Genomic DNA, 111,723 nt, shown 5'->3' on the forward strand with positions numbered 1-111,723 from the left:
GTGGCCCGTTCGTCTAGCGGTTAGGACGCGGCCCTTTCACGGCTGAAACACGGGTTCGATTCCCGTACGGGTCACCACCACTCGCATGACAAATCGCATGGCGCACTAGCGCGGAGCCGAGAGGCTCGCTAAGCGCGTGCCCGAAATGAGCGAACGCCCTTTCCCCTGGTCCGCATTTGCGCTGGCGATCGCGACGGCAATCGGCCTGGCCGTGCTCGGCTTGCCGATCCTTCCCATCCTCCTCATGCTGCTGGTCTGGGCAGGATCGCTCTATCTGGTCGGCTCTGCCCCGCCGCCGCCCGTGCAGGCGAACGGCAATGGCGGCATCTCGCGCGACATGATGGGCGACCTTGTCGAACACTCCCAGACGCCGGTGCTGGTCACCGATGGCGGGCGCGTGATCATCGCCAATCTCGCGGCGCGCCGCCTGCTGGGCGCGCATATCGTCGGGCAGGACGCGCGAATTGCGCTGCGCAAGCCCGAAGCAATCAGCCTGCTGGAAAGCAACGAGGATGGCGCAGCGGTGGTGCGAGGCCTTGCCCGCAGGCGTGACATCTGGCGCATCAACCGCAAGACGCTCGACGGCGGTCTTGCCATTATCGAGCTGGTCAACCGCACCGCCGAGGCGGACATCAGCCGCGCGCACACCGATTTCGTCGCCAATGCGAGCCACGAGTTGCGCACTCCGCTCGCCTCCATCCTCGGATATGTCGAGACGCTGCGGGACGATATAGACGATCTCGATCCCAAGATGGGCGACAAGTTCCTGGCCACCATCCAGCGCGAAGGGCGGCGGCTGCAAGATCTCGTGAGCGATCTCATGTCGCTCTCGCGCATCGAGGCGGAAAAGCACGACATCCCGAACGAGACGCTCGATTTCGGCAAGCTGGTCGACCGCGCGGCGCGCGATGCCGCTGGCGACCGGGCCAAGCGCCTCGATATCGAGGCCCACGGCGATTTCACCATCTGCGGTGACGAGCAACAGCTTGAGCAGCTGGTCCGCAACCTCGTCGACAATGGCCTCAAATATGGCGACGAAGACAAGACCGTGACCGTCCGCCTCCAGCCGCAAGGCGACAAACGCGTGCAGCTGTCGGTGCAGGACCGCGGCGACGGGATTGCGCCCGAACACCTGCCGCACCTCACCCGGCGATTCTATCGCACCGATCCGGGCCGCAGCCGCGCTTCGGGCGGTACGGGGCTTGGCCTCGCCATCGTGAAACACATCGTCGAACGCCATCGCGGCAAGTTCGCGATCGACAGCGTTCTGGGCGAAGGCACGCGGGTGAAGGTGACGCTTCCCCTCGCCAGCTAGGCGCCCAAATCTCCGAAAAATCACAGCTTCTGCACAGGCTGTCCACAGCCTGCATGGTCACGCACGCCATGTGTCACAAAGCCGTAATAGAGCGGTCATAGAGGCGACCCCGGATCGTAACCTCGTAAGGGATTCGTAACATGAAGACCGCTTTCAAGCTCTCCGTCCTCGCGGCGGCCATGAGCTGCACCATTGCTACTCCGGTGTTCGCGCAGGACGCAGCTGCCACCCCAACCGCCGAAGAAGAACTCGCCGCCATGCGCGCGCAGCTGCAGGCGCTCGTCAGCCGCATCGACCAGCTCGAAACCGAGCTGGAGCAGACCCAGGCGGCCCAGGCCGACCAGGACGCCGTGATCGCGGCCAACGCCGAAGCGGTCGCCCAGCCTGCGCCCGAGCCCAAGCCGGCTGCCGTGCTCGAAAAGAGCGGGTGGAGCTTCAAGCCTCGCGGCCGACTGATGTTCGACGCCGGCACCGTGAACGCGCCCGATTCGGTCGATGCCGACACCGGCTTCGGCAACGAGGTTCGCCGCGCACGCCTTGGCGCTTCGGGCGATCTACCCGGCGGCTTCGGCTACAAGTTCGAGCTCGACTTCGCTGGTAACGAGGTCGAGGCGGCCGACGCCATCCTCACCTATGAAGACGGCGATTTCGAAGTCACCGTGGGCCACCACAACAACTTCCAGTCGCTCGAAGAGCTGACCAGCTCGCTGCACACCAGCTTCATCGAGCGCGCCGCCTTCACCGACGCCTTCGGTTTCGAGCGCCGCATCGGACTCTCGGCGAGCTATGAAGCTGGCATCGTGCTGGCCCAGGCCGGTGTCTTCACCGACAATTTCGACGACACCGGGACCGACAATCGCGGCGTCGACGGCCGCTTGGTCGTGATGCCCAAGCTCGGCAATACCCAGCTGCACCTCGGCGGTTCGCTGCATTATAACGAGCTTGGCGAAGAGGATGCCACCGTGCGCTATCGCCAGCGTCCGCTCGTCCATTTCACCTCGACGCGCTTCGTGAACACCGGCAACCTCGGAGCCGACAGCGAATTCGGCGCCGGTCTCGAAGCCGCCGCCATCGCCGGTCCGTTCCACGCCGTGGCCGAAGGCTACTGGCAGAATGTCGACATGCCGCTTTCCGAAAACCCGACCTTCTTCGGCGGCTATGCCGAGGTCGGCTACTTCCTCACCGGCGGCGATACGCGCGGCTACAAGGGCGGCAAGTTCGACCGCACCAAGCCCGCCAATCCGGTCGGCGAAGGCGGTTTCGGTTCGCTGCAGTTCAACCTGCGCTACGACCACCTCGACCTCAACGACGCCGGCATCCTCGGCGGCGTGCAGAATGGCTACCAGGCCTCGCTCGTCTGGAAGCCCACCGATTACACGCTCTTCAGCGTGAATTACGGCCGGATGGACTACAAGGACGCCGTCATCCCGACCGCCGACGGCGACACCGATTACGGCGTCGATGCCTTCGGTGTGCGCGCACAGGTCGATTTCTGATCGCAATGCCGTTATGGGGCCGCCAACCACAGATTCGGTGGCCCCGTAGCGAAAGTCACACTCTTGTCGTCAACACGTAACATTATCGCGCTCTTGCGCGGCTAGTGGACACCAAAGGGGTACCCTAAGAATGACCAAGACTTTCAAACTCGCTCTCGCGGCCGCCTCGGCCCTGACCCTCGCCGCTTGCGGCGGTAACGACGCCGGTGGCGGCGCCTCGCGCGACCAGATCAAGGCCGTCGGTTCCTCGACCGTCTATCCGTTCGCCAAGGCCGTTTCGGAAACCTTCACCCGCTCGAACCCCGACTTCAAGTCGCCGATCATCGAATCGACCGGCACGGGCGGCGGCATGAAGCTGTTCTGCGCCGGCGTCGGCGCCGAAACGCCCGACATCGCGAACGCCTCGCGCCGCATGAAGGCCAGCGAGTTCGAGACCTGCCAGCAGAACGGCGTCACCGACGTCATCGAAATCCAGGTCGGCCTCGACGGGATTGCCTTGGCCTCGGCCAAGGGCGGCATCACAATGAACCTGACGCCCAAGATGGTCTACGAAGCCATCGCAGCGCGTCCCTATGGCGAAGAACAGACCAACCAGAAGTGGTCTGACGTCGACCCGTCGCTGCCGGATGTCGATATCCTCGTCTACGGTCCGCCGAGTACCTCGGGTACGCGTGACGCGCTAAAGGAACTGATCCTCGAAGTCGGCTGCGACACTAACGCCGAAATGAAGGCGCTCAAGGACAGCGACAAGGACCAGCACGCCCAGCTCTGCACCGAAGTGCGCAGCGACGGAGCCTATGTCGACCAGGGCGAGCAGGACAACCTGATCGTGCAGAAGATCGAAGGTAACCCGAACGCTGTGGGTATCTTTGGCTATTCCTATCTTGAGGAAAACGCCGACAAGGTGCAGGGCCTCAACATGAACGGCGTTGCTCCCACCTACGAGAACATCGCCAGCTTCGAATATCCCGGCGCGCGTCCGCTCTACGTCTACGTCAAGAAGGCCCACCTCGATGCCATCCCCGGCCTCAAGGAATTCCTCGGCCAGTGGACCACGATGTGGAACCGTGACGGCGAACTCGCCAAGATCGGCCTCGTGGCCAACCCCGATGACGTGATGGCCCGCTCGATGTCGGCCGCCACGAACTACGACACGCTCGACGGCTCCGAGCTCAAGTAAGGACTACGCACGCACGATGTCGCCGACCCTCCTGCTTCTCCTGGCCCTCGGGCTCGGGCTCGCCGGTTGGTTGGCGGCTCGTGCACGTGCATGGTCCTTCCGGCGCGCCAGCCCCGATGGGCGGCTGGCTAGCCTTCCCAGCTATCACGCGTGGTACGTGGCGCTGTGGATCGTTCTGCCCGTCCTGATTTTCGTCGGGGCGTGGAGCGCGATTGCGCCCGGCCTCGTCACCCAGTCGGTCCTGGCCACGCCTGCGGCTGACCAGCTGCCGGCCTTCGGCTTCCAGCGCCAGACCATCCTCAACGAAGCGCGCGCGGTCGCGAGCGGCGCCGCACAGGGCGTGTTCAACCCGCTCGCCCGCGAATTCGTCGAGCCGTATCGCGAGGCGATCAGCCGCTACAATTGGATCGGCATTATCGTCACGCTGGCGATCGCCTTCCTCGGCGGCGTCTGGGCCTTCCTGCGCCTCAAACCCGATTTTGCCGCGCGCAACCGCGTGGAAAAGATCGTCATGGCGATCCTGCTCGGTGCCTCGCTGGTCGCCATCCTGACCACGCTCGGCATCTTCGTCAGCCTCGTGTTCGAGACTATCCGCTTCTTCGGCATGGTCAATCCGATCGACTTCCTGTTCGGCACCCATTGGGCACCCGACCCGATGGCCAATGCCGAGAACCCGGACCCAACCCGCTACGGCGCGATCCCGCTGTTCTGGGGCACGCTCTTCATCGGCGCAATCATCGCCATGATCGTGGCTATCCCGCTCGGCCTGATGAGCGCGATCTACCTCACGCAATACGCCAATCCCAAGCTGCGCGCCTGGGTGAAGCCGGCGCTCGAAATCCTCGCCGGTGTCCCGACCGTGGTCTATGGCTATTTCGCTGCGCTCACGATCGCCCCGGCGATCCGTGACTTCGCGATTTCGCTGGGTGCATCCTCCGCCTCGAGCGAGAGCGCGCTGGCCGCAGGCCTCGTCATGGGCGTTATGATCATTCCCTTCGTCTCCTCCATGGCCGACGACAGCATCGCCGCCGTGCCGCAGGCCATGCGCGACGGCAGCCTCGCCATGGGCGCGACCACCAACGAGACGATCCGCCGCGTGATCGTGCCCGCCGCCCTGCCCGGCATCGTGGCGGGCGTCATGCTGGCGATCAGCCGCGCTATCGGCGAAACGATGATCGTGGTGATGGCCGCCTCTACCGCCGCCAATCTCAGCGCCAACCCGCTCGACTCCATGACCACGGTGACGGTCCAGATCGTCGCCATGCTGACGGGTGAAGGCAGTTTCGACCACCCGGCAACGCTCAGCGCGTTTGCCTTGGGGTTCGTGCTGTTCCTCGTCACCCTCGGTCTCAACTTCATCGCCCTGCGCGTCGTGAAGAGGTTCCGCGAAGCTTATGAGTGAGCAAATCGCCCCCACGCGCACGCCCGCTTTCGAAGCGCGGCTGAAAAAGCGCTACGCAGCCGAAAAGCGGTTCAAGGCCATGGGTCTTGCCGCCATCGTCTTCTCCGTCGCCGTGCTGGTTTACCTGCTCGGCACGATGACCCTCAACGGCATCGGCGGCTTCCAGCGCGCCGAGGTGGCCGTGCCGATCGATTTCACCCAAGCCGGGATCTCCGCCGATCCTTCCGTCATGGGTACCTCGCAGGCGATGCAGTCGCTCGAGGCGCAGGGCCTGCGCGACGTGGTGCAGTATTTCGCTATCGAGGAACTGGGCGAAGCGGGAGCGGAAGAAATCGGCACGCAGGCCTGGCGCGATGTCGCCGCCGCGATTTCGGCGGACCCCGGCATCGTGCAGCGTCAGGAAACCTTCTGGATTCCGGCCAGCGCCGATCTTGCCCAAGGCCTCGCGGGCGAAGGCTCTGCGGAGATGCAGGCGCTCGCCTCGCAGCTCGCCGAAGAAGGCAAGCTCGCCAAGAATTTCGACGCGGGCTTCTTCTCCCGCGCCGACGCCACCAACCCTCAGCAGGTGGGTATCTGGGGCGCGCTCAAGGGCTCGATCCTGACGATGATCGTCACGCTCGCCCTCGCCTTCCCGATCGGCGTCCTGGCAGCGCTCTACCTCGAGGAATACGCGCCGAAGAACAGGTGGACCGACCTCATCGAGCTGTCGATCAACAATCTCGCGGCGGTCCCCTCGATCATTTTCGGCCTGCTCGGCCTTGCGGTCTTCCTGACCATTTTCCCGAGTTACCGCTCCGCCCCGCTCATCGGCGGTATGACGCTGGCGCTGATGACCATGCCGGTTATCGTGATCGCCGGCCGCAACGCCATCAAGGCCGTGCCGCCCAGCATCCGCGACGGTGCGCTGGCCGTGGGCGCTTCGCCCGTACAGGTGGTCTTCCACCACGTCCTGCCGCTCGCCCTGCCCGGAATCCTGACCGGCACCATCATCGGCATGGCCCGAGCATTGGGCGAAACCGCGCCGCTGCTGATGATCGGCATGCGCGCCTTCGTCGCGAGCCCGCCCGACAGCTTCACCGCGCCCGCCACCGTGCTGCCGATGCAGATCTTCCTCTGGTCCGATGAAATCGACCGCGGTTTCGTGGAGCGCACCAGCGCTGCTATCATCGTCCTCTTGCTGTTCCTCCTCGTGATGAACGGCCTCGCCATCTACCTGCGCAACAAGTTCGAGAAAAAGTGGTGACCGTAGTCCATCCCAATCTGACCGACACCGACGCCAAGATGAGCGCGCGCGATGTCAGCGTGTTCTACGGTGACAAGAAGGCGATCGACGATGTTTCGATCGACATTCCGACGAAGTATGTCACCGCCTTCATCGGCCCCTCGGGCTGCGGCAAGTCGACCTTCTTGCGCACGCTCAACCGCATGAACGACACGATCCCTTCGGCGCGTGTCGAAGGCGAGATCACGCTCGATGGCGACAACATTTACAGCCCGAAGCTCGACGTCGTGCAGCTGCGCGCTCGCGTCGGCATGGTGTTCCAGAAGCCGAACCCCTTCCCCAAGTCGATCTACGACAACATCGCCTACGGCCCGAAGATCCACGGCCTCGCCGAGGGCAAGGACGAGCTCGATGCGGTGGTCGAGAAGTCGCTCCGCCGCGCTGGTCTGTGGGAAGAGGTCAAGGATCGCCTGCAGGACAGCGGCACCGCGCTTTCGGGCGGTCAGCAGCAGCGTCTGTGCATCGCCCGCGCCATCGCGGTCGACCCCGAAGTGATCCTGATGGACGAGCCCTGCTCGGCGCTCGACCCGATCGCAACCGCCAAGATCGAAGAGCTTATAGACGAACTAAACGGTCGTTATGCGATCGTTATCGTTACGCACTCGATGCAGCAGGCGGCCCGTGTCAGCCAGCGTACCGCCTTCTTTCACCTTGGAAAGATGGTGGAATATGGCCGGACTTCTGACATATTCACCAATCCGATCGAACAGCGCACGCAGGATTACATCACCGGGCGCTACGGATAAGGCTTTGAGAACATGAACGAACATACCGTAAAAGCCTTCGACGAAGACATCACGCGCCTCCGCGGCCTTATCGCGGAAATGGGCGGCCTCGCCGAAGTGGCGATCCAGGAAGCGCTCGACGCGCTGGTCAAGGGCGACGACGATCTCGCCAAGAAAGTCGTCAAGGGCGACAAGAAGATCGACGCGCTTGAAAGCGAGATCGACAAGCTCGCCGTGCGCATCATCGCCCTGCGCGCCCCGATGGCGGACGACCTTCGCGAAGTCATTGCCGCGCTTAAGATCGCGGGCGTTGTCGAACGCATCGGCGACTATTCGAAGAACATCGCCAAGGCGAGCCGCGAAATCGGCGACAATCGCAAGCAGTTCGAACCGCTTACGCTACTCCCCGCCATGGCCGAAGTCGCCAGCGAAATGGTCCACGACGTGCTGACCGCCTATGCCGCGCGCGACCCGGAACTCGCGCGCGAAGTCATCGCGGCGGACGAGAAGGTCGACGCCTTCTACAATTCGATCTTCCGCAACCTCGTCAGCCACATGGTCGAAAACCCCTCGACCATCTCGAGCGCCGCGCAGCTGCTCTTCGTCGCCCGCAACCTCGAACGCATCGGCGACCACGCGACGAATGTTGCCGAAATGGTGCACTTTGCCGCGACGGGCACCTATCCGCCCGACGAGGACGGTTGACCGGTTGCCTGACACAAATCTGTAGCTTGAGGGTCATACTGCCGTGCCAACCAAACCGCAGGAAGGGGCCAAGGTGCAGGCAGGCAAGTTACTACTGGTCGAGGACGATCCGGCCCTCGCCGAGCTGCTCGAATACCGTTTTGCCAACGAGGGCTACGATGTTCGCGCAACCTCGGACGGGGACGAAGCCTTGCTGCTCGCTGCCGAGGACGTGCCCGATCTCGTCATTCTCGACTGGATGATCGAAGGCACCAGCGGCATCGAAGTGTGCCGCCGCCTGCGCCGCGACAAGGCCACCGCCAGCGTCCCCATCATCATGCTGACTGCGCGCGAAGCCGAGGACGACCGCATCCGCGGCCTCGAAACCGGCGCCGACGATTATCTGACCAAGCCCTTCTCCCCGCGTGAACTTCTCGCCCGCGTAGCAGCCGTAATGCGCCGCATCCGGCCGGTCCTGGCGGGCGAAAGCGTCGAAGTCGGCGATCTCGCGCTCGATCCCGTCGCCCACAAGGTGACGCGTCGGGGCAAGACCCTGAAGCTTGGCCCGACCGAGTACCGCCTGCTGAAGTTCTTCATGGAAAGCCCGGGCCGCGTCTTCAGCCGTAACCAGCTCCTCGACGGTGTCTGGGGAACCGAAAGCGATATCGAACTGCGCACGGTCGACGTCCATATCCGCCGCCTGCGCAAGGCGATCGAGATCGAAGGTGCGAAGGACCCCGTGCGTACCGTGCGCAGCGCAGGATATTCGCTCGAAGCGGCCTAATCAGCGGCAGACGCTGGTCCAGCGGCTGTCCATGTCGAAATGAAAGTGATCGGCGTGCGCGGCGTTGTAATCGGGTGAGAGTACCGTCGAGAACGCTCCGCAGGCGCCGTCGCGTACCGCGCGCAGGAAGCGTTGCTTGTCGCCCTCGCCCTGCCAGTCGGACAACACGCTGATATGGGTCCCGTCCGCCAATACGAAGCCGGCAATGTCGAGCGCGTTGGCGGTCGCGTGCTCGCTCCACGGGCCGTCCTCGCGCCCGTACATCCGGCGGCAGGAATAGGCGCCCAGATGCTCGATCCGGGCCACCTCGCTGCCGAAAATTTCGCGCGCTGCGGGCTCGAGCGTGTCCCGCTTCCAGAGTTCCATAGCCACGGCCACCGGACAGGTCGTGGCAGGCGTGTCCGGGCTCAGCGGATAGCCGGAAAGCCGGGTGCGGTCCTCGCGGCGGCATTCACCCTCGCCGGCAGGCTCCAGCGCGCGAAAACCGACCTCGCTGCGCTCGAGTACCGCACGGCAGGTGGCGACGTCGTCGCGCAGCGCCACGAGTTTCTGCTGGGTTGCCCAGCCCCTGGGATCGTTCAGGTCCAGCGGTGCCCAAGGGTTGTGCTCCGGATGGGTCGCGAGCCAGCTGCGGGCCGCGACGAGCAGCCCTGCCAGCACCAGCAGCAGGACCACGCGCCGGTCGAAGACGAATTTCCCGATGCGGCGCGAGATGGTGAAGGTCAAAGCTGCGTCCCGTAGAGGTCGACCGCAATGGCGATCGCGATCAGGATGAATACGATTCCGATGCCCCTATCGATCCATCGCCGCGTGGCTGCCCGCTCCATCGCCCGCGCAAGCCGCTTCCCCGCGCCGATGTAGGCCCAGCCCACGAGCAGGTCGAGCACCAGCGCGATGACCGCCAGCGTGACGATCTGCCAGCCCACGGGCAGGTCCGGATCGACGAAGGGCGGGATGATGGCGACCATGTAGACGAGCGATTTCGGGTTGCCGATGGCTACCGCGATACCGTCGCGAAAGGCGTGGGCGGACGGTTTGTGCGCCGGTGCGGCAGCGTCGTCCTCGCCCGCGTGGAAGGAGTGGCGGATCGCCTTTGCGCCCAGCCAGGCCAGGTAGAGCACGCCGGCGATGGCCAACAGCCGGAAGGCCAGCGGATAGGCCCTGGCGAGGGTCCCCAGCCCCAGCGCGGCGGCCAGCCACCAAAGGATGTAGCCCACCTGCATTCCCAGCAGCGCCGCCCAGCCCGAGCGGGCTCCGCGCCAGATCGCCTGTCCCATGACGAACATCATCGACGGGCCCGGCACGATGCTGGTGGTCGCGGTGATGAGGGCGAAGGCGAGAAGGCGCTCGGGATCGAACATGCGGAAGGGCGCTCTAGCGCCGGCCTCAGTGGAAGTCGCGCGATTTCGGGATGATGCGCACATCGCGCGGGTGGCCCTGATGCCAGCCACACTCGCGATTGCCCGGCGGCGGCTCCTGCCACGGTTCGACGGGCTGGTAGGGATCGTCCTTGCCCTCGCGCAGATTGTCACGCGGGTTGAACTTGTCGGGCAGCGGGCTGCTGACATGATCGGCGCGCGCGAGCGGGGCGTTGAGCATATCGTCGGAGAGCTTGTGCAACTCGCCCGTCGCATCGGTCATGTGCTGCGCGATGACGTGGATGACCTCGTCGTCATATTCGACCCGGCCGCGCACCTCCATCAGGCGCGAACCCATGACCACGCGGCGCTGTTTCTCCTTGAGGTCCGGCCAGACGACGAGGTTGATGACCCCGGTCTCATCCTCCAGCGTGATGAAGCACACGCCCTTGGCGCTACCCGGTCGCTGGCGGATCAGCACCACGCCCGCGACATGGACCATGGACCGGAATTTCTTCGCGCGCAGGTCGCAGGCGCGCACGAAGCCGCGCTCGGCCAGGCTGGCGCGCAGGAACGCCATGGGATGCGCCTTCAGGCTGAGGCGCGTGGTCTGGTAATCGGCCACCACTTCTTCGCTGAGCGGCATTTGCGGCAGCTGCGTGATCTGCTTTTCCGCCCCCTCGTCCCGCGCCGCAGCGACGGCGAACAGCGGCAGGTCCGCCCCGCCGACAAGGCTGCGCGCATCCCACAAGGCCTGCCTGCGCGAGAGCTTCATCGAACCGAAGGCATCCGCGCTGGCGAGGCGTTCGACATGGGCGGGTCCGGTGCGGGCGCGATCCCGCAAGGCGCGTACGTCCTCATAGCGCCCGTTCGCCTCGCGCTCGGCAATGAGCTGCGCGGCGACGGCTTCGGGCAGCCCGTCGATCTGGCGCAGACCGAGGCGCAGAGCGATATGCTTGTCGAGGCGACCTGAATCGCCGTCGGTTGCCCTGCCTTCTGCGATCTCCTCCAGCGTGCAGTCCCATTGCGACAAATTCACATCCGCAGGGAGCACCCACACCCCGTGCTCCGCCGCATCGCGCACGATCTGGGCGGGCGCATAAAAACCCATGGGCTGCGAATTGAGCAGCGCGCAGGCGAAAGCCGCGGGGAAGTGGCACTTGAGCCAGCTCGATACGTAGACGAGATGCGCGAAACTGGCCGCGTGGCTTTCGGGAAAGCCGTATTCGCCGAAGCCGCGGATCTGGTTGAAGCAGCGCTGGCTGAAATCGCGGTCATAGCCACGGTGGACCATGCGCTCGACCATCATGTCCTGCAGCTCGTCCACCATGCCGCGGCTGCGGAAAGTGGCCATGGCCTTGCGCAGCCGGTTCGCCTCCTTGGACGAAAACTTGGCCGCATCGAGCGCGATCTTCATCGCCTGCTCCTGGAAGATCGGGACGCCCAGCGTGCGCTCGAGAATGCTGGAAAGTTCATCGGGCGGGCCATGCTGCGGCGATGGCGCGGGGATCACCACCGGCTCCGCCCCGCGGCGGCGCTTGAGATAGGGATGCACCATGTCGCCCTGGATCGGACCGGGGCGGACGATGGCGACCTGGATGACGAGATCGTAGAACTGCCGCGGGCGCAGGCGCGGCAGCATATTCATCTGCGCGCGGCTCTCGACCTGAAACACGCCGAGCGAGTCCCCTGCGCGCAGCATGGCGTAGGTTTCCGGGTCCTCGCGCGGGACATTGGCGAGGGTGAGCTGGCGGCCGTGGTGGTCGCCCAAGAGGTCGAGGCATTTCCTGATGCAGGTCAGCATGCCCAGCGCCAGCACGTCGACCTTGAGAATGCCGAGCGCCTCGATATCGTCCTTGTCCCACTCGATGAAACTGCGATCGGGCATGGCGCCATTGCCCACAGGCACCGTCTCGGTCAGCGCGCCTTCGGTGAGGATAAACCCGCCGACATGCTGCGACAAATGGCGCGGCATTCCAATCATTTGCTCGGTCAGTTTGAGAACACGCTTCAGGTGTGGATCGGTCACATCCATACCCGTTTCGGCGGCGTGGCGTTCGCTGATCTCGCGGCCCCAGCCGCCCCACACCGTCTTGGCGAGCGCAGCCGTGACGTCTTCGGTCAGCCCCATCGCCTTGCCCACCTCGCGGATCGCCATGCGCGGGCGGTAATGGATCACCGTGGCGCAAAGCCCGGCACGGTGCCGGCCGTATTTGCGATAGAGATACTGGATGACCTCCTCGCGCCGCTCATGCTCGAAATCGACGTCGATATCGGGCGGCTCCTTGCGGTCTTCGGAGATGAAGCGGTCGAACAACAGCTGGTGCTGCGCCGGGTCGACATTGGTGATACCGAGGCAATAGCAGACCGCCGAATTGGCCGCGCTGCCGCGCCCCTGGCACAGGATCGGGGGGGCGACCTTGTTCCGCGCGAAATCGACGATGTCCTTGATGGTCAGGAAATAGCGCGCGAGGTCCATCTTGCCGATGAGCGCGAGTTCCTTGTGCAGCGTTTCGGTGACGCTGTCGGGCACCCCTGCGGGATAGCGCCAGTCGGCTCCTTTCCAGGTCTCGCTTTCGAGATAGTCCTGCGGTTCCGCGCCGCCGGGATAGAGTTCTTCCGGGTATTCGTATTTCAACTCGTCGAGGCTGAAATCGCAGGCATCCGCCACTTCGCGCGCGGCGGAAATTGCGTGCGGCCAGCGCTCGAACAAGCGGCACATGGTCTCGGGCGGCTTGAGGTACCGCTCGGCATTGCCGTGGAGGAGGTGCCCGGCGCGCGCGACCGTGGTCTTGTGCCGGATCGCGGTCATCACGTCCTGCAGGGGGCGGCGGTCGGGCGTCGCGTAATGCACGTCGTTGGTGGCGAGGATGGAGAGGCCGTTCGCCTTCGCAAGCGTGTCCAGCTGCTCGATCCGCGCGACGTCGCTGTCGGTGTAGAGGAAGGCGGCGGCGATATGGCGAAGCGTGGGGAGTTGCTGTGCGAAGTGGGGGAGGATTTCCTCGAACCGCCCTTCCATCTCAATCATCTCAACGTCACCCCGGCCCCCGAGCCGGGGTCCCGCTTCTTCTGCCGTCGCGCTCGAAGAGGAGCGGGACCCCGGATCAAGTCCGGGGTGACGGAAGGGGACGACGTTGCTTTCAACCTCGATGGTGAACTGCTCGCCCAAATCGCGCGGCGGAATCAGGATCAATTGCACCCCCGCACTATGCTGCGCCAGCATCGCGAGGCTGATGTCGCACGCGCCCTTCTCCTGCCATTCGCCCGACAGCGTGCGCATCCTGCCTGCCGAGATCAGGCGGCATAACCGGCCATAGGCCTTGCGGTTTTTCGGATAGGCAAGGAAGGCCAAGCCTTCGACCGTTTCGATCCGGCAACCGATGCAGGGCTTCAGCTTGAGCGTCTTCGCCTCGGTATGCACGCGCACCACGCCGGCCATGGTGTTGGCATCGGCGATCCCGATCGCGTCATAGCCCAGCGCGCGGGCCTGCAGCACGAGGTCGACCGCGTCCGACGCTCCGCGCAGGAAGCTGAAGCAGGAGACGAGGCCGAGTTCGACAAAGGGCGCGCGTGGCGGCGCGTCTATGCCGTCCGGATCGAGCTCGATCGTCCGCTTGGGTATCTGCTGGTCGTTCTCGGGCATGTCACGCCAGCTCCTCCAGCCGCTGGCGAACAGCGGCGAGGTCGGCATCGAACAGCCGCGCCTGTTCCTCGCGTGCGGGGCCTTCGAGGCGCAGGAGGTAGGAAGGGTGCGCCGTGACCCACAGCTCGCTGCCATCTTCCAGCGCGATGGGGGCGCCGCGCACCTTGGTAATACTCACCGTCTTGCCGAGAACGCTGCGCGCCGCGCTCGCGCCCATGGCGAGCACCAGCTTGGGCTTCACGATCTCCCGCTCGCTCTCGATCCACCAGCGGCAGGTGTCGATCTCCTTCGCGCCCGGGTTCTGGTGGAGCCGCCGCTTGCCGCGCTGGACGTATTTGAAATGCTTCACCGCATTGGTGACATAGGCCGCACGGCGGTCGATACCGACCTTCTCCAGATGCGCGTCGAGCAATTGTCCTGCCGGGCCGACAAAGGGGCGACCGATCTGGTCCTCTTGGTCTCCCGGCTGTTCGCCGACGATCATCAGGGAAGCATCCTGCGGCCCCTCGCCCATGACGGCGTGGTTATCGAGCTGGCCGATGGGGCATTTGCGGCAGCCATGGATCGCCTTGTCGATCGCCTCGAGCGTATCGGGGCGTTCCTCGAATTCCAGCGCGCCCTTCTCAACCATCTTCGCCTCACGCCCCTGCGCGCCCGCGATGAGGTCGGGGATGAGCGCAGCCTCGGGCATATTCTTCCAGTATTTCTTCGGCATCTCCTTCAGCATTGCGCCGATTTTCAGCCGCGCGGGGTTGAAGATGGAGGCGTAATAGGTGCGCCAGAGATCCTCCATCGGATCGCCGCCGGGCGCGTCGTGACGCTCGGCGGGCGGGCCTTCGGACATGGTCTCGGTATCCCAGTGCAGGCTTCCGCGCGGGGTCAGGATCGACCAGCGCATGTTCGAAAAGCGCCGCATGAAGAAGCCTGCATTGGCGCGCAGGATGTGGTGCTCGGGCTCGAACCAGGCGACGTAGTGCTCGCCCACTTCCTCGTCCTCGCTCTCCACCAGCCGGAAACGGACGAAGGCGTGCATCTTGTGGCTGTCGCGCCGGACATTCTTGTCGAGTTCCTCCACCCGGCGAACGTCGAGGTCGGCCTTGTCCTCCATCATTCGCGGGTTCGACTGGAGCCGCCAGAGCAGGCGGTAGAGCAGCGCGAAGCGCTCGGGGTCGGAATGGAGGATGGTATTCTTCGCAAGGCTCACGAAGCGCCGGTTGGCGCGCACCGGCTTCGCATCCATCGGTGGCACGGGCATGCGCCGCTCGCCATGCGCGAAGAGGTCGCCGCTACCGCCCGGCTCGACCCATGCAATCCGGTCGGGCGGCACATCGCACTGGACCAGCGCACGCGCCCGCTCGCGCCAGAAGTCGAAGTCGTCGGCTTCCGGCAGATGCACCACGTAATAAGTGCCGAGTTTGACGTGCTGGAGCGCGGTCATGCGGCAAACAGCTCCAACTGCTCGGTCCTGGGCGCGAGCAGGCTGCGCAAATCGGCGCGGTCGGTTAGCGTGATCGGGCGCCAGTCGACGGTCACGATGAAAGGCCGCACCTTGGTGATCGACTGGGTGAGCAGGGCCACATCATCGAGACGCAGCGCGCGGTGACGGCGGCTCGCCAAAATCTTGCCAACCGCCTTCACGCCGAGGCCGGGGACGCGCAGCAATTGCTCCTTGCTCGCGCGGTTCACATCGACTGGGAAAGCCTCGCGAAACTTGAGCGCCCAGGCGAGCTTGGGATCGATATCGAGCGGCAAATTGCCGTCCGCCTCGGTCGCCTGCATCACATCGGTCGGCTTGTACCCGTAGAAACGCATCAGCCAGTCGGACTGGTAGAGCCGGTGTTCGCGGATCAGCGGTGGGCGTTTCAGCGGCAGCACCGCGCTGGCATCGGGAATGGGCGAGAAGGCGCTGTAATAAACGCGGCGCAGGCGGAAATTGTCGTAGAGCCGGCTCGCCTTGCCCACGATGTCGGCATCGGTCGCGGCATCGGCCCCAACGATCATCTGCGTCGACTGGCCGGCGGGCGCGAAACGCGGGGCGTGCTTGAAGCGCTTCCTCGCATCCTTCGCCTCGACGAGATCGGATTTCACCTTGCCCATCGCGCCTTCAATCTGCCGCGCATCCTTGTCGGGCGCGAGGCGGGTAAGGCCGCTGTCGGTCGGCAGTTCGACATTGATCGAGACACGGTCGGCATAGAGCCCCGCCTGATGGACGATTTCCGGATCGGCCTCGGGGATGGTCTTCAAGTGGATGTAGCCGCGAAAATCATGCTCTTCGCGCAAAATCCGCGCGACTTCGACGATCTGCTCCATCGTGTGGTTGGAGTTCTTCACGATGCCGGAGGAGAGGAACAGCCCCTCGATATAATTGCGGCGGTAGAAGGCGAGCGTCAGGTCGACCACCTCCTGCGGTGTGAAGCGCGCCCGCGCCACGTTCGAGCTCTTGCGATTGACGCAGTAATGGCAGTCGAACACGCAGTGGTTGGTCAGCAGTATCTTGAGCAGCGAGATGCAGCGGCCATCGGGCGCATAGGCGTGGCAGATGCCCATCCCTTCGGTCGAGCCGATACCCCTCCCGCCAAGGCTGTTCTTCTTCGCCGTGCCGGAGGACGCACAGGACGCATCGTATTTCGCCGCATCGGCGAGAATTTCGAGCTTCTGGAGGACAGTCTGCGCGGCCATGCGTTCTATATATGTTCCAATGTTGGATTCGCCAATAACAAAAGGCACAATCGCCGCGGGAACAAAGAAATTGGACACCCGTATTTTTCACGCGGACCGGGCCCCTCTGGCGCGCGCTTCAGGCGCTCGCGATGTCGGACGCAGTTTGAGAGGGGCGGCCGAATATCAACCACCCTTCTCGTGAACAACACCGGCATTTTGCCGACAGAAGGGAAATATCATGAAAACGATTTTTGCAGCCTCCGCTCTTGCCGCCAGCACCCTGACGCTCGCCGCCTGCGGAGAAGCAGCCATGGAGGCGGACACGGATAACGCATCGGCCGATACCGCAACCAATTCGGACGCCAGCCTTCCAATCACCGAGGCCGAAGTCGCCGAAGCGCAAAAGGCGTGGGGCGAAGGCATCGTCGCCATCGGCCAAACCTTTACCGATGGAGGCGATTACCGCGCCAGCGCGCAAGAACATATCGCCACGCACTACGCCTATGGCGACGGGCAAACGATCCTCTTCAAGCCCACTCTGGCTGCCGAAGACCAGTTCCGCGAGAGTGAAACTGAAGCCCTGAGCTATTTCGTCGGCACAGAAGGCACGGAAGACGGCGGCTTCGCCATCGCGCCCTTCACCGCCGTGCGCTGGGAGAACAACGGCACGGTCATTTCCGACAGCGGCGACATGGCCGTGGCCATGGGCAATTACTACTTCACCGGCACCGATGGGAACGAGACGAAGGTCGAATACTCTTTCGCTTACGAACGCGGAGCGGATGGCGAACTCGACATCGTCTTGCACCACAGTTCGATGCCCTACAGCGCGAACTGAACTGAAGACGCCAGGGCGGGCCTCCGGGCCCGCCCTTTTCTGGCTCGGCGCGCTGAATCTTACGTGGAATTAACCCTGTCCATATAGGTCAGATTCACCAGCCTGCCCTACGCCGGATGGACCGACAAAGGAGTTTGACCGCGTGGCGCTTTTCCAACGACTTCCCCAGACGAACCAGGATGAACGTCGTACCGTACAGCGCTACACTGTCGATTGCCCTGCCCAGCTCAAGATGCTCGGCGGAAACCGCGACGGGCGCCTTTCCGATTTGTCGGAAGCTGGCGCACGTTTCGAAACCGCCAATCCCCCGCAAGAAGGCGTGTCGGGTCTGCTTGCATGGGGCGATTACGAGTTCTTCGGCAAGATCGTCTGGGCGAACGAGAACAGTTGCGGCATCGTGTTCGAACGCCCGATCCCGCTAAGCGTGGTCGAGCAGACCTGCGAAGTGATCGAAGTCCAGAGCGGGCCGGTCGCCAATTTCGGTAATATCCCTGTCGCCTCCCGCGGCCGCCGCGCCTCGCTGGTTTCGCGCGACAGCTGACGGTTCAGCTTTGCGACACCTCTCTCGCGCCAGGGGCGATGGCGGAGGTCGTATCATGAAATTTGCCGTTCCCGCCGCGCTCGCGGTTTGTGCCCTACCCTTTGCCGCGCTTGCGCAGGATGAGCGGGAGTTTGATCGTGAGCGCGAAGCCGCGCCCGAACGCTGCGTTTCGGCGACCGTGCTGGTGCCGCCCTTCAACAATTCGCCCGGCGCGCTCGAACAATCGCGCGTTGCCGCCACCACCGTCGAGAACATTCGCCACCGCCGCGGCGAGGCGGCCTATCGCGTGTGCCGCACCAGCGCCATCGCGCCGGAGATCTCCGAGATCGAAGGCTTTGAGGAAAAGGTGCTGACCGAAGAGGAAATGCGCGAGCTCGATCCGGACGCGGTACGCGACAACTGATCGCTCAGGCGCACAGCCCCTGCAGATACCAGTCGGGCGCCCCGCCGCGTCCGTCGCCTGCGATGCCGAGCCGGTAGATCCAGTAGCGCCGCCCGTGCTGGTCCTCGATCCGGTAATAGTCGCGCAGCCGCGTGGCCCCGCGTTCGCGCCACCACTCGGGCGCGATGCGTTCCGGTCCCTCGACGCGCGTCACCTCGTGCACCTCGCCCCGCCAGCGGAAACGTTGCGGATAGCCGTCAGGCGTGGCGTAGAGCACGGCGATTTTCTCGGCCCGGTCGAGCAGTTTCAGGGGCCGGTTGTGGAAGGCCAGCTGCCCCTGGCTGGGCGGTTCGGGTTCGAGCGGGGGCTGCCAGCGCTGGGCGCGTTCGGGGATGTGGCTGGCGAAAGGCACGGGGCGCGTCACCGCCCCCTCGCCCAGCCGCACCGTCAGCCGGTCTACCAGCGCCGACAGCGCGATGCCGTGGTTCTCCGCCGCCGCCTCGATATCGCCCTGCTCCAGCGCGAGCGGCTCGGCCCAACTGGCGCGCAGGCGCAGCATCTCGATCCCGAAGCCTGCATCGATATCGTCGAGCTTCGCCCCGAACAGCCGCACGATATGCGCCGCTTCGCGCGTGGCGGCGGCGAGTTCCAGGCGGCGCACCGTCACTTCGCCATCGACGCGCCATAACCCCAGTTCGAGCCGGCGCGCGCCCTCGCCCCGGCCTTCCAGTTCGCGGGCCATGTCATCGGCAAGGTCGCTCACCACCTGGTCGAGCAGCTGGCGGTGGCGGATGGGTTCGAGCAGGCGGCGCTGGACCAGCGGCATTTGCTGCGGGACCACGGGCAACAGCGGCTCGGGCACGCGGCCGAGCAACTGGTCGAGCCGGATGAGCGGGTTGGCGGCGGGCGACTTGCGGTTGCGGAAACGACGCTGGATCGCGTCGCGGCCGATCGTGGTCAGCTCGCCCAGCTGTTTCAGGCCGAGGCGGCGCAGCACGGTGACCACGTCCTGGTCCAGCCGCAGCGCCGCGACCGGCAGCCCCGAAAGCGCCCGCTCGATCTCCTCTCCCGAACGCCCGCCGATAATGCTGCCCGAACGCGCGTGATGCGACAGCGCCCAAGCCGCGCCCGCCGTCGGCGCGATGGCGCAGCGCACGGTCAGCTCGCGCTTGGCAAAGGCGGCTTCGACATCGGCGACCAGTTTCTCCTCCCCACCGAAGAGATGCGGCACCGCCGTCACGTCGACCAGCAGCCCGTCGGGCGCATCCATCGCCGACCACGGCCCCCAGCGCTGGGCCCAGACGGCGAGCTTCTCGAGGAAGGCGAGGTCGCCCGCCGGATCATAGGGCGCGGTGACGATTCCGGGGCACAGCGTGCGCGCATCGGCCAGCATCATGCCCGCCCGCGCCCCCGCTGCCGCGCCTGCGCGGCTGGCCGCTTCGATCCGCGGCCCGTGCGCCGTGTCGGCAATCAGGACGAGCGGCTTGTCGTCGAACTCACGCCGCTCGGACGCGCCCTGCCGCCAGCGGTCGATCGCCATGGCGGGGAGCCAGATGGAAAGGATGCGGCGGGTCTGCACAATCCACGATTCTCAGACCCGTTCGCCCCGAGCCTGTCGAAGGGCTGTACTTACTTCGGGCGCAGCGCCTGCCAAAGTGAAGGACGGTCCTTCGACAGGCTCAGGACGAACGGAATAGGATCGTGTGTGCTTGCCAAGGGTGAATGCCTTGCCGATGGATGGGCGCGAATAGCTTCCCAACTTGCGAGCAGCCTCCAGCTGTCCGGTTCTCTCGCTCAGCACCCACTCGCCCGGCGCATGGCTGCGCGCGCGGAACAGTTCGGCCTTCCACGCCGGATTGCCCGGGGCCTGCGCGTTCCATTCGGGCGCCGGCGACGGGGCACAGGTCACCTCCCACCGCATCCGCGCCGAGGACAGGTCGCGCCCGGCGTCCACGCGCAGCAGGAACAGCGGCACACCGTGTTTCTGTGCGGTCAGCGTCAGCCGGCGCGAGGCGGTGAAGTCGAGCGCCTTCGGGTTGCCCGACACCTCGCCCAGCACGAAGGCCAGCTCGCGGCAGCGCAGTCCTTCTTCCATTGCGAAGAGGGCATCCTCCGGCTTTTCGGCCAGCACATGGATGAGGCGCGCCTGCAAATCCCCAGGCAGGCCGGCGCGATAGGGCCTGCCGCCCAGCCGCGCGGCATCGCGGGTCTGGACCCACAGCACGCTGCGGCGATCTTCCGCCTCTTCCCCTTCGCCGCGAGGCGCGTTGCGCCAGTCGTCGAGCGCCAGCGCGAGCGCTGCCCCGGCCCCCGCCGCCTCGCGCGAGGAGGCGAAGACTTCGCTGTGCAGCGCCTTGCCCTGCTGCGCCGCCAGCCTCGGACGCCAGCGCGCACTGCGCTGCGCCGAAAGCGTGGCGACATCTTCGAAGGCCGTGGTCGGCAGGGAGGAAAGATCGGGCTGGGACATGGAGAATCGACTCGTGTGTTCCCATTATGTTCCAGCTTGGGCGCGATGGCAATTCCCAAGGCGCTTTTCCACAGCGCGCGGGACCAAACCTGCCGCTCGGTCATTGAAGGGGTGAAACACTCTTGGAGAAACCGATGAAAAACGCCGAAGGCAATCCCGACGAACTGAAAACAAAATTCTGGAAGGCGCTCGACGACAGCCCCTTCCTCTTCCTCCAGCTCGATGGCGACAGCTCCAGCGCCGTTCCCATGAGCCCGCAGCTCGACAAGGACGCCAACAGCTCAATCTGGTTCTTCACCCACACGAAGAGCGATTTCTGCAAGCTTGGCCCGGCAACCGCCACCTTTGCCGGCAAGGGCCACGAAATGTTCGCCCGCTTCCAGGGCAATCTCGTGAAGGAAACCAGCCAGGAACGGTTCGACCAGTTCTGGAACAACTTCGTCGAAGCCTGGTACGATGGCGGCAAGGACGATCCGGACATCTTCTTCATGCGCATGGACCTTGGCGATGCCGAGATCTGGAACGCCGACATGGGCATCCTCAATGTCGCCAAGATGGCGCTGGGCATGAATGTCCATGACGAGGCTGAAGAACAGCACGTGGATTCGGTCGACCTCTAGGCCGACCCAAAAACCAGAATATGGTCGCGAAGGGCCGCTCCCCACCGGGAGCGGCCCTTTTTGCGTCGGACCGGATCAGGCGCCGAGCAGGCTCGGGAAAAGTCCGGTGACGAGGATGATCGCCACCGCAAGCGGGCAAAGCCACGCGATCAGGAAGCGAAACAGCCCGAACGCCACGGGCGAAAGCCCGGTCGTGGTGCGCAGCAGATTGGCGTCCGCCTTCCAGCCGATGAACAGCGAGGTCAGCAGCGCGCCAATGGGCAGCATGACCTTGCCGGTGAAGCCGTCGATCGTGTCGAGAATGTCGGTTTCCGCGAACAGGTCCCAGAAGCCCAGCAGGCGCACATCCGAAAGCACGTTATAGCCTAGCAGGCAGAACACGCCGATCAGGAAGGCGCCAACGCCGAAGACGAGCGCCGATTTCGGGCGGCTCCAGCCAAGCTCGCCGATGCCCCATGCGGTCGGCACCTCCAGCAGCGAGATCGAGCTGGTGATGGCCGCGACAAGGATCAGCATGAAAAACAGGAAACCGAACAGCGCGCCGGCCGGCATGGTCTGGAACGCGAAGGGCAGCGTCTGGAACACCAGCGTCGGCCCGGCCGCCGGATCGAGACCGACGGCGAACACGATCGGGAAAATCATCAGCCCGGCGAGCAGCGCCACGCTGGTGTCGGCCACCGCAATCATCGCGGCGGTCCCGCCCAGATTGCTCTTTTCCTTGATGTAGGAGCCGTATGTGATGAGGCCTGCCACGCCGAGCGACAGCGAGAAGAGCGCCTGGCCCAGCGCCGAATTCATCACCTGCGGCGTCAGCTTCGACCAGTCAGGCGTGAAGAGGAAGGCCGCCGCCTCGCTGATATCCCCTTCGATCGCGCCGAAGATCACCAGGCCGACCAGCAGCACGAAGAACATCGGCATGAGATATTTCGCGGCCGTCTCGATACCCGAACTCACCCCGCGCGCGACGATATAGAGGGTGAGCCCCATGAACAGCAGGTGCACAGTCAGGAGCAGCGGCCAGCTGGCGAACATATCGCCCAGACGCTGCTGGATCTGCGCCTGGTCTTCACCCGCCAGCGCGCCGCGGAAGGGTTCGCCCGCGCCGATGGCCTGCAGCAGGTCCCAGCCCATGACGCCCGCATAATAGAGCACCCAACCGGCCACGACCGAATAGAAGGACACGATCAGGAAGGCGGCCACCGCGCCGATCCCGCCGAAGATCGACCATTTGAGCGATGCGTTCGAATCCTGCGCCACCTTGCGGATCGAGCCGACCGCGTCGGTCTGGCCGACCCGGCCGATGAAAATTTCCGAGAGAACCAGCGGCAGGCCGAGCAAGAACACGCAGGCGATGTAGAAGATAACGAAGGCCCCGCCTCCGCTTTCGCCCGCAAGCGTCGGGAAACGCCAGATATTTCCAAGACCGACTGCGGCGCCCACCGCAGCGAGAATAAATGCAGAGCGCGAGGACCAGCCCTCGCCCGTCGTTTTGCCGGCAGCGACCATTGTCGTGTATTTCCCTCTCGTCGAGCGATGCCTCCCGCACCGCATTGATGCGCGCTTAAAGCACGGAAACCTGCGGCTGTCCAAGCGTTGCTTTGCCTTCTCCCCCGCACTTGCTAGGGCGTGCGCCATGTCGACCACATTCCAGCTCGATACGAGCACCAGCCGGGCCAATCCCACCCCCCAGCCGATGAAGCGGCTGACCGTCCCCAAGATCCGCGCGCACAAGGCGGATGGGGAGACAAAGGACCCGCTGGTCATGCTGACCGCCTACACCGCGCGGCAGGCGCAACTGCTCGATGCGCATTGCGACATGCTGCTGGTCGGCGATTCGCTGGGCCAAGTGATCTACGGCCTTCCCTCCACCATCCCCGTGACGCTGGAGATGATGTCCAACCACGCCGCCGCCGTAGTGCGCGGCAGCTATCACTCGGTCGTGATCGTGGATATGCCCTTCGGCTCCTACGAAGCATCGAAGGAACAGGCCTTCGAAAACGCCGCGCGCCTTCTCAAGGAAAGCGGCGCCGCTGCCGTTAAGCTGGAAGGCGGGGAGCAGATGGCCGAGACCGTCGCCTTCCTCAACCAGCGCGGCATTCCGGTCATGGGCCACGTCGGCCTTACCCCGCAGGCGGTTAACGTACTGGGCGGTTACATGGCGCGCGGACGCAGCGATGCCGAAGCGGAAAAGATCATCGGCGATGCGAAGGCGCTCGATGAGGCCGGGGCGTTCGCCATCGTGCTCGAAGGGGTGCTCGAACCCATCGCCATCGAGGCGACCAAGGCCGTCTCGTGCCCAACCATCGGCATCGGCGCTTCGGCCCAGTGCGACGGACAGGTGCTGGTCACCGAAGACATGCTCGGCATGTTCGAACGCGTGCCGCGCTTCGTGAAGAAATACGAGAATATCGCCGAGGTGATTTCAGGCACCGTCGGCAAATATGCAGAGGAAGTGCGCAGCCGCAGCTTCCCGACCAGCGACCAGACTTACCAGCCGAAAAAAGGCTGAGGGACCCCGCATTCGATGGAAACTATCCGCAAATATTACACCTTCTCGCTGCTCTTCACGGCGGTCTGCTTTGCGCTGGCTGCATGGTATGGATGGAGCAGCACGGGTTCGATAACCGCCACGCTCGGCATCCTGTGGATTGTCATCGTGCTCTCGATCCTCGAGGTTTCGCTCAGCTTCGACAACGCCGTGGTCAACGCCACCGTGTTGCGCGACATGGACCCGGTCTGGCAGCAACGCTTCCTGACCATCGGCATTCTCATCGCCGTGTTCGGCATGCGGATCGTCTTTCCGATCGCCATCGTTTCGATAGCTGCGGGTGTCGGCCCGACGGAAGCGGTATCGCTATCGCTCAACGATCCGGAACGTTACGAGCAGATTGTCTCCGACGCGCATGTGTCAATCGCGGGCTTCGGAGGGGCCTTCCTGGCGATGGTCGGCCTCACCTTCTTCTTCGAGGAAGACAAGGACGTGCACTGGATTGCAGCGCTGGAGAAGACTATCAACAAGTTCTCCAACGTGCCCGCGGTCGAGATCGGACTGGTTCTCGCCCTGGTCTATGGCGTCTCCACCGTCTTGTCGCCCGAAGATTCCATCACCTTCCTTACGGCGGCGATCCTCGGACTCATCACTTTTATTACTGTCCATGCAATCGCGGCGATCATCGAGGCGCGCGAAGCGCGCAAGAAGGCGGCGGGCGAGATCGTGAAATCGGGCCTGGGCGGATTTCTCTATCTCGAAGTGCTGGATGCAAGCTTCAGTTTCGACGGTGTGATCGGGGCCTTCGCGCTGTCGAACAACATGATCATCATTGCGCTCGGCCTATCGGTCGGCGCCATGTTCGTACGTTCGATGACGATCCACCTCGTACGCACCGGTACGCTGGCGCAATATCGCTATCTCGAACACGGCGCGTTCTGGGCTATCATCGTGCTCGGCATCATCATGCTGTTGTCGGCCCGCTGGCATATTCCGGAGACTATCACCGGGCTTTTGGGCGCGGTCCTAATCGGCCTCAGCTTCTGGTGGTCGGTGCGGCACAATCGCCGCCACCCGGAGGATGCGTCGCTGTCGACAGACGATTAGCCAGGGGCGCGGCCAGCACGAGCTGGAAGAAGTGGTAGAGCAGCAGCGGCAGGATGATGAAGCCTGCCTCCTCGCGCGCGAAGAGGATGGTGGCGAGCGGCACGCCGACCGCAGCGCTTTTCTGCGCGCCGGCAAAAAGGAAGGCGATCCGGTCGCGGCGGGGGAGCCCGAGCGCGCCCGATAGAAGCCATGCCCCCCAGTTTCCGACCGCGAGTAGCGCGGCAATGCCGAGCGCAAGGAAGCCCCATGCCAAGGGGTCCAGCCGCCCCCAGATGCCTTGCTCTACCGCGCCCGAGAAGGCGACATAGACAGCGAGCGCGATGACCAGCCGGTCGAGCCAGACGACGTGCCGCTTGTTGCGCGTCACCCAGCCTTGCGTCCAGCCCTGTACCACTTGCCCGATGACGAAGGGCAGCAGCAATATCAGCGCGATCCGCTCGATGGTCTCCATGCCGACCGCGCCCTCGCCCGTTCCGCCTAAAGCGAGGAAGATCGGGACCGAGACGAAAACGCCCAAGATATTGAGGAGCGCTGCCGAAATCACCGACAGGCCCGTATTGCCCTCGGCCAGCGTGGTGTAGGAAGTGGCCGACTGGACGGTGGACGGCAGCACCCCGAGGTAGAGGAAGCCCACGGCCACCAGCGGCGGAAGGCCGATGGAGAGCAGCGTGCTTAGCCCAAGGCCAGCAAGCGCCATGGCACCGAACACCCACAGCACGATGGGTGCGATAAAACGCCAGTTCAGCAGCCCGCGGCCGATCTCGCTGCGCGAGACGCGCATTCCGTTAAGCAGGAACAGCGTAAAGATGCCGACATTCGCCAAGCCCTGCGCCGTGCCTGATTGCGCGGCGGGAATGGGCAGGACAGCCGCCAATACGACCGCCCCCACCAGCAGGCGCAGCATCGGGTCGGCGAAGATCGTGCGGAGCGCCATTGGCGACGGCTCCTAGCCTGCCCGCTAGCCCGGCTGCAAATCGTATTGCTTGAGCAGGTCGTACAGCGTCGGGCGGCTGATGCCGAGCAGCTTGGCGGTCATGGAGATATTGCCCTGGCTGCGCGCGAGCGCCTGCCGGATCATACGCCGGTCGGCTTCCTCGCGCGCCTGTTTGAGGTTGAGCGCCATCTCGTCCTCCTCGCCGCCTTCGCCCAGATCGAGGTCCTCGGCGCTCACCAGCTTGCCATCCGCCATGATGACCGCGCGCTTCACGCGATTTTCGAGCTCGCGGACATTGCCCGGCCAGCCCCAGCCGTCGATGGCTGCCAGAGCGTCGGGTGCGAAGCCTTTGACCTGCGGGTTCATCTCGGCCGCGAAACGCGTGAGGAAATGCTTGGCCAGCAGCACACCGTCGCCAGGTCGCTCGCTGAGCGAAGGGATTTTCACCACCACCTCGGCGAGGCGGTAGAACAGGTCCTCGCGAAAGGTGCCCTCGCCGATCATGCCTTCGAGGTTCTGGTGCGTTGCGCAGACGATCCGCGTGTCGACAGGGATCGGTTTGCGTCCGCCGATGCGTTCGATCACGCGTTCCTGCAGGAAGCGCAGCAGTTTGACCTGCAGCGGCAGCGGGATGTCGCCGACCTCGTCGAGGAACAGCGTGCCGCCGTGCGCCATCTCGATCTTGCCCTCGGTCGTCTTAACCGCGCCGGTGAACGCGCCCTTTTCGTGGCCGAACAGCTCGCTTTCGAGCAGGTTCTCCGGGATCGCGGCGCAATTGATCGCGACGAACGCGCCCGAACGCCGGTCGCTCGCCTCGTGAAGCCCCTTGGCCAGCAGTTCCTTGCCGGTCCCGCTTGCCCCCAGCAGCAGCACGGAGACATTGGTCGGCGCGACGCGCTCGATCGTGCGGGCGACCTTGGCCATTTCGGGCGCGGCGGTGACCATCGTACCGAGCACGGTCTTGTCCTCGCCCACCTTCTCCGACAGGCGGCGGTTCTCGCCCTCGATCTGGCTGAGCTTGAAGGCGCGGCCCACGATCAGGCCGAGTTCCTCGATATCGACCGGCTTCTGGTAGAAGTCGTAAGCCCCGCGCTCGATCGCCTGCAGCGCGCTCTCACGCGCGCCATGCCCCGAAGCGACGATGACCTTGGTGTCCGGCTTCATTGCCATGATCGCATCGAGCACGGCAAAGCCCTCGCTCGTGCCGTCCGGGTCGGGCGGCAGGCCGAGGTCGAGCGTGACGACAGCGGGCTCCTCGCTGCGAAGAGCCGCAAGCGCGGCGTCGCGATTGCCCGCGATCACCACGTCGTAATCCTCGTACGCCCACTTGAGCTGCGCCTGCAGGCCCTCGTCGTCCTCGACGATCAGCAGCTTGGGTTTGCCTGTCGCGCTCATGCGACCTCCGTGTTGTGTTGAGGACCATTGCCCGAAATCATCTGTTGCGCCGCGTGGAGCGGCAGGCTGATCGTGAAGCGCGTGCCGAGGCCCTCGCGCGATTCGACGTCGAGCCGCCCGCCCATCGCGCGGATCAGTTCGCGCGCTTCGTAGGCGCCGATGCCGAAGCCGCCCTCCTTGCTGGAGACGAAGGGCTTGAACAACCCGCGCCGCAGGAAAGCCGGGCTCATGCCCTTGCCGCTGTCGATCACTTGCACCACACCGCACACCCCGTCGCTATAGGCTTCGAGCATGACGGGATTGTCCTCGCCACTGGCGTCGATCGCGTTCTGGACGATATGCGCCAGCGCCTGTTCGAGAGCCTCGACCTGCCCGCTCACCCGCATCGGTTCGCTGCGCACCAGCGTGACCTTGTGATGGCGTTCGAACCGATCGACGATGGTGCGAACCGTGCCGGCCATATCGAACGGTTCGAGCGTATCGTGCGAGGCCTTGCCATAGCGGCCCAGCCGCGCGAGCATCTGGTTGAGCTTGTCCGCGCTGTTGCGCACCGTCACCAGCATGTCCTTGCGGAATTCCGGCTTGTCGGCGTGCTTTTCCGCGTTGCGCAGCAGCAGCGACATCTGGCTGGAAAGGTTCTTGATGTCGTGCATCACGAAGGCCATCCGGCGGTTGAATTCGTCGAAGCGAGCCGCTTCCGAAAGCGCTTCCTGCCCGGCCTGTTCGGCGAGATAGCTTGCCAGCTGCTGGCCTACGATGCCGAGGAGGTCGAAATCTTCCCAGTCGAGGCGACGCTCGACCAATGGGCGGGCAAGCACGATGACCCCTACGAGCCGGTCGTAGTGCAGCAGCGGCACGGCGGCCCAGGCGCGCGGAGTATCCAGCAGCCACTGGGGCACGTGCTGCAATTCGCCCTGATGCTCGATACCGGACCGCGCCTCGTCGAAGGCGAGGATCAGGCCCTCGCGCTCGAAAATTTGCGCAAGTTCGCAGGGCACAGGATCCGGCGGCACGTCGAGGTCCGGCCAGCGCCAATGGCCGCCGTACACCAGATCGCCGTCCTCATTCGCCAGTAGCAGCGCGCCCGAGGGGCTGTCGGTGATGTCGGCCATGGACTTAACCGCGCGCTCCTGCAGGCTGACCTCGTCGAGGCCGGAGCGCCCGATGGTATGGGTGAAGCGGATCCACTCGTTGCGGTAATCATAGCGGTGCTTGAAGAGGTGCTTGATCGCCGTTACGCGCAGCCAGCCTCGCAAATGGTCGGAGGGCAGCCAGATCAGCGCCAGCGCGCCTGCGGCAATCACCAGTCCGACCTGGGTCAGCCGCGCGCCGCTGCCCGCAACGATGTCCAGCCAGTTGGCCAGCGTCAGCATCGCCGCAAGATAGCCGCCGATTACCAGCAGCGAGAGAAAGCGGAAGGTGACCGCGCGCGATGGGCTGAAGGTGAGGCCCGCTGCGGCGCGGTTGAAACCGATGGCGAAAGGCACGGCAACAATCGCTACGGCCAGCCCGCGCACCGCAACCAGTGCGCCGACATAGCCTTCGGCGAGATAGGCGACGGTGTAGAAATTGAGCGAGAAGGCCCACAGGCCCGCCATGGCGGCCGCGTTCCAGCGCAGGATGCGCCGCGAGGATGGCGCGGCACCGACATAAAGGTTGTGCAGCAGGACCAGCGCACCGACGGCCACCAGCATGCGGAAGATGGCCGAAGTTTGCATCGCCAGAGCGGCAACCTCGCCCTCACCTCCCGAACTGTGGGCCAATGCGAGCAGCGCGAATTGCAGCAGCTCGACGAAGCCGAGGGCCAGCACCGCAGGGCGCACGAGCCGGATACTCTCGTCGCGCCCGTCGTTGCCGAACAGGCGGAACAGGACGAAAATCCACGCGAGGTTGGCCGCGACCTCGGTCAGGCCGACGATGATCTGGCCGGGATGAAAGCTGGCGGCGGCAACGCACCAGTTAGCCGTCAACGCAAGGGCAATGACCGCTGCCCAAAGATCGGAACGGGTCTTCGCGCCGTTACGGGCGATCCACAGGGCCGCAAGGCCGCTGACCACCGCGCCGATCGAATAGAAGATGTAGGAGAGCGAACCGGCCCATTCCATCAGGAGCGTCCCGTCCCGCCGATCATCCCGTTTCCGGCCATTGCAAACTCACCCACACCCGATGTTCCAAGGCATGGGCGTTAGGGCATAATGGTGAACTGTCGGTAAATTTTACAGCCTGTAAACCAAGAAGGCGACGCCTCCCCCAAGGGAAGCGTCGCCATTCCTGACATCGGTTTGTGAAGCCGTGGACTTAGTTTTCGACCGCGTCCTGCACGGCGTCGCCGGCGTTCTGCGCGGCTTCGCCGACCTGGCCGGCCGCTTCGCCGACTTCGTTGGCCGCGCCGGCCACGGCGTTGTCCTTCGCCACTTCGGCATCGCTCATCTGCGAAAAGATTACGAAAGCGCCGATGGCAAGTACGGCGAGCAAGATCAGGATGCCCCAGGAGGTCCCGCCGCCCGACCGGCGTTCATTGTCGGTGACGACGGTGTGCGTGGTGTGGGTGTTGCCCGCCGTGTCGGTGGTTTCGGTGATACGTTCTTCGGTCATGTTAGCTATCCTCGAATGGATATCGGAATGTGGCGAAAACGCGGCATCGGCTCCGGCGGTTCCGGATAAAGAGGGTTAACGGCGTATTTCTCTAACGTTCCCCGAACTCGAAAGGCGAGGTTCCGCGGCGCATCCGGTCGAAATGCAAGCGGCGTCCGCGTGGCGGGAGCGAGCGTTGCGGACAGCCTTCCCTGTGACACAGCGCACAGCCCGGCCCGATCGGCTGGGCATCGGCAGGACGCAGCGAGAGGCCACGCGCCTGCGCCAGATCGCTTGCCAGCACCGCCTCGATTCCGATGGCGACGACAAAACGCGCCTCGCCCGGTGCGCCGCTGCCCTCCACACTGCGCATCATGGTGAGCCAGCCGCCCTGCCCCTCGGCCGCCTCCTCAAGACTGACGTATTGGACGACCAGCTCGCCGCCGCGCTCGAAGGCGCGGTGCGCGTCCCACAGCGGGCAGGAGACGTCCTCGCCCGCAAAGCGCGCCGTGCTCGCGCCCATGAAGCTCTTGGAAAATTGCCCCGCCCTGTCGACGCGGACCATGAAGAAGGGCAGCCCGCGCTGGCCCACTCTCTGCAAGGTAGTGAGGCGGTGGGCGAGCTGTTCGAAGCTCACCGAGAAACGCCGTTCCAATACGGGCAGGTCGTACCCGGTCGCGTCGCACGCGCGCAGGAAACGGCCATAGGGCATCAGCAGGGCCGCTGCGAAATAGCCATCGAGATGCCGCTTGAAGAGCGCACGCGCCGCCTCGTCCTCGAACTTGGCGCCTTGGGCGATGCCCTGGATCGCCTCCTGCATCTCAAGCTGCGCGATCTTGAGCGCAAGCTGGAAATTGCGCGAGGCGGGCCCGAGCATCTCGGACAATTGCACCTGGCGGGCGTGAAGGTCGAGCCGGCTCAGGCTTTCCTGCAAGACCTCGCGCGGAAGGATGCGGACCGACAGTTGGTGGCGCTCACGCAGCCGCTCGGTCAGCGCAAGGCCGATATCGCCGCGCGACAGGCGCATTTCGTCGACAAGTTCTTCGGCCGCGTGGTCGAGATCGGCAAAATGGTTGCGCCAGCGTTCGATCTCGCGGCGCGAGGCGTCGAGCGGGTCGTAGGCGGCGGCCTGGCCCGGCCCCGCCTTGTCATAGAGCCGTGCGAAGGCGGCGGCGACTTGCGGAGAGGCGGAAAGAAATTCGTCCAGCTCCTCCCGGTCGATGGCGAGGTCGGAAAAGCGTTCATCGGCAAAGCGGCGGGCAAGGCCGTCCAGCCCGCCGATGGCTTCGTCTTCGCGGATGCTGCGCGGATCGAAATCGAATTGCTCGACCAGCGCCATGATGACACGCGCGCTGACGGGGCGCTGGTTGCGCTCGATGAGGTTGAGATAGCTGGGCGAGATCGAGAGCCGGCTGGCCATCGCCGCCTGCGTCAGGTTCTCGCGCTTGCGCAGCCGTCGGACAGCCGGTCCGGCGCGCACCACATCGTCGGCCATTTGTAAATTCCTTTACAACATTACAGCCGAGATACGCCAATTTCGCGCGTTTGGACAAGATATTTTGTAAATTTCACTGCCCAAACGCCCTCGCCAAGCGCATTGTCACTGCAACAGCCCGCCAGATTGCAGGGCGCCCCGGACAGGAGACAACGCCATGACCTACCAGAGCCACATCGCGAAGATGAACGAGACCATCGCCCAGAACGGCGACAGCTGGGCAGCGATCGACGCCGCCAGCGCCGCGCGCATGGCCGTCCAGAACCGCTTCCCCACCGGCCTCGACATCGCGCGTAACACCGCGAAGATCATGCGCGAGGACATGGAAGCCTACGACAAGGATCCGGCGAACTACACCCAGTCGCTCGGCACCTGGCACGGGTTCATCGCCCAACAGAAGATGATCTCGATCAAGAAGCACTTCGGCAACACGAAGCGCCGTTACCTCTACCTCTCGGGCTGGATGGTCGCCGCGCTGCGCAGCGACTTCGGTCCGCTGCCCGACCAGTCGATGCACGAGAAGACCAGCGTTCCGGCGCTGATCGAGGAGATCTACACCTTCCTCAAGCAGGCCGATGCCCGCGAACTGGGTGGTCTGTTCCGCGAGCTGGACGAAGCGAAGGAAAAGGGTGACGCGGTCGCCACGCACCGCCTGCTGCGCGAAATCGACGAGCACCAGACGCACGTCGTGCCGATCATCGCCGATATCGACGCCGGTTTCGGCAACGCCGAGGCGACCTACCTTCTCGCCAAGAAGATGATCGAGGCCGGTGCTTGCGCGCTGCAGATCGAAAACCAGGTGTCGGACGAAAAACAGTGCGGCCACCAGGACGGCAAGGTCACCGTGCCGCACGAGGACTTCCTCCAGAAGATCCGCGCCATCCGCTACGCCTTCCTCGAACTGGGCGTTCCCGACGGCATCATCGTCGCCCGCACCGACAGCCTCGGCGCTGGCCTGACCAAGCAGATCGCCTTCTCGAAGGAGCCTGGCGATCTGGGCGACCAGTACAACGCATTCCTTGATTGCGACGAAGTCGATCCGGCCGAGATCAAGAACGGCCAGGTCTTCATCAGCCGCGACGGCAAGCTGATGGCGCCTAAGCGCCTGCCCTCGAACCTCTATCAGTTCCGTTCGGGTACCGGTGAGGACCGTTGTGTGCTCGACTGCATCACCGCGCTCCAGAACGGCGCCGACCTGCTGTGGATCGAGACCGAGAAGCCGCATGTCGAGCAGATCGCCGGGATGGTGGACCGCGTCCGCGAAGTGATCCCGAACGCCAAGCTGGTCTACAACAATTCGCCCAGCTTCAACTGGACGCTGAATTTCCGCCAGCAGATCTTCGATGCGTGGGAGAAGGAAGGCAAGGACGTGAGCGGTTACGATCGCGCCAAGCTGATGAGCATCGACTATGACGGCAGCGAACTTGCCGCCGAAGCCGACGAGAAGATCCGCACCTTCCAGGCCGATGCCGCAAAGCGCGCCGGTATCTTCCACCACCTCATCACCCTGCCGACCTACCACACGGCAGCGCTGAGCACGGACAACCTCGCTCGCGAATACTTCGGCGAACAGGCCATGCTCGGCTACGTCAAGAACGTGCAGCGCGAGGAAATCCGCCAGGGTATCGCCTGCGTGAAGCACCAGAACATGGCCGGTTCGGATATCGGCGATGACCACAAGGAATACTTTGCCGGCGAAGCGGCTCTCAAGGCCGGCGGCAAGGACAACACCATGAACCAGTTCGCTGCGGCGTAAGGAGAGGAAGGATGACTACGATGACCGAAGACACCCCGAAGACCGAGCCCGGCCGCGCGCGCGCCCTGTTCTCGACCGCCGATTTCCGCCTGCTGCGCACTGCTCTCACGAGCTACGCCCGCCAGACGGAAGACCGCGAGGAGCTGGCGAAGATCAATGCCCTGCACCACCGCCTCGGCACCTACGTGCCCTCGGACGGCTAAACCTAGTTCACAAGTTCTCCTGGGGAGGAGAAACGGCTGCCGGAGTGCCCCAACACTTCGGCAGCCGTCAATTTATCCGCCGTTGGCGGGCATCAAATCCAGCGCCGCACTTGCCAACGCTTCTGCCCCGGTCCGCACAACCGCTTCGGCATCAGGCGCCCAGAACGGCGAATGGAGCGAAGGCAGAGGCTTGCCCTCTTCCTTAAGCGCGGTGAGCATTTCGGCGGGCGTGCCGCTGATCCAGAAGATCATCGATTTGACATTATCCGGGTCGGCGCGGCGGAACTGGCTGAAATCCTCGCCGCCCATGACCGCAGGCGCCTCGAACACGCGCTGCTCGCCGAAGCGGCTGCGGAACGCGGCAGCGCGCGCTTCGGTGAAGTCCGGATCGTTGAAGGTCGAGGGCGTATAGGGCTCCTCCACCGTCACCACCGGCATCAGCTCTTCCGGCAGCCCTGCCGTCACCGCCTCGCCCCGCGCGACGCGGCGGATGCCGTCGAGCAGCAGCTGGCGGCTTTCGTCCGAATAACTGCGTACGGTCAGTTGCAGCTTCGCCTCGTCAGAGATGATGTTGTGCTTAGCGCCTGCATGGAAGCTGCCTACGGTGATGACTGCCGGATCGAGCGGCGAAGAGCTGCGGCTGACCACCGTCTGCAGCTTCATCACGATGGCGCTGCCCAGCACGATCGGGTCGACCGTGGTGTGCGGATAGGCACCGTGCCCGCCGATGCCTTTCACATGGATGTCCACGCTGTCGACATTGGCGAGTGCATAGCCAGGCGTGTAGCCGATCGTGCCTGCCGGAGCCGGCGCGGCTGCATCGTGAAAGGCGAGCACATATTCGGGCTTGGGGAAGCGGGAGTAGAGTCCGTCTTCGATCATCGCGATGGCGCCAAGCCCCAGCTCCTCGGCGGGCTGGAGGATCATCACCAGCGTACCGGACCATTCGTCCTTGCGTTCGGCAAGCAGCTGGGCCGCGCCAATGAAGCCCGCCATATGCGTGTCGTGCCCGCAGGCGTGCATGACGCCTGTCGTCACGCCGCTCGCGGGCGTGGCCGTGACCGTGCTCGCATAGGGCAGCCCGGTCTGCTCGATCACCGGCAGGCCGTCCATGTCGGCGCGCAGCATGACCACCGGGCCATCGCCGTTCTTCATCACCGAGACGACTCCCGTCTGCCCCACCCCTTCGGTCACCTCGAAGCCGAGCGCGCGCATCCGCTTGGCGAGCTTGGCGGCGGTCTCGTGCTCCTCGAAACTGAGTTCCGGATTGGCGTGGAGATCGCGGTAGAGCTCCATCAGGTCTGGCATGTCGTCCTCGAGGCTCGCGCGCAGGTCGTTGGCCTGTGCGGGCGAGGACAGGGCGCCCAGCGCAAGCGCGCAGGCGGTCATGGCGAGTGTAGGACGCAAGTAGGACATCATCAGGGTCTCCCCTCCAGGATGGAGCACATGGAGCACGGTCCTGGGAGCAAAACCGCCCCCGGGCCGGCTTGTCTTGTCGGCGCGGGCGAGACTGGCACTTCGCACCGCTTTAGGAAAGCGCGTTAAAGCTGGTAGGTCAGCACCAGCCCGATCGAGAGCGCGGTGACCATGATCCCGACCAGCGGCACGCCGGTCTTCACGTAATCGGCAAAATCATACGATCCTTCGGCCATGATCAGCATGTTCGTCTGGTAGGCGATGGGCGTCGCGTAAGAGAGGTTGCAGCCGAACAGCACCGCCAGCACCAGCGGTTCGGGTGGCAGGCCGAGCTGCGCGGCGATGGCGAAGGCGATGGGCGTGCCCACCGTGGCCGCCGTCGCGTTGGAGGCGAAATTGGTGAGGAAGGTCACGAAGACCATGATCGCGGCCAGCACCAGCGCGGGCGAGAGATACTGGAGGCCGTAGGAGAGCGCTTGCCCCAGCCATTCCGCTGCCCCGCTTTCATCGATAATGCGTCCGATGGAGATACTCGCAGCGACCAGCACGATGACCTGCGCCGACAAGGCCCGACCCACGCGATCGAACTTCACGCAGCCGGTCAGGAACATCAGGATCGCGCCCGCCAGCGCGGCAATGGCGATCGGCACGAGACCGAAGGACGCGACCGCTACCGATCCCGCCATGATTGCGGCGGCCAGAACGGCCTTGGACCGACGGGGAAGCTCGCGCCGTCCTTCCAGCTGGAGCAGGCTGTCGGCGCTTGCAAAAGCCTCCAGATCGTCGGGCAGGCCCATGACCAGCAGCACGTCGCCTTCGCGGATGCGGATGTCGCCGACATCGCTGAACTCGTCCTTCTGGCCGATCAGCGTATCAGGCCGGTGGATGCCGACGACCGCCACCCCGTAAAGGTCGGCAATGCCCGAGGTCGGCAGGGTGCGGCTGGTAAGGCGGCTGTCGGCGGTGACGGTCATTTCCACGACCTGGATATCCTCGCCGCTTTCGTCGTGCTTGCGCTTGATGCGTTCGAGCACCCAGCCCGGAGCCGCTTCGCCGCGCATGACGGCAATGGCTTCCTCGATAGCCTCGTGCGTGCCCGAAACCTTGATCCGCTGGCCGGGGCGGAAGAGGCCCGGCTTCACGTCATGAAACTCGATTCCCGCCGGAAGGCGCGAGGCGATCTGTGACAGTTCGCGCCCGTTGAGCAGGCTGTTCTCGGTGACGCGGAGACGGGTGTAGAAACGCCGCATCTCGTGGGTCTGCTCGATCCGGTTGTCGTCGAGCATCTTGGGCATGACCAGCCAGAGATAAGGCAGCGCCACAAGCCCGGCGGCGAGCACGATGGGGGTGTAATGGAACACGCTCATCATCGGCATGCCAAGATCGACCGCGATGGAGACCACGAGGATATTTGTGGACGTGCCGATGGTTGTCGCCAGACCACCGATCAGCGAGGCGGCGTTGAGCGGCATCAGCGTCTTCGATGCCGGCATGGCCCCGCGCGCGGCCAGCGTCACGAAAATCGGGATCAGCAGCACCAGCACCGGCGTGTTGTTGACGAACATCGACAACACGAAGGCCAGCATCAGCGACACCAGCAGGCCGATCTGGAGGTTGAACTTGAAAATCCGCTCCAGCACCCGCGCCGCCGGCTCCAAAGCCCCGGTGACGATCAGCCCGCGACCGAGGATCATCAGCGCGCAGATGGTGATCAGCGCGTAATGGCCGAAACCGCCAAAGGCGATGGCGAGGCCGTCGGTCGGCGACTGGCCTTCAAGCGGGAAGAAATAAAGCCCCACCGCGATCACGGCGATGGTCAGCAACGAGATGATCTCGATGGACATGCGCCCGCGCGCAAAAGCGATGAACATCGCCACGGTCACGACCATGGCGGCTATCGCGTGGTAGGACGGCATCCCGATCATGCGGGAGGGTGAATTCCATCCCTACCGCACAATATCAAGCGCTTTTGCTTGGAATCACTCCGATTGCGCGAGAAGCAAGCCGGCGAGAAGCGCCGTTACCGCCGTGCCTGCGCCGCCTGCGGCAAAGGTCCAGGTCTTGGCGTCGATCATGGCCAGCAGCGACAGGCCCAGCGCGCCCACACCCGCCAGCGCCGCAAGCCCTCCGAGCGGCTTGGCAAGGCCGCTCCCGGCCTTGAGCGCGCCCGCACCGAGCAGGATCGCCGCTCCGCCAAGCAGGAACTTCGCGAGAAAATAGAAGAAGAAGGCGCCGGCCAGTACGGCAGCGAAGAGCTGAGGCACGGCCTCGCCCGCCTCCATCGCCGGTCCGAACATGGAGAGACCCATGGCGACCTGTATCGTGTTGAGCGTGCCCGCGAGCGCGATGGTCGACCAGATCGGGGCCTGCTTCGGCCGGCGCGCGGCCAGCGACAGGGCCAACACGGTGGAAATGGCAAAGGCGAAAAGCTCGGTGAACCAGGTCAGCGGGCGCAGCATCTCGTTTTCCGAGCCCGAGACGATGGCGATGTAGAAGATCTGGCTGGCAACCGTAAGCAGCAGCAGGGCGGCAAGCCCACGGATCAGGTGGCGGTCGGTCATGGTCGGTCCTTTGCAAAGCGTGGGCGCTGGATGCGCCTTTGCGCTCCCTTCGCGGCGGTGCGCGAAAGGTTACATGCAACCCGACTATTTCAAAGGCTGGTACCCCCGGCCGGACTCGAACCGGCACTTCGTAAGAAACTCGATTTTGAGTCGAGCGCGTCTACCAATTCCGCCACGGAGGCCCATGTGGAGCGCGGGAGTTAGCGGGGGCGGCCCCACGATACAAGCCATCAAAACGCGCAAGCATCTCAAATCCGTTCGCCCTGAGCTTGTCGAAGGGCCGTACTTCTTCTGGACCGTCGCTCTCAAGGGAAGAGCGGTGCTTCGACAAGCTCAGCACGAACGGATTGAGAGCTATTTCGCTATCCCTTCAACGCACTTGCCAGCAATTTGTGCAAGCGCGAATGGAGCTGGTCGTTGGCGGCCAGCACCTGCTTCGAATGGATCGGCTGCGAACGGCCGCGAAAATCGGATACGAAACCGCCCGCCTCGCGCACGATCAGGCAGCCGGCAGCGGTATCCCAGTCGTTGAGGCCGCTCTCCCAGAAACCGTCATAGCGCCCGGCCGCCAGCCAGGCGAGGTCGAGCGAGGCGGCGCCGAAGCGGCGGATGCCCGCCACGTTGGGTCCGATGGCGTTGAAGATCTTCGACCATTCGGCAAAATCGCCATGGCCCGCGAAAGGGATGCCGGTGGCAATAAGCGCTTCGGACGGATTTCGGCGCGAGGAGACGCGCAGGCGCGCATCGTGCAGCCATGCGCCGCGGGTCTTTTCGGCCCAGAAGGTCTCGTCGGTGATCGGGTTGTAGACCACGGCGGCGGTCACATCGCCCCAGTCGTCGCTGCCGAGCTTTCGCTCCTGCACCGCGATGCTGATGGCGAAATGCGGAATGCCGTGCAAAAAATTGCTGGTGCCGTCGAGAGGGTCGACGATCCAGCGCGGGGCGTCGTCCGCACCTTCGATCGTCCCGGCCTCTTCCATCTCGAAACCCCAGTCGGGGCGCGCGGCGAGAAGCTCGTCGTAAATCGTGCGTTCGGCGCGGAGGTCCGCTTTCGACACGAAGTCGGCAGGACCCTTGCGGCTCGCCTGCAGGTGTTCGATCTCGCCGAAGTCGCGGCGCAGGCGGCCACCCGCCTTGCGCGCGGCCTTCTCCATCACGCGGATCAGTCCGGAAATTGCGGCCATTGTGCTCTCTTATTCGGTGAGGACGCGGATCGAACGGGCGGCGAGATGGATGTCACCCCACTCGCATTCCATGTCGAACTTCGTGCCCTCGATATTGAACTTCTGGATGGCGAAGCGGCGCTGGATGCCGTCCTTGTCGGTCTCGCGGCGGTCGAGCTGCAGCTTGCTGATGCCTGCGAACTTGAGCAGGCCGGGATGCCAGCAGCATTCCTCGTCCTCGCCCGGCGCCTCGTAATCGGGGTGCGCGGGCTCGAGGCAGAAATCCATCTCCAGCGTCAGCTCGTCATCGTTGATGATGACGGCACGCAGAGTGCTCTTCTCGATGTCGATATTGTCGAAACGGCTGGCGATGGATTTGCCCATGGATGCGATTCCCTAGTTGGCCTTACCGACGTAGCTCTGCTCGTAGACGTCGACCACGATCCGCGTGCCGCTTTCGATGTGCGGCGGAACCATGATGCGCACGCCGTTGTCGAGCACGGCCGGCTTGTAGCTGGAGGACGCAGTCTGGCCCTTCACCACGGCGTCGGCCTCGACGATTTCGGCTTCGATCTGCTGCGGCAGTTCGACCGAGATGGGCTTTTCTTCCCACAGTTCCAGCTTCACCTGCATGCCGTCCTGCAGGAACGGGCGGGCATCGCCCAGGAGGTCGGACGGGAGGGTGATCTGTTCGTAGGTGGTCTGGTCCATGAATACGAGCATGTCGCCGTCCTCGTAGAGGAACTGATAGTCCTGCGTATCGAGGCGCACCTTCTCGACCGTGTCGGCGCTGCGGAAGCGCACGTTGGTCTTGCGGCCATCCTGCAGGTTCTTCATCTCAACCTGCATGTAGGCGCCGCCCTTACCGGGCTGGGTGTGCTGGATCTTGGCGACTTTCCAGATGCCGCCTTCGTATTCGATGATGTTGCCCGGACGGATGTCCACGCCGCTGATCTTCATGGGAGTTTGCCTCGATGTGAAAGAGCGCCGCCCGGCATCGGACGGTCGTGTGGTTGCGCCCTTACAGGCTGCTAGGGCGCACGGCAAGGTGGTGGAAATTTTGCCGCAATTTCCCTATATGAAGGAGCTGGAGGGTATTGAATTGAAACCGCTTGCCATCGTTTTGCTCGCCGCTGCCGCCTCGACCATGGCGGCCGCACCGTCGCACGCCCAAGGGCGCCTCGGCCTGTTGCCGCAGGGCGAATACGCCTGCGCGCTGCCCGGCACGGCCGATGGCCCGGCCTGGAACGAGGTGGAAGGACACGGTTTCTCCATCACCGGCGCTTCGAGTTACACTACGGAAAAAGGCTCGGGCACCTATCTCTACGAAGGACGCCGCGTCACCTTTACGCGCGGCCCGCTCAAGGGACACGCGATGATGCGCGTGTCCTCCGGCCTGCTGCAGGAAGTCGGCAAGGACGGAAAGCTCGCGCGGATGCGCTGCCACCGCACCGGCCCGGTCCGCGACTAGGTACTGAATCCGCTCAGCGCTTGCTCAGCAGAGGATAGGGATTGACCGCGTTGGCGGGTTCCCACCACTCGGAATCGGGGGTGGTCTGCAAAATCGCGAAATGCAAATGCGGTGCATCGGGCGAGGCGTTTCCGCTTGATCCCACCGTGCCGATCCGCTGACCACGGCGGACCTTCTGCCCTTCCGTCAGGCCCTTCGCGTATGCGTCGAGGTGCGCGTAATAATGAATGGTCCGCCCGTCGGTCGAGCGGACGTAGATAGTCATGCCGCCCGCATCCGACTGGAAAAGCTTTTCCACCGTCCCGGGCGCGGCTGCGACGACGCTGGTCCCCGTGGGGGCCATGATGTCGATCGCCTCGTGCAGCCGCTCCCCACCACCGCGGGAATCGGTGAAAGTGTCGGATAGCTCAGCCGCACGAACGTTCAGGACCGGAATGATGAGCTCGCTGGCCGCGCGGCTGTCCACCTGCTGGGCGAATTGGGTATCCAGCGGCTTGGCGTTGCGCGCCTGGTCGGACACCGGCGTTTCCATGCCCGCCTCGGCCAGTTCGGTGCTGGTCGGCGAGGGACTCGGTGCAGCCTCAGCCGGACGCGTGGTGTCTCGCTGCCCTTCCCCGGTGGCGTTCTCGATCAAACTCCCGCCCGCCACGATCCAGACTGCGCTGGTAATCGTGGCGGTGATGACGATGGTGAGCAGTCGATCAACGAAGTTCATAATCCCCCCTTTACCCGCTTACGCTTCGAAAATCACCTGCGTGGACTGGGAGACCATGCCCGCAAGCCGCGCTGCGTCCCAGTTGGTCAGGCGCACGCAGCCGCTCGATTGCGCGCGGCCGATGGTTTCGGGATCGGGCGTGCCGTGGATGCCGTAATGCTCCTTGGAAAGGTCGATCCAGACCACGCCCACGGGCGAGTTGGGACCCGGCGGCAGCGTGTATTCCTTGCCCTCTTCCTTGCCGCCTGAAAGCACGGCAGGATCGTAGCTGTAGGGAGGGTTGTAGGCCTCGCCCACGATATCCCATTCGCCCAGCGGCAGCGGGAATTCGCTCGAGCCCGAGCTGACGGTGAACAGCGCTACCAGCTTGTCGCCCTGATAGGCCTTCAGCGTCTTGCCCGCCTTGCTCACGACGATGCGATCGACTTCGGGCTGGTCGGTGCCGACGCCGAGGCTGGCGAGCGTTTGCTGCCAGCCGCGATCCTCGATCGAACCCTTCTCGATCCGGTCCGCGCCGATGTTCGGCACGCGGATTTGTTGGCCGGCGGTGAAATAGCTTATCGAGGAAGAGCCAGGCTGCTCCTTGTCCGGGGTCGGTGTCGAGGTGGGCGAAGCGCTGGCCGTTCCACTCGGCTTACCGCTCGGTGAGCCACTGGGAGAAGCGCTTGCTGCCTCCATTCCGGCGGGGCGGCCGTTCGGATTGAGCTGCTTCAGCACTTCGACGGTGGTATGGAAACGCTCGGCCAGCCGCTCGTCAAGCGACTTGTACCCCATCCGCTCCAGCTCGGCCTTGGCGGCTGTGTCTTCGGGAATGTCGACATATTGGGCATCCGACCAGCTTGCCGGTATCGTCACCACGCGCGTTGCGGGGATCGAATCCCAATCGCTGAGCGCGGTCTTGGTGGCCTCATCCAGCTTGCCGGTGACTTCGAGATCGTTGGCTTGCTGGAACCCGTTGAGCGCGTTCTCGGTGCTCATGCCCATCTTGCCGTCGATCACGCCGGGGCCGAAGCCGATCCGGTCGAGCACGACCTGCGCCTGCATGACCGGGCGCTCCTCGCTGTCGGGAATGGCCTCGTCCTCGGCTGCCACGCTGTCGCCCATGCCATAGGCGTCGTCGTTGGACGCCATGGAATCGGCGAGATTGTTCTCGTCATAGGTTTCGTAGCCGTAATCCTCGGACGGCTGCGTCTGTGCGGTGGTGTCCGTTTCGGTCTCGTCCTCCGCCCCGTTCATGCCGCAGGCGGCAAGGGCGAGCGAGGAAACGGCTACAAACAAAAGGTTACGCATGAGGGACCTCTCCTGAATACATCGGGGAGGCGACCCGCCCCGTTCAGGAAAGACAACTCACGTCCGCGCGATTTGCTCCGCAAAGGCTTCGACAGCCGCCACTTCATCGCCCGACCAGACCGCGCCCGATACGGCGAGGAAGTCTGCTCCTGCCTCGATCAGCGGGCGGCAATTTTCGGGCGTGATGCCGCCGATGGCGACCGAGGGGATTTCCACCAGCCCGTGCCACCATGCAAGGATGTCCGTATCCGCGCGGTGTTCGGTTTCCTTTGTCTCGCTGGGGAAGAAGGCGCCGAAAGCGACATAGTCCGCCCCCGCCTCGCCCGCTTCCAGAGCAAGGTGGCGCGAGGCGTGGCAGGTGACGCCGATCTGCGCCTCGCGGCCCAGTTCCTCACGCGCCTCGCGCACGTCACCATCCTTCTGGCCAAGGTGCACGCCATCGGCCTTCAGCCGCTTGGCGAGCGCGATGGAATCGTTGACGATGAAGGCCACCTCATGCGCGGCGCAGATCGCCTGCAGCGGCTCGGCAAGCGCCGCCGCTTCGTGCTGGTCGATACCTTTGACGCGGAACTGGAAGGCGGTGACAAGGCCTTTGCCGGCCTCCAGCGCCCGTTCGAGCCGCTGCGGGAAATCGCCCGACACATCGAGCGGCGAGATCAGGTAAAGCTGGGTGGGAATGTTTTCGTCCATGCGCGCCCTCTATCGCGGCTCGCACGGTTCGTCACGCGTTCAGCCATGCGAAAGCGCATCGGGCGTCTAGCGGCGGAATGAAAACACTCCTCTCTGCCCTCGCCCTGCTCTCCCTTTCCGCCTGCGCCGTGATCCCCGATACCCCGCGCGTGAATGGCGATGCCGCAGCGCAGGGAACGCCGGTAGCGATAGGCGAGCCGGTGTGGACCGGAGATGCCATCCTCACCCCGCTTTCGGTAGTCGAGGACAGCCGCTGCCCTGAGAATGTCCGCTGCATCTGGGCGGGCAAGCTCACCGTTTCGACGCGGATCACCTCCACCCACTGGGCGCAGACCGCCAACCTCACGCTGGGCGAACCGCATGAAGTTCTCAGTCGCACCTATGTGCTGGTCTCGGGAACGCCCGAAAAGCGCGGCGAGGAAGCGATCCCCGCCGACGCCTATCGTTTCACGTTCGAAAGACGCTGAGCCCGCTCAGGTGATGCTGGCGGCGTGGATCTGGTCGATCGCGCCCGACAGCGTGCCGTCGAATTCGGCATCGTCCTGCTGCTTGCGCAGGTCCTGCAGCAGGCCGCGGCTGAAGCTGGCGATCATGCCGGGGTTCTGCGCCAGCTTCTCGCACGCCTCGTCGGTCGAATAGCCGCCCGAGAGCGCCACCACGCGCAGCACCTTGGGGTGCTTGGCGAGACCGGCGTAGAGCCCGGCTTCGGCAGGGATCGACAGCTTGAGCATGACCTGCTGGCCTTCCGGCAGCGCGTCGAGGCCTTCCTCGATCGCGGCGAGCAGGATTTTTTCGCCTTCCGCACGGTCGGCGGCGGTAATGTCGTATTCCGGTTCGAGCATGGGCATGAGGCCGCAGGCGAGGATGCGTGCGCCTTCTGCGAACTGCTGGCGAACCGTTTCCTTGATGCCGACCGGATTGGCCGATTTGATCACGCTGCGCATCTTGGTGCCGAAGACGCCCAGTTCCCTGGCCCGCGCGCACATGGCTTCGAGGTTGGGATTGGGCTTCATCAGCTGCGCGCCGTCGCGCTCGTCTTCGAGGCCCTTGTCGACCTTAAGGAAGGGCACGATGCCGCGATCTTTCAGGCGAGCAGGCACGCTCATGCCGCCGCTCTCACCCTCCATGGTCTTCTCGAACAGGATTGCGCCGATGACCTTGCCGTTGCCGAAACAGGGCGCTTCGATGATGCGGCTGCGCATTTCGTGGATCAGCGCGAACATCTGGTCCTCATCGGACCATTCGCTGTCTTCCACGCCATAGCCGCGCAGCGCCTTGGGCGTCGAACCGCCGGACTGGTCGAGGGCCGCGACAAAGCCCTGTCCGTGTGCAATCCGCTCGCGCATTTCATCGAAAGTCATCTGGCCATCCCGTGTTGGTGCAATCGTATGCGCAGCCAATAGCCGCGCCCCTTCGCACCTGCAACAGCCGCCGGGTAACTTATCGCCTGCCGGGACGTATGTCTTGGGAGGAACAGGAGAATCCATGCTCGACGCGACACAAGAACGGCTTTGCGAGGAGAACACGACCGACTTCTCCGACCTCAAGGCGCTGACGATCAATTGCACGCTCAAACCCACGCCGCAGGGCTCGCACACCGACAAGCTGCTGGGGGTGGTGGAGACGATCCTCGTGCGCAACAACGTCGCGCTGGAGCAGGTGCGGCTGGTCGATCACGAGATCGCCCCCGGCGTCTATCCGGACATGACCGAGCACGGTGCGGAGAAAGACGACTGGCCCGCAATCTGGGAGAAGGTCCAGGAGGCCGATATCCTTGTGGTCGGCACACCGATCTGGCTGGGCGAGAAAAGCTCGGTCTGCCAGCGCCTGATCGAACGGCTCTACGGCCATTCGGGCCAGACCAACGAGGCCGGGCAATACGTGTTCTACGGCAAGGTCGGCGGGTGCATCATCACCGGCAATGAGGACGGCATCAAGCACGTCGGCATGGGCGTGCTCTATTCGCTCCAGCACGTCGGCTACACAATTCCGCCGCAGGCCGACGCAGGCTGGATCGGCGAAGCCGGCCCCGGCCCCAGCTATGGCGACGCGAAGGCGGATGGTGACGGCTATGTCGGCTTCGATAACGACTTCACCCGCCGCAACACGACCTTCATGGCCTGGAACCTGATGCACATGGCGCGCATGCTGAAGGACGCGGGCGGCATCCCGGCCTGGGGCAATTCGGTCGACTTGTGGAACGAGGGCCGCTGCTTCGACGCGCCCAATCCGGAGTATCGCTAGGCCTTCAGCGCGGCGACGCCCGGCAGGTCCTTGCCTTCCATCCATTCGAGAAAGGCGCCGCCCGCGGTCGAAACGAAGGTGAAATCGTCCTTCACACCGGCGTGCGCGAGCGCGGCGACGGTGTCGCCTCCGCCTGCAACCGAGGTCAGCGAGCCGCCCTCCGTGAGCGCGGCGGCTGTCTTGGCGAGAGCCACCGTGGCAGCGTCGAAAGGCTCGGTCTCGAAGGCGCCCATCGGGCCGTTCCACACGAGCGTCTTGCAGGTCTTGAGGACGTCGCCCAAAGCTTCGACCGCCTGAGGACCGACGTCGAGGATCATTTCGTCTTCGGCGACTTCATGAACGTTGCAGACCCGCAGGCTGGCCGGGTTGGCTGCGAATTCCTTCGCCACCACCACGTCATAGGGCAGGTGCACGGTGCACCCCGCATGGTCCGCCTGGTCCATGATCCGGTTGGCCGTGTCCTTGAGGTCGTGCTCGCACAGCGACTTGCCGACATCGACTCCGCGCGCGGCGAGGAAGGTGTTGGCCATGCCTCCGCCAATGATGAGGTGCTGGACCTTGCCGACGAGGTTTTCGAGCACGTCGAGCTTGGTCGATACCTTCGCCCCGCCCACCACGGCCGCGACCGGCTGTTCGGGATTGCCGAGCGCCGCGTCGAGCGCTTTCAGTTCCGCCTCCATCGCGCGGCCAGCATAGGCCGGCAGGAGGTGCGCCAGCCCCTCGGTCGAGGCATGCGCACGGTGCGCGGCGGAGAAGGCGTCGTTGACGTAGAAATCGCCATGGGCGGCAATACCGCGCGCGAAGTCGGGATCGTTCGCCTCTTCGCCCGGCCAGAAGCGGACGTTGTCGAGCAGGCCGATGTCGCCGTTGCGCAGGATGCCGATCGACTGTTCGACCACCGGGCCCATGACCTCGGGGATGAACATGATTTCCTTGCCCAGCACCTTCTCGACATCGCCCTGTACGAAGCTGGTCGACATGGTCGAATGGCGCTGGCCCTTGGGACGGCCGAAATGGGCGAGCAACAGGACCTTGGCGCCCTTTTCCGCGAGTTCGAGCACGGTGGGCTTCACCGCCTCGACCCGGGTGACGTCGGTGGCCGAACCGTCCTTCATCGGAAGGTTCAGGTCGACGCGCACCAGCGCGACCTTACCGGTCACATCGCCTAGGTCGTCCAGGGTCCTGAATTTGCTCATGGGTGCCGTCCTTTAGAGGAACTTCGCCATCACGCCGGCGGTGTCGATCATGCGGTTCGAGAAGCCCCACTCGTTGTCATACCAGCTGACGACGCGGGCGAGCTTGCCTTCCATCACACTGGTTTCGAGGCTGTCGATGGTCGAGCTGGCCGGATAGTGGTTGAAGTCGCTGCTGACGAGCGGCTGGTCGGTGTAATCGAGCACGCCCTTCATTGCGCCTTCCGAAGCGGCCTTGAGCGCCGCGTTCAGTTCCTCGGCGCTGGTGTCGCGGCCGGGAGTGAAGACGAGGTCGACGAGGCTGACGTTCGGGGTCGGCACGCGGACCGAGCTGCCGTCGAGCTTGCCGGCGAGTTCGGGCAGGACGAGGCCGACCGCGCGCGCTGCGCCGGTGGTGGTCGGGATCATGTTCTGCGCCCCGCCGCGGGCACGGCGCATGTCGCCATGCATCTGGTCGAGCATGCGCTGGTCGTTGGTGTAGCTGTGGATCGTGGTCATGAAACCACGTTCGATGCCCACCGTCTCGTGCAGCACCTTCGCCATGGGCGAGAGGCAGTTGGTGGTGCAGCTTGCGTTCGAGACGATCACGTCTTCGGCAGTCAGCACATCGTGGTTCACGCCATAGACGATGGTTGCCGAAACGCCCTTAGCCGGAGCCGAGATCAGCACGCGCTTGGCGCCAGCGTCGAGGTGCGGGCGGCAGGCTTCGTCGGACTGGAAGAAGCCGGTGCATTCCAGCACGATGTCCACGCCCTGCTCGCCATGCGGCAGCTTGCCGGGCTCGCGCTCGCTGGTCACGGCAATCGACTTGCCGTTCACGATGATCGCGTTGTCGCCGACTTCGACCGTGCCGGGGAAGCGGCCATGCGTGCTGTCATACTGGAACAGCAGCGCGTTCGACTTGGTGTCGGCCAGATCGTTGATGCTGACGAGTTCGAGATCGTGGTCGTCACGCTCCAGGATCGCGCGCGCCACGAGGCGGCCGATGCGTCCGAAACCGTTGATTGCAACCTTGGTAGCCATGCGAAGAGCTCCTGCTTAACCGTTTAATTTGTTCATGATTTGCGGAACGATGCTGTCCGCAGTGAAACCGAATTTCTTGAAGAGATCGGGTGCTGGCGCGCTGGCGCCGAAGCGGTCGAGACCGATGGTGAGGCCGTTCTCTCCGGTGTAGCGTTCCCAGCCGAAGGTCGTGCCCGCCTCGATGCTGACGCGCAGGCTCGATGCCGGGATCAGGTCCTTGCGGTACGCCTCGTCCTGCTCGTCGAAAAGCTGGGTGCAGACCATGGAAACGACGCTGGCGCCGATCCCCTGCTTTTCCAGTTCCTCGGCACAGGCGAGCGCGAGGTGCACTTCGGAGCCGCTGGCGATGAGCGTGACCTTATGCGCGTTACCGGCCTTCTTGAGACGGTAGGCGCCCTTCGAGCACATATCGAGTTCTTCGGGGTGGTTGCGCACCTGCGGCAGGCCCTGGCGGGTCAGCGCGAGAACCGTCGGGCGGTCCTTGCTGCGCAGCGCAATCTCCCAGCACTCGGCGGTTTCGACCGCGTCGGCGGGGCGCATCACCAGCAGGTTCGGGATCATGCGCAGGGACTGCACATGCTCGACCGGCTGGTGGGTCGGACCGTCTTCGCCGAGGCCGATGCTGTCATGCGTCATCACGTAGATGGCGCGCGTCTGCTGGAGCGCGGAGAGGCGGATCGCGGCGCGGCAATAGTCGGTGAAGACGAGGAAGGTGCCGCCATAGGGAATGACGCCGCCATGCAGCGCCATGCCGTTCATCGCGGCGGCCATGCCGAACTCGCGGATGCCGTAATAGATGTAGCGGCCCGAGTAGTCGTCCGCCGTGAACGGGCCGATGCCGCCAGCCTTGGTGTTGTTCGAGCCGGTGAGATCGGCGCTGCCGCCCAGCGTATCGGGCAGCATGGCGTTGATTTGCTCCAGCGCCATTTCGCTCGCCTTGCGGGTGGCGACCTTGACCGGGTCCTTCATCAAGGACTGGATGTAGTTGTCGAGGCTGAACTTGGCCGGGAGATCGCCCGACATGCGGCGTTCGAAGTCGACCTTCTGGTCGTGACCGGAGAGGCGGTCCTTCCAGTCCGTATGCGCCTTGACGCCCGCATCTGCCGTGCCGCGCCAGTCGGCAAGCACCTGCTCGGGGATTTCGAACGGCTTGTAATCCCAACCCAACACGTCGCGCGCAGCGGAGATTTCCTCGTCGCCCAGCGGCGCGCCATGGGTGGCGCTGGTGCCTTGCTTGTTGGGCGCGCCCTTGCCGATGACCGTGCGGCAGGCGATGAGCGAGGGACGCTCGTCGGCCTGCGCTTCGTCGAGCGCGCGGCGGATGTCGGCAAAGTCGTGGCCATCGCAGCTGGTGACGTGCCAGCCGGTCGCTTCGTAGCGGGCCTTGATGTCTTCGCTGGTCGACAGGTCGGTCGACCCATCGATGGTGATCTGGTTGTCGTCCCACAGCACGTTCATGCGGCCGAGCTTGAGGTGTCCGGCAAGGCCGATGGCCTCGTGGTTGATGCCTTCCATCAGGCAGCCGTCACCGGCGATCACCCAGGTCTTGTGATCGACGATATCGCTGCCGAAATCGGCGTTCAGCTTGCGCTCGGCAATCGCCATGCCAACCGCCATCGCAAGACCCTGCCCCAGCGGACCGGTGGTGCATTCCACGCCATCGAGCAGGAAGTTTTCCGGGTGACCGGCGCAAGGGGAGCCGAGCTGGCGGAAGTTGCGGATGTCTTCCATCGTCGGATGCGCATAGCCCGACAGGTGCAGCAGGCTGTAGATCAGCATCGAGCCGTGGCCCGCCGACAGCACGAAACGGTCGCGGTCGGCCCAATCCGGCGCGCTGGGATCGTGCTTCAGATATTCGCTGAACAGGACCGTGGCGACATCGGCCATGCCCATCGGCATGCCGGGGTGTCCCGAATTCGCCTCCTGCACCGCATCCATCGAAAGCGCCCTGATGGCGTTGGCCATCGGGACCATGCGTGCGGCGTCGAGACTCATGGGGTTCGTTCTCCGGCAAAAATATGTACGATTCGAGGCGCGCGCACCCTTTGCGGACGCCCGCTCGCGAGGTCAACCCGAGCATAGGCGCAATGCGATGCCAAGTGCTCCTCGCCCGATTTATCAACAGGCGCGCCCAAGCCTTTGCCACGCCGTGCGATTATCGTTAATTCGGGTCCCACTATGAGCGCACAACGCATTTCTACGGCCGTGGACAGGATCGAACGCGCCCTCGCCCGGATCGAGGCGCAGGCCGCCACCCCGCGGGGGAATGGCGAAGGCGCTGCCAAGCATGAGGCGCTGAAAGCCCGCGTGGCGGCCAGCCTTTCCGAACTCGACGCGCTGATCGAGGGGCTGGAGGCATGAGCGAGGTCAAGCTCGAAGTCGGCGGAAGGCGCTACACCGTTTCGGTGGCGGACGGGCAGGAGGACAATTTGCGCGGCCTTGCCGCCACGGTGGACGCCAAGCTTGCCGGAATGGGCAAGAACGTCTCCAGCAACGAGGCCAAGAACCTGCTGTTCGCCGCCATCCTGCTGGCCGACGAGCTGGAGGACGCGAAGAAGAAACTCGCCGCGCCTGCAGCGCCGCCCCCGCCCCCTCCTGCGCCCGAAATCGACACCCACGCGGTGGCCGACAAGCTGGAAGGTCTCGCCGTTGCGCTCGAAAATGCAGCGTCGAGGCTTGAGGGCGCGCCGCAGGGCTCCTAAATAGGCGGCGACGGGGCTGCCCGGCACGAGCCGCATGAACATCCCTGAGGCTATAAGCAATCCAAGGGAGCTGTCCCTACTGGGTTGGCGGGTTCGTCCCGGCGATTCGGATATACGGCGCCCACCTGACGTGAAGGCGTCAGAGGATTTTCCGGCAACGACCCATGGTGGTCCCGTCACGTTTTTGCTGCGCTACCGGTAGGCCGATGGCCAGCTTCGCTTCCGCTGCTTGAGCGCGTCTGGGGTAAGTGCAAACCTCTCAATCCGTTCGGACTGAGCTTGTCGAAGCCCTGCACTTCACTTTAGCTTGATCTCGAAAGAAAAGGACGGCCCTTCGACACGCTCAGGGCGAACGGACATGGACAAAGACACTCTTCGCAAGCAGCTTTTGACCGCGCGGCGCGATCATGTCGCGGCGTTGCCCGACAGCATGCGTGCGCTGGTGTTCCATCGCCCACCCGGCCCACTGCTCGAGATGGTGCCCGAAGGCGCCGTGATCGGCCTCTACCGCGCCAACCCGTTCGAGGCGCCGGCCGCTTCCTACGCCAAGTTCTTCCTCGATCGCGGCCACGAGATCGCGCTGCCCCGCTTTGCCAGCCGCAACGCGCCGATGGAATTTGCGCGCCATTCGGATCCCTTTGACGAGGAAGATCTCGAAGTCGGCCCCTTCGGCCTGCTCCAGCCCTTCCCGGATGCGCCGGTGCTGGAACCCGAGGTATTGTTCGTCCCGCTGGTCGGCTTCACTGCAGACGGCCAGCGGCTCGGTCAGGGTGGCGGCCATTACGACCGCTGGCTGGCCGATCGCCCCGGCGCGACGCCCATCGGTCTCGCCTGGGATTGCCAGCTCGCCGAAGAGCTTCCGCTCGAAGAGCACGATCAGCCCTTGCGCGCCATCGTGACGCCGACCCGCCTCTACGGACCCCTGCCATGAGAACCGAACCCACCTGGCGCATCCCTGTCGGCATCCTCGGCCTGCTGCTTGCCTTGCTCGTCTACGGCATCGTGATCGCGCACTATATGCCCGGCCTTATCGGCGAATGGCCGACGCTGGTGCAGACCGTAGTCTATGTGTTCCTCGGTCTCGTATGGCTGCTTCCATTGGGCCGCTTTCTCAAGTGGATGGAAACCGGCACCTGGCGCTGATTGCCAACGGTCCCCGCCTGCCCTAGCCTCGCAGCCGAGGGAGAGGACATGGCGAGCATTGCCGCGGCATCGGAGAAGCCGTCCACCGGGTTGAAGCTGGCGCACGGCTTCGGCGCGGCGGCCTTCGGCATCAAGAACAACGGCTTCGACTACTTCCTGCTGCTGTTTTACGGCACGGTGATCGGGCTGGAGCCGAGCCTCGTCGGTCTCGCCATCCTCATCGCCCTTGTCTTCGATGCGCTTTCCGACCCGCTCGTCGGCTACTGGTCCGACAATTTCCGCAGCAAGTGGGGCCGCCGCCACCCCTTCATGTACGCCGCCGCCCTGCCCGTAACGCTCAGCTATTTCCTGCTGTGGAATCCGCCCGACTGGGGCCAGACCGGGCTGTTCCTATACCTCACCGGCCTCGCGGTGCTGATCCGCACTTTCATCACCTTCTACGAGACGCCCAGTTCCGCGCTGATCCCCGAACTCACCAGCGATTACGAGGAGCGCACCAGCCTGCAATCCTATCGCCTCTTCTTCGGCTGGTCGGGCGGAAACATGATGAGCATTATCATGTTCGGCGCGCTGGCCACCGGCCCGCTCGGCCTGATGGATCGCGAAGCCTACACGACTTACGGCATCATTGGCTCGCTGCTGATCTTCGCGGCGATCATGATCTCAGCCCTCGGCACCCATCACCGCATTCCGCACCTCCACCGCCCGGTTGCAACCGGCGAGAAATTCGGCGTGCGCCGCATCTTCCGCGAAATGGTCGAGGTGCTGAGCGAGAAGAGCTTTATCGCGCTCTTTTTCGCGACCGTCCTGTTCGCCGTGGCCACCGGCCTTGCCGCGGCGCTGGCCTTCCTGATGCTGCGCTATTTCTGGGAGTTCACCGAGTTTCAGATCTTCCTTTGGACCTGCACGGTCTTCCTCTCCGCCCTGTTCGGTTTCCTGCTCGCGCCTTATGCCGTCCGCAAGCTAGGCAAGAAGCAGGCGGTGATCGTCTTGGGCCTGCTCGCCTTCACCATCCAGCCTGCGCCCGTCCTGCTGCGGCTCGCCGGGCTGATGCCGGAAAACGGCGACCCCATCCTCTTCCCGCTGGTGGTTTGCATCAACGTCATCGACCTTGCGCTGATCATCGCCACGCAGGCGGTCGCCTATTCGATGATCGCCGACCTTGTCGAAGCAAACCAGATCAAGACCGGGCGGCGCAACGAGGGCGTCTATTACGCGGCGACCACCTTCACGCGGAAAGTCACGCAGGGCTTCGGCGTGGCGGCGGCAGGGGCGATCCTGTCCCTGATCGCGTTTCCCGACAACGCCGAGCCCGGGAACGTGCCCGCCGACACTCTGTGGCAATTGGGGGCCTTCTACGGGCCGTCCCTGCTGCTGCTCTATCTCGGCGCGCTCTACTGCATTTCGCGCTACCGGATCGACAAGACGGGGCACGAGGAGAACCTGCGCCGACTGCGGGAAAGCGCGGAATAAAGCGCGCACGAAAAAGCCGCCCGGAGGCGGCCTAAGCGTCTGAAATCAGAGAAATATCCCAAGGTGGCGCGAGTGACGGGACTCGAACCCGCGACCCTCGGCGTGACAGGCCGATACTCTAACCAACTGAGCTACACCCGCGCATTGCGCTGTAGCGCCCCCTTGGGAGCCGCGCATCTAAGGGAGGCTCCGATTCCTGTCAACGCATATTCAGCCGCTTTTTTCGTACTTTTTTGCCTTTCGGCGCAGGCTGTTGAAATTTACCCGAAATTTACCTTTTGGGCGGACTCTCCAGTGAGAAATCGCGTGGGGCTAAACGGGGGTTTCGCTATGATGCAGAAGGCTTTTCTCGCCTTGTCGCTTGCCATGCTGGGCGGCGGCGCGCTGGCAGCCAAATCGGTGATCGATATCCAGGACTCGGTGACCGAAATCGCAGTGCGATAAAAAAAACTCCCGCCAAAGCGGGAGTTTTGAAAAGATCAGTCGACGAGGATGAGCGCCGGCGTTTCGAGCAGGCGCTTGAGCGCCTGGATGAAACTGGCCGCATCCCAGCCATCGACCACGCGGTGATCGCAGCTGATCGAGATGTTCATCAGCTTGCGCTTCTCGATCCGTTCCACCCCATCGCTGCCCGTTACGTACATCGGGCGTTCGATGATCCGGTTGGGGCCTATGATCGCGACTTCGGGTCGGTTGATGACCGGCGTCGTCGCTACGCCGCCGAGGGGCCCAAGCGAAGTGACGGTCAGCGTGCCGCCTTCCATCTCTTCCTTCTTCGCCGTGCCGTTGCGCGCGGCATCGGCAAGGCGCGAAATCTCGTTGGCGAGCTGCCAGAGGTTCTTGGCCTGCGCGTTCCTGATGACCGGGACCATCAGGCCCGCATCGGTCTGCGCCGCCATGCCCATGTTGACCGCACCATGCCGCGTCACGACGCCCGCTTCGTCGTCATAACGCGCGTTGATCATGGGATAATCGGGCAGCGTCTTGCAGATCGCGGTGATCAGAATCGGCAGGATGGTGAGCTTGGGCTTGTCGCCGCGATTGGTGTTCAGCTGCGCGCGCAGGACTTCCAGATCGGTGACATCGCATTCCTCGACATAGGAGAAGTGCGGGATGTTGCGCTTGGACGCGGCCATGTTCTCGGCGATGCGGCGGCGCATGCCGATGACCTTCTTCTCCTCGTCCTCACGGGTCTTGGCAGCCGCCGAATAGCCCGAGTTGTAGGAGAGGAACTGGTCGAGGTCGCCATGACGGACGCGGCCTTCTTCGGACGGCTTCACCTGCGAAAGATCGACGCCCAAATCCTTGGCGCGCTTGCGCACGGCCGGGGTCGCAAGAACCTTGGCCGAAGGAGCCGTCTCGGGAGCCGGCGTCGGTGCGGGCGCGGGCGGCGGCGACGGGTCGGCCGCCATCGCATCGTCGGCATCGCTCGCGTCGGAGGTTTCGACCTCGATACGCTCCTCGACCTTCTCGGCCTTGGGTGCCGGGGCGGGAACCGAAGCTTCCTCTGCCACATCTTCGGGCACTTCGCCCTCGACCTCGATCACCACCAGCATCGAGCCGATCGAGACCATGTCGCCCTCTTCACCGGCAATCTCGAGGATTGTGCCGTCGACCGGGCTTTCCATCGGGACGGTCGCCTTGTCGGTCATCATGTCGACGAATTCCTCGTCTTCCTTGACCGTGTCGCCGACCTTCTTGTGCCACTGGACGATTTCCGCCTCGGCAATGCCTTCGCCGATGTCGGGCATGTTGAATACGAACTTTGCCATGTCGGTTACTCGCCTATCTGATTGTCATAGACCCAGTCGGTCACTTCGAAAGTGGCCAGCTGGGTGCCGGGCGTGGCGGAATAGCCCACGCCGGCATGAATTTCTTTGAGCCTTCCGGGGAAACGGCTCATTACCTGGATCCGCGCAACTTCGGTTTCGATCGTTACCAGCGGGATGCCTTCTTCAAACTCGGTGCCGGTCGCGACATGCCACTCATGCACCTGTTCCGGGGCATAAGGACCCAGGTCATCCGGAACGAAGAAAGGCACTTCGCGCATTATTCGGCCAGGATCTTGTCGAGGGCCTCGCCGATGCGGATCGGGCCGGGGAAATAGGCCCATTCGAGGCTGTGGGGATAGGGTGTGTCGAAGCCGGTCACGCGTTCGACCGGGGCTTCGAGATGGTAGAAGCAGCGTTCGGTCACCAGCGCCGACAGCTCCGCGCCGAAACCGGCGGTGCGCGTCGCTTCGTGGACGATCAGGCAGCGGCCGGTCTTCCTGACCGATTCCTCGATGGTTTCGATGTCGACCGGAACGATGGTGCGCAGGTCGACGATGTCGGCCTCCACGCCCTTCTCGCGGCAGACCGCTTCCACCACGTGAACCATGGTGCCGTAAGCAAGGATGGTGAGCTCTTCGCCTTGCGTCGCATAGCGCGCCTTGCCCAGCGGGACCTTGTAGTGGCCCTCCGGCACAACGCTCGCATCGAAGCGCTTCCACGGTTCGACCGGCTTGTCGTAATAGCCCGAGAACGGGCCGTTGTAGATGCGCTTGGGCTCGAAAAAGATGACCGGGTCGTTGTCTTCGATCGCGCTAATCAGCAGTCCCTTCGCGTCATAGGGCGTCGCCGGGATGACCGTCTTCAGGCCGGAGACGTGGGCGAAGATTGCTTCGGGGCTCTGGCTGTGGGTCTGGCCACCGAAAATGCCGCCGCCGAAGGGGCTGCGCACGGTGATCGGCGCGGTGTATTCCGCCGCCGAACGATAGCGCAGACGCGCCGCTTCCGAGATCAGCTGGTCGAGGCCGGGATAGATGTAATCGGCGAACTGGATTTCCGGCACGGGACGCAGGCCATAGGCCCCCATGCCCACCGCCGCAGCGATGATGCCGCATTCGGAAATCGGCGTGTCGAACACGCGGGTCTTGCCGTATTTCTGCTGGAGGCCGGCGGTGCAGCGGAACACGCCGCCGAAATAGCCGACGTCCTCGCCCATGATGACGATGTTCTCGTCGCGGCCCATCGACACGTCGAGCGCGTCGTTAATTGCCTCGATCATGTTGAGACGACGTTCGGTGCCGCCTTCCGCTTGGGGCGCGGCTTTGGTCTGAGTGTCGCTCATGCGCCCTTCCCTCCGTTCGGGAGTCCCTCAGGGAACTTGGTCTCGCGTTCGTGGATCGCCTGCTCGGCCTGTTCCTTGAGGTGCCACGGCAGCTCTTCGAACACGTCTTCGAACATGGTGCGGAACGGGTGGTGAAGACCGTGCCCGAGGATGCCGTTCTCTTCGGCCTCCTTGGTGGTCTTCTTCACGTATTCCGCGGCTTCGAGGTCCATCTTTTCCTGACGCTCCTCGTCCCATTCACCGATTTCGATGAGGTGGTTCTTGAGGCGCATGACGGGGTCGCCGAGCGGCCATTCGTCACGCTCCTGCGCGCTGCGATAGCCGCTGGGATCGTCCGAAGTCGAATGACCTTCGGCGCGGTAGCTGAAGAACTCGATCAGCGTCGGGCCAGCGTTGGCGCGGGCGCGATTGGCGGCCCATTGCTCGGCTGCGTAGCAGGCTAGCGGATCGTTGCCGTCGACACGCAGCGAGGCGATGCCGTAGCCCACACCGCGCGCGGCGAAGGTGGCGCGCTCGGCCCCGGCAAAGCCGCTGAAGCTGGAAATCGCCCACTGGTTGTTGACCACGTTGAGGATGACCGGCGCGTTGTAGACGGTCGCGAAGAGGCAGGCGGAGTGGAAGTCGCCTTCCGCAGTGCTGCCCTCGCCCACCCAGGTCGCCGCGATCCGGCTGTCGCCCTTGATCGCGCTCGCCATCGCCCAACCGACCGCCTGCGGGGTCTGCGTGGCGAGGTTGCCCGAGATGGTGAAGAAGCTGTGCTCCTTGGAGGAATACATGATCGGCAGCTGGCGGCCCTTCAGCTTGTCGCCCCGGTTCGAGTAGATCTGGTTGATCATCTCGATCATCGGATAGCCGCGCTGGATCAGGATGCCCTGCTGGCGATAGCTGGGGAACACCATGTCGTCCGCCGCGAGCGCCATCGAGGCCGAGACGCTGGTCGCCTCTTCGCCGGTACACTTCATGTAAAACGAAGTCTTGCCCTGGCGCTGGCCGCGGAACATGCGCTCGTCGAAAGCGCGCGTCATGGCCATGTGGCCGAGCATCGTGCGCAGCGTTTCGGGGTCGAGCTTGGGGTCCCACGGCCCATGGGCCTTGTTGTCCTCGCCCAGCACGCGGATCAGCCCATGGGCGAAATCCAGCATGTCTTCGGGCTTGGTCGTCTCGTCCGGACGCGGCTGCGCGCCGGCTTCAGGGACCTGGATATGCGAGAAGTCCACCGCGTCGCCGGGGCGGAACTTGGGTTCGGGTACGTGGAGCGAGAGCTTGGGGCGGTTGTCGCCCAGCTTCGCGTCACCTTGAGGCCTGTCGGCCATAGAATCGTCTCCCAGACGGAATCTTACGCTTGCGCGTTATTTTATTTCGCGCCGGGAAAACGGTCAAGTACGCCTGTGCATACGATTTCGGTTATACCGCGACGGGAGCCTTGATGGGCCCGTGCGGCGTGTAGTCGTGAACCGCGAAATCCTCAATCCGGTAGTCGAAGATAGTTGGCGGACGCCGCACAATCTCAAGCGTTGGCTGTCCCACCGGTTCCCGCGACAGCTGTTCCTTCACGAGATGTTCGTGGTTGAGATAGAGATGCGTGTCGCCCCCCATCCACACGAATTCGCCCGGCTGCATATCCACCTGCTGCGCGATCATCCGCAGCAGGAGCGCGCCCGACCACAGGTTGAACGGCAGCCCCAGCGCGACGTCGCAACTGCGCTGGTAGAGGATGCCGTTGAGCCGCGGATCGCCGTCGATCCCGGTGGAGACGTGGTACTGGTAGGTCTTGTGACACGGCGGCAGCGCCATGCGCGGCACTTCGGCCACGTTCCAGCCTTCGATGATGTGGCGGCGGCTGCCCGGATTCTCGCGCAGCGATTCGACCACCTCGGCGACCTGGTTGATTCCCCGGCCCTTCCGGAACAGCCCGCCCTTCACCGGCTGGTAGGTCGGCCAGTCGACCCATTGCTTGCCATAAACCGGGCCCAGATCGCCCCACATGGCGGCGAAGTGTTCGTCGTCGGCGATTTTCTGGACGAAATCGTCGAGTTCGATCTCGTCGCCCGTCTGCTCGACATAGCGCGCGTGCGGCCACTCGTTCCAGATCTTCACGCCCTGCAGCACCAGCGGACGGATATTGGTGTTGCCGGTAAGGAACCACAGAAGCTCGCGCGTGGCAGTCTTCCAATAGACGCGCTTGGTGGTCACCAGCGGCATGGCCCCATCGGCGAGGTCGAACCGCAATTGCGCGCCGAAAACCGAGCGTGTGCCCACGCCCGTGCGGTCGCTGCGCTCGTCCCCTTCGAGCCAGATGAGGCGCATCAGGTCGAGATATTGCTGTTCGAAATGGGTTTCAGGCACCGGAAATCGTCACTCTTGTCTGTCTTGCCGACCCTAGGCACAAAATACTGCAAAAGCGCGCTTGCACCAGTAGCAATCCACACCTATAGGGCGCGCCTGCCTCGCGGGGGACCTCCCCCGCAACGCATCCGGTCGGGGAGTAGCTCAGCCTGGTAGAGCACTGTCTTCGGGAGGCAGGGGCCGGAGGTTCGAATCCTCTCTCCCCGACCAATAACTTACTGATAAGGCGAAACTACTTTCGCCTACGCGGCACAAAATTTCGCTTTTTTGGTCACTTCCGGGCTAGAAATTCCCGCAACATTGTTTCGTATCGGCCGTAAATCCACAGAGTCACTCAGCGTTCGAACGAAGCGAAGTTAGGCAAATACCGATAGAACTTTGCGTACCGGTTAGCCTCTCTCACGGGAATAGGCTCAGCGTCCAAGCCAACTTCTTCTAAGATCGGCAACTGTCTATCCAAATGGCGCATCTCGTGCGGCGTCACCAATGGCATGTGAATGCGGAGAGCCTCGTCGCTATCGCGAAAGAACTCTAGCTCTCTAAGGCCTGCACCATCGAAGAGGGCGGCTTGACCCTGATCGACAAAGACGCCCCCAATGGTCGTCATCTTCGCTCCGTCTTTGTATTCGAACGCGACCGTTTGGCGGAACTCTATCTTTTGCCCGTTGGGCCGAGCAGCGTTTGCCGCTTTGAGACCCTCTTCTATTTCGGCCCGCACTATCTGACGCGACGTTTTTGAAAGTGTCCATCCTCGCAAATCAGCCTGCCTTAGTGCCTCGGGTGTTCGGCCCTCGCCGAAATAATCGGAAAATTCGTCCCTCGATTGCACGTGGATGTGATCGTCGTCGTTTCGCTTGTCGAAAATTTTCTCGGCCTGCACAGAGACTACAAACGCGGTGCCCGACTTCGCGCGCGACGCCACTGTGCGCACATCCTCAAGAATGCTTACATTCAAAGGATCGTCGTAATCGAGCCAGACAATTGATCGTAGGCTCCAATCTAGAGTGGGAAGAACATCGCTGGCCTCGCCCATCAGCAACCTGATCCCTCGCAGGGGGTTGTTGAACTCGAAACGCTCTTGATGGTCGAGTTCACACTCAATCGAAACAATGTCTGAGATACCGAGAGTCCTGTGAAATAGAACACAGTCGGAAAACCAAATCGAACCGAATCCAACGTAGCGATAGCTCTCTAGCGATCCGAACACACGCAACCGCGAGAAGAAATCACAGAGCATTTTCCGTTCCGCGAATTTTGCGGGTCTGAGCGAATAGTCAATGATCTCATAGCTCGCGGTCATTCTTCCTCGCCCTGCTCAGCGAGAATCATGTCAAAGGTGGTTTCACCGACAGCTTTGGCTGAACCCACCCCAAGAGCATCCATAAGGACGCGTATCTTATCGACCTCTCTAGAGTATTGAATCTTGGTCATCTTAGGACCTGGCGCCTTCGGATTCTTGTTGAATGCAAATGATTTCGAGCCGCGGATTTTCTCGACGTCGAGAGCGCTAGCTTCTTTTGCGAGGGCTGAGAGGGTAGGGGAATTCTTGCCATACTCCTCGACCTCTTCATCCAGCCGATTCAGAAACTTTATGATCGTTCGGGTATGATCCAGCATCTTGGGAAAGACTGACTGCCAGATGGCAGAGGTCTCATCGAGGCCGGTCTTAGTCGTGTTCCAAGGGAGTTTCTGCGAGGAGCTACAATCGAAGAAAACGATGCCTCGGAAGCGCGCATACTGATTGTGAAATTTTGGGATACCATCTTTTTGATCGGCGACGGAGTTCCAACCTGTTGCCTCGGAGCGGTCGGCTGAGAGAATTACCCTCCCGTTGCAGACGACATACCAACCTGCATTCGAAGGTTTGGAGTCCGCAATGCCGGCGATAATGCGAACAAGCACCGGAGTGTCGGTAGCCGCGTCGAAAGTGACCTCCTCGACCACCGGTGAGTAAGATCCTCCGCTAAACACACGAAGATCGGTCTGGGTGAGGTGCTGACCGTTGAATTCAATCGCTAAACCGGCAGAAAGAAACTGACGCTGATGCGCGCGAATGGTTTCAGCCAGCCCCCTGCGGAAATAGTCGGACGAGAACCTGTTCGCGATCTCCGGCCTGAGCTTGTCGACGACGATGCGAGTACCGCGTTCTTCTGGCGGGAAATCACCATCTTCAATTAGTTCGGCGAAGTCGAACTGCCACGTGCCGTCATCTTCCCATTCGCTGACATCCACCTCTACTGACCACTTCTCAGCCTCAGTAGTAGAATGAACTTCGAAATATCGGCCGAACTTAAAGAGCGCCCTTTTCATCCCGACGCCGAATTGGCCTATCGAATAGTCAGTTGATTTGGCGTCGGCTGGGCGACCAAACCGGAAGGCGTAGTTAATTGCCGTATCTGTATCGAATCCGCCGCAGTTATCGGTGATCTCGAAACGGTCACCATCGATATGAATTTTGACCCACAATCCATCAAAATCGGGATCGTTGCCCGGTCGAAGGCGCTTGGCTCCATCGATGCAATTGTCCACGAGATCAAGGATCGCGCGCTCAGTAGGGATGTCGCGCACCAGCATGTCGACAAAAAAAGCCTTTGTCGGCATCGCGTTGATATGTTTCGCTTCGTTCGTCATGCCCCCTCACTTCCAATGAAATCGCTAAATGCTCTTTGTCCTGTCGTCCAGCATAGTTTCAGGAACTTACGTGTATCGATTTTGCAGTTTAATCGTGCACTGATGAATTGAGAGACGCGTCCCCAGATGACTGATCACGTCGACCCCATCCGTCGAAGCAAGATTATGGCGAGTGTGGGCCAGAAAAACACGAAGCCAGAGATGATAGTACGTAGACATCTGCATCGTCTTGGCTTTCGTTATAGGCTGCATAGGCGCGATCTTCCGGGCTCCCCAGACATTGTCTTCCCCTCCCGTAAAAAAACGATCTTCGTGCATGGTTGCTATTGGCACGGGCACGAGTGCCGCTGGGGGAACTTGCCAAAATCGAACCAAGACTATTGGCGGGCAAAGATTGTAGCCAATCGTGAGCGTGATGATCGAAATGTATCTGCTTTGGAGAGCATGGGATGGGAAACCCTTACGGTTTGGCAATGCGAGCTACGCAATGAGCTTCAGGCGATCGAGAGGATTGTGGAATATCTCCAATCTGGTGCCACTCAAGGTGGCAATCGGGCCGTGCCTTGAATAGACAGATGTTCTCCAATCGTTCATTTGTGGTGCAACCATGACACGTCCTATCGGCATTGATCTCTTCGCTGGCGCAGGTGGGATGAGTCTCGGTTTCGAGCAGGCTGGCTTCGACATTGCGGCCGCAGTCGAGATCGATCCGGTTCACTGCGCTACCCACCATTTTAACTTTCCGGAATGCACCGTAATTCCGAAATCCGTGACCGACGTATCGGGCGATGAGATTCGCGAGAAAGCTGGACTGGGGGATAAAGAGATCGACGTCGTTTTTGGCGGCGCTCCATGCCAAGGATTTTCGATGATTGGTCAGCGCGCTCTCGATGATCCGCGTAATTCTCTAGTTCGCGACTTCGTTCGCATCGTCCATGAACTTGAGGCCCGCTATTTCGTTTTCGAGAACGTTAAGGGCCTGACCGTTGGTAAGCACCGAAAGTTTCTTGAGGAAGTGATCGCAGCCTTTGAGAATGGAGGCGAATATCAGGTCCTTTTGAAGGAGCGTGTCTTGAACGCGGCCGATTTTGGTGTTCCGCAAAACCGGCACCGACTTTTTCTGATTGGTGCGCGAAAAGACTGCAATCTCCCAGTCTATCCTAAACAAACAACGCACCCGGCGGGCACCTCGAATTGCGGCTCACCAGAGAGCCCAACTTGTGCGGAAGCACTTGGCGACCTTCCTGATGCTGAGAAGTTCAAAACGCTTTGGGACACCGACCAAGTCGCGACGACAGCATGGGGCAAACCGAGCAAGTATGCAGCTGAGCTACGTTGTCAAACCAACGATGCATGGCATTTTGGACACCCAAGGGATTGGGACCCTTCGATTTTAACCTCCAGCTTGCTCACTGCGCATACGGAAATTTCTCGTCGTCGCTTCAAAGCCACGGAAGGCGGTGCCGTCGAACCAATTTCGCGCTTTTTCAAGCTTGCGCCGGGCGGTGTCTCTAACACTCTTCGCGCCGGTACTGACTCAGCGCGGGGCGCATTCACCAGCCCAAGGCCGATCCACTACAAATATGCTCGCTGCGTCACTGTTCGCGAGATGGCCCGTCTTCACGGTTATCCCGATTGGTTCCGCTTCCACGAAACAAAGTGGCATGGCGCTAGGCAGATCGGGAATTCGGTCCCACCCCCACTAGCGCGAGCCGTTGCCGGCGAAGTTATGAAAGCTCTTGGCATAGAGCCAACCCGTCCGACTGTGAGCCAGAAGCTCGGAAAAGAGACGCTACTTCGTATGGACCTGTCGCAAGCTTCAAAGCATTGGGAGATCGAAAACCCCATTGGCAGACGTGACCGCAAAAGCGGTGCTAGAAAGCGCAAGCAAGAGGAAATCGAGGCGTTAGACGCCCTTAACGCTGGGGCGTAGTTCCAAAATTGAATCGCTGGCGAAAGTCAGTTGCGTCAGACTACCAGCATCGGATCGCTTTACCGCCTCAAATTCCACTACATAGAAGCCAATTCCCCTCATCGTCCTCAATCCAATGGGGATCGTGACGTCCACATCTTCATTGGCGGCGAACGCCGCCTGCACTTGGTTGATGATCTGGCTAGGGATGAGCGGGTCAGCCGCCTGCTTTGCTTCACACGTCACCAAAACTGGTTGTGGGTCTTTTTCGCTGCCCGTCTTGCCTAAGAAGAGAGCATCAATCTCGGTAGAGCGCAGCTTGATGCCAGACTGAAGGTGCGCAAGTTCCAGTATGTTGAATGCGCCCGCGACCGCAAAATGTGTCTCAACAACCCGAAGCTGGACCGCCACTTGAATGTGCCAGGTCTCATCAGACCGGCCCAGTGACTTAGTTATGAGCGGGATGCTCGTCGATTGAATTGGATATCGGTTCGCATCAGGCCGCACAGGAAATTCTTCCGGAAATGGCTCCGTCTGACCGCTCAAGTAGGGGATAAATTCAAAACACTCACCGGCACCAGTCCTCTGCACAGCTGTATAGCGTTTTGCTGCCACCGAGGCAGGCCAGTTCTGAGATGCGTTCCCTCCTCGCAAAATATCTTTGAGGAAGTTTGCAGGGTTGCGATCACTTAAAGTCACCCCTTTAGAGCGACACGCGCGGATGCCATCAGCGACGTCATCCAAACTCATCAACGATTTTCGAAGCTGCTGTGTGTTCTGATCCCAATGCAGGTCAAACAGGTGCTCGATTACTGTAGTCTTCTGCGATGGCATCGCTTCCCCCAAACAAGTCGGCCGAGCCATAGACGTTGACTACAGTCGCCCGAATTTAAATCAGATTTGTCAATTAATTCTGTCGATTACAAGCGGAGTTTTTGCCTCTATCTGAACCGACCACCATTCAATTTTGAAAGTAATGGGAGGTCAACATGCCCCGTCCAAACCTCGGTCCGAAACTTATCTGGAGGCAGGATCGAGATCGATACTACATCAGGTGGTCCGAGAATGGTCGCACCAAATCATACTCTACCGGCACCACCGATTTGAATGAGGCCAAGGATGTCCTTCGGGACTTCCTAGCGCAGAATATCGAGATCGAAGAAGGTACGCGGCCGGAAAACTTTCCGATCGAGTACGCTCTTATCTACTACGGGGAGAACCATGCGCCGACAACGGCTGCGCCTGAACGTATTGCATACGCGATGGACGCCCTCCTTCCGTTCTGGTCCGAGTTCAATGTGGGAGACATCACTCAGGCAACATGCAACTCCTACGCTGCTTTCCGCAATCAGTCCCGAGCCAAGGGAATCTCGCAGAGTACCCTGCGCAAGGAACTCGCCACGCTCACCGCTGCGATCAACTTCTGCGTTCGGGAAAGAAAGCTGACGCAGACTGTCTACGTCCCACTTCCGGCAAAGAGCGCACCCAAAGATAGATGGCTGACCGTATCCGAGGTTGCCCGTTTGCTTTGGGAGTCCCGGAAGGGCGGGCTCAACACGCGCTCGTATCTCCCACTCTTCGTACTGATTGCGTTGTACACCGGTGCGCGTGTCGAAGCCATTTTGTCGCTCACTTGGGATCGGGTCGATTTAGAAAGCAAACGCATTGATTTTCAGATTCCTGGTCGCCGGATCACGAAAAAACGCCGCCCTAAGATTCCCATTTCGAGCAGGCTCCTTCCTTTCCTCAAGTACGCCCACTCGCGCCGAACTGCTGACAACGGTCCGGTCATTCATGATGAAGGCCAAAAACTCATTCGCATAATTCGTAGCTTCAAGGCTGCCGCAAAACGTGCCGGTCTAACCGATGTCACTCCCCACACAATGAGACACACCTGCGCGACGTGGATGGCCCAAAAAGGCGTTAGTATGTGGCAGATTGCCGGCTTCCTCGGGCAGGACGTGGAGACGACCTCTAGGCACTACGCGCATCACAGTTTGGACTTTATGCAGGATGCTGTGAGGTCAACCGAGCGCCGCAAATGATGTCGCGATCATATCCAGTGGTGCGACAGAGATTATGTCCCTGAGCGACAAGAGCTTATGGTTTCTGGTATCAGAAATGGAGTCGTTAAAACCACACGCAACGTCACGCAACGACACGATAACCACCCACCAGAAAATTAAGTTATTGTTTTATAACGCGTCATGAAAGCGTGCATCTCGGTTCGGGAGGCAGGGGCCGGAGGTTCGAATCCTCTCTCCCCGACCATTTGCACCTTTCAATAGAGCGATTTTTGCGCCGCTGGCACGAAACCAGCGCGTTCCTGCCTCGTTGGGCGGGCATGAGCTCCCATTCCGTTTTGTTCGTCTGCCTCGGCAACATCTGCCGATCCCCCCTTGCCGAAGCCGCCTTCCGCCGCGCTGCGGAAGAAGCCGGGCTCGATGTGACCGTCGAGAGCGCAGGCACGGCGGGCTATCACGTGGGCGAGCCGCCCGACATGCGCAGCATCCGCGAGGCCGAGCGGCGCGGGGTCGATATTGCTGGCTATCGCGGACGGCAGCTGTCCGCATCCGACTTTCACGAGTTCGACTTTATCCTCGGCATGGACAAGTCGAACATGCACGATATCGCCCGCGTCGATCCGGGCGATGGCAAGGCAAAGACCGCCATGCTGCTCGACATCGTGCCAGGACAGGAGGGGCGCGAGGTGGGCGATCCCTATTACGGCGGCGAAGACGGCTTCGCGATCACCTGGAACGAGGTGGAGGCGGGAGCCAGGGCGCTGGTCGCCGTGCTGCTCGACGAAAATGGCTGACGAGGACGAGCCTTCCCGCCATCGCTCGGTCCCCTCGTCGCGCATCGGGCGGCTGGGCGGTTTTACCCGGCTTGCGGGTGGTCTTGCTGGCGGAGTAATTTCTGAAGGGGCGCGCAGGCTGGCCAGCGGCGAGCGACCGCGGCTCGACCAATTGCTGCTTACACCGGCCAATGCCCGCAGGTTGACGGATCGGCTTGCGCATTTGCGCGGTGCGGCGATGAAGCTGGGGCAGATGATCTCGATGGATGCGGGCGACGTCCTGCCGCCCGAACTGGCCGAGATACTTGCGCGGCTTCGCGAACGGGCCGATTTCATGCCCCCGCGCCAGCTCGACAAGGTCTTGGCGGAGGAATGGGGCAAGGACTGGCGCCGCCAGTTCCGCCGCTTCGAGCCCCGCCCGATTGCCGCCGCCTCGATCGGGCAGGTCCACCGCGCGATGACGCCGGACGGCCGGATGCTGGCGATCAAGGTCCAGTACCCCGGCGTCGCGCGCAGCATCGACAGCGATGTCGACAATGTCGCGAGCCTGCTCAAGCTGACCGGCCTGCTCCCGCCGGAACTCGACATCGCCCCCTTGCTCGCCGCTGCAAAGGAGCAACTCCGCGAGGAGGCCGATTACCTGCGCGAAGGCCGGATGATTGTGCGCTTTGCGCGAATGGTCGAAGGGCGCGAGGAATTCGCCGTGCCCGAATTGGTCGAGGAGCTGACGACGCCCCGCGTGCTCGCCATGACCTATGAAGAGGGCAGCCCGATCGAGACGCTTGCAGGCGAAGGTCAATCCCTGCGCGACGAAACCTTCGCGCATCTGGTCGAACTTGTGGCGCGCGAGCTGTTCGACAGCCGCTTGATGCAGACCGATCCCAATTTCGCGAATTACCGCTGGCAGGCGAAGACGGGCCGCATCGTGCTGCTCGATTTCGGCGCGGCGCGCGAGGTCTCCCAAGGGATCTCGCAGGATTATCGCAGGTTGGTTGAAGCAGGCCTTAGGGAGGATCGCGAGGCCGTGCTGGAGGCCGCTGTCGAGGCGGGCTTCGTCAATCCCCGCGCGCTGGAACGGCACCCGGAGGCCATGCGCCGCGCCGTCGACATCGTTGTCACCCAGATGGCGAGCGCGGAAAAGCTCGACTTCGGCAACCGCGCCTTCGTCCCCGAAATCCGCGACACGGTGATGCCCATCGCACGCGACCGCGAGAGCTGGCACCTGCCGCCCGCCGAAACGCTGTTCGTCCAGCGCAAGGTCAGCGGCACAGCCCTGCTCGGCGCCCGGCTGGGCGCTCGGGTCGATGTGCGCGGGATCGTGGAGCGCGTGCTGGCGGAAACCGCGTGACGGGCGACCTTGCCGCGGCGGCCGAGCGCATCTGCGGGCAGCGCCCAATTTCCATCCAGCGCTTCGCGGGCGGCGACATATCGGGTGCTTCGCGACTGACCTTTGCCGATGGATCGAGCGTGGTCGGAAAATCCGGTCCGGTGGTCGCTGTCGAGGCGAGGATGCTGGAGGCCATGGGCGCTTGCTCCGCGCCGGTGCCGAATGTCCTTGGCTATGACGAGCGCCATCTGCTGATCGAACACCTGCCTGCGGATGGCACGCTTTCCGGCAAGGCCTGGGCCTCGCTCGCCGAGGCGCTAAACGCGCTGCATAAGGTCACAGGCGAAAGCTACGGCTGGCACGAAGATTATGCCTTGCGGCACGTCAGGGTCGAGAACGAGGCGTTAGATGATTGGCCACGCTTCTGGGCCGAACGGCGCCTGCTCTGTCACGCGCTGCATATTGCCACCGACCTTGCGCAGCGGATCGAGGGTCTGGCGCAAGCCCTGCCCCAACTCCTGCCTCGCTCTCCCGCACCAGCGCTGCTCCACGGCGACCTATGGGGCGGCAATGTGCTGGTCAGCGGCGAGCGCATCAGCGGCCTGATCGACCCTTGCGCCTATTACGGCGACCGCGAAGTCGACGCAGCCAGCCTCACGGTGTTCGATTCCCCGCCGGAGAGTTTCTTCGACGCGCTCGAACTGGAGGCCGGGTGGCGCGAACGCCAGCCAATCTATCGCCTGTGGATGTGGCTGCTCCACGTCCGCCTGTTCGGCGACAGCTACCGCCCGGCGGTCGAGCGCGAACTGGCGACGCTGGGGCTCTAAAGCCCCTTGCGCCCGAAGCCGCCAGCGCGCGGTGCGCCCGGACCTTCGCCAATGACGCCGCTCGAGCGCGTGTCGGGCATCGCCTGACCGAAACCGCCCGCAGGCGCCTGACGCGCCACGGGCGCCGGGTTCTCGAGAAAGGCGATGATTTCGTCGGCAAGCTTCTCGACCGGGCGGTCACGCTTGTCGAGCAGCTTTTCCGTCACCCAGGCGTAGCCGAGAAAGTTGAAAGGCCCCTTGATCTTGAGGAAGCGGTTGGTGCGGATGAAGTTCACGCTCTGGCTCTCGACCTCGATGTCGGTCACCTCGTCCCACCGGATGCGCGAGCTGCGCAGGACGCCGTGATGCGTCACGAAAGTGTGGTCGTATTCGAGCACGACGCCGTCGCCGAAGGCATAGCGGACCATGGCCGGAAAGCCGAAGATCCCGATAGCGGCGAAGACGACGCCGATGAAAGCGCCCTTGCCGCTCGATATCGTGAACAGCGTAACGCCGAATATGATGGCGACCAGCATCCAGACAGCCGTCTGTGCGGTGCGGTCTTTCGAATAGCGGATTTGTTGCATGAATTCCCCCGTGAAGAGAGGGCTTTACCGCGCAAATCTTTCCAAAATGCTGCGCTATCCGCCGCGCAGGGTCTTCACGCCGAAGTCGCGTTCGAAGAGGTAGAGAAGGACGCGCGCCGCCTCGCCCCGAGCGCCTTCCAGCCCGCCGTCGCGTTCTATCAGCAAGCGCGCGTCGTCATGCGCCTTGGGTAGGAGTTCGGTGATCTGTTCGAAGCTGGCGACCGTGAACGGCGTATCGCCCGATTGGCGCGTGCCGAGCAATTCGCCGCCGCCGCGCAGCTGCAGGTCTTCCTCGGCGAGCAGGAAGCCGTCCTGGCTTTCCCGCATCAGCGCCAGACGCTTCTGCGCGGTTTCCGAGAGCGTCTCGCCGTGCAGCAGGACGCAGAAGCTCTTCTCGCTTCCCCGCCCCACGCGGCCGCGCAGCTGGTGAAGTTGGGCAAGGCCGAAACGTTCGGCCTGCTCGATGACCATCAGCGTGGCGTTGGGAACGTCGACCCCCACCTCGATCACGGTTGTCGCCACGAGGAGCCGCGCATCGCCGCGCGCAAACCGCTCCATCGCCGCGTCTTTCTGTTCGGGCGCAAGCTGGCCGTGGACCATCACGACATCCTCCCCGAAGCGCTCCTTCAGCGAGGCGTAGCGCGCTTCGGCTGCGGCGATTTCCTCCGGTCCGTCCATCTCCCGCACCATGGGGCAGACCCAGAAGGCCTGCCGCCCCTGCTCGAACTGCGCGGCGAGCCGCTCGACCAGAGTCGGGATTCGGTCCTGCCCCATCACTACCGTGTCGATCGCCTGCCGGCCGGGCGGCAGCTCGTCGAGCTTGCTGACGTCGAGCTCGCCATATTGCGCCAGCGTCAGCGTGCGCGGGATCGGCGTGGCGGTCATGGCGAGGACATGCGGCGCGCGGCGTCCCTTGCTCGCCAGCATCAGCCGCTGGCCGACGCCGAAGCGGTGCTGCTCGTCGATTACCACCATGGCGAGGTTGCGATAGGCGACCTTGTCCTGGAAGATCGCGTGCGTGCCGACGACAATGTCGATGCTGCCGTCGAGCAGGCCCATCAGCGTGCCTTCGCGCGCCTTGCCCTTGTCGCGCCCGGTCAGCAGCGCGACCTGCGCGCCCGTCGGCTCGGCCATGCGGCGCAGGCTCTCGTAATGCTGACGGGCGAGGATCTCGGTCGGAGCGAGCAGCGCCGCCTGCGCGCCCGCCTCGACCGCAATCAGCATGGCCTCGAGCGCCACCACGGTCTTGCCCGCACCGACATCGCCCTGAAGCAGCCGCAACATGGGTGCTTCCTGCGCCATGTCGCCTTCGATTTCGGCAATCGAACGCTTCTGCGCGCCGGTGAGCGGGAACGGCAAGTCGAGCTTGCCCCGATAGCTGCCATCGCCCTTCAGCGGCTGGCCCTTGCGCTTGCGGTTGTCCGCGCGGACCAGCATCAGCGCGAGGCTGTTGGCGAGAAGTTCGTCATAGGCCAGCCGGTCGCGCGCCGCCTTGTCCTCGGCCCTGTGCGCTCGCTTGAGCGCTTCGCGCCAGGCAGGCCAGTCGGCCTTGTCGAACTGCGTCGGTTCGATCCATTCGGGCAGTTCGGGAAGCTTGGCGAGCGCCTGATCGACCAGCCCCGCGATACGCGGCTGGGTAAGGCCTTCGGACAGGCGATAGACCGGCTCGCACAGGCGCTGCAGGGTGTCGCCGCCCTCCTCCACTACGTGGTCGGGATGGACGATCTGCAGCATGTCGCCATAGCGTTCGAGCTTGCCCGCCACCCAGCGCGTTTCGCCGACGGGCAGCTGCTTTTTTGCGGTGTAGGAGGCGCGCCCGAAATAGGTCAGCGAGACCACGTTCCCGACCGCATCCTGTGCCAGCACGCGGTACGGCGCGCGCGGGCTGCGGCCGCCGCGATGCTCGGTCACGGTCAATTTCAGGACGATCTGCTCGCCCTCGCCCGCCTCGTCGACATTCTCCACCGCGCGCCGCGTCACGAAGCGTTCGGGCAGGTGGTAGGCGAGATCCTTGATCCGCGTGAGGGCCAGCCGGCCCAGCGGCTTCTTCAGCTTCGGGCCCACGCCATCGAGCGTTTCGGTCTCGGCGAACAGCGGATTGAGGACGTCGGGACGCATAGGCGCACCGCTATAGCCGCTTGCACGGCTTTGGCGAGTGCCCTACCCGCCTCCCATGCCCGAAATGCTCACCACCGAAGGCCGTCTTGCCCGCGCAAAATTCCGCAGCTGGCATCGCGGCACGCGCGAAGCCGATTACATGATCGGCGGCTTCTTCGATCGCTACCACGCGGATTGGGGCGCGGAGGAACTCGCCTGGTTCGAAGCGCTGCTGGAAGAAGACGATGTCGACATCATGGCCTGGGCCCTGAAGACCCAGCCAACCCCGCCCCGCTTCCAGGGCGAGCTTATCGAAAAGATGCAATTGCTCAATTACGTCGACATTCCCCGCTGACGGGACACAACGCGTATTGACGGGAACGCGAGGGAGCTTACGGCGCTGAGCCTGTAATGCCCGACCTCTCCCGTATCCTGAAAGCCGAGCGCCCGCTTACTCTGGCGCAGGTCGCCCGCGGCGCGCAGCCGCTTGTCATGGCCGATCTCGCGCGTGCCGGAACCGGCCGTGCCGTCTTCATCGCGCCCGACGATGCCGCGATGCGCTCGGTGAGCGAGGCGGCGCAGTTCTTCGCACCCGAACTGGACGTGATCGAATTCCCGGCCTGGGATTCGCTGCCCTACGACCGCGCCAGCCCCGCGCTGACGGTCAGCGCCAAGCGACTTTCCGCGCTGTTCCGGCTGCAAACCGGCAACGCCAAGGCGCAGCTGGTCGTCACCACCGCTAACGCCGTGCTCCAGCGCGTGCTCACCCCGTTCCGCATTCGCGAGAGCGTGCGCGAGTTCAAGCCGGGGACAGAGATCGGGCGCGACAGTCTCTCGCTCCTGCTTCAAAAGCAGGGTTACAGCCGCACCGACACGGTGATCGACAAGGGCGAGTACGCCATACGCGGCTCCATCGTTGACGTCTTCCCCAGCGGCCTCGACGACGCGCTGCGGCTCGATTTCTTCGGGGACGAGCTGGAAAGCCTGCGCAGTTTCGATCCGAATACGCAGATGAGCACGGGGCGCCTCGACAGCCACCTCCTGCTGCCGGCAAGCGAGGCGCTGCTCGACGAGGACAGCATCAAGCGTTTCCGCAGCCGGTATCGAGAAATGTTTGGCGCCAATGCTACGCAGGACCCGCTTTACGAAGCCGTGAGCGAAGGCCGGCGCCTTGCCGGAATGGAACACTGGCTGCCGCTGTTCGAGGAACGGCTGGTGACGCTGTTCGACCATCTCGATGCGAAGGACGCGGTGGTCATCGACAGCGCCAGCCTCGCCGCGGCGGATGAGCGAATCAAGGACGTCACCGACTATTACGACCAGCGCAAGGCGGCGAGCGGTCAGGCCAAGGGCAGCTATCGTCCGCTGAAGCCCGACGCGCTCTACCTGACGGACGAGGAGTTCAACGCTGCGCTGGCCGATGCCCCCGCCCATCGCGCCACCGGTTTCGACGAACCGGAAAGCGAAACGGTCATCGATTTTGGCTTCCGTTCGGGCCGCGATTTTGCGCCCGAGCGCGCGCGGGGCGACAGTGTCTATCCGGTGCTGGCCGATCACCTGAAAGCGCTGGGAAAGGCGGGCAAGCGTCCGCTGCTCGCCGCCTATTCGACCGGCAGCCGCGCGCGCATCGCCTCGATCCTGTCCGAAGCGGGCGCGCCGGTGCAGCTGGCGGAAAGCTGGCAGGAGGCGCTGGGCTTAAGCGCCAAGGGCAAGCCTGCGGCCATGGTCCTGCCGCTGGAAGCCAGTTTCGCCAATGACGAGATGGAACTGCTCACCGAGCAGGACATCCTCGGCGATCGCCTCGTGCGGCGCAAGAAGAAGCGCAAAGATGCCGAAGCCTTCCTCGCCGAATTGCAGGCGCTGAGCGTGGGCGACCTCATCGTCCATACCGAGCACGGTATCGGAAAATATCTCGGCCTCGAGCCGGTCAGCGTGGGCAAGTCGAAGCACGATTGCGTGCAGCTGGAATACAAGGGCGGCGACAAGCTGTTCATCCCGGTCGAGAACATCGACGTGCTCAGCCGCTATGGCAGCAGCGAAGAGGCGGTCATGCTCGACCGACTCGGCGGCGAAGCCTGGCAGAAACGCCGCGCACGCCTGAAAGAGCGCATCCGCGAGATTGCGGGCGAACTGATGCAGGTCGCTGCGCAGCGTGCGCTCAAGAAGGCGCCGGTCCTCGAAGTCGACGAGCCGACCTACAACCAGTTCCTCGACCGCTTCCAATACGAGGAAACCGACGATCAGGACCGCGCCATCGCCGATGTCCTGTCCGACCTTGAAAGCGGCAAGCCGATGGACCGGCTGGTCTGCGGCGATGTCGGTTTCGGAAAGACCGAGGTCGCGCTGCGCGCCGCTTTCGTTGCCGCGATGAACGGCCAGCAGGTCGCGGTGGTTGCGCCCACCACCCTGCTCGCGCGCCAGCATTACGAGAATTTCCGCCAGCGGTTCTCCGGCTTTCCGCTGAAGGTCGGCCGCCTCTCGCGCCTCGTCCCCGCCAAGGAAATGAAGGAGACGCGCGAAGGCCTGGCCAAGGGCGATGTCGACATCGTCGTCGGCACCCACGCGATCCTGTCCAAGCAGACGAAGTTCAAGGAACTCGGCCTCGTGATCGTCGACGAGGAGCAGCGTTTCGGCGTCACGCATAAGGAGAAGCTCAAACAGCTGCGTGCCGACGTGCATATGCTAACGCTCACCGCCACGCCGATCCCGCGCACGCTGCAAATGGCGATGACGGGCCTGCGCGAACTCTCCACCATCCAGACCCCGCCGGTCGACCGCCTCGCGGTCCGAACCTACGTCATGGAGTGGGACGACATGGTGATGCGCGAGGCGCTGCTGCGCGAACACCATCGCGGCGGGCAGAGCTTCATCGTCGTGCCGCGCATTTCGGACATGGAAGCCATATCCGACTGGCTCCACGAGAACGTGCCCGAGGTGAAGTTCGTCCCCGCGCATGGACAGATGGGCGCGGGCGAAATTGAAGAGCGGATGAGCGCCTTCTACGAGGGCAAATACGATGTCCTTCTCGCCACGACGATCGTCGAAAGCGGGCTCGACTTGCCGAGCGCAAACACCATCATCATACACCGCGCCGACATTTTCGGCCTCGCCCAGCTGTATCAGCTGCGCGGCCGCGTGGGTCGCTCGAAGCTGCGCGCCTATGCGTACCTTACCTATGAGAAAGACATGGCGCTTTCCGAAGTGGCCGAGAAACGCCTGAAGGTCCTCGGCGATCTCGACAGCCTCGGCGCAGGCTTCCAGCTCGCCAGCCACGATCTCGACATTCGCGGCGCAGGCAATCTGCTGGGCGACGAACAGTCGGGCCACATCCGCGAAGTCGGCTTCGAACTCTATCAGTCGATGCTCGAAGACGCGATCCTCGCCGCCAAGGCGGGCGAACTGGGCCTGGAAGCCAAGCGCGAGACGGTCAGCCCGCAAATCACGGTCGACGCGCCGATCATGATCCCGGAAGACTACGTCCCCGACCTCGCCGTGCGCATGGCGCTTTATCGCCGTCTCAACGATGCGGAAAACATGGGCGAGATCGAGGCGCTGGCCGCCGAGATGATTGACCGCTTCGGCCCCCTGCCCTCGGCCACCGAGAATCTCGTGCGCCTGATCCAGATCAAGCTGCAGGCGATGGAGGCCAATATTGCCAAGATCGACGTGGGCGCGGCCGGCACGCTGGTCACCTTCCACAATGACGATTTCGCCGATGGGCCGGGCCTCATCGCCTATGTCGACAAGCTCAAAGGTACTGCCAAGCTGCGCCCCGACATGAAGCTGGTCATCAGCCGCGTGTGGAATTCGCCGGAAAGCCGCCTCAACGGGCTGTTCCAGTTGACCAAGGGACTGTCGGGGATCGTGCGGAAAGCGAAAAAGCGCGAGAAAGCCGTGGCCTAGCGCCGGGCGAGCGTCAGCAGGGCGTGCTGCGGCATGGGTTCTGCGCGCAGGAAGCCCTGGAAGTATTCGCAATCCTCGGCGGCCACGAAATCGCGCTGCCGCTCGGTCTCGATGCCTTCCACCAGCACGCGAAGGTCGAGCGCCTTGGCCATGCCCATGATCGCGCGGAACACGGCACGGTCGCGCTCGTCTTCGAGCACGCCCTCGACCATCGAACGGTCGAGCTTGATGCAGTCGATCGGCAGCACTTTGAGATAGCGGAAATTGCAGAAACCCGCGCCGAAATCGTCGAGCGCGATGCGCACGTCGAGCACTTTCAACTGCTGCAACACATGGCTGACGCGGTCGAGATCGGCGAGCAGGACCTGCTCGGTTATTTCGAGCGTGATGCGCGAGAGCGGGAAGCCGATACGCTCTGCCAACCGGGCGAAATCGATCGCGAAATTGTCGACGGCGAGATCCGTCGGCGTGATGTTGATCGACAGGCGCAGGTGTTCGGGCCATTCGCACGCCGCTTCCATCGCGCGCTGCGCGATATGACGGGAGAGATGCGCCACGTGGTCCGCGCGTTCGGCGATCTGGAACAGCACGTCGGCGCCGATCCGGCCGACAATCGGGTGGTGCCAGCGCACCAGCGCCTCGGCACCGATCATCCGGTCATCGACGAGCGAATATTGCGGCTGGAAGAGGACCTCGATCTCCTCGCGGTCGATCGCGGCGAGAAGGTCCGACTCCAGCTCGATATTGGAGCGCGGCGCATTCGAGGCGTCACCGCTGGGCCAGTCGATCCGCGTCCCACGCGACTGGCGCATGGTCTCGGCCACTTCGGACAGGCGGTCGAGCATCGAATCGAGCGCGGTATCTCCTCCCGCCCGCATGAGCGCGATCCGGGGCCACAGCCGCAAGGCGCCCCCGCCATCGGGGTTGGCGATCGGAGTAGCCAGCGCGTCGGCCAAGGCTTCCGCGAGCCATTGCCACCGTTCGGCGGTGCAGTTGGACCGCGTCACCAGCATGAAATTGCCGCCCGACAGGCGAACCGCAAGCCAGGCATCGCTTTCCAGTTCGTCACTGGCAAAATGGCGAATGCGATGCGCAACTTCGACCAGCGCTCCGTCGCCTGCGGTTTCCCCGAATGCAACGTTCAGCGTATCGATACGCCCGAGCGAGATCAGCATGGCGTTCACCGGACACGGACCACTGCTCTGCGGCCAGTTGGCACACCACGATTCGATGGTCGCACGCAAAAGCGACACGTCCCCCAGGCCGGTCAGGGCGTCGGTCGAATCGTCAGTCTTATGGTCCGGTGCGGTTGCCATTCATGCACCCATAGCATTGCTTTACGGTTTATTAATCATAAAATCGACCGTGTTGCCAAACGGGACGCCGGTCCATAGGGATGCGGCCAACTCCGCTTCTGGAGCGACGGATGACAAGGCATCTTATGTCCGATTTCGAACGACTTGCCCTTTTGGTATCCGATTCCGACCGGGCGCGCGAAGCGGCGGAAGAGGTGTTCGCCCCGCTCGCTGACTGGGTTCCGCTGGAGGAAGCCGATGCCGCCGTCGTCATCGGGGGCGATGGTTACATGTTGCAAAGCCTGCATTCGATGCTTGACGAAGGGCGCATCCTGCCCGCCTATGGCGTCAATCTCGGCACGGTCGGTTTCCTCATGAATCGCAACCGTCAGCCGGACAAATTGCTCGGACGCATTGCCCGCGCCAAGCCGCTCACCATCGCCCCACTCGCCATGGAGGCGGTCACGCAAGACGGCGAAACCCACCGCTTTTGCGCTATCAACGAAGTCTCGCTGCTGCGTGAAACGCGCCAGACCGCGAAGATCGAGGTCGCGGTGGACGAGAAGGTCCGCATCAAGGAACTGGTGTGCGACGGCGTCCTGCTCGCCACTCCTGCGGGATCGACGGCCTATAACCTTTCCGCCGACGGCCCGATCCTGCCGCTCGACTCCCAGCTCCTCGCGCTAACGCCCATCTCGGCCTTCCGCCCGCGCCGCTGGAAGGGAGCAATCCTGCCCGATCGCAGCCGCGTGACCTTTCGCGTCATCGAAGCCGACAAGCGCCCCGTCTCCGCGGTCGCCGACCAGCGCGAGATCCGCAATGTCGCCGAAGTGCGGCTCGAAATCGCGCGCGAAAACGAGCTGACCCTGCTCTTCGATCCGGGTCATTCGCTCGACGAACGCATCGTTGCAGAGCAGTTCGTGGTGTGAGCGCAACAGCGTTGCACAAGCGGCGCAAATTTTTCCAAAACCCGGCTTGCCAAACCGAAAAGCCGCCCATATACGCCCGGCCTGCCTTCGGGTTGCTCCCCGATAGCTCAGCGGTAGAGTAGGTGACTGTTAATCACTTGGTCGTTGGTTCGAATCCAACTCGGGGAGCCATTTCCTTTCAAACCAGAAGCACGCGCCAGCAATCTTGCGGCAGACTTCCGGCTATGGGCTCTCTTGCAAGCTTTGAGATTTGTCCGGCGTGTTTGCGCCGTTCAGCCGATCCAGATCGCGGGTGTCATCGACATCGAAGAGTTCATCCTGGTGTTGCGGAGCGACAAGCTCTGCATCCCCTAGATCGAGGCTGCGCGCTCCCCTGTCCCCTGTAAGGGTTTCGAGCAGAGGGAAGATCTTGCGCGGGAAGTTCGCGGGACACCCGGCAGTGTTATCGGGATACAGCGTAAAGGCCACGCCCTGCGCTTCGATAAGCCGACCAAGATGCGCCGGCGAGACGAGCGGCATGTCGGCGAGCATGATCATCGCGCGATCGCAAACGGTCAGCGCGCGCACTCCTGCAGCGATCGAGGTGCCCATGCCCTGCTCGGCTAATGGGTTTTCGACGGTCTTCCATCTCGGACGGGTGTTGATCGGGCTATTCTGGCCGATGACGAGAATGCGCTCGCTGAAACCAATATTCTCTGCGGTTTCCGCGGCCCATTCCCACAAGGGGCGCCCGCGAAACTCGGCGATGAGCTTGCCGCCGCCAAACCGTTTACCCTGGCCGGCAGCAAGCAAGACCACACCTGTCTTCACATCAGGCAGCGACACGCATCTGCTCGTAACGGCCGACGATTTCGGACAGTGCCGATAGCGCGAGGGTTCGCGGCGATTTGCAGGCCGGCATCAGACCTACCGGGCTGGTCAGTCGCGCGATTTTCTCCTCCGGAATGCCGTGTGCGACTAGCGCCAGCGTCCGGTCGCTCCGCGCCCTTTCTCCCCCTTGCGCTCCTATGTAGAAAGCCTCGCTTGCCAGCGCCTGTTCGAGCAAGGCCAGTTCCCATTCGTGATCATGGAACAGCAACAGGCAGGCCGTCCATGGATCGTAACGCAGATTCTGCGCCGCTTTGCCGAGAGCAAGGTCGTCCCTGGAAAACGCTTCGGCTTCGATCTTCAAGGCCGAACTCAGCGAAGCGACAGCCTCGAGCTCCGGCCCCTCCCCCAATACGACGAGTTTCAGCGCGGGGAGGTAGGTGCGTCTCAGCAAGGGGCTTGGGCCTGCGAGCGCCAGCCCGGCCGGGCGACGCGCTTGCAGCGCTTCGAGGGCGGATCGACAGGCCGCGCGATCCGGTTCCGGGTCGAGCAGGATATCGAGCCCGCCGCCACACGGCAGGCGGAAGTCGATCCGGGAGGACCCGCGTCCATAGCGCACAACGCGGCGCTCCTTGCATTGCGTTATGTCGCTTGCCAGCTGGCTCTCAAGACAGCCATCGGCAAGATCGCCAACGGTCGTTCCGTCCGGCAAGACCGCCAGTTGCGCACCGAGGCGGCGGGAAAAGCTGCCCTCGACCCCGACGATGGTGCACAGGCCCACACCCGGTTGGCACGCCGCAGCAAGCGCGAGGTGATCCTCGTTGCTTACGGTCTCGATAGCGTAATCGGCCAGCATCAGTCGGGCATTGCGGCCAGAACGCGATCCGGCGTCATCGGGTAATCGTACAGTCTAGCGCCGCAGGCGTTGTAGATCGCGTTGGCGATGGCTGCTGCGCCTCCGCACATGCCAAGCTCGCCGATGCCCTTGGCCTGGATCGGGCTGGCCGCGCCGTCGCGTTCTTCCACCAGCAGGACTTCCAGATCGGGGACGTCGCGGTGAACGGGCACGTGATATTCCGCGAGATCGCAATTGACGAGGTGTCCGTCGCGCGGATCGAACTCCAGCGCCTCGGTCAGTGCCACGCCGATGCTCCAGGTAATGCCGCCGATGCATTGCGAGCGCGCGGTCTTGGCGTTGAGAACGCGTCCGAAGCCGAATGCACCCAGCATCCGATCGACGCGGGTTTCACCGGTGTAGTGATTGACGCGTACTTCGGCGAAGAAGGCGCCGAAGCCGGAGGCGGTGTAATCGTCCTCTATATCGCCCGGCTGGTAATGGCCTTCGCGCACAAGGTCCTTGCCTTCGAGCAGGTCCGTCAGAGCTTCGCCGCCAGTTGTCTTGCCTTCGCGCAGGTCGAGCCTTTCCTCACTCGTGCCGAGTTTTGCGGCCAGTTCCTCGCGAATTGCCTTGCATGCGATATAGACCGCCGAACCGATCGAAGCCGCGCCCCAGCTGCCGCCCGAGCCCGGGCCGCGCGGGTGGCGCGTATCGCCCAGTTCGACCAGGACCTGCCCCGGATCCAGCCCCAGCATCTCTCCGGCGATCTGCGCCAGGATGGTATAGGTCCCGGTGCCGATGTCGGTCATGTCGGTTTCGACAAGCGCCGTGCTGTCAGCTTTCAGCGTCACGCGTGCCTTCGCCTCGGAGATGTTGTGGACGCGCGCGGCGCTGGCCATGCCGGTGCCGATCCACCATTCGCCCTCACGCCGCTGGCGCGGTTGGCGGGGGCCACTGTCCCAACCGAAAGCTTCAGCGCCCTGCTTCAGGCATTCGGCAAGCTTGTGGGAGGAGAACGGGAGGTCTTCCTCGGGATCCCTCTCGGGTATGTTGCGCAAGCGCAGCTCGACCGGATCGATGCCGGCCTTTTCGGCGAGAACATCCATCGCCCCTTCGAGCGCCGGCATGCCCACCGCCTCTCCGGGAGCCCGCACCGATCCGGCCGTCATGCGATGAATGCGGGCCACCTTGAGCATCAGTTCGCGATTCTCGCCGCCATACATGAAGTGCGACGATTGCAGCACGGGTTCGGCAAAAGTCTCGCCGGGAAGGTTGGACACCAGCGCTTCGTGGCCGAAACCGGTAAGCTTTCCTTTCGCATCGGCCGCAAGACGCAGGCGCTGCGTGGTTTCGCTGCGGCGCATGACCGTCTGGAACACCTGCTGGCGGGACTGAACGACGCGGACGGGCCGCCCAACCTGTTTCGCCGCCAGCGCGGCTGCGACCACCTCTTCGCTGATCCCCAGCTTGGAACCGAAACCGCCACCGACGAAGCGGGAAATGAGGCGGATATTCTCCTCTTCCATATCGAGCGCATCGGCCAGTTCGGTGATGTTGTAGTTGAGCATCTGGAGCGAGGCATGAACGGTCAGCTTGTCGCCATCCCACTCGGCGATTGCGGCATGCGGCTCCATCGCGGCGGACGCATGCCCCTTGGTCGTGTAGCTTACGTCAACGCTGTGTTCGGCTTCGGCCATGGCATGCGCCAGATTGCCCTGGTGAACGGTCTCGTCCTCCTGCTCTTCCGGTTCGACCGCGTTCGGATCGAGCGGAGCGCCTTCCTCCTCGCGATATTCGACCTTCAGCTGCTTGGCCGCATCGCGCGCCTGCTCGAAGGTTTCGGCGACCACCAGCGCGATTGGCTGCCCCCAATAACAGACCTGCGCGGGCCCTTGCATGGGGGCCTCGTTGGCCGTGCCCTGCGCGGCGCGGGTGCTCATCTTCTTATCGTCGACCACCGCGACCACGCCGGGCATGGACAGTACGCTTGAGCGATCGATGGAAGTAACCTCGCCGCGCGTGATGGTCGAAGTGACCAGCACGCCCTCGACACAACGGTCGATGGGGTATTCGGCGGCATAGGGCGCGGTGCCGGTGACTTTGGCCAGACCCTCGATCCGCGGCAGGGGCTTGCCGAGCACGCCCTGTTTCATGCCGTCGAGACGGTTGGAATTGTCGGGCTCGTCCTGCTTGAGATGGACCGTCATGCTGCGTTCTCCGTCGCTTGGGCCAGGACGGCGCGAAGCGTTCGCCGCGTGAGCGGTATCTTGAAATCGTTCTCGCCAAACCCGCGGGCATCCTCCAGCAGGATATCGGCTGCCTTATCGAACAGCGCGTCCGAAGGTGGCTGGCCCAAGAGCGCTTCTCCGACACGCGGGTCGTACCACGGCTTGTGCGCCAGACCGCCGAACGCGAGGTCGGCGCGGGAAAACCTGCCATCGGTCAATTCGATTATGGCGGCGACGGAGACCAGCGCGAAAGCATAGGAAGAACGCTCTCGCACCTTGCGATAGATTTGCGTGCCGCCCACAGGCGCTGGAAGAGCAATGCCGGTGATGATCTCGCCCGGTTCGAGCACATTCTCGATCCACGGCGTATCGCCCGGCAGCACATGGTAATCGCGCACCGGCACGCTGCGCTCGCCCTTGTCGCCGGAGATTTCCACCCTTGCGTTGAGCGCGCTGAGCGCCACGGCCATATCGCCCGGATAGGTCGCGATGCACTGCTCGCTCGTGCCGAGGATCGCGTGGAGCTTCGCAATGCCGTCGATGGCTCCGCAGCCGGTACCCGGTTGCCGCTTGTTGCAGGGCTGGTCGATATTCGTGAAGTAGAAGCACCGCGTGCGCTGACACAAATTGCCGCCATTGGTGGCCTTGTTGCGCAGCTGCTGCGTCGCTCCGGCCAGAATGGCGCGCGACAGGACCGGATAGTCGGCCCGCACGCGGGGGTGGACGGCGGTTTCGGTATTCGTGGCAAGCGCGCCAAGGCGCAAGCCGCCATCATCCGTGTTCTCGATATCCGCAAAGCCGAGCCGGTTGATGTCGGCAAGCTGATCGGGCGTTTCTACCTGCAGCTTCATGAGGTCGAGCAGGTTCGTACCGCCTGCAATGGCAAGCGTATCTTCGCCAGCGGTCAGATGCGACGCTTCGGTCAGCGAAGGCGCGCGGGTGTATTGAAACGGTCTCATGAACGACCTCCCGCCGCGACTTCCTCGATCGCGGCGACGATATTCGCGTAGGCGCCGCAGCGGCAAAGATTGCCGCTCATACGCTCGCGGATTTCCTCACCGGAGATGGCGACGCGTCCTTCGAGACTTTCGCTGGCGTCGCTGGGCCAGTCGGCGGCCAGCTCTTCGAGCATGGCGGTGGCTGAGCAAATCTGGCCCGGAGTGCAATAGCCGCACTGGAAGCCGTCATGCTGGAGAAAAGCGCGTTGGAGGGCAGAGGGCTCGTCAGGCGTGCCGAGACCTTCGATGGTCGTGACGCTGTCGCCGTCATGCATTGCCGCCAGCGTCAGGCAACTGTTGATGCGGATGCCGTTCACGATCACCGTGCATGCTCCGCACTGACCATGGTCGCAGCCCTTCTTCGTGCCGGTGAGGCCGACGTGTTGTCTCAGGAAATCGAGAAGACTGACCCGCGGGTCGTCCGGCATCGGATGAGCGGTTCCGTTAACGGTGATTGTGTCGGCCAAGCGCGCCTCCTTTCCCCTTAGAACCGTTTGGCGGGCAAAGGTGTCCGGAAACTCAAATTTAGAAGTTCGGCAAATGCGGGTTGGCAGGCCAGAGCCGCGGCGCAGACGTGCAGCGGACGGGTTGGGATTAGGGGGTAACGCGGAGAGGCGCACCCTATGATTTCCAAGCTACACGGTTAGCAGGAGCCGCGCGCCCACCCATGCGGTAAGCAGCGCCGTCCCCCAGCGGATGTACCGCTGCGGCAGGAATTTGAGCGCCAGATGGCTTCCGATCTGGCCACCGATGGCGACCGCCACGATGAGCGGCAGGCCAAAGTCGAAAGCGGCAAGGAAGCGCCCCTCCCCTCCTTTCAGGATCTGTCCGGCAAGGCCGAACAGCGAATTCACCAGGATGAACAGGCTCGCGGTGGCCGCGATGGAGCGTGCCAAATGCCAGCGCGTGAGGTGCAATAGCGGGGCGAGGAAGATGCCTCCGCCAATCCCGACCAGGCCGGCAAGATAGCCGAGAGGTATGGCAGCGAGCGGGACGAACCGGGCAGCCTTGTTCGGCGCTCCTTCGCGCTTGGCAACAGGCAGGAACATTGTCGCCGCGGTCAGCACGAGGCTTGCGCCCAGGATAGTCAGGAACGCTCCTTCCCCGATGGGGGTGAGACCGCCGAGAAACGCGGCCGGCGCCGCGATTGCCGTCAGCATCAAGGCGCCTCGCCAGGGAGTGACGCCGGCGCGGGCGAAGCGCACGGTGCTTCCCGCTACCACCACGATGTTGCAGCTCAGCGCAATCAGCGGGAGGACGCGGTAGTCGACACCCGCGAGCGCCAGCAGCGCGTTATAGGTCGATCCGCCGCCGAAACCGACGCTGGCATAGAGCAGCGCGGCAAGGAAGAAGGCGGCGATCAGCGGCAGCATGGTTCCGCCTCTAGCTTCGCATGGCTTGCTGCACTAGCCGTCCCCGCACGGCCGTGGCATCAGGCTAGCATGGATGCAGTCGACATCGACCTGCCCGAAGGCTTCATGCACGCAACCGCGCGGCACTCGCGCGAGGTGGGCGAGATCACCGCCGACGCCTTCCGTAACGATCCCTTCAACGCCTGGCTTTTCGGAAAATATGCGGCGATCCGCGCGCTCTTCCATGCACAGGCGCGCCGGATCTACGTGCCGCGCGGCTTCAGCTATCGGATCGGTGATGAGGGCGCGGCCATGTGGATGCTGCCGGGCGGCGACAGTTCGCTATCGCTGGTCGATTACGCCGCCATCGTGCTTCCGACCCTGTGGCATTGCGGTCCAACCGCCGTGTCCCGCGCGCTGAAAACCGGTGAGGCGATGGAACGCCAGCATCCCGATTTCGAGCACGCCTATCTCTTCAGCATCGGCGTGCGAGCGGCCCATCAGGGCAAGGGACTGGGGCGCAGGCTGATCCAGCCCATGCTCGACGCCTGCGACAAGGCTGGTACGCGCGCGTATCTGGAGAACACCAACCCCGCCAACACCGGCTTCTACCGCTCCTGCGGGTTCGAGCCGATGGGCGAAGTTCGTCCGACGCCGGATGCGCCGCCGATGGTGCAGATGGTGCGCGAGCCGCGCAGCGCCTGAACGCCGCGCGGCCCGTTCACAGGGACCTTAAACCCGCGCGCCCATGGCGCCGTGGCAGTGCTTGTACTTGTTGCCCGAGCCACAGGGGCACGGCGCGTTGCGGCTGATGTCCTGCCCGGCATAGGGATTTTCGGACGAGGAACCGCCCGGACCTGCGGCTGCACGCGGACTTCCGGCCAAAGCGCCGAACAAAGCCGCGCGGCTTTCCGAACCGTCGCCATCGTCCGAATTGTCGCGCCCCGTCAGCGGGTCGATATGCCCGGTCAAGAAGTCGGGCAGTTCGGGCAGGTCGACCGGCGGCAGCGGGGCCGGTTCGGCCAGCTGGATCGTCAGCAGCTTCGAGGTCACGTCCTCGCGCAGCTTATCGAGCATGCTTTCGAACAGCGCGAAGGCTTCCTGCTTGTACTCGTTGAGCGGCTGCTTCTGCGCATGGGCACGAAGGCCCACGACCTGGCGTAGCGCGTCGAGCGTGGCGAGGTGATCCTTCCACTGGTGGTCGAGTTCCTGCAACAGCAGGCTCTTCTCGATCCGGCGCCAGATGGCGGGATCGGCCTTGGCGATCTTGGCGTCCATGCGCGCATCGGCTTCTTCGCGAATGCGCTCTTCCACCAGCTCGGGTTCGATGTGGTCTTCCTGGACCCAGTCTTCCATCGGGAAGGACATGCCGAAGACGTCCTCGACCTTGGTCTTGAGGCCTTCCATGTCCCACTGTTCGGGATAGGAGCCCGGCGGGCAGTGCTCGCCGACCATGGCGTTGATCGCATCGTGGCGCATATCGACCACGACATCGTCCACAGCCTCGCTGTCCATGATCTCGGCGCGCTGCTCGTAGATCACCTTGCGCTGGTCGTTCATCACGTCATCGTACTGGACGACCTGCTTGCGGATTTCGTAGTTGCGCGCCTCGACCTTCTTCTGCGCGGTTTCGATGGCCTTGGAGAGCCATTTGGACCCGATCGCTTCGCCGTCTTCGAGGTTGGAGTTCATCATGCGGGCGAACAGCGTGTCCGGCCCGAAAATGCGCAGGAGATCGTCCTCGAGGCAAAGGTAGAAGCGCGAGAGGCCCGGGTCACCCTGACGGCCCGAACGGCCACGCAGCTGGTTGTCAATGCGGCGGCTTTCGTGGCGCTCGGTCGCAAGGACAAACAGGCCGCCCGCTTCGAGCACGCGCTGCTTTTCCTCGGCAACCTCTTCCTTGATCTTCGCAATCGCGGCGTCGCGTTCGGGGCCCTCGGGCATTTCCGCAAGCTCGTCCTCGATCCGGAATTCGACGTTACCGCCGAGCTGGATGTCCGTGCCGCGACCGGCCATGTTGGTGGCGATGGTGACCGCCCCGATGCGGCCTGCCTGCGCCACGATATGCGCCTCGCGCTCGTGCTGGCGGGCGTTGAGGATCTCGTGCTTCACGCCTTCCTTGTCGAGGAAGTCGGACAGCAGCTCGCTCTTCTCGATCGAGACCGTGCCGACGAGGACCGGCTGGCCGATCTCGTGCTTTTCCTTGATCGCCTTGGCGATGGCTTTGAACTTGTCCTGCGTGTTCTTGTAGAACTCGTCTTCCTCGTCGATGCGCTGGACGGGTACGTTGGTCGGGATCTCGACCACGTTCATCTTGTAGATGTCCCAGAATTCCGCCGCTTCGGTGGCCGCGGTGCCGGTCATGCCCGACAGCTTGGGATACATGCGGAAATAGTTCTGGAAGGTGATCGAGGCGAGCGTCTGGTTCTCCGGCTCGATCTTCACGCCTTCCTTGGCTTCGACCGCCTGGTGCAGGCCGTTCGACCAGCGGCGACCGTCCATCATGCGGCCGGTAAACTCGTCGATGATGACGACCTTGCCCTCTTCACCCATGGTGCCGTCGGGCTGCATCTTCTTTTCGAACTTCACGATGTAGTCGGTGTCGCGCTTGAACATGATGTTCGCTTTGAGCGCCTGGTCGAGGTGGTGGACCACCTGCGTGTTCTCGACATCGTAGAGGTTGTCGGTCTCGAGGAGTTCGGCGTCCTTGAGCATCTGCTCGATGGCGTCCGTGCCCTCTTCGGTCCAAGTGATGTTCTTCGTCTTCTCGTCGGCCTCGTACCAGTCGGGCTCGATCTTCTTCACGATCTCGTCGACCGTGACATAGAGCTCGGATTTGTCTTCGGTCGGGCCGGAGATGATCAGCGGGGTGCGTGCCTCGTCGATCAGGATCGAGTCCACTTCGTCGACGATCGCAAAGTTGAAGGGGCGCTGCACCATCTGGCCGCGCTCGTGCTTCATGTTGTCGCGCAAATAGTCGAAGCCGAATTCGTTGTTCGTGCCGTAGGTGATGTCCGCGCCATAGGCGTCGCGGCGGGCCTGTTCGCCGAGGTTCGGCACGATCACGCCGATGGTCAGGCCGAGGAAATTGTGGAGCTGGCCCATCCATTCGGCGTCGCGGCTGGCAAGGTAATCATTCACGGTGACGACGTGGACGCCCTTGCCCTCGATCGCGTTGAGATAGGTGGCCAGGGTTGCGACCAGCGTCTTCCCCTCACCCGTGCGCATTTCGGCGATCTCGCCGCGGTGGAGCACGATGCCCCCGATCATCTGCACGTCGAAGTGACGCATACCGAGTACGCGGACCGAGGCTTCGCGCACGGTGGCGAAGGCTTCGGGGAGGATGTCGTCCAGCGTCTTGCCGTCGGCAAGCTGGGCGCGGAACTTGTCGGTCTGCGCGCGCAGTTCCTCGTCGGAGAGCGCCTGCAGCTGCGGCTCGAGAGCGTTGATCTGGTCGACGACCTTGCGGATGGAATTGACGTAACGGTCGTTGGACGAGCCGAAAATGGCCTTGCCGATGGATTTGAGCATGATGGGGCGAATGCCTCGAATGTAAGCGGGAATTATACGGGAAATGCCCGCGCACACCGATGGTGCCGGGCATCAGGAAACGGGAGCTGTCGGAAAGCTATTCGTAAGCGCGGTCGGCGCCGAACATTACCGAGGGAATATAGACGGTAACCGGTTCCTGCTTCTTGCAGGGGGTCACCTTTTCGCCGCGCAGCTTCTGCTTGCGCTGCTTTTCCACGCAGGCATCGCGCGTTTCACGGCTCTCGGCATCGCGGCTGTCGCTGGGTCGTTCGACGCCCACGCCGACGGCGCTGTTCACGGCTGCGTGCACAGGCGCACCCATCGCGGCAAGGCCGGTAAGGAGGGCGATAAGGGCAAGCAGTTGGCGAACCATGATCAGGACAGATAGCGCACAAAGATGAACGATAAAAGACCGGGCGCAATTTTTTGCGCATTTGCGCGCGCTTGCCTGCCCGATTGCGTCAGTATAGCGCGCGAAGCATGGACCTTGCCCCCTCCCCCCTCGCCCGCCCTTTTCCCGATCTTCCGGCCATCGAAGGGGTCACGCTGCGCGTCGCCCGGGCGCGGTACAAGAACTGGGACAGGGCCGACCTGACCTTCGCCGAGCTGGCGCCGGGCACAACCGTTGCCGGCGTCTTCACCAAGTCCGCCTGCGCATCGAGCGAGGTGGAAATGGGGCGCGAGCAGGTGCGGCTGGGCGAAGCGCGCGCGCTGATAGTCAACGCAGGCAATTCCAACGCCTTTACCGGTATTCGGGGGCGCGAGGCGGTGGAGCAGATCATGGCGCAGGTCGCCGAGGCGCTCGATTGCGAGCCGAGCGCCGTGTTTGTCTCTTCGACGGGCGTGATCGGCGTTCCGCTGCCCAAGGACAAGGCGCGCGCAGGCGTTGCCGCCGTTCTCGAAGCCGAACCCTGCGGGTGGGAGGAGGCGGCAGCCGCCATCGGCACCACCGACACCTTCAACAAGGGCGCGGGCGCGTCCGCCATGCTGGGCGAGACCCGGATCGAACTGGCCGGGATCATCAAGGGCAGCGGCATGATTGCGCCCGACATGGCGACCATGCTCGGCTACATCTTCACCGACGCGGCAATCGAAGCGGCGTTCTTCCAGGAGATGCTGTCCAAAGCCAACGCAGCGACCTTCTCCTGCATCACGGTGGACGGCGACACCTCAACCAGCGACACAGTGCTGGCTTTCGCCACGGGCGCTGCGGGCAACGCCCCCCTCGCCTCGTGGGACGATGCGGGTGCCGACGCCTTCTACGCCGCCCTGCTCGACGTCTGCCGCGAACTGGCCCAGCTTGTCGTGCGCGATGGCGAAGGCGCGCAGAAGTTCATCGAGATCGCGGTGGCAGGCGCCAAGGACGATGAAAGCGCCCGCCGCGTGGGACTGGCCATCGCCAATTCGCCGCTGGTGAAGACCGCGATTGCCGGCGGAGACGCGAATTGGGGCCGCGTGGTCATGGCGGTGGGCAAGGCAGGCGAACCGGCCGATCGCGACCGGCTCTCGATCGGCTTCGGCGGGACCTGGGCCGCGAAGGACGGCCAGCCGCTGGCCGACTATGACGAGGCTCCCGTGGCAAAGCATCTGGAAGGCGAGGACATCCGCGTGGACGTCGATCTCGGTATCGGCGAAGGCCGCGCGACTGTCTGGACCTGCGATCTCACGCATGGCTACATCTCGATCAACGCGGACTATCGCTCTTGAGCGCGCTCGACGCCGAAATCCTCGCCCTGATGCAGAGTGCGACCAAGGAGGCCATCCTCCCGCGCTTTCGCAACCTTTCCGAAGGCGAAGTGGAGGACAAGGGCGGCAACGATCCCGTCACCATTGCCGACAAGGAGTCCGAAGCCCTGCTGCGCGAAGGCCTGACCCGGCTCGACGGCAGCCTCGGTTTTGTGGGGGAAGAAGCCGCGCATGCCGATCCCTCGATTCTCGAACGGCTCGATGCGCCCTGCTGGATCGTCGATCCCATCGACGGGACGCGCAATTTCGCCAGCGGCAAGCCGCCCTTCGGCATCATCATCGCGCGCGCCGAAGGCGGGTTCACCCAGTCGGGCTGGCTCTACGATTGCCTCACCGGGCGCTTTTGCGCCGCGCACCGCGGCAAGGGTGCCTCCGTCGACGGTACCCGCATCCAGGCACGTGCCACGGGCCGCACCCCGCCTATCGCCGCAATCTCGCTGATCTTCATGGAGGAGGAGCGCCGCCAGGCCACCCGCCGCCATATCTCGCCCAATTACGAGCTGGTCGACATTCCCTTTTGCGCAGCCGAGCAATATCCGCGCCTTGGCCTTGGCGAGAACGACGTTTCGATCTTCGAGCGGACGCTCGCGTGGGACCACGCGGCGGGCGCGCTGTGGCTGGAAGAAGCGGGCGGAAAGGTCGCCCGGCCCGACGGCTCGCCCTACCGGGTGGACGAATGGGACCGGAAGGGCCTGCTCGGCGCCTCGACGCCGGAATTGTGGGAGGAACTGGCGCAGCGTTACGCGCAAATGTGACGCTTGTCTGACGCAGCGTCGGGATCGGTGGCGGGTCGAAACGCTTTTCAAGTACGAGCCCCCGGCCTACCCTCCCCGACCATACGATACGAAAGGTGCCCCGTGACGCTTGGCGATACCCCCGCGCCCGACCTCGAAACTGCCGGCAAGGAGCCGGACGGTGAAAGCGCGGCACTCGCGCCCGAAGCTCCGGAAGATCGCTACGTCAATCGCGAGCTGAGCTGGCTGAGCTTCAACCGCCGCGTCCTCGCGGAGAGCGAGAACACCGATTACCCGCTCCTCGAACGCCTCCGCTTCCTGTCCATCTCGGGCAGCAATCTCGACGAGTTCACCACCGTGCGCATCGCCGGGCTCGAAGGGCAGGTGCATCGCGGGATCGAAACCACGGGGATCGACGGGCTAAGCCCGCGCCAGCAGCTCGACGCGATCCGGGAGCAAGTGCTCCAGCTGGAGGACCGCCAACAGGAAAGCCTCGAAGTGCTGCGGGGCCTGCTCGCCGACGAGGGCATCGTGCTCGCCGTCCCCGACGAACTGTCCAAGGACCAGCAGAAGTGGCTCGAGGACTATTTCGAGCACGACATTGTCCCGCTCATCACCCCGCAGGCGATCGATCCCTCGCACCCCTTCCCCTTCGTCGCGAGCGGCGGGATGGGTGTGTTGTTCCGTCTTAAGCGCGGCAAGCGCAAGGGCGAGCTGGTCGAGATGGTCCTCATCCCTAGCGGGGTCCCGCGCTTTGTGCGCGTGCCGCAGGACAAGGGCGAAGAACAGGCGATCTATGTCCCTATCGAACAGCTGGTGACGCGCTTTGCCGACCAGATGTTCCCCGGCTTCAAGATCCTCGGCGACGGCATTTTCCGCGTCCTGCGCGACAGCGATATCGAGGTGGAGGACGAGGCGGAGGATCTCGTGCGCTATTTCCGCACCGCGATCCAGCGCCGCCGCCGGGGCCGCGCGGTGCTGCTCGAAGTCGACGACGAGTGCGATGCGGCGGCCGAGGCCCTGCTGCGCGAGCAATTCGATGTCGATGCGGCGATGATCGTGAAGACCGGCGGGATGCTGGGCTTGTCGGATCTCGACGCGATCTGCGGCGAACCGCGCCCCGACCTCAAGTTTCCGCCCTTCTCGCCGCGCTATCCCGAGCGCGTGCTGGCCCATGACGGCGATGTCTTTTCCGCCATCCGCGAGAAGGACATGGTCATTCACCACCCCTACGAAAGCTTCGAGGTGGTGGTCGATTTCCTCCACCAGGCCGCGGTCGATCCTGCAGTCGTGTCGATCAAGCAGACGCTTTACCGCGCGGGCGACCAGTCGCCCGTGATCGCCGCGCTGGTCGAGGCGGCGCAGAACGGCAAGGCGGTAACGGCGGTCGTGGAATTGAAGGCCCGCTTCGATGAAGAGCGCAACATCCGCTGGGCCAACGAACTGGAACGTGCGGGCGTCCAGGTGATCTACGGCTTCACCGAATGGAAGACCCACGCCAAGGTCAGCCTGGTGGTCCGGCGCGAGGAGGATGGCTACGCCACCTATTGCCACTTCGGCACCGGCAATTACCACCCGATCAACGCCAAGATCTACACCGATCTCAGCTACTTCACCGCCGACCAGACGCTGGGCCGCGATGCGGCGAAAATGTTCAACTTCATCACCGGCTATATCGAACCGGATGACCTCGAGGAGATCGCCATCTCGCCCATCGGGATGCGCGAGAAGCTCTACGATCTGATCGATGTCGAGATTGCGAATGCCAAGGCCGGCAAGCCTTCGGGCATCTGGGTGAAGATGAACTCGATCACTAACCAGGCCATTATCGACAAGCTTTACGAGGCCAGCCAGGCCGGTGTCGAAGTGCGGATGGTCGTGCGCGGCATCTGCTCGCTGCGTGCCGGAATTCCGGGCCTGTCGGAAAACATCAGCGTCAAGTCGATCATCGGCCGCTTCCTCGAGCACGCGCGCATGTGGGCCTTTGCCAATGGCAAGGCGATGCCGAGCCGACAGGCGAAGGTCTATCTCACCAGCGCCGACGCGATGAGCCGCAATCTCGACCGGCGGGTGGAGGTGATGGTGCCGATCACCAACAAGACCGTGCACGACCAGCTCCTGAAACAGGTCATGCTCGCCAATATCCTCGACACCGAACGCAGCTGGCGGCTCGACGCGGATGGACAATATCGCCGCATGGGCAAGGGCGAGGAGGGCTTCAACTGCCACCAGTATTTCATGTCCAACCCCTCCCTGTCCGGACGCGGGTCGGCGCTGGAGAAGCATGACGTGCCGCACCTCACCCTGCCGGGCGCAAAGGCATGAGCCGGGGCCGCACCCGCATGCCGCAATGGCAGCGCCGCCTGATCCACCCGCCCCGCGCGGTGATCGACATCGGGTCGAACACTGTCCGTCTCGTCATCTATGAAGGCACCGGGCGCGCGCCGGAGACCGCCTGGAACGAGAAAATTGCCGCCCGGCTCGGCCGCGACATTTCCGATACCGGGCGAATCCCCGAGGAGGCGGCCAGCGAGGCCCTGGCCGCCTTGGCGCGGTATCGGATCATCGTCGAGGACCGGAAGATCGAGGACGTGCAGACCGTAGCCACAGCCGCCGCGCGCGACGCGACGAACGGCGCGGAGTTCCTCGAAAAGGTCGCCGACCTCGGCCTCGATCCACGCCTGCTTAGCGGCGAGGAAGAGGCCTGCGCCTCGGCCTTCGGAGCCATCGGGGCCTTTCCGGGAGCGCAGGGGATCGTAGCCGATCTGGGCGGCGGCAGCCTCGAGCTGGTGTCCATCGGCGAAGGCGATTGCCGCGATGCGGTGAGCCTGCCTTTCGGCACCCTGCGCCTGCCCGCCTTCCGCGCCGCCGAGAGCGATCTTGCCGACACCGTGCGCGAGCATCTTTCCGATGTCGGCTGGGTGCGCAGCCACACGGGCCCTCTCTACATGATCGGCGGCACCTGGCGCGCGCTGGCCTATTACGCGATGAAGGAGGCCGATTACCCGCTGAGCGATCCGCACGGCTACATCCTCTCGGTCGAGGACGCGCGGCGGCTGGCGAGCGATTTGATCGATGCGTCGCCAGACAAGCTCCAAGACATTTCCGGCATCAGCGAGATGCGCGCTTCCTACCTGCCCGATGCGGCGGCGCTGTTGCTGCCACTGCTCGACGAGCTGGAACCCGACCACCTCGTCTTTTCGAGCTGGGGTATTCGCGAGGGCCTGCTCTACTCGCGCCTGAGCGACCTTCAGCGCTCGCTCGACCCCCTTCTGTCGGGTGTCCACGCCTTTGCCGAGCCGCGCGATGCTCCGGTCATCGATGCGACGCGCGTGGCGGGATGGACGGTCGATCTTGCCAACGGCAACGGCAAGAGGAACGAGCGCCTGCGGCTGGCAGCGGCCCAGCTGGCGTCCGCGCTGCAGCGGGTCGAGCCGAACCTGCGCATCCATCATGCGAAGGAGTGGTCGCTCGACAAGCGCTGGATCGATTGCAGCCCGCGGGATCGCGGCATGATCTGCGCGGCGCTGTTCGGGAGCTTGGGAAAAACCGAACTGCCCTCCAAGCTAAGCGATCTGGCCAGCGAGGGCGACCTGCGCGAAGGCATAACCTGGGGGCTGGGGTTCCGGCTCGCGCGGCGGTTGGGGGCGGGTTCGCGCCTAGCGCTTGCCAACAGCCGGTTGCGGCTGAAGCCGAAGGCGCTTGTGCTTTATCTCGACGAAAGCCGAGCCCCTCTCGCCACGAGCCTGCTGACACGCGATTTCGAGATCCTTGCCGACTGGCTGGGCCGCGAACCGAAGATAAAGATCGGCGAATACGAGTTCGAAAGGGAGCTGGAAGAGACCGCCGAAGTCGACTGAATCTCAATCCTCGGAAAAGCGCTTTTCGGGACGTTTCCAACTGACACCGTCGGGCGGTTGTGCGCCCCAGCGGTTGTCCCCGGTTTGGCCCCGCACGAGCCCCAGCCACACCAGCAAGACAAGGAAAGCCAGATTGAGCAGCCCTAGCGGTGTAAGCGCCTCTTCGTAACCGAACCTCGCGAGAACCGTGAAGCTGAGGAGTGCGTGTAGAATGACTCCCGCCAGCGCGTATTTTGCCGAATAGCCGATGTCGTGCAGGCGTGTTCCGGCAAGGATCGCCAAGACGACTTCGATTGCCCCGGTCCCGCCCTGCTCGCCCACGATCCCGAAGGTCACCAGGATGCCCACGATCGCGACGATCCCGATAAGGTTCGCCCAGTAGGTCGCGCGGTTGATGCGGTATCCGACGATACGGTCGAGCATGCGCGCGGCCCGGAAATTCAGCCCGCGGTTGCCGGTGCGGCAAGCGGGAAGAAAGGAATGCGCACTTCGAAAGGCGTGCCGTCCTCGCGGTGGAATGTGTAAAAGCCTTCCATCGACCCATGCGGCGTGTCCAGCGGACAGCCCGACACGTAGTCGTGACTGTCGCCCGGATTGAGCACCGGCTGTTCGCCCACGACACCGTCCCCGTCGACATGCGCGACCAGTCCCGCCCCGTCGGTGATCCGCCAGTGACGGGTCATCAACTGGACGCGTTCGTGCGAGGCGTTCTCGATACGGATGTGATAGACCCAGAACCACTTGTCCGCCTCGGGCTGGGATTGCTCGGGCAGGAAGTTCACCGCGACCCGCACGGTGATGCCATCGGTCATGGCGCTATGCTGGAAAAGCTCCTTGATCACGCCCTCAACCTAATGGCTGTGCCCGGTCGCGCAAGGGGGCCATCGGCCTTATCCCACCGTCTTAAGATCGGTTAACCGCACATGATGAAGAATTCATAAGCAGCATGCGCCACTTTCTGTTCAGGGAAAGGGGTAGCGCCATGCTGTTCGCATTCATAAACCGGCTAATGGCCGACCAGGACGGGGAAGGACGCATCGAACTGATGCTCGCCGCGCAGGTCGTGCTCGCCGTCATCGTCCTCTGATATAGAGGGCCTAGCAGCCCTCAGGGCTTGCCACCGCCGAGATAGCTTTCGAGCTGTTCGAGGCGTTCCTTGCCGAACCACATTTCATCGCCGACGAAGAAGGTCGGGATGCCGAACGCCCCGCGTTCGACCGCGCGGGCTGTGTTGTTGGCGAGTTGCTGTTTCACCGCATCATCCTGCGTGCGCGCAAGCAGGCTTTCCGCATCGAAGCCGGCCTTGGCCAGTTCGCGGCCTACGGTTTCTGCATCGCCGCAATCGATATTGCGCTCCCACACGGCGGGCAGCAAGGCATCGACCAGCGCCTGGCGCTGAGTTTCGTCTTGTGCGGCAACCAGCACGCGCTGGAGCAGGATCGAATTGAACGGCAGGTCGGGGCGCATGGAGAAGCGATCCATGCCGTGCCGATCGAGGAAACGCCGGAATTCCAGCGCCGCATAAGGCACCTTCCCCTTCACATCCGCATCGCGCATCATCGGCGGCGCATTCCCGGTAAGCTTGTGCATCCCGCCGAGAAACACGGGCGTGACCACCAGCTCCGAACCCGTCCGCGCCACGATGTCCTTCAGCGGATACCACGCGAGGTAGCCATTCGGCGCGGCGAGATCGAAGATGTATTCGACGGTTTTGGACATTTAGGTTCCCTTCGGTCCAGCTCATTTCAGAGTGTGCGCCGAAACACAAAGCCGATGCGCAAATGAATTCCTTCTTGCGAATGCATCGCATTAGCATATGTTCTCGCGAGAAGGAGATTGCATGGCCCGTCCAAATGATTCCCACGCCCTTGCCCAGCCTCTTCCGGCCAGCCGGCACGAGACCCTCGGCCTCGTGCTGATGCGCCGGCTTGCCAGCCATGGTCTCGAGGATGCGCGTGCGACCATGCTCGCGCTCGATGCCGCCGGGGGCGACTTCCGCAAGCTGCTCGTGCTCGCCCGCGCTCTGGTGCTTGAACTGGCTCGCACTTCGCAGCGGAAGATCGTCCTTGCTCCCTGCTGTGCGGCAGGAATGACTCAGGATGAAGGTTTGTTGATCACGATGATCGGAGGCGCGGGTCTCGACGTTCATGGCGCGCTGACAGACGACGCCCGTTGTCCGGCCGCAATGACGACAGCCCATGCCTTGGGCGGAGAGCTCGAGCGGATCGCAATCCGCAACGGTTGGCCCGTCTAAAGCCCCGCCGCCTTCAGCGCGCGGTCGAGGTCTTCCTTCACATCCTCGACATCCTCAAGCCCGACATTGATGCGCAGCAGGCCCTCGGTCACACCCATCGCTTCGCGGTCCTCGGCGGTCATGCCGGCATGGGTCGTGCTCGCCGGGTGGCACATGAGGCTGCGCGCATCGCCGATATTGTTGGAAATATCGACCAGCTGGAGCGCGTCGAGAATGGCAAAGGCGCGTTTCCGGCTCTCGACGTCGAGCGCGAAGATGGGGCCGGTGGCGGTCATCTGCTCCAGCGCCAGCGCGTGGCGCGGGTGGCTTGGCAGGCCGGGATGGAGGATGCGAGGCACACGCGGTTCGATGAACTTGCCGAGTTCGACCGCGTTCTCGCTCTGCTTCATCGCCCGCAGGCTCAGGGTTTCGAGGCCTTTCAGGACCACCCAGGCGTTGAAGGGTGCGATATTCGGGCCGGTGTTGCGCTGGAAAGGCAGCAGGACCTCGTCGATCCATTCCTGCGAACCGCACACGGCGCCGGCCAGCACCCTGCCCTGCCCGTCCATCAACTTGGTCGCCGAATAGGCCACGACATCGGCGCCCAAGTCCATCGGACGCTGCAGCGCGCTGGTGGCAAAGGCGTTGTCGACCACGGTGGTGATGCCGTGCGCCTTGGCCACCTCGCACACGTGCTTGAGATCGACCACGTCGAGCGTGGGGTTGGCGGGCGTCTCGAAGAAGAAGACCTTGGTGTTGGGACGGATCGCCGCCTCCCACGCGTCGTTGTCCGCGCTGTCAACGACCGTCGTCTCGATCCCGAAGCGCGGCAGGAGATGGTCGAGCAGCCAGCGGCAAGACCCGAAGGCCGCCCTCGCCCCAACCACATGATCGCCGGCCGACACCTGGCACAGCAGCGCGGTGGTCATCGCCGCCATCCCGCTGGCCTGCGCGCGGCAAGCCTCGGCGCCCTCCACTAAAGCAATACGCTCTTCCAGCATGGCGACCGTTGGGTTCTGGAGCCGCGAATAGGTCATACCCTGCGCTTCGCCCGCGAAGCGATCGGCCACCGTCTGCGCGTTGTCGTAGGTGTAGCCCGAGGTCAGGAACAGCGCCTCGCTCGTCTCGCCATGCTCGCTGCGCCACGTGCCGCCGCGCACCGCCTGCGTTGCGGGGCGCCATTGCGAGGTGATCGAGCGGTCGGTTCCGGTGGTCTTCTTCATGGCTGGCGGGATAGCACGCAGGCGCGGCGCTTCAAGCGGGTCAGCCTTCCAAGGCGGCAAGCCCTGCTTCGCCCACTTCCCCAAGCCCGAGCGAATCCATCATGAGCGAGCCTTCCACGGCCAGCGCCACTAGCCGCGCGCCGGCTTTCGGGTCGGGGTCGTCGGGCGGAAGATGCGCTTCGAACCATGCAAGCTGGCTGTCCATCATGGCAGCGGCGCTGGCGCGGTAGGCAGCATTGCCCTTCGCCGCCCCGGCGACGATTTCCCACCACAGCCTGAGGAATGGCGCGAACATCGGTGCGCGTCCAATTGCAAGAAGCCTCTGCGCGCACTCGCGGCGCGAGGCGGCAGGTGCGGTCGGCCACGCCATTTCGAGCGCCTGAGAATACATGCCTGCCACATGCTCCAGCAGCGCGGTGACCAGCCCGTCTTTCGACTTGAAATGATAAATGAGCATGCGGTCGCTTGTCCCTGAAGCCTTCGCGAGCGGACGCAAGCTCGCACCAGCCAAGCCATGCTCCAGCACATGAGCGGCCAGCTTGGGCAAAAGCGTGTCAGGGGACTGGCGGGGATTTTCCATTGACTATCTGTAGCGAGTGCTACACTCAGGCCGTGTAGCGACCGCTACATAAATTCGGGAGTCACCAATGACCACTCTGGAAATCCTCTTCTTTCTGGGCGCCGTCGGTGCGGCGCCTGCGATTCTTCTTCTGGCATTGCGCGGCCGAGTGCAAGAGAGCTGGGGGATAGCGGCCGCCCTCGGCGCGGCCTTCATCGCCTTCAGCGCCATCCCGATCACGCAGGAGGGCTATCTCGGTTTCCTGCCTAACCACACCCAGGATTTATGGGGAACGCAGGTGTGGTACGACCTCATCATCTGCGTCGTCATTTCGCTCATCTTCATTGTCCCGCGTGCCAAGGCCGTGGGCATGCGCGTGCCCTTGTGGGTGATCGCAGTGGGACTGACCGCCTCTCTATCGCTTCTCCCGATGGTCGCTCGCCTGTTCTGGCTGGAAAGCCGCGCAAAAGCGGCGTGAAGCCGCTTGCCGGGCGCGCAGTGCTTTCCTAAGCCCCGCTGCGATGAGCCGCGCGCCCGAGCAAACTGTCGATCCGATCCGCTGGTGCGCCGCGCTGGCGTTTACCTTCTGGGTGGCGGTGCTGTGGAACCTCGCGATCCCCACCGCGCCCTATTTCGACGAAGTCCATTACCTCCCTGCCGCGCGCGACCTGCTCGTGCTTGGCGAGTTTTCCAATCGCGAGCATCCGCTGTTCGGCAAGGAGATGATCGCGCTGGGCATCGAGGTTTTTGGCGACAATCCCTGGGGCTGGCGCCTAATGTCCTCGCTCGCGGGGGCGCTGGCGCTGTTCGCCGTCATGCGCGCCGTATGGTTCGCAACTCTCAGCCGCTACGCCACGCTGACGAGCGGCGTGCTGGTCGCAACCGGCTTCCATCTGTTCGTTCATGCGCGCATCGCCATGCTCGACATTTTCATGATCGCCGCGCTCGCGGTCGCTTTCTGGCAACTGGCCGCCGCGATGCGCGAACCGGAAACGGGACGGAGGCGCCTGATCTTCGCAGGTATCGCGCTCGGCCTTGCGATGGCTGCCAAGTGGAACGCTCTGATAATCGCTGCGCTTCCGGGCCTCGGCTTCCTTGCGCTGCGCTGGTTTGCGGGACGCCGCCGCCTTTTGCTCAGCCGTCGCGGAATGCCGGTGCCGGGGATCACGCTGCTCGAAGCCTTCGTGTGGCTCGGCCTGCTGCCGCTCGCGGTCTACTGGTTGACCTTTTCGCCCGGCTATTTCTTCGCCGTGAACCCGATTGCCGAAGGGATCGTGGCACACCACCGCGTGATGCTGGACCTCCAGACACAGGTTCTGCCGCCGCACAACTACCAGTCGACCTGGCCGGAATGGATCGCGAATTGGCGCGCGCTCTGGTATCTTTACGAGCCTGTCGACGGGGCGCAGCGAGGCGTCATGCTGATCGGCAATCCGCTGACCATGCTGCTCGGTCTCCCCGCCCTCCTGTGGTGCGCGTGGCAGGGGATTGCGGCGCGGCGACCGGCGCATGGCGCACTGGCGCTGCTTTATGCGATATCGCTCGGCTTCTGGATCTTCGCTGCCAAGCCGGTGCAGTTCTACCACCACTATTTCCTGCCGGGCACCATGCTGCTGGTCGCGCTGGCGCTGGCGCTGGACGATTTGCGGAGCGCGGGTTGGAGGCGAACCGCGTGGATCGTCCCGGCGGCTAGCCTAGTGGTTTTCGTCTACTTCTACCCCATCCTCGCCGCCGAATCGCTGGCGGGCCCGATGAGTTTCAAGGCCTGGGCCTGGCTCCCCTCGTGGAAATGACCGCTCAGTAGCGGCCCCAGACGAAGCGGCTCGACAGGGCATAGTTCCAGACCGAGCCGATGGCGATCCCGACCAACGCGGCAAGCAGCGAATGGAGCCCGCGTGCATACAGCAGGCTCGCCACCGCCACGTTCGCGAGCGCACCAACCGTGCAGGCGACCACAAAACTCGCCCAGCCCCGCAGCAGCTTGCTCGCCGTTTTTAGCCGCCGGTCGCGATAGGTGAGGAAGTTGTTGAGCCAGAAGTTGAAGGTCATCGCGCCCAGAGTGGCGATGGCCTGGCTCCAGGCGAACTGTGCCCCCGCGGCCAACAGGCAGAGGTAGAGGATCGCAAGATGCACTCCGACGCCCAGCGCGCCGACCGTGCCGAACAGGGCAAAGCGCGTGGGGATGATCCGTCCGAAGCTCTTGTCGTAGAGCCCGGCGAGGAAGTCGACCGCGATCGCACGGTCGAGCTTGCTTTCGCCCGACCGCCGCGCGGCAAACTGCATGGGCACTTCGCGCACGCGCAGCGGCGTGTCGGCGGTCGCGAGCAGGTCGAGCAATATTTTGAAGCCGATCCCCGAAAGGCGCGGCACAAGCGCCAGCGCGGTCTGCGTGCGAAGCAGGAAATACCCGCTCATCGGGTCGGTGAGGTCCACGCCGGTCAGTTTGCGCGCGAGGCGGTTGGCGACACCCGACAGCTTTTCGCGCCCCGGATTGGCCCAGTCCTTCGTGCTCGCGCCATCGGCAAAGCGGCTGGCGACGGCGACATCCGCCTCGCCCGAACGGACCGCCTCCAGCATCGCCACGAGCAAGGCCGGATCGTGCTGGTGATCGGCATCCATCACCGCCACGAAGGGCGCGGCGGTAGCGCAAAAGCCCTCGATGGCCGCGCTTGCGAGGCCGCGCCGTCCGATGCGATGGATGACGCGCACCCGCCCGTCCTCTCGCGCAAGTCGCCGCGCCTCTTCCGCCGTACCATCGGCAGAATTGTCATCGACGACCAGCACTTCCCAACCCTCGGCCCCGAGCGCCTGTTCGATCCGCTCGACCAGCGGAGCCAGGTTCTCGCGCTCGTTGAGCGTGGGCAGGATAATCGCAAGCTCGAGCGTCATGCGCGCGGCGTGGCGCGCTTTCGCTTCGAATTCAAGACTCTGCGGTGAGAGCGTCCAGCACGGCGTCGCCGATCTGGCTGGTCGAGGACGTCCCGCCGAGGTCCGCCCCGCGTATATCGCTCGCCACGACCTTGGCGACGGCGCGCTCGATCCGGCCCGCCTCCGCTTCACGACCCAGCGAATGACGCAACAGCATGGCGAGGCTGAGAATGGCCGCAATGGGGTTCGCCTTGCCCTGCCCCGCTATGTCGGGCGCGCTGCCGTGAATCGGTTCGTAGAGGCCAAACGTGCCGTATTCGGTCTGCCGCTCGCCCATGCTGGCGCTGGCCAGCAACCCGATCGAGCCCACGCAGGCGCTCGCCTGGTCGGAGAGGATGTCGCCGAACAGATTGCCGGTCAGGATGACATCGAACTGGCCCGGGCTGCGGACCATCTGCATGGCCGCGTTGTCGACATACATGTGATCGAGCGCGACATCGGGATAGTCCTTCGCCACTTCCACCACAGTCTCGCGCCAAATGCGGCTGGTTTCAAGGACGTTGGCCTTGTCCACGCTGGTCAGCCTGCCCCGGCGTTTTTGCGCGGCGCGGAAGCCGGTGTGGGCGATGCGGCGCACTTCGGCCTCGTTATAGGACATGGCGTCCCACCCCTCGCGCCCGCCCTCGCTCGTGCGTTCGCCCTTGTCGCCGAAATAAACGTCGCCGTTGAGTTCGCGGACCACCAGCAGGTCGATCCCGCGCGCGATCTCGGGTTTGAGCGAGGACATATCTTCCAGCCCCGGATAGCCCGCCGCAGGGCGCAGGTTCGCAAACAGGCCAAGCTCGCTGCGCAGGCCGAGGATCGCCTGTTCGGGGCGATGTTCGCGCGGCAGATCGTCGCAGTCGGGGTCGCCCACCGCGCCGAACAGCACGGCATCCGCGGCGCGGGCCATCTCGATCGTTTCCTTCGGCAGCGGATGGCCGTGGCGCTTGTAAGCGATGCCGCCGACATCGCCTTCCCACGTGGTAAGCTGAGGAAGCGACAACGCATCGAGCACCCGTACGGCCTCGGCGGTCACTTCGGGTCCGATACCGTCGCCGGGGAATATCGCGAGTTTCATGTCAGGCCATCCGTTCGAGCCGCTGCATCAGGAGTACCCGTGCGGCTAGAACGTCGGCGCGGGTGTCGGCAAGCAGGTAACGGGCAATCGGGGCCTCGTTTGCGCGCAGAATTTCCAGAGCTTGCTCAAGCCCGCCTATCACGGGCTTCGCGCCGCCGTAGCCAAGCTCGCGCAAGAGCAACACTTCGTAGGCCGCCAGGGCCGCCGCCCAGCCTCGCGCCGAAGGGGCGTTGCAGATAGCGTCGAGCAGGGCCGCAAGCGCGCTGTAGAGGCTGGGATAGGGATTGCGCTCCGGCAGGGCGCTGGCGGTCAGCGCGCAGGTCCAGGCGATGGCGGCAGCAGGCAAGGGCTCGGTCAGCCATGGCCCCCGGCTTTGCGCCAGTTCGAGCCGCGCAAAGGGCAGCTGGCTGTCGGACTTGGCGCGGACTTCCGCTTCGACGAGATTGCCCGGGATCACGACCGGGCGCAGCTGCCGCCCGCGCCCTCCCGCGACATAGGCCGCCACGACGCCGCTCTCCTCGGTCAGGAGGCGCGCGATCACGGCCGTCTCGCCATGCGGTCGAGCGGCAAGCAGGACAGCAGGCGCGCGCAAATGCATCGCGCCGCCTTACCTGCCAGCAGGGGCCGGTGTCACTTGTGCTTGGCTTCCAGCGCCGTCACGCGCGCGGCGAGGTCTTCGGCCTGTTCGCGCGCCTTGGCGGCCATCTGCTTGACCGCGTCGAATTCCTCGCGGGTCACGAAATCCATGCCGCCGAAGGCTTCCTTGGCCCGTTCGCGCGCAGTCTCACGTGCTTCGCGGGTCATGCCGGCCAGCGTACCGGCCGCCGAATTGGCGAGTTTGACGAAGTCGGCGATCATGGGGTTCTGGCTCTGCATGGCCGCTATCTAGGCGTGCGCGCTACGGGATTCAATTGCCGATCCGCACTCGCTCGATCCGCTCACCCTGCGCGCCGCCGTCGGCATCGGGGTTGAGGCGCAGGAACTCGTAATTGAGCAGCGCGGCAAAGCAGATCCACGCGAGATAGGGCAGCAACAGCACGGCCGCGAGCCGGCGCACCTTCCAGAACAGCGCGATGACCGCGAGCAGCGTCACGATCATGAGCCCGATCACCACCAGCGCGCCCGTGATCTGCTGCAATCCGAAAAAGACCGGCGACCAGGCGAGGTTGAGCGCGAAATGCACGGCGAAGACCCACAGCGCCGCCGTCCGCCCGCGCGCGCCCCAGGCCGAGGCGACCAGCGCAACCGCGAAGCCGATCATGATGTAGAGGATCGTCCAGACAATGCCGAACCACTTGGGCTCGGGAAAGATGCCGGGCTTGGCGAGCATCCGGAACCACTCGGTATCGGGCGAACCGATCCGGCCCGACAGGAAGCCGAGCAGCAGGCAAAGCGGCACGAGGAACAGTGCCCAGCGGATAAAACTAGCGCGCAGCTGCCCGCGTGAAGCCAGCATGTTCATGATTGATAGTCCCTCGATGCGCCCCGAATCGTTAGCCATCTTGTGGCGCGGCATTGCACGGGTTGCAATCGCGCTCAAAAACGCAGCAGGATCTTCTGCACGAGTTTCGGCGAGATCGAGTGCAGGCTTTTGAGCGTCTTCACGAGGCCGATGTGTGCCTCCTCGCGGCGTTTCTCCATCGCTTCCACGATCGCCGCGGCACAATCGGGCGCGGACATCTTCTTCGCCTCCTGCCCCCGCGTCATCTCGGTATCGACCATTGGCGGCAGCGCCTCGAGCACATGGATGGCGCTTTCGCGCAGCTGCTCACGCGCGGCGATGGAATAGGACCTGAGGCCCGCCTTGGTCGCGCAATAGAGTGGCGCCGAGGTGCTCGGCGTGATGGCGAGGCCCGAGGTGACGTTGACGATCATCGGATCGCGCCCGGCTTTCAGGTTCTCGTGCAAGCGGGCCGAGAGCAGGATCGGCGCGGTGAGGTTGGCGTGAATGTTGGCCTCGATATCGGCCGAGCTTGTCTTGCCCTTGCGGTAATCGTGCTCCAGCCCCATCCCGGCGTTGTTGACGAGGATATCGAGCGGCGCGTCGCCCCAGGCAGCGACCACGGCGTCGACGCCCGCCGCGTTGGCGAAATCGGCCTCGATCGTGCGGAAGCCTTCCGCTTCCATCGCCGCCAGCTTTTGCGCGGCGCGCCCGGTCACCGTCACCTCGGCCCCGCGATCCCGCAGCTGCAGCGCCAGTTCGCGCCCGATGCCGTCGCTCCCGCCGGTGACGAGGATGCGTTTGCCGGCAAAAGTCGTCATGCCTTCACGATGCCCTTGGCGACGAGGCTCTTCACCGTGTCTTCCAGCGTCTGTTCGGCGGGGATGTAGGTGAAGCCGAGCTTTTCCTCGGTATGACGCCCCGAGACATCGCGTACATTGCCAAGCTCGCCCTTGATCTGGCGCATTTCGGGCATGAACAGGGCGAGGAATTTCGCGAGCCAGTCGGGCATACGGCGCGTTGGCACCTTGCCTGCATGCTGCGGCACACGGGCGCGGATCGTGTCGGCCATCTCGCGGATCCACATAAACTTCTGTGAGGTCGGGAAGCGTTCGCCGCGCACAGTTTCCGCAGGCGCTTCCAGCGCGCGGACATGCGCCTCGCCCACATTGCGCAAATCGGTGATGCAGATGCCCACGTTGGGAATGAGCGGGATCGAGCCGTCGACGATCTTTTTCACCATCTCGACGCTGGTGGACATGTCGTCGTCATAGACCGGGCCGAAGACGGCGACCGGGTTGATGGAGCAGAACACCATGTCGGGCGCGTTCTGCGCCACCCAGTCGCGCGCGGCGCGCTCGGCCACGGTTTTGGACTGGATATAGGGCGGCGGGTTGGCGGTGAGATCGGTCCAGTCGGTGTAGTCGAAATGGTCCTTGTCGGGCTGGCCATAGGCGATGGCGGCGGCCGAGCTGGTCTGCACGAAGCGCTTCACCCCCGCCTTGTGCGCAAATTCGAGCGCACGCAGCGTGCCGTCGCGCGCAGGGATGATGAGATCGTCGGCGTTCTTCGGCACATCGAGCGGGAATGGCGAGGCGACGTGCGCCACTGCGTCGCAGCCCGCATTGGCCTCGGCCCAGCCATCGTCGGATAGAAGATCGGCGGAGAAGACCTTGAGCTTCTCGCCAGCATCGGGCCAGCGCCTACGCAGCTTCGGCTCGCTCTTCGCGGCATCGCGGACCGTGGTGTGGACCGTGTATCCCTTGGCCAGCAGCCGGTCGATGACCTCGCCGCCGATATAGCCGGTGCCGCCGGTTACAAGAACAGTGCCTGCCATTGGTTTGCCTCCCTTTCGGGCGAGCCTAGGCGAAGGGTCTGCGCGCTGCAATCAGCCTTGCGGGGGTGGAGGCGGCACGACCGGATCGCGCAGATGCGGGTACTGGGTCAGGAACCGCTCCTGCGATTCCGGCGAACCGACCACGTGGATCTCGCCCGGCCCGCAATTTTCGAGGATTTCGCGCTCCAGTTCGGGCGCAATATAGGCCGACGGCGGGCCGCCCCAGTTCATCTGCTCGCCAATGCGGGCAAGCGTGCGCCCCGAAACCCGGTCGCGCAGGATATAATACCCTTCGCCATCGACATCGAGCCCGATTTCCTCGTGGAAGAAGGCCAGCTTCTCGGGCTTCCCTTCACCGAGATCGCCGTAGACACAGCCATCCCGCAATTCGACCCTTCCCCATAACAGCGCCTCGTTCTGCGCACCGGTGCGCGCGGTCGAGGCCGGCCAGACGCGGATACCCGGACTGGCCGTATCCGAGACCCGGGGGAGAACGAGTTCGGGCACGAAGGTCCAGGCGATATGGGTCGGAACGCTCCAGCCATTGCGCTGCGCCCAGTCCTCGAATTCGCTTTCGGTCAGGCCAGTGTCGATGGATTTGACCGGTCCGTCGGGGCCCTTGCCCGCAAGGCCATAGCCGTTCAGCACCTTGCGCGCGTCGAGCCGGGCAATCCAGCGTTCGCCGATTGCCTTTGCATCGGCGGGCAGCGGCGAGCTGGCCTCGCGGCGGACCCAGCTGCCGGTGCCGAGCGCCGGCTCGGCCAGAAGCGTCTTGTAATCGGGTGTCGGCGCGCTCGTCTGCGTGGCGTAGGTCGCCGCATCCTCCGGCGCGGTCTGCGCTGCCTCGGGACTGTCGTCGGCAGGAGCGCAGGCCGCACAAACAAGCACTGCTAGGCTCATCATCCTGATCATGCGTGCATTTTCCGCGCTCCGGACTGTCCAGAGGCTGAACGTCAGCGCATCAGGACCAGTTCCTCTGCCATGGTCGGGTGGATGGCCGTGGTCGCGTCGAAATCGGCCTTGGTCAGCCCTGCTTTCACGGCGATGGCGGCGGCCTGCATCATTTCGGGTGCTTCCGGCGCGATCATATGGATGCCGACGATCCTTCCACTGTCGCCATCGCAGACCATCTTCATCAGGCTGCGCTCGTTGCGACCGGCAAGGACGTTTTTCATCGGGCGGAAATCGGAGAGATAGACCTTCACGCTGCCGAGCTTGTTCTTCGCTTCGCCCTCGGTCATGCCGACAGCGGCAATCGGCGGGTGGCTGAAGACGGCGCTTGGGATGCAGCTATGGTCGACCGCGACCGGTTTGCCCTTGCCAAACACGGTGTCGGCAAAGGCCTGCCCTTCGCGAATGGCCACCGGGGTCAGCTGCACGCGGTCGGTCACGTCGCCCACGGCGTAGATATGGTCGACACTGGTCTTGCTGAAGCGGTCGACCTTGATTTCGCCGTTTTCGCCCAGTTCCACGCCTGCCTTGTCGAGGCCCAGGCCTTCGGTGTTGGGCACGCGGCCCACGGCAAAGAGGACACAGTCGGCCTTCTCCTCGTCGCAGTCCGACATCTTCACGAAATAGCCGCCTTCGTCACACGGCTTGATGTATTCGAAGGTCGTGTTGAAGCGGAACTTGATCCCCTTCATCGTGCTGATCTGCAGCAGGCGGTCGCGCACGGCCTCGTCATAGCTGCGCAGCAAGCGGTCGCCGCGATTGACGATATGCACATCGCAGCCGAACTCGTTGAACACGCCGGCAAATTCGTTGGCGATATAGCCGCCGCCCGCGATGATGATCTTCTTCGGCAGTTCGTCGAGATGGAAGGCCTCGTTCGAACTGATCGCGTGCTCGGCGCCCTGACATTCGGGCATGCGCGGCCGTGCGCCGGTGGCAATTAGGATATACTTCGCCGTGAACTTGCGCCCACTGGCCAGCGTGATCTCGTGCGGGCCGGTAATCTCGGCGCGCTCCTTGAAGATCGTGACCTCGTGATTGTTCAGCGTGTCGGTATAGGCGCCTTCGAGCCGGTCGACATCGGCCAGCACGTTGTCGCGCAGCTTGGCCCAGTCGAACTTCTTCTCGCCGATCTCCCAGCCGAAGCGCTGGCAATCCTCGAGGTCCTCGGCGAAATGCGCGCCGTAGACGAGCATCTTCTTGGGCACGCAGCCGCGAATGACGCAGGTCCCGCCGACGCGATGTTCCTCGGCAATCGCGACCTTCGCGCCGTGCGCAGCCGACACGCGGGATGCGCGCACCCCGCCCGAACCGGCGCCGATGGTGAAAAGGTCGTAATCGTAGGTCTCGGCCATAAGGCGCTCCTGTCTGCGTGAGCGCGCGATATGGCGAGTGGCGGCTGCAAGGGCAACCGCCGCTTCACTCAGCCCTGGCTGCGACGACGATTCCGGTTGCGATTGCGATTGCCGCCGGGGCGACCACCGGGACGCCCGCCCTGCCCTGCACCGGCAGGCTTGCCCTTACGCGCCGGGTGCTTCTGCTTCGGCTTGGGCTTGGCGGCACCGCCCATCGGACGGACCTTGGGCTTGGCCATGCGCTGCTTGGGCTCGCGCTTGGTCGGACCCACGCCTTCGACCACCGCGCGGAAATTGTCGGGCAGCGGCAGACGCTCGAATTCCGCGTCGGTTTTCTTGCGGATGTCCTTCAAATAATCGCGCTCGTCCTCGGCGCAGAAGGCGATGGCGACACCGTCACGGCCCGCACGCGCGGTACGGCCGATGCGGTGGACATATTGCTCTGGCACGTTGGGCAGTTCGTAATTGATGACGTGGCTGACGCCCGGGATGTCGATACCGCGCGCAGCGACATCGGTGGCGATCAGGATCGGCGTCTTGGCGCGCTTGAATTCGTCCAGCGCACGCTCGCGCTGCGGCTGGCTCTTGTTGCCATGGATAGCATTGGCCGGGATGCCAGCCTGGCCGAGCTTCTTCACGATCCGGTCGCAGCCATGCTTGGTGCGGGCGAAGATCAGGACGCGTTCGAACTTGCGGGGGACCTGGTGGCGTTCAGACAGGACCAGTTCGAGGAGCGTCTGCTTCTCGTCCTGCTGGACCATGAAGAGATACTGGTCGATGCGTTCGGCCGTGGTGCTTTCGGGCGTCACGCTGACTTTGACCGGGTTGCGGCAATATTTGCCGACCAGTTCCTGGATTTGCTTCGGCATGGTGGCGCTGAAGAAGAGCGTCTGGCGGTCATCGGGCACAAGCTCGCTGATCTTGCGCAGCGCGTGGATAAAGCCGAGGTCGAGCATCTGGTCGGCCTCGTCGAGCACCAGCACTTCGACACCGTCGAGGCGGAAGGCTTTCTGGTCGATCAGGTCGAGCAGGCGGCCCGGCGTGGCGACAAGGATGTCGGTTCCGCGGTGCAGCTTGTTGCGGTCCTTGTTGACCGAAGTACCACCCACGATGGAGTGCACCTTGAGTCCCGCGAGAGCGCCGTAATCCTTGGCGCTCTCGGCGATCTGGCCCGCCAATTCGCGCGTCGGGGCGAGAACCAGCATTCGGCAGGATTTGAACGGCGTCTGCTTGTCGGCATCGCGCAGACGGTCGATGCTGGGCAGCATGAAGGCGGCGGTCTTGCCGGTGCCGGTCTGAGCAATACCCATCAGGTCGCGGCCCTCGAGCACGGGGGGAATGGCCTGCGCCTGAATCGGGGTCGGCTCGGTATAGCCCTTCATGTCGAGGGCCTGGAGCACGGGCTGCGATAGCCCGAGGTCAGTGAATTGTGTCATGGATAAACTCGCAAAATATGCGGCGCGCTGACGGATTCCGGGCGGAATCGTCGCGCGGCGCGGGGGTTGGAACCACCCGCGTGAAAAGGGAAGTCTGGAAAACTGGACCGAGGCGCGGCCGGGGCAATGGATGTCTCTCACATCGCCGCTTCACGCTGGCTTGCGCGCTTCGATGGGCGCCATGTGGATGCTGCAGTGCAAAAAGTCAATGCGCGGCGCGTGTCAGACCTGCTTGAAGTTCAAAGCGGCGTTGAGGACGAACACCGTCAGCCCCGCAAAGACCGACACGATGACGCGCGCGACCAGATAATTTATCGGGGTCCAATGGGTCAGCACCCAGAACAAGCCGACCGTCACGATGAGGCCGACAATCGCGTTGCCGAGGAACAGCGCGTAGCCGGTCGAAAGCTTGCGCTCGGACCCTGCAAAAATCCAGGTTCGCCCGAAAACATAGTGGATCGAATTAGCGATGAGGAAGCTGATGCCTGTCGCCAGCACCGGATCGACACCTGCCTGCTCGACCAGCAGCCACAGCACGCCCAGCCCGACGAGGAACACGCCGGTGCTGACCACGGTGTTGCGCCATAGCATGCCGCCCGCACGGCGGGTGAAGAACCGTTTCAGCATGGAGGTCTCGCTCAGGCAGGCACGGCCAGCTTGGGCGCGGGCTTGGGATTGCTCTCGCCCGCATCGCGCCATTCGGTCCTGCGCGGCGCCCCGAACCAGAGGAACAGCAGCGGCAGCTTGATGAAGAGCAGTTCGGAATGGATCATCCGGTCGATCCAGACCTCGCGCCGGTTGGGCATCCGCCTCTGGTTTTCGGCAAGCCACTTGTCATAGGGCAGGAAGTGATCGGGCTCGTCGACATGGACGACCTCGAAGATCTTGTGCAGCGCCTTGTCCTGTTTGACGATCGGGTGGTCGAGCAGGATCTCGACCTGCTTAAGGCCACGCTTTTCGGTCAGCGAGATCACGCGGCACAGCCGTTCGAAAAGATCGTCGCTGGCAATGATGGCATCGGTGTCGAGACTGTCGATCGAGGTCCCGAAGGTAATCTCAATGAAGCGGTCGATGTGGCCGAAGGTCCGGTCGAGCGCGATGGGCATAGTCCCGCGCAGCTCGAACCAGCGCTTGAACATGGTGTAATGCTTGCGCTCGTCCGCCCGGTGCTTCTCGACCGCCGCGATAAGTTCGGTCGCCTCGGGATGCTTGGCCTTCACCGCCTCCAGCACCCGGTCGAGCGCGGTATATCCGCGATGCTCGTTATAGATGTAGATCGACCCGAGGAGGTCGAGATAGCGACGCGCGAACCATGCTTTCATTGCAATGGTTTACCATGTGCCGCATTTGACGTCACCAAGTGGTTCATTGAGAAACAGATTGCCGTTCAGATGGAGAAAGCGCTGCCTCCAATGTCTAGACATCTTTCTCCATCCAAGCCGCTACCGACTGGCAGACGTTTCTTTGACCGTTATTCCGAGGGAATGTCGGCAAACGACATTCAGCGAGTCACAGGCTGGAGTAAGGCCACATTCTTTAGAAGGTCAGCGCTTCCCGACTTTCCTGCTGCGCATTCCCTCCGAGGATCTCGAAAATTTTGGCACGCAATCGAAGTGTTAGAATGGGTCTCAAAATTCAATCTCATGGCTATCATGCCAAGGGAAGCGTTTGACCAATTCGAGAGAGACCTAGCCGATCGCAGCTTCGCCGATCCTCGCCTCAAAACCCATTATGGGCGGCTCATAGAGAGGGAAATCGTCCGCCGGATGCGCGTCGACAGGTCCATTTAGCAGCCGGCACAAGAACCTTCGACTCTTTTTGAGACAGCTAAGTTTTTGAAGTATTGATGTTTTGCATTTCTGGTGGGGGGATAACTTCGGCACGGTGCTAAATGAATGAAGTCTGCCACGGTATATCCATGCCATGCCCGTCGAAATCACCTTTGCCACCGTCATTATCGCTTTAGGCGTCTTCTGCTTTCTGCTTCTGCGGGGCGTTGCGTCAGTGATCTGGGCGAAACGTTGCCATCCAAAAAATCCATCATTCAAAAGCCCATCTACCAACATCAGCTTGATGGGCGGTAAGGGAAAGATGGATGACTAGCCAGCGCCCAATCCAGCCGCATCCAGCAACTCTTCCGTACTCGCGTCGAATTCCTCGCCGCCCTGCTCGATCGCCTTGGCCATCTGCTTGCCCAGTTCGACGCCGAACTGGTCGAAGGGATTGATGCCCATCAGCACGGCATTGGCGAAGGTGCGGTGTTCGTGGAAGGCGATCAACGCGCCAAGTGTCGCCGCGTCGAGGTCGTCGCACAGGATAGTCGCCGAGGGACGGTCGCCGGGGTAATTGCGCGCGGGGTCCTTGCCCTTCTTGCCCGCCATCAGCGCGGCGCCTTGGGCAAAGCAGTTCATCAGCAGGATGCGGTGATGCGCGGGGTCGAGCTCGTCGCCCGGCGCGATGCTGGCGATGAAGTCGACCGGGATCAGATGGGTGCCCTGGTGGAGCAGCTGGAAGACCGCGTGCTGCGCGTCGGTGCCCACCCCGCCCCAGGTGATCGGCGCCGTCGGGCCGTCGACCGGCTGCATGTCGGCGGTCACGCGCTTGCCGTTGCTCTCCATCTCCAGCTGCTGGAGATAGTCGGGGAACAGCCCCAGCCGCTCGTCATAGGCGAAGACGGCGCGCGTCTGGCAGCCGCGCACGCGGGTGTAGTAAAGGTCGGCAAAGGCCGCGCGCAGGACGAGGTTATCCTCCACGCCGCGATCGCGGAAATGCGCGTCCACCTCGGCAGCACCGGCCAGCATTTCGCGAAATTCGTCCATGCCCACCGCCATGGCGATGGGGAACCCGATGCTCGACCAGATCGAATAGCGCCCACCTACGCTCTCCTGGAACGGGAGGATGCGCGTTTCGTCGACGCCCCATTCGACAGCACCTTCGGGATTGGCGGTGAGAGCCACCACGCGGCCGCCCGGATCAGACACGCCGTTCTCGCCCAGCCATTTCAGCGCGCTGGCGGCGTTTGTCATAGTCTCGATGGTGGTGAAGGTCTTGCTGGCGACCGCGATCAGCGTCTTGGCCGGATCGCACTTAGCAAAGGCGGCTTCCAGCGCCACGCCGTCGATGTTGGAGACGACATGGACATCGCAGCGAGCGAATTCGCGGGCCAAAGCGTCGACGCCCAGCGCCGGGCCGAGCGCGCTGCCGCCGATGCCGATGTGGATGAGATGCTCGATCTCGCCGAACGCGCCCTGGTGGATCGCTTCGACCAGCATGCCCATCCGGTCGATCAGCGCGGCGGCCTCTTCCACCTTTGCCTCGTCGCCCACTCCGCGCAAGGTCGCATGATCGGCGGCGCGGCCTTCGGTCGGGTTGACGACCTCGCCTGCGAAGAGCTTGGCGCGCATTTCGGCGAAATCCATCGTCTCGGCCAGCTCGGCGAACTTGCCCAGCACCGCCCGGTCGAGATGGGTCTTAGACCAATCGAACAGAATCCCGCCGGGCGCCATGGGATCGCCCTTGGCCTCGCCCGCAAGCTCGATCCGGCCCGAGAGCATCGCCACGCGGTCCTTGCCGCCCGGCTCGTCCGCCCCCTCGCCTCCATCACGACTCGCGCTGAACAATTCGAGCAGCGTGGGCTGCGGCAGCGCAGCCAGTTCGCTCCAGATATCGGCGGCAGATTTGGTCATGGCGGGCAAAAATCCTTTGAAGGGCGGTTGCCTCGCGACTAGGGCTTTCGGCGATGAATGAGAACCCCCGCCTTGTGCAACCGGACGCCGACGCCGATCCGGACGCCGTGACCGCAGTCGACACGAGTGCCGAAGAGCAGGAAAGCTGGGGCGATTTCGCCAAGTTCGTGCTCAAGCTGGTGCTGGTGGTCGTGATCTTCCGCAGCTTCATATTCTCGCCCTTCACCATCCCGAGCGAGAGCATGCTGCCGGGCCTCAGGAACGGCGATTATCTCGTCGCGGCCAAGTGGCCCTATGGCTATTCGCGCCTGTCGCTGCCCTTCGAAGCGCCGCTCATCCCCGGCCGCATCTTCGCCGACATGCCAGAGCGCGGCGACGTGGTGATCTTCAAGCACCCGGTCGACGGCACCGATTACGTCAAGCGCGCCATTGGCCTTCCGGGCGACACCGTGGCCCTGCGTGGCGGCACCGTCTTCCTCAACGGCCAACCGCTGGAACAGCGCCGCGGGGAATATGTCGACATCCCGATGAGCGAGAACACCGGCTGCCGCAGCGATGGCGGGACGGTGGTGGACGAAAGCACTTGCCGCTATCGCCAGATCACCGAGACTCTGCCTTCGGGCAAGAGCTATCCGACCATCGACTTCGGCCCGCATCCCAAGGATAGTTTCGGCCCGATCGTCGTGCCGCAGGGCGAGATTTTCGTGATGGGCGACAATCGCGACAATTCGATGGACAGCCGTTTCCCCGCCGTGGCCGGTGGCG

At 63.7% G+C, this 111,723-nt stretch carries 105 protein-coding genes and 5 tRNA genes (1 of these 110 only partly in view); 45 read left to right on the top strand and 65 right to left on the bottom strand.

The genetic code is table 11. The features are described from left to right. The first annotated feature begins 2 nt into the window (after positions 1 to 2). The 9 genes from K3148_RS00005 (at position 3) to phoB (ending at position 8,868) form a co-directional block, all read left to right on the top strand. Positions 3 to 77, top strand: a tRNA-Glu gene (locus tag K3148_RS00005). 68 nt (positions 78 to 145) lie between these two features. Next, complete coding sequence (locus K3148_RS00010) at positions 146 to 1,315, top strand: sensor histidine kinase (RefSeq protein WP_221425324.1); 1,170 nt, start codon at positions 146 to 148, stop codon at positions 1,313 to 1,315. Positions 1,316 to 1,455: 140 nt separating this feature from the next. Next, complete coding sequence (locus tag K3148_RS00015; RefSeq protein ID WP_221425325.1) at positions 1,456 to 2,811, top strand: OprO/OprP family phosphate-selective porin; 1,356 nt, start codon at positions 1,456 to 1,458, stop codon at positions 2,809 to 2,811. Between the two features lie 130 nt (positions 2,812 to 2,941). Further along, positions 2,942 to 3,991, top strand: coding sequence for a substrate-binding domain-containing protein (locus K3148_RS00020; RefSeq protein ID WP_221425326.1), 1,050 nt, complete (start codon positions 2,942 to 2,944; stop codon positions 3,989 to 3,991). A gap of 16 nt (positions 3,992 to 4,007) precedes the next feature. Further along, positions 4,008 to 5,393, top strand: a complete 1,386-nt coding sequence (pstC, locus tag K3148_RS00025) for a phosphate ABC transporter permease subunit PstC (protein WP_221425327.1) — start codon at positions 4,008 to 4,010, stop codon at positions 5,391 to 5,393. Beyond that, positions 5,386 to 6,636, top strand: a complete 1,251-nt coding sequence (pstA, locus tag K3148_RS00030) for a phosphate ABC transporter permease PstA (RefSeq protein WP_221425328.1) — start codon at positions 5,386 to 5,388, stop codon at positions 6,634 to 6,636. The genes pstC and pstA overlap by 8 nt, the downstream gene beginning before the upstream one ends. A gap of 38 nt (positions 6,637 to 6,674) precedes the next feature. Further along, positions 6,675 to 7,421 carry a phosphate ABC transporter ATP-binding protein PstB gene (gene pstB / locus K3148_RS00035; protein ID WP_221426555.1) on the top strand — a complete coding sequence of 249 codons (747 nt, stop codon included), beginning with the start codon at positions 6,675 to 6,677 and terminating at the stop codon, positions 7,419 to 7,421. A gap of 12 nt (positions 7,422 to 7,433) precedes the next feature. Then, positions 7,434 to 8,105: a phosphate signaling complex protein PhoU gene (phoU, locus tag K3148_RS00040; RefSeq protein ID WP_221425329.1), complete on the top strand. Its 672-nt coding sequence runs from the start codon at positions 7,434 to 7,436 to the stop codon at positions 8,103 to 8,105. A gap of 73 nt (positions 8,106 to 8,178) precedes the next feature. Then, positions 8,179 to 8,868, top strand: a complete 690-nt coding sequence (phoB, locus tag K3148_RS00045; protein ID WP_221426556.1) for a phosphate regulon transcriptional regulator PhoB — start codon at positions 8,179 to 8,181, stop codon at positions 8,866 to 8,868. Here phoB and K3148_RS00050 read toward each other — a convergent pair whose 3' ends face one another. Genes K3148_RS00050 through K3148_RS00070 form a run of 5 tightly spaced genes read right to left on the bottom strand, consistent with a single transcriptional unit; the run spans position 8,869 to position 16,548 of the window. After that, on the bottom strand, positions 8,869 to 9,594 hold the full coding sequence (locus K3148_RS00050; RefSeq protein WP_221425330.1) for an extensin-like domain-containing protein: 726 nt from the start codon (positions 9,592 to 9,594) through the stop codon (positions 8,869 to 8,871). Next, on the bottom strand, positions 9,591 to 10,229 hold the full coding sequence (locus tag K3148_RS00055; protein ID WP_221425331.1) for a LysE family translocator: 639 nt from the start codon (positions 10,227 to 10,229) through the stop codon (positions 9,591 to 9,593). The genes K3148_RS00050 and K3148_RS00055 overlap by 4 nt, the downstream gene beginning before the upstream one ends. 25 nt (positions 10,230 to 10,254) lie before the next feature. Then, entirely contained in the window at positions 10,255 to 13,869 is a 3,615-nt protein-coding gene (locus K3148_RS00060; protein ID WP_221425332.1) for an error-prone DNA polymerase, read from the bottom strand. 1 nt (position 13,870) lies between these two features. Then, positions 13,871 to 15,307 carry a UdgX family uracil-DNA binding protein gene (locus K3148_RS00065; protein ID WP_221425333.1) on the bottom strand — a complete coding sequence of 479 codons (1,437 nt, stop codon included), beginning with the start codon at positions 15,305 to 15,307 and terminating at the stop codon, positions 13,871 to 13,873. Next, the gene (locus K3148_RS00070) at positions 15,304 to 16,548 is read right to left on the bottom strand and encodes a putative DNA modification/repair radical SAM protein (RefSeq protein WP_221425334.1); all 1,245 of its coding nucleotides are present in this window, start codon (positions 16,546 to 16,548) and stop codon (positions 15,304 to 15,306) included. Before K3148_RS00070 ends, K3148_RS00065 begins: the two co-directional genes overlap by 4 nt. A 220-nt stretch (positions 16,549 to 16,768) precedes the next feature. On the opposite strand from K3148_RS00070, the gene K3148_RS00075 reads away from it, so the two are divergent. From K3148_RS00075 to K3148_RS00085, 3 genes are all read left to right on the top strand, one after another. Continuing rightward, complete coding sequence (locus K3148_RS00075) at positions 16,769 to 17,368, top strand: phosphoribosyl-AMP cyclohydrolase (RefSeq protein ID WP_221425335.1); 600 nt, start codon at positions 16,769 to 16,771, stop codon at positions 17,366 to 17,368. Positions 17,369 to 17,510: 142 nt separating this feature from the next. After that, on the top strand, positions 17,511 to 17,909 hold the full coding sequence (locus K3148_RS00080) for a PilZ domain-containing protein (protein WP_221425336.1): 399 nt from the start codon (positions 17,511 to 17,513) through the stop codon (positions 17,907 to 17,909). A 55-nt stretch (positions 17,910 to 17,964) separates the two neighbouring features. Next, complete coding sequence (locus tag K3148_RS00085; RefSeq protein WP_221425337.1) at positions 17,965 to 18,312, top strand: hypothetical protein; 348 nt, start codon at positions 17,965 to 17,967, stop codon at positions 18,310 to 18,312. Between the two features lie 4 nt (positions 18,313 to 18,316). On the opposite strand, the gene K3148_RS00090 is transcribed toward K3148_RS00085, so the two are convergent. Both K3148_RS00090 and K3148_RS00095 read right to left on the bottom strand, forming a co-directional pair. Then, positions 18,317 to 19,831 (bottom strand): DUF6504 family protein, encoded by a 1,515-nt coding sequence (locus K3148_RS00090; protein WP_247711692.1) that lies wholly within the window; start codon positions 19,829 to 19,831, stop codon positions 18,317 to 18,319. Positions 19,832 to 19,882: 51 nt separating this feature from the next. Beyond that, positions 19,883 to 20,758 (bottom strand): hypothetical protein, encoded by an 876-nt coding sequence (locus K3148_RS00095; protein WP_247711595.1) that lies wholly within the window; start codon positions 20,756 to 20,758, stop codon positions 19,883 to 19,885. Between the two features lie 134 nt (positions 20,759 to 20,892). On the opposite strand from K3148_RS00095, the gene K3148_RS00100 reads away from it, so the two are divergent. After that, positions 20,893 to 21,378, top strand: a complete 486-nt coding sequence (locus K3148_RS00100) for a pyridoxamine 5'-phosphate oxidase family protein (protein ID WP_221425338.1) — start codon at positions 20,893 to 20,895, stop codon at positions 21,376 to 21,378. 75 nt (positions 21,379 to 21,453) lie between these two features. Here K3148_RS00100 and K3148_RS00105 read toward each other — a convergent pair whose 3' ends face one another. Further along, positions 21,454 to 22,884 (bottom strand): sodium-dependent transporter, encoded by a 1,431-nt coding sequence (locus tag K3148_RS00105; RefSeq protein ID WP_221425339.1) that lies wholly within the window; start codon positions 22,882 to 22,884, stop codon positions 21,454 to 21,456. A gap of 127 nt (positions 22,885 to 23,011) precedes the next feature. Here K3148_RS00105 and panB point away from each other — a divergent pair, with 127 nt between their 5' ends. Both panB and K3148_RS00115 read left to right on the top strand, forming a co-directional pair. Further along, positions 23,012 to 23,887, top strand: a complete 876-nt coding sequence (panB, locus tag K3148_RS00110) for a 3-methyl-2-oxobutanoate hydroxymethyltransferase (RefSeq protein WP_221425340.1) — start codon at positions 23,012 to 23,014, stop codon at positions 23,885 to 23,887. Positions 23,888 to 23,902: 15 nt separating this feature from the next. After that, complete coding sequence (locus K3148_RS00115; RefSeq protein WP_221425341.1) at positions 23,903 to 24,973, top strand: DUF475 domain-containing protein; 1,071 nt, start codon at positions 23,903 to 23,905, stop codon at positions 24,971 to 24,973. On the opposite strand, the gene K3148_RS00120 is transcribed toward K3148_RS00115, so the two are convergent. From K3148_RS00120 to K3148_RS00140, 5 genes are all read right to left on the bottom strand, one after another. After that, positions 24,903 to 25,907, bottom strand: coding sequence for a bile acid:sodium symporter family protein (locus K3148_RS00120; protein ID WP_221425342.1), 1,005 nt, complete (start codon positions 25,905 to 25,907; stop codon positions 24,903 to 24,905). The genes K3148_RS00115 and K3148_RS00120 overlap by 71 nt on opposite strands. Positions 25,908 to 25,931: 24 nt before the next feature. Further along, positions 25,932 to 27,302: a PEP-CTERM-box response regulator transcription factor gene (gene prsR, locus K3148_RS00125; RefSeq protein ID WP_221425343.1), complete on the bottom strand. Its 1,371-nt coding sequence runs from the start codon at positions 27,300 to 27,302 to the stop codon at positions 25,932 to 25,934. After that, positions 27,299 to 29,407 (bottom strand): XrtA/PEP-CTERM system histidine kinase PrsK, encoded by a 2,109-nt coding sequence (gene prsK, locus K3148_RS00130; RefSeq protein WP_221425344.1) that lies wholly within the window; start codon positions 29,405 to 29,407, stop codon positions 27,299 to 27,301. The genes prsR and prsK overlap by 4 nt, the downstream gene beginning before the upstream one ends. 193 nt (positions 29,408 to 29,600) lie before the next feature. Next, positions 29,601 to 29,897: a hypothetical protein gene (locus K3148_RS00135; protein WP_221425345.1), complete on the bottom strand. Its 297-nt coding sequence runs from the start codon at positions 29,895 to 29,897 to the stop codon at positions 29,601 to 29,603. Between the two features lie 91 nt (positions 29,898 to 29,988). Beyond that, on the bottom strand, positions 29,989 to 31,371 hold the full coding sequence (locus tag K3148_RS00140; protein ID WP_221425346.1) for a helix-turn-helix domain-containing protein: 1,383 nt from the start codon (positions 31,369 to 31,371) through the stop codon (positions 29,989 to 29,991). 157 nt (positions 31,372 to 31,528) lie between these two features. Here K3148_RS00140 and K3148_RS00145 point away from each other — a divergent pair, with 157 nt between their 5' ends. Beyond that, the gene (locus tag K3148_RS00145; protein WP_221425347.1) at positions 31,529 to 33,127 is read left to right on the top strand and encodes an isocitrate lyase; all 1,599 of its coding nucleotides are present in this window, start codon (positions 31,529 to 31,531) and stop codon (positions 33,125 to 33,127) included. A gap of 20 nt (positions 33,128 to 33,147) precedes the next feature. Next, positions 33,148 to 33,330 carry a hypothetical protein gene (locus K3148_RS00150; RefSeq protein ID WP_006832439.1) on the top strand — a complete coding sequence of 61 codons (183 nt, stop codon included), beginning with the start codon at positions 33,148 to 33,150 and terminating at the stop codon, positions 33,328 to 33,330. A 72-nt stretch (positions 33,331 to 33,402) separates the two neighbouring features. Here K3148_RS00150 and K3148_RS00155 read toward each other — a convergent pair whose 3' ends face one another. The 7 genes from K3148_RS00155 to efp form a co-directional block, all read right to left on the bottom strand. After that, complete coding sequence (locus K3148_RS00155) at positions 33,403 to 34,749, bottom strand: amidohydrolase (RefSeq protein WP_425594643.1); 1,347 nt, start codon at positions 34,747 to 34,749, stop codon at positions 33,403 to 33,405. Between the two features lie 122 nt (positions 34,750 to 34,871). Further along, the gene (locus tag K3148_RS00160) at positions 34,872 to 36,671 is read right to left on the bottom strand and encodes an SLC13 family permease (protein WP_221425348.1); all 1,800 of its coding nucleotides are present in this window, start codon (positions 36,669 to 36,671) and stop codon (positions 34,872 to 34,874) included. A 54-nt stretch (positions 36,672 to 36,725) separates the two neighbouring features. Next, positions 36,726 to 37,307 carry a hypothetical protein gene (locus tag K3148_RS00165; protein ID WP_221425349.1) on the bottom strand — a complete coding sequence of 194 codons (582 nt, stop codon included), beginning with the start codon at positions 37,305 to 37,307 and terminating at the stop codon, positions 36,726 to 36,728. Positions 37,308 to 37,404: 97 nt separating this feature from the next. After that, positions 37,405 to 37,489: transfer RNA gene (locus K3148_RS00170), tRNA-Leu, on the bottom strand. Between the two features lie 180 nt (positions 37,490 to 37,669). Further along, entirely contained in the window at positions 37,670 to 38,491 is an 822-nt protein-coding gene (locus K3148_RS00175; RefSeq protein ID WP_221425350.1) for an inositol monophosphatase family protein, read from the bottom strand. 9 nt (positions 38,492 to 38,500) lie between these two features. Then, the gene (locus K3148_RS00180; protein ID WP_221425351.1) at positions 38,501 to 38,854 is read right to left on the bottom strand and encodes a hypothetical protein; all 354 of its coding nucleotides are present in this window, start codon (positions 38,852 to 38,854) and stop codon (positions 38,501 to 38,503) included. Between the two features lie 12 nt (positions 38,855 to 38,866). Beyond that, entirely contained in the window at positions 38,867 to 39,430 is a 564-nt protein-coding gene (efp, locus tag K3148_RS00185; RefSeq protein ID WP_221425352.1) for an elongation factor P, read from the bottom strand. Positions 39,431 to 39,548: 118 nt separating this feature from the next. On the opposite strand from efp, the gene K3148_RS00190 reads away from it, so the two are divergent. Then, positions 39,549 to 39,941 carry an elongation factor P gene (locus K3148_RS00190; RefSeq protein ID WP_221425353.1) on the top strand — a complete coding sequence of 131 codons (393 nt, stop codon included), beginning with the start codon at positions 39,549 to 39,551 and terminating at the stop codon, positions 39,939 to 39,941. A gap of 13 nt (positions 39,942 to 39,954) precedes the next feature. On the opposite strand, the gene K3148_RS00195 is transcribed toward K3148_RS00190, so the two are convergent. From K3148_RS00195 to thiE, 3 genes are read right to left on the bottom strand one after another with little or no spacing between them, the layout of a single operon-like run. After that, the gene (locus tag K3148_RS00195; RefSeq protein ID WP_247711596.1) at positions 39,955 to 40,656 is read right to left on the bottom strand and encodes a M23 family metallopeptidase; all 702 of its coding nucleotides are present in this window, start codon (positions 40,654 to 40,656) and stop codon (positions 39,955 to 39,957) included. An 18-nt stretch (positions 40,657 to 40,674) separates the two neighbouring features. Next, positions 40,675 to 41,946 carry a L,D-transpeptidase family protein gene (locus K3148_RS00200; RefSeq protein WP_247711597.1) on the bottom strand — a complete coding sequence of 424 codons (1,272 nt, stop codon included), beginning with the start codon at positions 41,944 to 41,946 and terminating at the stop codon, positions 40,675 to 40,677. Between the two features lie 57 nt (positions 41,947 to 42,003). Further along, positions 42,004 to 42,636, bottom strand: coding sequence for a thiamine phosphate synthase (thiE, locus tag K3148_RS00205; RefSeq protein ID WP_221425354.1), 633 nt, complete (start codon positions 42,634 to 42,636; stop codon positions 42,004 to 42,006). Positions 42,637 to 42,713: 77 nt separating this feature from the next. Here thiE and K3148_RS00210 point away from each other — a divergent pair, with 77 nt between their 5' ends. Further along, a complete protein-coding gene (locus K3148_RS00210; RefSeq protein WP_221425355.1) occupies positions 42,714 to 43,103 on the top strand; it encodes a hypothetical protein in 390 nt (129 codons plus the stop codon). Between the two features lie 6 nt (positions 43,104 to 43,109). On the opposite strand, the gene K3148_RS00215 is transcribed toward K3148_RS00210, so the two are convergent. Further along, positions 43,110 to 43,997, bottom strand: coding sequence for a fructose bisphosphate aldolase (locus K3148_RS00215; protein ID WP_221425356.1), 888 nt, complete (start codon positions 43,995 to 43,997; stop codon positions 43,110 to 43,112). 124 nt (positions 43,998 to 44,121) lie between these two features. On the opposite strand from K3148_RS00215, the gene K3148_RS00220 reads away from it, so the two are divergent. Next, the gene (locus tag K3148_RS00220) at positions 44,122 to 44,880 is read left to right on the top strand and encodes a flavodoxin family protein (RefSeq protein WP_221425357.1); all 759 of its coding nucleotides are present in this window, start codon (positions 44,122 to 44,124) and stop codon (positions 44,878 to 44,880) included. On the opposite strand, the gene K3148_RS00225 is transcribed toward K3148_RS00220, so the two are convergent. Genes K3148_RS00225 through tkt form a run of 3 tightly spaced genes read right to left on the bottom strand, consistent with a single transcriptional unit; the run spans position 44,877 to position 49,091 of the window. Beyond that, a complete protein-coding gene (locus tag K3148_RS00225) occupies positions 44,877 to 46,076 on the bottom strand; it encodes a phosphoglycerate kinase (RefSeq protein ID WP_221425358.1) in 1,200 nt (399 codons plus the stop codon). The genes K3148_RS00220 and K3148_RS00225 overlap by 4 nt on opposite strands. 12 nt (positions 46,077 to 46,088) lie before the next feature. Next, positions 46,089 to 47,096, bottom strand: coding sequence for a type I glyceraldehyde-3-phosphate dehydrogenase (gap, locus tag K3148_RS00230; protein WP_221425359.1), 1,008 nt, complete (start codon positions 47,094 to 47,096; stop codon positions 46,089 to 46,091). A gap of 15 nt (positions 47,097 to 47,111) precedes the next feature. Continuing rightward, on the bottom strand, positions 47,112 to 49,091 hold the full coding sequence (gene tkt / locus K3148_RS00235) for a transketolase (RefSeq protein ID WP_221425360.1): 1,980 nt from the start codon (positions 49,089 to 49,091) through the stop codon (positions 47,112 to 47,114). A gap of 183 nt (positions 49,092 to 49,274) precedes the next feature. Here tkt and K3148_RS00240 point away from each other — a divergent pair, with 183 nt between their 5' ends. The 5 genes from K3148_RS00240 to K3148_RS00260 all read left to right on the top strand — a co-directional run bounded on the left by K3148_RS00240 (position 49,275) and on the right by K3148_RS00260 (position 52,414). Continuing rightward, entirely contained in the window at positions 49,275 to 49,457 is a 183-nt protein-coding gene (locus tag K3148_RS00240; RefSeq protein ID WP_221425361.1) for a hypothetical protein, read from the top strand. Further along, positions 49,454 to 49,798 (top strand): cell division protein ZapA, encoded by a 345-nt coding sequence (locus K3148_RS00245; RefSeq protein WP_221425362.1) that lies wholly within the window; start codon positions 49,454 to 49,456, stop codon positions 49,796 to 49,798. The genes K3148_RS00240 and K3148_RS00245 overlap by 4 nt, the downstream gene beginning before the upstream one ends. Before the next feature lie 358 nt (positions 49,799 to 50,156). Next, complete coding sequence (locus tag K3148_RS00250; RefSeq protein ID WP_221425363.1) at positions 50,157 to 50,729, top strand: 5-formyltetrahydrofolate cyclo-ligase; 573 nt, start codon at positions 50,157 to 50,159, stop codon at positions 50,727 to 50,729. Further along, a complete protein-coding gene (locus K3148_RS00255; protein ID WP_221425364.1) occupies positions 50,726 to 50,941 on the top strand; it encodes a DUF2842 domain-containing protein in 216 nt (71 codons plus the stop codon). Before K3148_RS00250 ends, K3148_RS00255 begins: the two co-directional genes overlap by 4 nt. A 48-nt stretch (positions 50,942 to 50,989) precedes the next feature. Beyond that, positions 50,990 to 52,414 (top strand): MFS transporter, encoded by a 1,425-nt coding sequence (locus K3148_RS00260; protein ID WP_221425365.1) that lies wholly within the window; start codon positions 50,990 to 50,992, stop codon positions 52,412 to 52,414. Between the two features lie 64 nt (positions 52,415 to 52,478). Here the strand turns inward: K3148_RS00260 and K3148_RS00265 are convergent. The 6 genes from K3148_RS00265 to thyA form a co-directional block, all read right to left on the bottom strand. Further along, positions 52,479 to 52,555, bottom strand: a tRNA-Asp gene (locus K3148_RS00265). A 338-nt stretch (positions 52,556 to 52,893) separates the two neighbouring features. Continuing rightward, complete coding sequence (locus K3148_RS00270; RefSeq protein ID WP_221425366.1) at positions 52,894 to 54,186, bottom strand: dihydrolipoamide acetyltransferase family protein; 1,293 nt, start codon at positions 54,184 to 54,186, stop codon at positions 52,894 to 52,896. Positions 54,187 to 54,191: 5 nt separating this feature from the next. Next, positions 54,192 to 54,464, bottom strand: a complete 273-nt coding sequence (locus K3148_RS00275) for a biotin/lipoyl-containing protein (protein WP_221425367.1) — start codon at positions 54,462 to 54,464, stop codon at positions 54,192 to 54,194. Continuing rightward, complete coding sequence (locus K3148_RS00280; protein WP_221425368.1) at positions 54,464 to 55,525, bottom strand: alpha-ketoacid dehydrogenase subunit beta; 1,062 nt, start codon at positions 55,523 to 55,525, stop codon at positions 54,464 to 54,466. The genes K3148_RS00275 and K3148_RS00280 overlap by 1 nt, the downstream gene beginning before the upstream one ends. Beyond that, entirely contained in the window at positions 55,522 to 56,838 is a 1,317-nt protein-coding gene (locus tag K3148_RS00285; protein ID WP_221425369.1) for a 3-methyl-2-oxobutanoate dehydrogenase (2-methylpropanoyl-transferring) subunit alpha, read from the bottom strand. The genes K3148_RS00280 and K3148_RS00285 overlap by 4 nt, the downstream gene beginning before the upstream one ends. A 91-nt stretch (positions 56,839 to 56,929) precedes the next feature. Then, the gene (thyA, locus tag K3148_RS00290) at positions 56,930 to 57,871 is read right to left on the bottom strand and encodes a thymidylate synthase (protein WP_221425370.1); all 942 of its coding nucleotides are present in this window, start codon (positions 57,869 to 57,871) and stop codon (positions 56,930 to 56,932) included. A 133-nt stretch (positions 57,872 to 58,004) separates the two neighbouring features. Between thyA and K3148_RS00295 the strand changes: the two genes are divergently transcribed. Further along, positions 58,005 to 58,081 (top strand) — tRNA-Pro (locus K3148_RS00295). A 124-nt stretch (positions 58,082 to 58,205) separates the two neighbouring features. Here K3148_RS00295 and K3148_RS00300 read toward each other — a convergent pair. Together K3148_RS00300 and K3148_RS00305 are read right to left on the bottom strand one after the other, a co-directional pair. Then, positions 58,206 to 59,171, bottom strand: coding sequence for an O-methyltransferase (locus K3148_RS00300; RefSeq protein WP_221425371.1), 966 nt, complete (start codon positions 59,169 to 59,171; stop codon positions 58,206 to 58,208). Further along, complete coding sequence (locus tag K3148_RS00305) at positions 59,168 to 60,502, bottom strand: ATP-binding protein (RefSeq protein WP_221425372.1); 1,335 nt, start codon at positions 60,500 to 60,502, stop codon at positions 59,168 to 59,170. The genes K3148_RS00300 and K3148_RS00305 overlap by 4 nt, the downstream gene beginning before the upstream one ends. Positions 60,503 to 60,628: 126 nt before the next feature. Between K3148_RS00305 and K3148_RS00310 the strand changes: the two genes are divergently transcribed. Both K3148_RS00310 and K3148_RS00315 read left to right on the top strand, forming a co-directional pair. Beyond that, entirely contained in the window at positions 60,629 to 61,069 is a 441-nt protein-coding gene (locus K3148_RS00310; RefSeq protein WP_221425373.1) for a very short patch repair endonuclease, read from the top strand. Between the two features lie 40 nt (positions 61,070 to 61,109). Continuing rightward, complete coding sequence (locus tag K3148_RS00315) at positions 61,110 to 62,435, top strand: DNA cytosine methyltransferase (RefSeq protein WP_221425374.1); 1,326 nt, start codon at positions 61,110 to 61,112, stop codon at positions 62,433 to 62,435. Here K3148_RS00315 and K3148_RS00320 read toward each other — a convergent pair. Beyond that, a complete protein-coding gene (locus K3148_RS00320) occupies positions 62,409 to 63,248 on the bottom strand; it encodes a hypothetical protein (protein ID WP_221425375.1) in 840 nt (279 codons plus the stop codon). The genes K3148_RS00315 and K3148_RS00320 overlap by 27 nt on opposite strands. Positions 63,249 to 63,517: 269 nt before the next feature. Between K3148_RS00320 and K3148_RS00325 the strand changes: the two genes are divergently transcribed. The 4 genes from K3148_RS00325 to K3148_RS00340 all read left to right on the top strand — a co-directional run bounded on the left by K3148_RS00325 (position 63,518) and on the right by K3148_RS00340 (position 67,365). Beyond that, on the top strand, positions 63,518 to 64,459 hold the full coding sequence (locus K3148_RS00325; RefSeq protein ID WP_221425376.1) for a tyrosine-type recombinase/integrase: 942 nt from the start codon (positions 63,518 to 63,520) through the stop codon (positions 64,457 to 64,459). 299 nt (positions 64,460 to 64,758) lie between these two features. Further along, positions 64,759 to 65,232 (top strand): low molecular weight protein-tyrosine-phosphatase, encoded by a 474-nt coding sequence (locus tag K3148_RS00330; protein ID WP_221425377.1) that lies wholly within the window; start codon positions 64,759 to 64,761, stop codon positions 65,230 to 65,232. Then, positions 65,225 to 66,559: an ABC1 kinase family protein gene (locus K3148_RS00335; RefSeq protein ID WP_221425378.1), complete on the top strand. Its 1,335-nt coding sequence runs from the start codon at positions 65,225 to 65,227 to the stop codon at positions 66,557 to 66,559. Before K3148_RS00330 ends, K3148_RS00335 begins: the two co-directional genes overlap by 8 nt. Then, a complete protein-coding gene (locus K3148_RS00340) occupies positions 66,556 to 67,365 on the top strand; it encodes a fructosamine kinase family protein (protein ID WP_221425379.1) in 810 nt (269 codons plus the stop codon). Before K3148_RS00335 ends, K3148_RS00340 begins: the two co-directional genes overlap by 4 nt. On the opposite strand, the gene K3148_RS00345 is transcribed toward K3148_RS00340, so the two are convergent. Together K3148_RS00345 and recG are read right to left on the bottom strand one after the other, a co-directional pair. Continuing rightward, complete coding sequence (locus K3148_RS00345; protein ID WP_221425380.1) at positions 67,362 to 67,931, bottom strand: hypothetical protein; 570 nt, start codon at positions 67,929 to 67,931, stop codon at positions 67,362 to 67,364. The two genes, K3148_RS00340 and K3148_RS00345, sit on opposite strands and share 4 nt — an antisense overlap. Positions 67,932 to 67,985: 54 nt before the next feature. Continuing rightward, positions 67,986 to 70,049 (bottom strand): ATP-dependent DNA helicase RecG, encoded by a 2,064-nt coding sequence (recG, locus tag K3148_RS00350; RefSeq protein ID WP_221425381.1) that lies wholly within the window; start codon positions 70,047 to 70,049, stop codon positions 67,986 to 67,988. 55 nt (positions 70,050 to 70,104) lie between these two features. On the opposite strand from recG, the gene K3148_RS00355 reads away from it, so the two are divergent. Together K3148_RS00355 and mfd are read left to right on the top strand one after the other, a co-directional pair. Beyond that, complete coding sequence (locus K3148_RS00355; protein ID WP_221425382.1) at positions 70,105 to 70,383, top strand: FAD assembly factor SdhE; 279 nt, start codon at positions 70,105 to 70,107, stop codon at positions 70,381 to 70,383. Between the two features lie 56 nt (positions 70,384 to 70,439). After that, the gene (mfd, locus tag K3148_RS00360; protein WP_221425383.1) at positions 70,440 to 73,931 is read left to right on the top strand and encodes a transcription-repair coupling factor; all 3,492 of its coding nucleotides are present in this window, start codon (positions 70,440 to 70,442) and stop codon (positions 73,929 to 73,931) included. On the opposite strand, the gene K3148_RS00365 is transcribed toward mfd, so the two are convergent. Next, positions 73,928 to 75,247, bottom strand: a complete 1,320-nt coding sequence (locus K3148_RS00365; protein WP_221425384.1) for a GGDEF domain-containing phosphodiesterase — start codon at positions 75,245 to 75,247, stop codon at positions 73,928 to 73,930. The two genes, mfd and K3148_RS00365, sit on opposite strands and share 4 nt — an antisense overlap. 125 nt (positions 75,248 to 75,372) lie before the next feature. On the opposite strand from K3148_RS00365, the gene K3148_RS00370 reads away from it, so the two are divergent. Together K3148_RS00370 and K3148_RS00375 are read left to right on the top strand one after the other, a co-directional pair. Continuing rightward, positions 75,373 to 76,155 (top strand): NAD kinase, encoded by a 783-nt coding sequence (locus K3148_RS00370; protein WP_221425385.1) that lies wholly within the window; start codon positions 75,373 to 75,375, stop codon positions 76,153 to 76,155. A 96-nt stretch (positions 76,156 to 76,251) separates the two neighbouring features. Next, a tRNA-Asn gene (locus tag K3148_RS00375) sits at positions 76,252 to 76,326 on the top strand. A 51-nt stretch (positions 76,327 to 76,377) separates the two neighbouring features. Here K3148_RS00375 and K3148_RS00380 read toward each other — a convergent pair. From K3148_RS00380 to K3148_RS00405, 6 genes are all read right to left on the bottom strand, one after another. Further along, the gene (locus K3148_RS00380; RefSeq protein ID WP_221425386.1) at positions 76,378 to 76,980 is read right to left on the bottom strand and encodes a nucleotidyltransferase family protein; all 603 of its coding nucleotides are present in this window, start codon (positions 76,978 to 76,980) and stop codon (positions 76,378 to 76,380) included. Continuing rightward, positions 76,967 to 77,818, bottom strand: coding sequence for an XdhC family protein (locus tag K3148_RS00385; protein ID WP_221425387.1), 852 nt, complete (start codon positions 77,816 to 77,818; stop codon positions 76,967 to 76,969). The genes K3148_RS00380 and K3148_RS00385 overlap by 14 nt, the downstream gene beginning before the upstream one ends. Then, a complete protein-coding gene (locus tag K3148_RS00390) occupies positions 77,818 to 80,007 on the bottom strand; it encodes a xanthine dehydrogenase family protein molybdopterin-binding subunit (protein ID WP_221425388.1) in 2,190 nt (729 codons plus the stop codon). The genes K3148_RS00385 and K3148_RS00390 overlap by 1 nt, the downstream gene beginning before the upstream one ends. Continuing rightward, positions 80,004 to 80,987 (bottom strand): FAD binding domain-containing protein, encoded by a 984-nt coding sequence (locus K3148_RS00395; RefSeq protein ID WP_221425389.1) that lies wholly within the window; start codon positions 80,985 to 80,987, stop codon positions 80,004 to 80,006. Before K3148_RS00395 ends, K3148_RS00390 begins: the two co-directional genes overlap by 4 nt. Continuing rightward, a complete protein-coding gene (locus K3148_RS00400) occupies positions 80,984 to 81,493 on the bottom strand; it encodes a 2Fe-2S iron-sulfur cluster-binding protein (protein WP_221425390.1) in 510 nt (169 codons plus the stop codon). The genes K3148_RS00395 and K3148_RS00400 overlap by 4 nt, the downstream gene beginning before the upstream one ends. 168 nt (positions 81,494 to 81,661) lie before the next feature. Further along, a complete protein-coding gene (locus tag K3148_RS00405; protein ID WP_221425391.1) occupies positions 81,662 to 82,399 on the bottom strand; it encodes a sulfite exporter TauE/SafE family protein in 738 nt (245 codons plus the stop codon). Positions 82,400 to 82,468: 69 nt separating this feature from the next. Between K3148_RS00405 and K3148_RS00410 the strand changes: the two genes are divergently transcribed. Beyond that, a complete protein-coding gene (locus K3148_RS00410) occupies positions 82,469 to 83,083 on the top strand; it encodes a GNAT family N-acetyltransferase (RefSeq protein WP_221425392.1) in 615 nt (204 codons plus the stop codon). Between the two features lie 27 nt (positions 83,084 to 83,110). On the opposite strand, the gene secA is transcribed toward K3148_RS00410, so the two are convergent. Together secA and K3148_RS00420 are read right to left on the bottom strand one after the other, a co-directional pair. After that, complete coding sequence (secA, locus tag K3148_RS00415) at positions 83,111 to 85,909, bottom strand: preprotein translocase subunit SecA (protein WP_221425393.1); 2,799 nt, start codon at positions 85,907 to 85,909, stop codon at positions 83,111 to 83,113. A 97-nt stretch (positions 85,910 to 86,006) separates the two neighbouring features. Beyond that, a complete protein-coding gene (locus K3148_RS00420) occupies positions 86,007 to 86,282 on the bottom strand; it encodes a hypothetical protein (protein WP_221425394.1) in 276 nt (91 codons plus the stop codon). A 107-nt stretch (positions 86,283 to 86,389) separates the two neighbouring features. Between K3148_RS00420 and argJ the strand changes: the two genes are divergently transcribed. From argJ to K3148_RS00440, 4 genes are all read left to right on the top strand, one after another. Then, positions 86,390 to 87,616, top strand: coding sequence for a bifunctional glutamate N-acetyltransferase/amino-acid acetyltransferase ArgJ (gene argJ / locus K3148_RS00425; protein ID WP_221425395.1), 1,227 nt, complete (start codon positions 86,390 to 86,392; stop codon positions 87,614 to 87,616). 29 nt (positions 87,617 to 87,645) lie between these two features. Beyond that, a complete protein-coding gene (locus tag K3148_RS00430) occupies positions 87,646 to 88,410 on the top strand; it encodes an inositol monophosphatase family protein (protein WP_221426561.1) in 765 nt (254 codons plus the stop codon). Between the two features lie 102 nt (positions 88,411 to 88,512). Next, entirely contained in the window at positions 88,513 to 90,714 is a 2,202-nt protein-coding gene (locus K3148_RS00435; RefSeq protein WP_221425396.1) for an RNA degradosome polyphosphate kinase, read from the top strand. After that, the gene (locus K3148_RS00440) at positions 90,711 to 92,249 is read left to right on the top strand and encodes a Ppx/GppA phosphatase family protein (protein WP_221425397.1); all 1,539 of its coding nucleotides are present in this window, start codon (positions 90,711 to 90,713) and stop codon (positions 92,247 to 92,249) included. The genes K3148_RS00435 and K3148_RS00440 overlap by 4 nt, the downstream gene beginning before the upstream one ends. A 3-nt stretch (positions 92,250 to 92,252) precedes the next feature. Here K3148_RS00440 and K3148_RS00445 read toward each other — a convergent pair whose 3' ends face one another. From K3148_RS00445 to K3148_RS00455, 3 genes are all read right to left on the bottom strand, one after another. Continuing rightward, entirely contained in the window at positions 92,253 to 92,672 is a 420-nt protein-coding gene (locus K3148_RS00445) for a DUF805 domain-containing protein (protein ID WP_221425398.1), read from the bottom strand. 17 nt (positions 92,673 to 92,689) lie between these two features. Further along, entirely contained in the window at positions 92,690 to 93,088 is a 399-nt protein-coding gene (gene apaG / locus K3148_RS00450; RefSeq protein ID WP_221426562.1) for a Co2+/Mg2+ efflux protein ApaG, read from the bottom strand. 268 nt (positions 93,089 to 93,356) lie between these two features. Further along, a complete protein-coding gene (locus tag K3148_RS00455; RefSeq protein ID WP_221425399.1) occupies positions 93,357 to 93,968 on the bottom strand; it encodes a 2-hydroxychromene-2-carboxylate isomerase in 612 nt (203 codons plus the stop codon). A gap of 121 nt (positions 93,969 to 94,089) precedes the next feature. On the opposite strand from K3148_RS00455, the gene K3148_RS00460 reads away from it, so the two are divergent. Then, on the top strand, positions 94,090 to 94,503 hold the full coding sequence (locus K3148_RS00460; RefSeq protein WP_221425400.1) for a DUF6628 family protein: 414 nt from the start codon (positions 94,090 to 94,092) through the stop codon (positions 94,501 to 94,503). Here K3148_RS00460 and metZ read toward each other — a convergent pair. Continuing rightward, positions 94,500 to 95,705, bottom strand: coding sequence for an O-succinylhomoserine sulfhydrylase (gene metZ, locus K3148_RS00465; protein ID WP_221425401.1), 1,206 nt, complete (start codon positions 95,703 to 95,705; stop codon positions 94,500 to 94,502). The two genes, K3148_RS00460 and metZ, sit on opposite strands and share 4 nt — an antisense overlap. A 40-nt stretch (positions 95,706 to 95,745) precedes the next feature. Beyond that, complete coding sequence (locus K3148_RS00470) at positions 95,746 to 96,285, bottom strand: TetR/AcrR family transcriptional regulator (protein ID WP_221425402.1); 540 nt, start codon at positions 96,283 to 96,285, stop codon at positions 95,746 to 95,748. 67 nt (positions 96,286 to 96,352) lie between these two features. Here K3148_RS00470 and K3148_RS00475 point away from each other — a divergent pair, with 67 nt between their 5' ends. Together K3148_RS00475 and K3148_RS00480 are read left to right on the top strand one after the other, a co-directional pair. Next, positions 96,353 to 96,742: a hypothetical protein gene (locus K3148_RS00475; protein ID WP_247711599.1), complete on the top strand. Its 390-nt coding sequence runs from the start codon at positions 96,353 to 96,355 to the stop codon at positions 96,740 to 96,742. Between the two features lie 43 nt (positions 96,743 to 96,785). Continuing rightward, the gene (locus K3148_RS00480) at positions 96,786 to 98,057 is read left to right on the top strand and encodes a phospholipid carrier-dependent glycosyltransferase (protein ID WP_221425403.1); all 1,272 of its coding nucleotides are present in this window, start codon (positions 96,786 to 96,788) and stop codon (positions 98,055 to 98,057) included. 4 nt (positions 98,058 to 98,061) lie between these two features. Here K3148_RS00480 and K3148_RS00485 read toward each other — a convergent pair whose 3' ends face one another. From K3148_RS00485 to pgi, 13 genes are all read right to left on the bottom strand, one after another. Next, positions 98,062 to 99,153: a glycosyltransferase family 2 protein gene (locus K3148_RS00485; protein WP_221425404.1), complete on the bottom strand. Its 1,092-nt coding sequence runs from the start codon at positions 99,151 to 99,153 to the stop codon at positions 98,062 to 98,064. Between the two features lie 31 nt (positions 99,154 to 99,184). Continuing rightward, positions 99,185 to 100,252 carry a 3-isopropylmalate dehydrogenase gene (leuB, locus tag K3148_RS00490; protein ID WP_221425405.1) on the bottom strand — a complete coding sequence of 356 codons (1,068 nt, stop codon included), beginning with the start codon at positions 100,250 to 100,252 and terminating at the stop codon, positions 99,185 to 99,187. A 1-nt stretch (position 100,253) separates the two neighbouring features. Next, on the bottom strand, positions 100,254 to 100,850 hold the full coding sequence (gene recO, locus K3148_RS00495; protein ID WP_221425406.1) for a DNA repair protein RecO: 597 nt from the start codon (positions 100,848 to 100,850) through the stop codon (positions 100,254 to 100,256). A 32-nt stretch (positions 100,851 to 100,882) separates the two neighbouring features. Then, positions 100,883 to 101,128, bottom strand: coding sequence for an accessory factor UbiK family protein (locus K3148_RS00500; protein WP_040965904.1), 246 nt, complete (start codon positions 101,126 to 101,128; stop codon positions 100,883 to 100,885). Between the two features lie 31 nt (positions 101,129 to 101,159). Further along, on the bottom strand, positions 101,160 to 101,714 hold the full coding sequence (locus K3148_RS00505) for a TspO/MBR family protein (protein WP_221425407.1): 555 nt from the start codon (positions 101,712 to 101,714) through the stop codon (positions 101,160 to 101,162). Positions 101,715 to 101,788: 74 nt separating this feature from the next. Then, on the bottom strand, positions 101,789 to 102,514 hold the full coding sequence (locus K3148_RS00510) for an SDR family NAD(P)-dependent oxidoreductase (RefSeq protein WP_221425408.1): 726 nt from the start codon (positions 102,512 to 102,514) through the stop codon (positions 101,789 to 101,791). Then, positions 102,511 to 103,530, bottom strand: a complete 1,020-nt coding sequence (locus K3148_RS00515) for an NAD-dependent epimerase/dehydratase family protein (RefSeq protein WP_221425409.1) — start codon at positions 103,528 to 103,530, stop codon at positions 102,511 to 102,513. The genes K3148_RS00510 and K3148_RS00515 overlap by 4 nt, the downstream gene beginning before the upstream one ends. A 51-nt stretch (positions 103,531 to 103,581) precedes the next feature. Continuing rightward, complete coding sequence (locus tag K3148_RS00520) at positions 103,582 to 104,433, bottom strand: hypothetical protein (protein WP_221425410.1); 852 nt, start codon at positions 104,431 to 104,433, stop codon at positions 103,582 to 103,584. Positions 104,434 to 104,483: 50 nt separating this feature from the next. Next, positions 104,484 to 105,836: a glutathione-disulfide reductase gene (gene gorA / locus K3148_RS00525; RefSeq protein WP_221425411.1), complete on the bottom strand. Its 1,353-nt coding sequence runs from the start codon at positions 105,834 to 105,836 to the stop codon at positions 104,484 to 104,486. Positions 105,837 to 105,904: 68 nt separating this feature from the next. After that, positions 105,905 to 107,272: a DEAD/DEAH box helicase gene (locus K3148_RS00530; protein ID WP_221425412.1), complete on the bottom strand. Its 1,368-nt coding sequence runs from the start codon at positions 107,270 to 107,272 to the stop codon at positions 105,905 to 105,907. A 222-nt stretch (positions 107,273 to 107,494) separates the two neighbouring features. After that, positions 107,495 to 107,899 (bottom strand): GtrA family protein, encoded by a 405-nt coding sequence (locus K3148_RS00535; protein ID WP_221425413.1) that lies wholly within the window; start codon positions 107,897 to 107,899, stop codon positions 107,495 to 107,497. An 11-nt stretch (positions 107,900 to 107,910) separates the two neighbouring features. Beyond that, positions 107,911 to 108,594 (bottom strand): ferritin-like domain-containing protein, encoded by a 684-nt coding sequence (locus K3148_RS00540; protein ID WP_221425414.1) that lies wholly within the window; start codon positions 108,592 to 108,594, stop codon positions 107,911 to 107,913. Between the two features lie 777 nt (positions 108,595 to 109,371). Further along, positions 109,372 to 110,958, bottom strand: coding sequence for a glucose-6-phosphate isomerase (gene pgi / locus K3148_RS00545; RefSeq protein WP_221425415.1), 1,587 nt, complete (start codon positions 110,956 to 110,958; stop codon positions 109,372 to 109,374). A gap of 53 nt (positions 110,959 to 111,011) precedes the next feature. Here pgi and lepB point away from each other — a divergent pair, with 53 nt between their 5' ends. Beyond that, positions 111,012 to 111,723: the 5' portion of a signal peptidase I gene (gene lepB / locus K3148_RS00550; RefSeq protein WP_221425416.1), read on the top strand. It continues 140 nt past the right edge of the window; only the first 712 of its 852 coding nucleotides appear in the window; it begins with the start codon at positions 111,012 to 111,014; its stop codon lies off the right edge, out of view.

Source organism: Qipengyuania aurantiaca (genome assembly GCF_019711375.1).
Lineage (GTDB): Bacteria > Pseudomonadota > Alphaproteobacteria > Sphingomonadales > Sphingomonadaceae > Qipengyuania > Qipengyuania aurantiaca.

What these genes read in the sequence shown, in the direction of transcription:
- K3148_RS00010 (WP_221425324.1), top strand. Translation starts at nt 146, where the DNA reads ATGAGCGAACGCCCTTTCCCCTGGTCCGCATTTGCGCTGGCGATCGCG.
- K3148_RS00015 (WP_221425325.1), top strand. Translation starts at nt 1,456, where the DNA reads ATGAAGACCGCTTTCAAGCTCTCCGTCCTCGCGGCGGCCATGAGCTGC.
- K3148_RS00020 (WP_221425326.1), top strand. Translation starts at nt 2,942, where the DNA reads ATGACCAAGACTTTCAAACTCGCTCTCGCGGCCGCCTCGGCCCTGACC.
- pstC (WP_221425327.1), top strand. Translation starts at nt 4,008, where the DNA reads ATGTCGCCGACCCTCCTGCTTCTCCTGGCCCTCGGGCTCGGGCTCGCC.
- pstA (WP_221425328.1), top strand. Translation starts at nt 5,386, where the DNA reads ATGAGTGAGCAAATCGCCCCCACGCGCACGCCCGCTTTCGAAGCGCGG.
- pstB (WP_221426555.1), top strand. Translation starts at nt 6,675, where the DNA reads ATGAGCGCGCGCGATGTCAGCGTGTTCTACGGTGACAAGAAGGCGATC.
- phoU (WP_221425329.1), top strand. Translation starts at nt 7,434, where the DNA reads ATGAACGAACATACCGTAAAAGCCTTCGACGAAGACATCACGCGCCTC.
- K3148_RS00055 (WP_221425331.1), bottom strand. Translation starts at nt 10,229, where the DNA reads ATGTTCGATCCCGAGCGCCTTCTCGCCTTCGCCCTCATCACCGCGACC.
- K3148_RS00060 (WP_221425332.1), bottom strand. Translation starts at nt 13,869, where the DNA reads ATGCCCGAGAACGACCAGCAGATACCCAAGCGGACGATCGAGCTCGAT.
- K3148_RS00065 (WP_221425333.1), bottom strand. Translation starts at nt 15,307, where the DNA reads ATGACCGCGCTCCAGCACGTCAAACTCGGCACTTATTACGTGGTGCAT.
- K3148_RS00070 (WP_221425334.1), bottom strand. Translation starts at nt 16,548, where the DNA reads ATGGCCGCGCAGACTGTCCTCCAGAAGCTCGAAATTCTCGCCGATGCG.
- K3148_RS00075 (WP_221425335.1), top strand. Translation starts at nt 16,769, where the DNA reads ATGAAAACGATTTTTGCAGCCTCCGCTCTTGCCGCCAGCACCCTGACG.
- K3148_RS00085 (WP_221425337.1), top strand. Translation starts at nt 17,965, where the DNA reads ATGAAATTTGCCGTTCCCGCCGCGCTCGCGGTTTGTGCCCTACCCTTT.
- K3148_RS00090 (WP_247711692.1), bottom strand. Translation starts at nt 19,831, where the DNA reads ATGGCGATCGACCGCTGGCGGCAGGGCGCGTCCGAGCGGCGTGAGTTC.
- K3148_RS00095 (WP_247711595.1), bottom strand. Translation starts at nt 20,758, where the DNA reads ATGTCCCAGCCCGATCTTTCCTCCCTGCCGACCACGGCCTTCGAAGAT.
- K3148_RS00100 (WP_221425338.1), top strand. Translation starts at nt 20,893, where the DNA reads ATGAAAAACGCCGAAGGCAATCCCGACGAACTGAAAACAAAATTCTGG.
- K3148_RS00105 (WP_221425339.1), bottom strand. Translation starts at nt 22,884, where the DNA reads ATGGTCGCTGCCGGCAAAACGACGGGCGAGGGCTGGTCCTCGCGCTCT.
- panB (WP_221425340.1), top strand. Translation starts at nt 23,012, where the DNA reads ATGTCGACCACATTCCAGCTCGATACGAGCACCAGCCGGGCCAATCCC.
- K3148_RS00115 (WP_221425341.1), top strand. Translation starts at nt 23,903, where the DNA reads ATGGAAACTATCCGCAAATATTACACCTTCTCGCTGCTCTTCACGGCG.
- K3148_RS00120 (WP_221425342.1), bottom strand. Translation starts at nt 25,907, where the DNA reads ATGGCGCTCCGCACGATCTTCGCCGACCCGATGCTGCGCCTGCTGGTG.
- prsR (WP_221425343.1), bottom strand. Translation starts at nt 27,302, where the DNA reads ATGAGCGCGACAGGCAAACCCAAGCTGCTGATCGTCGAGGACGACGAG.
- prsK (WP_221425344.1), bottom strand. Translation starts at nt 29,407, where the DNA reads ATGGAATGGGCCGGTTCGCTCTCCTACATCTTCTATTCGATCGGCGCG.
- K3148_RS00135 (WP_221425345.1), bottom strand. Translation starts at nt 29,897, where the DNA reads ATGACCGAAGAACGTATCACCGAAACCACCGACACGGCGGGCAACACC.
- K3148_RS00140 (WP_221425346.1), bottom strand. Translation starts at nt 31,371, where the DNA reads ATGGCCGACGATGTGGTGCGCGCCGGACCGGCTGTCCGACGGCTGCGC.
- K3148_RS00145 (WP_221425347.1), top strand. Translation starts at nt 31,529, where the DNA reads ATGACCTACCAGAGCCACATCGCGAAGATGAACGAGACCATCGCCCAG.
- K3148_RS00150 (WP_006832439.1), top strand. Translation starts at nt 33,148, where the DNA reads ATGACCGAAGACACCCCGAAGACCGAGCCCGGCCGCGCGCGCGCCCTG.
- K3148_RS00155 (WP_425594643.1), bottom strand. Translation starts at nt 34,749, where the DNA reads ATGATGTCCTACTTGCGTCCTACACTCGCCATGACCGCCTGCGCGCTT.
- K3148_RS00160 (WP_221425348.1), bottom strand. Translation starts at nt 36,671, where the DNA reads ATGATCGGGATGCCGTCCTACCACGCGATAGCCGCCATGGTCGTGACC.
- K3148_RS00165 (WP_221425349.1), bottom strand. Translation starts at nt 37,307, where the DNA reads ATGACCGACCGCCACCTGATCCGTGGGCTTGCCGCCCTGCTGCTGCTT.
- K3148_RS00175 (WP_221425350.1), bottom strand. Translation starts at nt 38,491, where the DNA reads ATGGCCGCAATTTCCGGACTGATCCGCGTGATGGAGAAGGCCGCGCGC.
- K3148_RS00180 (WP_221425351.1), bottom strand. Translation starts at nt 38,854, where the DNA reads ATGGGCAAATCCATCGCCAGCCGTTTCGACAATATCGACATCGAGAAG.
- efp (WP_221425352.1), bottom strand. Translation starts at nt 39,430, where the DNA reads ATGAAGATCAGCGGCGTGGACATCCGTCCGGGCAACATCATCGAATAC.
- K3148_RS00190 (WP_221425353.1), top strand. Translation starts at nt 39,549, where the DNA reads ATGAAGGAGCTGGAGGGTATTGAATTGAAACCGCTTGCCATCGTTTTG.
- K3148_RS00195 (WP_247711596.1), bottom strand. Translation starts at nt 40,656, where the DNA reads ATGAACTTCGTTGATCGACTGCTCACCATCGTCATCACCGCCACGATT.
- K3148_RS00200 (WP_247711597.1), bottom strand. Translation starts at nt 41,946, where the DNA reads ATGCGTAACCTTTTGTTTGTAGCCGTTTCCTCGCTCGCCCTTGCCGCC.
- thiE (WP_221425354.1), bottom strand. Translation starts at nt 42,636, where the DNA reads ATGGACGAAAACATTCCCACCCAGCTTTACCTGATCTCGCCGCTCGAT.
- K3148_RS00210 (WP_221425355.1), top strand. Translation starts at nt 42,714, where the DNA reads ATGAAAACACTCCTCTCTGCCCTCGCCCTGCTCTCCCTTTCCGCCTGC.
- K3148_RS00215 (WP_221425356.1), bottom strand. Translation starts at nt 43,997, where the DNA reads ATGACTTTCGATGAAATGCGCGAGCGGATTGCACACGGACAGGGCTTT.
- K3148_RS00220 (WP_221425357.1), top strand. Translation starts at nt 44,122, where the DNA reads ATGCTCGACGCGACACAAGAACGGCTTTGCGAGGAGAACACGACCGAC.
- K3148_RS00225 (WP_221425358.1), bottom strand. Translation starts at nt 46,076, where the DNA reads ATGAGCAAATTCAGGACCCTGGACGACCTAGGCGATGTGACCGGTAAG.
- gap (WP_221425359.1), bottom strand. Translation starts at nt 47,096, where the DNA reads ATGGCTACCAAGGTTGCAATCAACGGTTTCGGACGCATCGGCCGCCTC.
- tkt (WP_221425360.1), bottom strand. Translation starts at nt 49,091, where the DNA reads ATGAGTCTCGACGCCGCACGCATGGTCCCGATGGCCAACGCCATCAGG.
- K3148_RS00240 (WP_221425361.1), top strand. Translation starts at nt 49,275, where the DNA reads ATGAGCGCACAACGCATTTCTACGGCCGTGGACAGGATCGAACGCGCC.
- K3148_RS00245 (WP_221425362.1), top strand. Translation starts at nt 49,454, where the DNA reads ATGAGCGAGGTCAAGCTCGAAGTCGGCGGAAGGCGCTACACCGTTTCG.
- K3148_RS00250 (WP_221425363.1), top strand. Translation starts at nt 50,157, where the DNA reads ATGGACAAAGACACTCTTCGCAAGCAGCTTTTGACCGCGCGGCGCGAT.
- K3148_RS00255 (WP_221425364.1), top strand. Translation starts at nt 50,726, where the DNA reads ATGAGAACCGAACCCACCTGGCGCATCCCTGTCGGCATCCTCGGCCTG.
- K3148_RS00260 (WP_221425365.1), top strand. Translation starts at nt 50,990, where the DNA reads ATGGCGAGCATTGCCGCGGCATCGGAGAAGCCGTCCACCGGGTTGAAG.
- K3148_RS00270 (WP_221425366.1), bottom strand. Translation starts at nt 54,186, where the DNA reads ATGGCAAAGTTCGTATTCAACATGCCCGACATCGGCGAAGGCATTGCC.
- K3148_RS00275 (WP_221425367.1), bottom strand. Translation starts at nt 54,464, where the DNA reads ATGCGCGAAGTGCCTTTCTTCGTTCCGGATGACCTGGGTCCTTATGCC.
- K3148_RS00280 (WP_221425368.1), bottom strand. Translation starts at nt 55,525, where the DNA reads ATGAGCGACACTCAGACCAAAGCCGCGCCCCAAGCGGAAGGCGGCACC.
- K3148_RS00285 (WP_221425369.1), bottom strand. Translation starts at nt 56,838, where the DNA reads ATGGCCGACAGGCCTCAAGGTGACGCGAAGCTGGGCGACAACCGCCCC.
- K3148_RS00300 (WP_221425371.1), bottom strand. Translation starts at nt 59,171, where the DNA reads ATGACCGCGAGCTATGAGATCATTGACTATTCGCTCAGACCCGCAAAA.
- K3148_RS00305 (WP_221425372.1), bottom strand. Translation starts at nt 60,502, where the DNA reads ATGACGAACGAAGCGAAACATATCAACGCGATGCCGACAAAGGCTTTT.
- K3148_RS00310 (WP_221425373.1), top strand. Translation starts at nt 60,629, where the DNA reads ATGACTGATCACGTCGACCCCATCCGTCGAAGCAAGATTATGGCGAGT.
- K3148_RS00315 (WP_221425374.1), top strand. Translation starts at nt 61,110, where the DNA reads ATGACACGTCCTATCGGCATTGATCTCTTCGCTGGCGCAGGTGGGATG.
- K3148_RS00320 (WP_221425375.1), bottom strand. Translation starts at nt 63,248, where the DNA reads ATGCCATCGCAGAAGACTACAGTAATCGAGCACCTGTTTGACCTGCAT.
- K3148_RS00330 (WP_221425377.1), top strand. Translation starts at nt 64,759, where the DNA reads ATGAGCTCCCATTCCGTTTTGTTCGTCTGCCTCGGCAACATCTGCCGA.
- K3148_RS00335 (WP_221425378.1), top strand. Translation starts at nt 65,225, where the DNA reads ATGGCTGACGAGGACGAGCCTTCCCGCCATCGCTCGGTCCCCTCGTCG.
- K3148_RS00345 (WP_221425380.1), bottom strand. Translation starts at nt 67,931, where the DNA reads ATGCAACAAATCCGCTATTCGAAAGACCGCACCGCACAGACGGCTGTC.
- recG (WP_221425381.1), bottom strand. Translation starts at nt 70,049, where the DNA reads ATGCGTCCCGACGTCCTCAATCCGCTGTTCGCCGAGACCGAAACGCTC.
- K3148_RS00355 (WP_221425382.1), top strand. Translation starts at nt 70,105, where the DNA reads ATGCCCGAAATGCTCACCACCGAAGGCCGTCTTGCCCGCGCAAAATTC.
- mfd (WP_221425383.1), top strand. Translation starts at nt 70,440, where the DNA reads ATGCCCGACCTCTCCCGTATCCTGAAAGCCGAGCGCCCGCTTACTCTG.
- K3148_RS00365 (WP_221425384.1), bottom strand. Translation starts at nt 75,247, where the DNA reads ATGGCAACCGCACCGGACCATAAGACTGACGATTCGACCGACGCCCTG.
- K3148_RS00370 (WP_221425385.1), top strand. Translation starts at nt 75,373, where the DNA reads ATGTCCGATTTCGAACGACTTGCCCTTTTGGTATCCGATTCCGACCGG.
- K3148_RS00385 (WP_221425387.1), bottom strand. Translation starts at nt 77,818, where the DNA reads ATGCTGGCCGATTACGCTATCGAGACCGTAAGCAACGAGGATCACCTC.
- K3148_RS00390 (WP_221425388.1), bottom strand. Translation starts at nt 80,007, where the DNA reads ATGACGGTCCATCTCAAGCAGGACGAGCCCGACAATTCCAACCGTCTC.
- K3148_RS00395 (WP_221425389.1), bottom strand. Translation starts at nt 80,987, where the DNA reads ATGAGACCGTTTCAATACACCCGCGCGCCTTCGCTGACCGAAGCGTCG.
- K3148_RS00405 (WP_221425391.1), bottom strand. Translation starts at nt 82,399, where the DNA reads ATGCTGCCGCTGATCGCCGCCTTCTTCCTTGCCGCGCTGCTCTATGCC.
- K3148_RS00410 (WP_221425392.1), top strand. Translation starts at nt 82,469, where the DNA reads ATGGATGCAGTCGACATCGACCTGCCCGAAGGCTTCATGCACGCAACC.
- secA (WP_221425393.1), bottom strand. Translation starts at nt 85,909, where the DNA reads ATGCTCAAATCCATCGGCAAGGCCATTTTCGGCTCGTCCAACGACCGT.
- K3148_RS00420 (WP_221425394.1), bottom strand. Translation starts at nt 86,282, where the DNA reads ATGGTTCGCCAACTGCTTGCCCTTATCGCCCTCCTTACCGGCCTTGCC.
- argJ (WP_221425395.1), top strand. Translation starts at nt 86,390, where the DNA reads ATGGACCTTGCCCCCTCCCCCCTCGCCCGCCCTTTTCCCGATCTTCCG.
- K3148_RS00430 (WP_221426561.1), top strand. Translation starts at nt 87,646, where the DNA reads ATGCAGAGTGCGACCAAGGAGGCCATCCTCCCGCGCTTTCGCAACCTT.
- K3148_RS00440 (WP_221425397.1), top strand. Translation starts at nt 90,711, where the DNA reads ATGAGCCGGGGCCGCACCCGCATGCCGCAATGGCAGCGCCGCCTGATC.
- K3148_RS00445 (WP_221425398.1), bottom strand. Translation starts at nt 92,672, where the DNA reads ATGCTCGACCGTATCGTCGGATACCGCATCAACCGCGCGACCTACTGG.
- K3148_RS00455 (WP_221425399.1), bottom strand. Translation starts at nt 93,968, where the DNA reads ATGTCCAAAACCGTCGAATACATCTTCGATCTCGCCGCGCCGAATGGC.
- K3148_RS00460 (WP_221425400.1), top strand. Translation starts at nt 94,090, where the DNA reads ATGGCCCGTCCAAATGATTCCCACGCCCTTGCCCAGCCTCTTCCGGCC.
- metZ (WP_221425401.1), bottom strand. Translation starts at nt 95,705, where the DNA reads ATGAAGAAGACCACCGGAACCGACCGCTCGATCACCTCGCAATGGCGC.
- K3148_RS00470 (WP_221425402.1), bottom strand. Translation starts at nt 96,285, where the DNA reads ATGGAAAATCCCCGCCAGTCCCCTGACACGCTTTTGCCCAAGCTGGCC.
- K3148_RS00475 (WP_247711599.1), top strand. Translation starts at nt 96,353, where the DNA reads ATGACCACTCTGGAAATCCTCTTCTTTCTGGGCGCCGTCGGTGCGGCG.
- K3148_RS00480 (WP_221425403.1), top strand. Translation starts at nt 96,786, where the DNA reads ATGAGCCGCGCGCCCGAGCAAACTGTCGATCCGATCCGCTGGTGCGCC.
- K3148_RS00485 (WP_221425404.1), bottom strand. Translation starts at nt 99,153, where the DNA reads ATGACGCTCGAGCTTGCGATTATCCTGCCCACGCTCAACGAGCGCGAG.
- leuB (WP_221425405.1), bottom strand. Translation starts at nt 100,252, where the DNA reads ATGAAACTCGCGATATTCCCCGGCGACGGTATCGGACCCGAAGTGACC.
- recO (WP_221425406.1), bottom strand. Translation starts at nt 100,850, where the DNA reads ATGCATTTGCGCGCGCCTGCTGTCCTGCTTGCCGCTCGACCGCATGGC.
- K3148_RS00500 (WP_040965904.1), bottom strand. Translation starts at nt 101,128, where the DNA reads ATGCAGAGCCAGAACCCCATGATCGCCGACTTCGTCAAACTCGCCAAT.
- K3148_RS00505 (WP_221425407.1), bottom strand. Translation starts at nt 101,714, where the DNA reads ATGAACATGCTGGCTTCACGCGGGCAGCTGCGCGCTAGTTTTATCCGC.
- K3148_RS00510 (WP_221425408.1), bottom strand. Translation starts at nt 102,514, where the DNA reads ATGACGACTTTTGCCGGCAAACGCATCCTCGTCACCGGCGGGAGCGAC.
- K3148_RS00515 (WP_221425409.1), bottom strand. Translation starts at nt 103,530, where the DNA reads ATGGCAGGCACTGTTCTTGTAACCGGCGGCACCGGCTATATCGGCGGC.
- K3148_RS00520 (WP_221425410.1), bottom strand. Translation starts at nt 104,433, where the DNA reads ATGATGAGCCTAGCAGTGCTTGTTTGTGCGGCCTGCGCTCCTGCCGAC.
- gorA (WP_221425411.1), bottom strand. Translation starts at nt 105,836, where the DNA reads ATGGCCGAGACCTACGATTACGACCTTTTCACCATCGGCGCCGGTTCG.
- K3148_RS00530 (WP_221425412.1), bottom strand. Translation starts at nt 107,272, where the DNA reads ATGACACAATTCACTGACCTCGGGCTATCGCAGCCCGTGCTCCAGGCC.
- K3148_RS00535 (WP_221425413.1), bottom strand. Translation starts at nt 107,899, where the DNA reads ATGCTGAAACGGTTCTTCACCCGCCGTGCGGGCGGCATGCTATGGCGC.
- K3148_RS00540 (WP_221425414.1), bottom strand. Translation starts at nt 108,594, where the DNA reads ATGAAAGCATGGTTCGCGCGTCGCTATCTCGACCTCCTCGGGTCGATC.
- pgi (WP_221425415.1), bottom strand. Translation starts at nt 110,958, where the DNA reads ATGACCAAATCTGCCGCCGATATCTGGAGCGAACTGGCTGCGCTGCCG.